Genomic DNA, 92,305 nt, shown 5'->3' with positions numbered 1-92,305 from the left:
GCCCACAAACTGGCAGGGAGGAGCGCCAGCGACGACCGGTGCCCGCGGGAGCAACGCTGCCGGACCACGCCGGAAGCGGGAACAGGAACTGGATCTTGATCTTTGGGGTCCGGATCGGGGTGGTGGCGGGGGAGTGCACGCGTGCGGGCTTGACGCCGGCGGCTCTGTCGTGGGGCTGAGCGGGGGTCTGCCGAAAGTCGTATCGCGTGGGGTGGGGGTCTTGCTGTCGCGGGATGTGGCGGCGGGAGCGGATCGACATGATCCTTTCGGGGCGGTGAGCCCCGCTTCGAGGGCATGAAACGGCGTGTCCTCGTCCCGAGGTGAATGGCGAGTTGAACCCCCTCATGACGATGACAGTGAATGCGCCTGAGCTATCGACGGGGCAGCGCGAACCGGTGCGGTGGCGGATCGCGGGATACGCGGTCGGTGCGGCGTTCGCGGGCGGGGTCGGCGTGTTCGCGGGGCAGGAGGTGCAGGCGGCGTGGGGGCGGTGGGCGGCCGGCGGGTATCTGCTGGCCGCGCTGATCACGCTGCTGTGGCGGGCGCGGGAGGCGGCGACCGTCGTGGCGTTCGGCGGGGCGGTCGTGGCGCCGCTGGTGTGGATGGTCACCGGTGGGCGGGACATGTCGACCGTCGGGACGGGCGCGCTGACCGTGGTCAAGCGGGCCGGTCGGCTGCTGCTGGAGACCGGGAGCCCGTATCTGCCGGTGGATCGGCTGACCGGGCCGGAGTCGCTGAACCCCTACGGGCCGCCGCTGACGATCTTCGGGCTGCCGCACGCGCTCGGGCTGGACGGCTGGGCGGGTAACCCGCGCACCTGGTTCGGGCTGACCGCGGCGCTGCTGGGATATGCCGCGCTGCGCCACCTGCGGGCGGACCGGGCGGGCTGGCGGCTGACCGCGGCGTTCGCCTCGCCGATGCTGGCGCTTCCGCTGATTCTCGGCGGTACGGATCTGCCGGTGCTGGGCCTGATCGCGCTCGGCATCGCGCTGCTGGCGCGCGGCGCACACCTGTGGCTCGCGGGCGTGGTGCTGGGGGTGGCGTGCGCGATGAAGGTGACGGCCGCGCCGGCCCTGCTGGTGCTGCTGCCGATGCTGCTGGCGCGCGGTGGTTGGCGGCCCGCGCTCACGGTCGCCGGGTCGGGGCTGCTGGCGGCGCTGGGATCGGCCGCGGTCACGGCGCCGGCGATGCTGGCCGACCCGCACGACCTGGTGCACAACATGGTCCTGTTCCCGTTGCGTCTCACGCCGCAGCAGACCACGGCGGCCAGTCCGATGCCGGGTCAGGTCGTGGCGACGGGCGAGTCCGGCGGCAAGGTCATGATGATCGCGTTCCTGCTGGTGCTGATGGCCGGGATCTGCGTCTACCTGTGGAGACGTCCGGCACGGGACGTCCCGGCCGCGGTGCTGCAGATGGCCGTGATCTGGACGCTGGTGTTCAGCCTCGCGCCGTCGACGCGGTTCGGCTACTTCGTCTACCCGCTGGTCGTCCTGGGTCTGCGGCCGTCCGTTAGATCCGGTTCCGGCTCAATGGACTAGGGCTCTTCCCTGATCCTCGGGCGTCCGGCGCCGCACCATAATAGACGGCGGCCGATGCGCGGCCGGAGACGGGGAGCTCATGTTCGGACGGTTGATGGTGGCGGTCGCCTCGGTGACGGCGCTGGTGGTGGCGGGCCCGGTGGGCGCGGCGGCCGCGGGCGGGAAGACCACGGCGGTGGTGCGGCGCACGGAGTACGGGATTCCGCACGTGCTCGCCGAGTCGTACCGCGGGGCCGGCGTCGGCGCGGGTTACGCGTTCGCCGAGGACAATCTGTGCCTGCTGGCGTACCAGGTGTTGGCGCTGGACGGGGAGAAGTCCCGCTGGTTCGGCGCGGGCGGCGGGAACCTGGAGTCCGATCTGTACCATCGCTGGATCCGGCAGACCGGTGTGGTGGAACGGCTGCTGGCCGCGCCGGAGCCGGCCGGGCCGTCACGCGCGGCACGCGAGATGGCCCGCGGCTACGCGGACGGCTACAACCGCTACCTGGCCGAGACCGGCGTCGACGCGCTCCCGGAATCGGTGTGCCGCGGTGCGGAGTGGGTCCGGCCGATCACCGAGCTGGACGTGTGGCGGCGGTCGCTGCAGCTCGCGGAGATGGGCGGCACCGAGGAGCTGACCGGCCTGATCGCGGCCGCCCAGCCTCCGGGCGTGCCGGCCGTGGCCTCCCGGCAGAAGATCGACGCCTTCCCCGAGCGTGAGCGCGGTATCGGCAGCAACGCGGTCGGGCTCGGCGGCGACGGCACCACCGCGGGCACCGGCATGCTGCTCGGCAACCCGCACTTCCCGTGGCAGGGCGACCGGCGTTTCCATCAGGTGCAGCTGACCATTCCCGGACAGCTCGACGTCACCGGCGCCACGCTGCCCGGCATGCCGATGGTCGCGATCGGCCACAACGCGCGCGTCGCCTGGTCGCACACGGTCTCCACGGCCATGACGATCACGCTGCACCGGCTCGCGCTCACCCCCGGCGACCCGACGCGGTACGTGGTGGACGGGCAGACGCGGGCGCTGCGCAGCGACCCGGTCACCGTGACCGTGCGGCAGGACGACGGCACGCTCACCACCGTGTCGCAGCCGGTCTACAGCACGCCGGAGGGGCCGGTCGTGGCCATCCCCGGCCTGCTGCCGTGGGACACCACGCAGGCGTTCCAGCTGCGCAGCGCGAACGCGGGCAACCTGCGCATGATGGACCAGTGGCTGGGCATGGCCAAGGCCCGCGACGTGCGGCAGCTGCGCGACGTGCAGGCCCGGCTGCTCGCCTCACCGTGGGTGAACACCACCGCGGCCGACGCGACCGGCACCGCGTACTACGGCGACCTGCAGACCGTCCCGCACGTCACGGACGAGCTGCGCACCCGCTGCGAGATCACGTCCGTGGACGGCATCCCGGTGCTCGACGGCTCCCGTGCCGCCTGCGGCTGGGGCAGCGACGCGGGCACGCCCGTGCCCGGACTGCTCGGCGCGCAACGGCTGCCGACGCTGTTCCGCCGCGACGTCGTCAGCAACATGAACGACAGCCCGTGGCTGGCCAACCCGGCCGCGCCGCTGACCGGATATCCGTCCATCGTGGGTGATGCCGGGACCGAGCGGTCGCCGCGTACCCGCCTGGGCCTGGAGATGATCTCGTCCGGGATCGCGGACCGCGGCTTCACGCTGGCCGAGCTGCAGGCCATGCTGATGAACAACCGCAACCTCACCGCCGAGCAGGGGCTGGCGTCCGTGCTCGACCTGTGCCGGGCGAACCCGACGCTGACCGCGTCCGACGGCCGGGCCGTCGACGTCACCGCCGCCTGTGCCACGCTCGCCGGGTGGGACACGCGCGGCGACCTCGAGGCCCGCGGCGCGGTCGTCTGGCGCGCGTTCGTCCAGCGCCTGCGCACCAGCCCGTGGACCATCCCGTTCGACCCGGCCGACCCGGTTCACACCCCGCGCGGCTTCGACGCCACCCGTCCCGGCGTGTCCGCCGCGCTCGCGGACGCGGTGCAGGCGCTCGGTGCCCTCGTCGGCACACCCCTCAAGGACGTGCAGCAGTACGAGGGGATCGGCGTCCACGGCTGCGACGGCCGCGAGGGCTGCTTCAACGTCATCACCGCCGGCCTGACCCCGGTCACCGGCGTCCAGCACGGCACCAGCTTCGTGCTGGCCGTCGAGTTCACCCGCTCCGGCCCGCGGGGGCGCACGCTGCTCACCTACGGCCAGTCCGCCAACCCGGCGTCCCCGCACCACACCGACCAGACCCACCTGTACGCGGCCAAGCAGTGGGTCACGGACCGCTTCACCGAGCGCGAGATCACGTCGGACCCGCACCTGACGGTCCGGCGCCTGCGCTGAGAAGTCACAGCCGGAGGAGACCGGCTGCGGTGGGGGAGAAGCCGCAGCCGGTGTAGAAGCCGTCGAGGTGCGGCTCGTAGTCGACGTGGAGCCAGGTGGCGCCGGCGGCGGAAGCGGCGGCGGCGGCCTCGCGGACCAGGCGGCTGCCCAGGCCCTGGCGGCGGTGGCCCGGGTGCACGGTGGTGTCCAGGAGGAACGCGTGGACGCCGCCGTCGGTCGCCACGTTGACGTACCCGATGAGGTCTTTCCCGGCGGACCACGCGGTCACCCAGGTGAGGCTGCGGGCGTGGACCGGCGCCCACGAACGGCTCTCGTGGCCGGGCCAGGCGGCGGCGAACAGCGCGTTCAGCGCCTCGTCCGCCACGCTCTCTCGAATCCTCAACACCCGGCGAGGGTACGGGGAACCGCCGCGCTCGCAGGGCTCGGCCTCACTCCGGTGCGCCGAGGTGCGGTGGCCGGTCGTGCCCGCCGGATTCGAGGCAGCAGAATGAGCGTGTGATCAACAGCGGGCAAGACGCCGACGTGGTGGTGGTCGGGGCCGGGGTCTCCGGGCTGATGACCGCGGTCCGGCTGCACGAGGCCGGCCGTCGCGTGATCGTCCTGGAGGCGCGGGACCGGGTCGGCGGGCGGCTGCTGACCGAGACGCACGACGGCGTGCGGCTGGAGATCGGCGGGCAGTGGGTCTCGCCGGACCAGACCGCGGTGCTCGCGCTGCTGGACGAGCTGGACCTGCCCACGTTCCCGCGCCACCGGGCCGGCGAGTCGGTCTACATCGGACGCGACGGCGTCCGGCGCACGTTCACCGGCGAGGCGTTCCCGGTGTCCGCAACGACCGCGGCCGAGGTCGACCGGCTGACCGCGGAGCTGGACATGCTGGCCGCCGCCATGGACCCGCTGGCACCCTGGGACCACCCGGACGCGGCCGCGCTGGACCGGATCTCGTTCGCGGCCTGGCTGGAGTCGCGCACCGGCGACGCCGAGGCCCGGGACAACGTCGGCCTCTACATCGGGCCGGCGATGCTGACCAAGCCGGCGCACACGTTCTCTGCGCTGACCGCGGTGCTGATGGCGGCGAGCGCGGGCGCGTTCAGCCACCTCGTCGACGCGGACTTCATCCTGGACCGGCGGGTCGAGGGCGGCCTGCAACAGGTGCCGCTGCACCTGGCCGCGCGGCTGCCCGACGGCGTGATCCGGCTCGGCGTGCCCGTCACGGAGATCACCTGGGACGCGAACGGCGCCACGGTAAAAGCCGATAAAGTCTATAAATCCGGAAAAGTCGTGGTGGCGGTGCCGCCGACGCTCGTCGACCGGATCCGGTTCGCGCCCGCGCTGCCGCCGGTGCACCGGCAGATGCGGCAGCACCAGTCGTTCGGCATGGTGATCAAGCTGCACGTCAGCTACGACCGGCCGTTCTGGCGTGATCATGGCCTGTCCGGGACCGCGTTCAGCCCGTACCGCGTGGTGCACGAGGCCTATGACAACTGCAACGAGGACCTCGCCGGCGACACGCGAGGCACCCTGGTCGGCTTCGTCTCCGATGTGCAGGCGGACCGGCTGCTCACGCTCACGCCCGAGGCCCGCCGTGCCGAGGTGCTGGACGCACTGGCCGGCTACTACGGCGCCGAGGCCCGGCATCCGGTCGCCTACTACGAGAGCCCGTGGGCGGCCGACGAGTGGACCGGCGGCGCGTTCGGCACCAGCTTCGGCATCGGCGCCCTGACCCGCTACAACAGCCTGCTCCGCGAGGACGTCGGCCCGATCGCCTTCATCAGCTCCGACATCGCGGGCCTCGGCTTCCTCCACGTCGACGGCGCGGTCCGGATGGGCGAGTCCGCGGCGGCGCGGCTGCTCGGCCGGGCATCGTGAACCGGCGGGACGTCCGGCCGGCCCTTACCGCGGCCTATACCTGACCAGAGGTGTCATCTTTCCGGACGATGATCGGCCGTATGATCCTCAACCCGGCCCGGACCTGGCTCGGCGTCGTCCACGCCGCGCACGTGCAGCAGGCGGTCTCGCTCGGCATCGCCCAGGTCAACCACGGCAAGCGCACCAACCTCGCCCGCCTCCACCGCGGCGACGGCCTGGTCTACTACTCCGCCCGGGACGACATCGGCGGCCGCCCGCTGCGCGCGTTCACCGCCCTCGGCATCATCGCCGACAGCGCGCCCTACCAGGAGGAATCCGGCCCCTGGCGCCGCCGCATCGACTATGCCGCGACCACCCCGGCCACGCTGGCCGAGATCGGTGACCGGCTCCGCGTGACCACCACCGGGAACTGGCGCCACGGCCTCCGCTTCGGCCTGATCCCGCTCCCGCCGGAGGATTTCGCGACCCTGCACGCGGCCATGACGATCAACCCCATCAGCGGGTACGGAACCGGAGCGCACTGACCGCCGTCGAAGCGACCATGAAACGGACAGTGGTGACGGCCGTGCTCATCATGGCGGCAACAGGATGTGCGGCACCGGACCTGGCCGGGAACGCCGCGCCGAGACCGACGGCCTCGTCCGTCCCCGGGTGGGAGTCGTGCAGGGCAGCCGGTATGGAGCTCCCGTGGGGCAGGCCGCTGGTGCCGATCCCGGTCGGCGAGGACCAGGAGGACCTGCCGCGCCTCCCGCCCGACTTCGCCGCGACGACCGCGATCGTCTGCGGAATGATGTCCGTGCCCGGCAGCGCGACCGTGCCCGGCAGCGCGACCGTGCCCGGCAGCGCGACCGTGCCCGGCAGCGCGACCGTGCCTGGCGGCGCGACCGTGCCTGGCGGCGGCGATGTGCCTGGCGCTACGGACGTGCCCGGCGCGGTAGGTGTGCCCGGCGCTACGGGCGGGCCGGGCAGCACGGATGCGTTCGACGGTACGGAGGTCGTGGAGGCGGAACAGCGCACGGACGACCCGGTCGCCGTCGGGGCACTGGTGACCGCGCTGCTGCTGCCGGACCTGCCGCCGACCGAGGGCGACTGCACGGCCTGGGGCTACATCTCGCCGTGGTTCGCACTGCAGGACGCGACCGGCCACTGGGTCCGCCCCGGCATGCCGCTCGACGACTGCCGTCGCCCGCGCATCGAGGTTCGCGACGCCCTTGCCGGCCTCCCGCTGGTGGCGGTCTCTCAGACACCTCTCGGCTGACCGCTCGGGGGACTCGGGCGCTATTTCCCTAAATATCGGGCGCGGAGCGCCCGTCCCTGTCCGGTCAGGCTGGCTCCCGGGTCCGGTCAGGCCGGCTCCCGGGCCGCTGTCAGGCCGGCTCCCGCGCCGCCGTCAGGTCAGTTCCGGTGCTGCGGTCAGGTCGAGTTCGACGACCTGGCCGGGGAAGCGGAGCCGGGACACCCCGAGCAGCGTGCTCGCGCTGGTGAACGCCGGGCCGAGCGCGGACTCCGTGAACAACCGCCACGCCAGCGACAGCAGCGCCCGGTCGTCCGTCGCGACGTAGACCACGGATCGGACCACGTCCGCGGGCCCGGCGCCGCCCGCGGCCAGCGCCGCCAGGCTGTTCGCCACCACCTGTTCCACCTGGGCCGTCACCGCGGACGCGTCCGCGGTGTCCGCCGGTGCGACGACCGCGCCGGACCGGTCGAGCGGGCACTGCCCGGCCAGGTGGACCGTGGGCCCGGCGGCCACGATCGTCACATGGTGGTAGCCGGGCGTCGCGTGCAACGACGGCGGATTGACGCGATCGACCCTCATGCCTGTCGTGCCCCTCAACTGAACACTCGGTCGCTGATCATGCGGGTGGCGCCCAGGTAGGCCGCGTCCTCGCCGAGCTCGGACAGGACGATGGGCATGTCGCCGGTGGCCAGCGGCAGCGAGGAACGGTAGACGACGCCGCGGATCTCGGCCAGCAGCGCGTGGCCCATGCCGGAGAGGCCGCCGCCGATGACGATCATGCCGGGGTTGAAGAAGCTGACCAGGCCGGCGAGCACCTGGCCGACGCGGCGGCCCCCGTCGCGTACCAGTGTGGTGGCGAAGTGGTCTCCGGCGGCCATGGCGTCGGCGACGTCGCGGGCGGTGAGCGCGCCGGTGCTCGAGAGGCGCAGCGCGAGGAAGTCGGAGCGGCCGTCCTCCGCGGCCGCGGTGGCGTCGCGGGCGAGCGCGGCACCGCCGAAGTACGCCTCCAGGCAGCCGGTGTTGCCGCACACGCACTGTGGTGGCGGACGGTCCGGGGACATGACCGCGGTGTGCCCGATGTCGCCGGCGCAGCCGTTCGCACCGCGGTAGACGCCGCCGCGCATGACGATGCCGGCGCCGATCCCGGCGCCGATCTTGACGAACAGGAAGTCGTCGAACGGTTTGGCGATGCCGGCGTGTTTCTCGCCGAGCGCCATCAGGTTCACGTCGTTGTCGACCAGCACGGGGCAACCCAGCTCGTCCGCGAGCTGGTCGCGGACCGGGTGCCGGTCCCAGCCGGGCAGGAACGGCGGCGCGACGGGCACGCCGTCGGCGAACCGGACCGGGCCGGGGATGCCGACGCCGGCGCCGCACAGGAACCCGCCGCCCTCGGCGCGCACCTTGACCGCCAGCTCGACCGCGCGGCCGAGCACGGCGGCGGGGCCGCGGCGCAGGTCGACCTGTTCGGTGACGCGGGCGACCGGGCGCAGCTCACCGTCGGTGAGCGTCACCTCGAGCGACGTGGCGCCGAGCGCGATGCTGAGAAAGCGCATGCCGGCCGCGATGCGCACGATGGACGAGCGCCGGCCGCCCCGGGACGCGGCGGGTTCGCCGCCCTCCAGGAGGCCGCGGTCGGCGAGGCGGGTGACCTCGACGGCGGCCTTGGAGCGGGAGAGGCCGACCGCGTCGCCGAGCTCGGCGCGGGACCGCTCGCCGTCGTCGCGGAGCAACCGGAGGATGCGCGCTTGGTGCGTGTTCTCCGGACCGTCCACCTGTCACCACACTTTCGCTCGGGCGAGGACAAAGATACCGCGAAGTCAACTGAAAGTTGTGCTGTTTAGGGTCTTTCTTTTCCTGTGACGGCGCGCTAACTTTCCGGGCAGGACGTAACACGGACGACACATGGGCGCACCGGATGACACCGGTGCCCGTACCACCACAGTCGGCGTTCGGCGGCGCTCGACCCACTCTCAAATGCGAACCCGACCTCGGCTCGGGCGATGAACCCTGCCGTTTTCGAGAGGTGACACAGCATGGACGAGTCCCGTCAGAGCCTCACCCGACGCAAGATCCTCGGCGCTTCCGCAGCCGCCGCGGCCGCCATCGGCGCGGTCGGCATCCCGGTCCTGGCCACCGGCACGCCCGCGCTGGCGCACGGCAAGGACGGCAAGCTGCGGGCCGAGCCGCTGATCCCGGGCCGGAACCGCGGCATCATCCTCTACAGCGTCCGCGACCGGATCACGGCCGCGCCGGACGAGAGCGGTGTGCCGTACGGCTTCGAGCGTGTGCTGGCCCGGCTGGCCGAGCTCGGCTACAAGGAGATCGAGTTCGCCGGCTACACGCAGAACACGGCGATCCTCGGGCGGCAGATCACGCCGAAGGAGATCCGCAAGATCCTCGACGACAACGGACTGGTCGCGAACGGCACGCACACCACGATCAACGCGGCTACGTTCACCGAGCAGCTGGACATCGCGCAGACGCTCGGCATGAAGAACATCGGCACCGGCGCGGACCCGACGAACAGCTCCTACACCAAGGACTGGGACGCGGCCGCCGACCTGTGGAACGAGCTGGGCCGCCAGGCCACCCGCCGCGGGCTGCGCCTCTACACCCACAACCACGACTCCGCGTACGGGTTCCTGCTCGACGCCGGCCCGAAGGACGCGAACGGCAACCCGACCCGGTCCTCCGGCACGCGCAAGCTGGAGTACTTCTTCGGCAAGACCGACCCGCGGCACGTCTTCTTCGAGATGGACATCTTCTGGTCCTACGTGGCCCGCCACAAGCACCACACGTTCACCGACGCGCGCGGCAACGCCAAGAAGAACCTCTTCGACCCGATCCTCACGGTGGCGGAGCGCACCAAGCGGTTCCCGCTGTTCCACGCGAAGGACGGCGACAAGAGCACGACCGACGCCAACGGTTACACGATGGTGCCGCTCGGCCTCGGCAACATCAACTTCCAGCAGTTCTTCCAGACGATCGGCGAGCCTGACTTCCACCACGCCAACTGGGAGCATGACGGTGCGCCCGGCGGTGCGGCCAACCCCGGCCAGTCGCTGGCGTTCGCGGACATCAGTTACCAGAACCTGTCCGCGCTGACGATCTACAAGCGCTGAATTGTAACGAAGAGGGTGGAGTGACAGTGCGACCCGACGAGGCCCTGCATCTGCGGTTGCTGCGACTGCTGCGCGACCACGGCGCGATCTCCCGCGCCGAGCTCGCGGACCGGCTGCAGATCCCGCGCCCGAGGCTGCTCACGGAGCTGGACCGGCTGACCGCCGCCGGTTTCGTCAGCGAGGCCGGCATGGCCGCGTCCCGGGGCGGTCGTCGCTCCACCCTCGTCGAGCTCAACCCGCGCCTGCGCTTCGCGGCCGTGGACCTGGGCGCCAGCTCGGTCGACATCGAGGTGGTCAACGGCCGCCTCGAGCCGGTCGCGGCGTACGGGGAATCGGCCGACATCCGCTCCGGCCCGAAGGCGGTGCTGCACCGGGTCAACGAGCTGCTGGCCAAGGCGAAGGCGGACGGCGCCTACGAGCGGCTGGACGCGATCGGCATCGGCGTGCCCGGCCCGGTCAGCTACCGCGACGGCGTGCCGGTCTCGCCGCCGATCATGCCGGGCTGGGACCGCTACCCGGTGCGTGAGCTGCTGGCCCGCGAGCACGGCTGCCCGGCCGTGGTCGACAACGACGTGAACATCATGGCGCTGGGCGAGCGGCACGGCGGCGTCGCGCACAGCATCGACGACTTCCTGTTCGTCAAGATCGGTACCGGGATCGGCTGCGGCATCTTCCTCGCAGGCTCGGTCTACCGGGGCACGGACGGGTGCGCCGGCGACATCGGGCACATCATGGCCGAGCCGCACGGCCCGGTCTGCTCCTGCGGCAACTCCGGCTGCCTCGAGGCGCTGTTCAGCGGCGCCGCGCTGGCCCGGGACGCGACCGCGGCCGGCCGCTCCGGCGCCTCGCCCGCGCTCGCGGAACGGCTGTCGGCGCAGGGCAGCCTGTCCGCGAAGGACGTCGCGGTCGCGGCCACCGAGGGCGACATCGTCAGCATCGGGCTGATCCGGGACGGCGGGCGGCGCGTCGGCGGCGTGCTGGCCGGCCTGGTCAGCTTTGCGAACCCGTCCATGATCGTGATCGGTGGCGGACTGGCCCAGCTCGGGCACGTCCTGCTCGCCGAGATCCGCAGCGTGGTGTACCGCCGCTCGCTGCCGCTGGCCACCGGCAACCTTCCGGTGGTCCTGTCCGAGCTGGCCTCGCGCGCCGGAGTCACCGGCGCCGCGGTCCTGGCCAGCGACGTCGCGTTCGACGAGCAGGCGGGCTGATGGACGACAATGTGATCCTCAAACTGACCGACGTGGTGAAGACGTTCCCCGGTGTGCGCGCGCTGGACGGTGTGCAGCTGGAGGTGCGCGCGGGCGAGGTGCACTGCCTGCTCGGCCAGAACGGCGCCGGCAAGTCCACGCTGATCAAGGTGCTGGCCGGCGTGCACCGCCCGGACAGCGGGAACGTGGAGTGGCTCGGCAAGCCGGTCGAGTTCGCGAACCCGCAGGCCGCGATGCGCGCCGGGATCGCCACCATCTACCAGGAACTCGACCTGGTCGACGGGCTCTCCGTGGCGGAGAACGCGTTCCTCGGCCACGAGCCGCGGCGCCTCGGGTTCATCCGGCGCGGCGAGACCGCACGGCGTACCCGCGAGATCCTGGGTCGTCTGGGACACGCGGAGATCCCGGCGCGCCGGCCGGTGCACCGTCTTCCGTCCGCCGGCAAGCAGATCGTGAGCATGGCGCGGGCGCTGAGCCACGACGCCCGGCTGATCATCATGGACGAGCCGAGCGCGGTGCTGGCGCACGACGAGGTCGGCAACCTGTTCCGGATCATCCGCGAGCTGACCGCGGCCGGCATCGCGGTCGTCTACATCTCGCACCGGATGGAGGAGATCCGCGAGATCGGTGACCGGGTGACCGTGCTCAAGGACGGCCGCACCACCGCGGCCGGCCTGCCCGCCCGCGACACGCCGACCCGCGACCTGGTGACGCGGATGACCGGACGCACCATCGAGTACGTCTTCCCGGACCGGGTGCACGCCGACGCCGGCACCGCGCCGCTGCTGGACGTGACCGGGCTGACCCGGCACGGCGAGTTCGCGGACGTGTCGCTCACGGTGCGCCCCGGCGAGATCGTCGGCATCGCCGGCCTGGTCGGCTCCGGCCGTTCCGAGCTGCTGGAGACGATCTACGGCGCCCGTCGCGCGGACGCCGGCACGATCAGGGTCGGCGGTCGCGCGCTGCGGCCCGGCAGTGTCGGCTCGGCCGTGCGCGCCGGCGTCGGCATGGCGCCGGAGGAGCGCAAGAGCCAGGCGCTGCTGCTCGACGAGCCGATCTACCGCAACGTGACGCTCGCGCGCTTCGCCCGGTTCGCCCGCGGCGGCTTCACCCGCGCCGGCGCCGAGGCCTCCGCGTCGGCGGACGTGGCCGCGCGCCTGGACCTGCGCCCGCCGGACGTGCGCCGCCCGGTCCGCCAGCTCTCCGGCGGCAACCAGCAGAAGGTCGTGGTCGGCCGCTGGCTGGTGGGGACCGCCGCCCGCAACGACTCCCCGGAAGATCAAGATCGCTTCGGGGGTACGCCGACGCGCCTGCTGATCCTGGACGAGCCCACCCGTGGCGTGGACGTGGGCGCGCGTTCCGACCTCTACCAGCTGATCCGCGACCTGGCCGCGGCCGGCCTGGGCGTGCTGCTGGTCTCCAGCGAGGTCCCGGAGGTGCTCGGCCTGTCGGACCGGGTGCTGATCATGCGCGAGGGCAGCGTGATCCGCGAGGCGCCCGGCGGCGAGCTGGACGAGGAAGCGGTACTGGACATGATCATGGCGGGCTCGCTCACCACCGGGGCGCTCGCGGCCGAGACGGACACGACCGGCACCACCGAGGGGGAGGCGGCATGAAGGCCACGACGACGGCGGATCCGGGCGCACACCCGGTCGCGAAGACGGACGGCGGCGCGTCGCTGCGCCGCTGGTGGACGAGCGAGAGCAACGAGTTCGCCGGCCGTAATCTGGGCCTGCTGGGCGTGCTGGTGGTCCTGGTGATCATCGGCGCGGTCACCCGCCCGGACCTCTACGGCGACCCGGAGTGGGTCCGCAACAACGTCTTCACCATCCTGCAGCAGGCGTCCGCGATCGGCGTGGTCACGGTCGGCATGACCTTCGTGATCATCGGCGGCGGCATCGACCTGAGCGTCGGCGCGATCATGGCGCTGGCCGGCGTCTGGGCCACCACGCTGGCGACGCAGAGCTACGGTCCCGGCGGCATGATCTTCACCGCGATCGTGGTCGGCATCGGCGCCGGGCTGGTCAACGGCCTGCTCGTCTCCTACGGCCGGCTGGTGCCGTTCATCGCCACGCTGGCCATGATGGTGGCGGCGCGCGGCCTGGCCGCCTCGATCTCCGGCAAGCAGACGCAGATCTCCCAGTCCGCCGTGATCAACGACATCGCGACGACGAAGATCCTCGGCGTACCCCTGCTGATCGTGATCCTGGCTCTGGTCGTCGCGGCCGGATGGGTGCTGCTGAACCGGACCACGTTCGGCCGGCGCACGATCGCGGTCGGCGGCAACCCGGAGGCGGCCCGGCTGGCCGGCATCAACGTCCGGGTCCAGACGCTGCTGCTCTACGGATTGTCCGGTCTCTGCTGCGGCATCGGTGCGATCATGCTGACCGCGCAGGCGAACTCCGCACAGGCCGCCATGGCGAACCTGTACGAGCTGGACGCGATCGCCGCGGCGATCATCGGCGGCACGCTGCTCTCCGGCGGCCGGGGCACCATCATCGGCGCGCTCTTCGGCGTGCTGGTCTTCTCCACCATCACCAACCTCTTCGCGATCAACGGGCTCTCCACCGAGTCCCAGAACATGATCAAGGGCGGCATCATCGTGGCCGCGGTCCTCATCCAGCAGTTCCGGTTCGGCTCCCTGACCAAGTTGTTCTCCCGCACCGCAAAACCGTGATCCGGGCGGCGTTCACGCCGCTCCGACGCGCAGGCGACCGTCGGCACCGACGGTGGCCGGGCACCGCACACCCCTTTCACGCACCAGGATGCCTCCGAGGAGGACCACATGATCCAGGACAACTCCCGCCGCCGACTGCTGTTCGGCGGAGCCGTGCTCGGCGCGGGCGCGCTGCTCACGGCCTGCACCAGCAACGAGGCCGGGCCGACCACGGCGCAGACCAAGGGCCCGGAGGGCGACAACGCGAACGCGGCCGCGGGCAAGGCGGTCACGATCGGCTTCTCCGCGCCGGCCGCGGACCACGGCTGGATGGCCGCGATCACGAACAACGCCAAGGCGCAGGCCGGGGCGTACCCGGACGTGACGTTCACCAGCGTCGAGGCGGGCGCGGACGCGGCGGCCCAGCGCGCGGCGCTGGACACGCTGATCTCGCAGAAGCCGGACGCGATCGTGATGCTCCCGCACGACGGCAAGGAGCTGACCGCGTCCGGGCTCAAGGCCATGCAGGCCGGCATCCCGGTGATCAACCTGGACCGGTCGTTCACCCAGGCGCTCGCGTACCGCGTGATGATCAAGGGTGACAACTACGGCATGGGCGTCTCGGCCGGCAACTTCGTGGTCGCGCAGATGAAGGCGAAGGGCGTCACCAACCCGGTGATCGGCGAGATCGCCGGCATCGACTCGCTGGAGCTGACCCAGGAGCGGTCGCAGGGCTTCAAGGACGCGCTGGCCACGGCCGGCTTCACGGTCGCGAACCGGCGGGCGGCGGAGTTCACCGTCGACTCCGGCCAGCGCGAGGCCACCAACCTGCTCCAGGCGCTGCCGAAGATGGACGCGCTGTGGAACCACGACGACGACCAGGGCATCGGCGTGCTGGCCGCGATCAAGCAGGCCAACCGCACCGAGTTCATCATGATCGGCGGCGCCGGGTCCAAGGCCGCGATCGAGTCCATCCAGAAGGACGACACGGTCCTGAAGGCGACGGTCACCTACAGCCCGTCGATGGCCTCGTCCGCGATCTCGCTCGCCCGGCTGGTCGCGCAGGGACGCGGCCTGTCCGATCTGGTAGAGCTGTCCGTGCCGAAGGACATCACGCTCAGCTCCGAAACGATCACCAAGGAGAACGCGGCGAACTACCTTCAGCTTGGGTTCTGACCGCTTTTTACACAGACAGGGAGCTTTCCGTGGGTGAGCTGCGCATCGGCATGGTCGGCTACGCGTTCATGGGCGAGGCCCATTCGCAGGCGTGGCGGACCGTCAACCGGGTCTACGACCTGCCCGTACACGCCCGCATGTCGCTTATCGCGGGCCGGGACAAGGCGAACGTGGCCGCGGCCGCGGACCGGCTCGGCTGGGACGCGCACACCACCGACTGGCGCGAGCTGGTCACCCGGGACGACATCGACCTGGTCGACATCTGCACCCCGGGTGACTCGCACGCGGAGATCGCGCTGGCCGCGCTCGCCGCGGGCAAGCACGTGCTCTGCGAGAAGCCGCTCGCCAACACGGTCGAGGAGGCTCGGGCGATGACCGCCGCGGCGGACGCCGCCCGAGCCCACGGCGTGCGTGCCATGTGCGGCTTCACCTACCGCCGGGTTCCGGCCGTGTCGTTCATGCGGCAGCTGATCGCGGACGGCCGGCTCGGCGAACTGCGCCACGTCCGTGCCGTCTACCTGCAGGACTGGATCACCGATCCGGAGTTCCCGCTGGTCTGGCGGCTGCAGAAGGACAAGGCCGGGTCGGGCGCGCTGGGCGACATCGGCGCGCACATCATCGACATGACGCAGTTCGTGACCGGGCAGCAGATCACCGGCGTCTCCGGTCTGACCGAGACGTTCGTCAAGGAACGCCCGCTGCCGAGCGGTGACGGCGCGCTCGGTGCGGCCACCTCCGGCGCGACCGGCAAGGGTGAGGTCACCGTGGACGACGCCGCGCTGTTCGTGGCGCGGCTGTCCGGCGGGGCGGTCGCGACGTTCGAGGCGACGCGCATGGCGACCGGCCGTAAGAACGGGCTGCGGATCGAGATCAACGGCTCGAAGGGCTCGCTGGCGTTCGATCTGGAACGTCTCAACGAGCTCGAGTACTACGACGCGACGCTGCCGGGCACGGAGCTGGGATTCCGGCGGATCCTGGTCACCGAGCCGGAACACCCGTACCTCTCGGCGTGGTGGCCCACCGGTCACCTCATCGGGTACGAGCACGGCTTCACCCACCAGGCCCGTGACCTGCTTGAGGCGATCGGCGAGGGCACCGACCCGCTGCCGTCGTTCGCGGACGCGCTCGGCGTGCAGCTCGTGCTGGACGCGGTCGAGCAGTCCGCGGCCAGTGCGGCCTGGGTCCCGGTGGAACAGCTCTGACAGGCTCCTCGGGCCGTGCGCGAGGGACCGGCACGCGGTTGCGCCCCGCGTGACGGAAGCGGGTGCGGCCCGAGGCTTACCAGCACCACCAGCACAACCTTGGCGGATGTGGCACCGCGCCAGGGGTGAGGCACAACCCCCGTGCCCGTGGCGGGGCGTCGATCGGCACCGGTCGGCGTCTCTCTGACCCCGGAGGATTCACATGACAATATCCGTGCGTCGATGGCAGGCCGCAGTGGCCGGTCTGGCCGTCGCGATCCCACTGATGATGGCCGTGGCGCCGCCCGCGTCCGCCGCACCGAACCCCGACCCCGATACGTTGATCACCACCGAGAACGGGCCCGAGGCGCTGCGCTCGGATGCCCGCAAGCCCGGGTCGTACCGTGTGCTGGTCTTCACGAAGACGACCGGTGAGCGGCGGGCCTCGATCCCGGCCGCGGTCGCCGCGCTCAAGCTGATGGGCCTGGCGAACGGCTTCACCGTCACCGACACCGCGGACGCCCGCGCGTTCACCACCGCGAACCTGGCGCGTTTCCGGGCCGTGGTCTTCCTGAACACGACCGGCGACGTGCTGGACGACGCGCAGCAGACCGCGTTCCAGAGCTACTTCACCAACGGTGGCGGCTACCTCGGTGTGCACGCGGCGGCGGAGACCGAGCCGGACTGGGCGTTCTACCAGGACCTGGTCGGGAGCGCCGTCAAGAGCAAGCTGCCGGTCGAGGACGCCACGATCGACGTGGCGGACCGCGCGCACCCGTCCACCGAGCGGATCGCGCGGAAGCTGACGCTGTCCGAGGAGTGGTACAACTTCTCCACCAACGTGCGCGGCACCTCGCACGTGCTGGCCACGCTGGACGAGTCCACGGTGACCGGCGGGACCATGGGGTACGACCACCCGGTCTCCTGGTGCCGTGACCTGCAGGGCGGCCGCACGTTCTACACCGGACTCGGCCACTCCACGCGGTCCTACCTGGACGCGTCGTTCCGCAAGCACCTGCTCGGCGGACTGCAGTGGGCGGCCGGTGTGGCCGAGGGCGACTGCGGCGCGACCGTGACCGCGAACTACGAGAAGGTCGTCCTGAACGACGAGCCCGGCGAGCCGATGTCGCTCGCGGTGCTGCCGGACGGACGGGTGCTGCACAACACGCGCGGCGGCGAGGTCCGGCTCTACGACCCGGCCAGCGGCGCCAGCCCGGTGATCAACACGATCGAGGTCTACCAGCACGACGAGGACGGCCTGCAGTCGGTCGCGCTGGACCCTGCGTTTGCGACGAATAAATGGGTTTATATCTACTATGCGCCGAAGCTGAACACGCCGACCACCGATGCGCCGGTGACCAGCACGGACCCGACCGCTTGGGACGCATATAAAGGATATAACCAGCTTTCTCGTGTCAAGTTCGTCGACACGCCGACCCCGCACCTGGACATGGCCACGGAACAGCAGATCCTGCGCGTGGACGTGGACCGCGGCGTCTGCTGCCACGTGGCCGGCGAGGTCAAGTTCGACGGCAACGGCCTGCTCTACCTGGTCACCGGCGACGACACCAACGCGGGCGGCTCGGACGGCTACACGCCGATCAACGAGTCCCCGACGCAGGGGCCGGGCTACGACGCGCAGCGCTCCGCCGGTAACACCAACGACCTGCGCGGCAAGGTGCTGCGGGTGCGGGTGAACGCGGACGGCACCTACAGCATCCCGGCCGGGAACCTCTTCAGGCAGGGACAGGCCAAGACCCGTCCGGAGATCTTCCTGATGGGGCTGCGCAACCCGTTCCGGTTCGACGTGGACAAGCGCGGCACCGTGTACGTCGGCGACTACTCGCCGGACTCGCAGGTGCCGTCCGCGACCCGCGGGCCGGAGGGGACCGGGCGCTGGTTCGCCACGGACAAGGCCGGCAACTACGGCTGGCCGTACTGCTACTCGCCGTCGCTGCCGTACATCGACTACGACTTCGTGACCAAGCAGTCCAAGGGCGCGTTCAACTGTGCCGCGCCGGTCAACGACTCGCCGCGCAACACCGGCCTGTCCACGCTGCCCGCGGTCGCCCAGCCGGACTTCTGGTACACGTTCCAGGGCCGTACCCCGTGTCCCGGCTCGTACCTGTCCAACCCGCCGACGACCTGTGGCTTCACGTGGCCGGTGATCGGCACCGGCGGCGTCGGCCCGATGGGCGGGCCGATCTACAAGTACAACGCGCGCAGCAGCTCCGAGACGAAATTCCCGGAGTACTACGACAACTCCGTCGTCTTCGGCGAGTTCACCCGCGACAAGATCTTCATGATGCGGACGGACGGGAACGGCACCCTCACCGGCGTCGAGCAGTTCCTGCCCGGGTTCGTCTTCGACAACCCGATGGACATGGAGTACGGCCCGGACGGCAGCCTCTACGTGCTCGAATACGGCGACGGCTTCTTCCGGCCGAACCCGGACGCGGCGCTCTCCGTCATCCGCTACGTCAAGGGCACCCGCTCGCCGGTGGCCGCGCTCGAGGCCACGCCGGACAACGGCCCGGCGCCGCTGACCGTGCAGTTCTCCTCCGAGGGCACCTACGACCCGGACCCGGGCGAGTCCATCTCGTACGCCTGGGACTTCACCTCGGACGGCACGGTCGACTCCGCCGACCCGAACCCGGCGTTCACGTACACCACCAACGGCGTCTACACCGCGAAGCTCACGGTGACCGACTCCAGCGGCAAGACCGCGGTGCTCACCCACCAGATCGTGGTCGGCAACACGCGGCCCACGGTCACGGTCACCTCGCCGATCTCCGGGACGTTCTTCAACTGGGGCGACACGGTCCCGTGGACCGTCACCGTCACCGACCCGGAGGACGGCCCGATCGACTGCTCCCGCGTCACGGTCTCGTTCGTGCTCGGCCACGACACCCACGGCCACGGCATGAGCGACGCCACCGGTTGCTCCGGCTCGTTCGTCTCCCCGGCGGACGGCGCGGACCACGCCGGCGGCTACCTGTACGGCGCGATCAGCGCCAAGTACACCGACCTGGGCGCGAACGGCCAGCCCGCGCTGGAGGACATCGACCAGGCCGTGCTGCAGCTCTGGCGGCAGCAGGCCGAGTTCGCGCAGGAGCAGCGCGGCGTCACGTCGGCGTCCACCAACGACACCGGCGGCGGCAACCACCTGACCGGCTTCGACGTCGGGGAGTACATCGCGTACGACCCGATCAACCTCGGCGGGGCCGGATCCGTCACGCTCCGGTACGCCGGTGGCAGCGCGGCCGGCACCCCACGGGCCACGGTCACGCTGCGGCTCGACGCACCGGACGGGCCGATCGTCGGCAGCGCCACGCTGACCTCGACCGCGTCCGCCACCACGTGGGCGTCGCAGACCGTCCCGGTCTCCGCCGCCCCCGGCACGCACCGCCTCTACCTGGTCGCCGGCGCCGTCGAAGGCGGCCCGACCACCGGCCTGTTCAACCTCAACTGGGTCGAGTTCGCACCACGGTAGTTAGCAAGTCGCTCAATGTAACAAGCGGGTCGTAGATTGCACCCGCCACAAACCCCCGTCCGTCGCGTCGCCCGGGTCCCCGGGGCGCGCACGAAGCCCGCCGACTGACGGCGCCACCCCGGGTGGTGCCACCCCGGTCGGCGCGGCGGACGGGGCCAACGATCGGAGGTCGTTCGTCATGTCCTTCGTTTCCGGCCGCACCGGCGTCTGGCTCATGGGTGCCAGAGGCTCCGTCGCCACCACCGCGATCACCGGCGCGCTCGCCATCCGCGCCGGCCTCGCCGCACCCGACGGGTGCGTGACCGAGCTGTTCGACCTCCCCTGGCTCCCGCCGATCGGCTCGCTCGTCTTCGGCGGCCACGACATCTCCGATCTTCCGCTGCCCAAGAAGGCCGAGGCGCTCGGCGCGGCCGGGGTGCTGCCCGCGCGCCTCGCGGCCGCGCTCGCCTCCGACCTGGCGGACGTGGACGCGAGCATCCTGCCGCTGCCGTCCTCCGTGGACGACATCGCGCGGGACATCGCGGCGTTCCGCGACCGATTTTCCCTGGATCGTGTCGTCGTGATCAATGTGGCGAGCACGGAACCCGTACCCTCGCAGGATCTTTCGCTTGTCGCTGTTGACGATCTGCCGTCCAGCTCGCGGGCCGCGCACGCGGCGTTCACCGCCGGGTGCGCGTTCGTCGACTTCACGCCGTCCACCGGTGCCCGGCTGCCCGCACTCGACGCGCTCGCCCGCGAGCACGGCGTCCCCTACGGCGGCAACGACGGCAAGACCGGCGAGACGCTGGTCAAGTCCGTGCTCGCGCCCATGTTCGCCATGCGGCACCTGCGCGTGCGCAGCTGGTCCGGCCTCAACCTGCTCGGCGGCGGCGACGGCGCCGCGCTCGCCGACCCCGCGGCCAACGCGGCCAAGACCGCCAGCAAGCAGCGCGTGCTCGCGGACACGCTCGGCTACGAGCCGCAGGGCACCACGCGCATCGACTACGTCGAGACGCTCGGCGACTTCAAGGCCGCCTGGGACCTGATCAGCTTCACCGGCTTCCTCGGCACGTCCATGCGCATGGAGTTCACCTGGCACGGCTGTGACTCCGCGCTCGCCGCCCCCCTCATCCTGGACCTGGCCCGCCTGCTCGCCGCCGCCCACGCCGCCGGCCGCGCCGGCCCGCTCCCGGAACTCGCCTTCTTCTTCAAGGACCCGATCGGCACCGCCCCGTCGGCGCTCGCCGACCAGTGGACCCTCCTCCTCTCGTTCCTCGAAGACCTTTCACACACCCTCAGCGGTACGACTCCGGCCTCACCCGCTCCGCCGCTGACGCGCTCTGGATCAGGGGCCGATCCCGGCGCTCACGCGTCCGCCGCGGCCCGCAGCGCGGCCTCGCCGGTCGCCTCCGCCGAGGGGCGCGGCGATGCCCGGTCGTCCGCCGCCTCCGTGGCCGGCGCGACGCCGGCAGACGCTCCCGGCGGCGACAGCGCCGAGACGCGTGATCGTGACGGGGGAGCGGCCTGATGGGCCGCCTCGCCGACCTGATCCAGCTCGTCCGCGCGCCCGCCGCGCTCTCCGTCCCCGGCGATCTCGTCGCGGGCGCGAGCGCGGCCGGCACGCTCGGCCCCGCGACCGCCGGACTGGCCGCCGCGTCCGTCTGCCTCTACTGGGCGGGCATGGCCGCGAACGACTGGTCCGACCGCGACCTCGACGCCGTGGAACGCCCGGAACGCCCGATCCCGTCCGGCCGCATCAGCCCCGGAGCCGCGCTCGGGATCGCCGCCGGGCTCACCGCCGCCGGCGTCTCGGTGGCGGCCGCGGTAGGCGGACGGCGGGCCCTGACGGTCGCGGTGCCGCTGGCGGCCACGATCTGGACCTATGACCTGCGCGCGAAGAACACGGCGGCCGGGCCCGCGATGATGGCCGCGTGCCGCGCGCTGGACGTGCTGCTCGGCGCGACCTCACCCGGGCCGCGGACGCTGGGCCGGGCGCTGTGGCGCGCGCTGCCGACGGCGGCCGCGATCGGGGCGCACACGTATACGGTCACCGAACTGTCCCGTAAAGAGGTGTCCGGCGCCCGGCCCGCGCTGCCGGCCACGACGCTGGCGGCGACCGGCGCGCTGACGGCCGCGATCGCCACGGCACCGCCCTCGCGTGCCGCGGCCGCGCCTTCCCGTGCCGCGGTCCCGGGCTTCCGGAACGCGATCGCCATGGGCTCGGCACGTCGTTTCGCGCCCGGCACCGGTTCTGCCTCGGGTGCTGACGCCGCGACCGGTTCCGCTCCCTGTGCCGGGACGGAAACGGCCTCGGCACGTCGTCGGCCGATCGCGGTCGGCCCGGTTTCGCGTGCCGCCACCGGGGTGGGCGCGATTCCTCGCGCCGCGGTCGTCGGCGCGCTCGCCGGGCAGTACCTGACCAGCTACGGCGCCGCCCAGGCCCGCGCGATCGCGTCGCCCACGCCCGGGACCGTCCGTGCGGCCGTCGGCGCGGGCATCACCGCGTTCCCCGCGCTGCAGGGCGCGCTCGCCGCCCGTGCCGGATCACCGCTGGCCGGGCTCGCGGTGGCCGCCGTGGCCCCGCTGGCCCGCCTGCTCGCCAGGAGGGTGTCGCCGACATGAACCCCCGGAACGACGGTCCCGGATCATCGCTGCCCGGCAGGCCGATCGTGGACTCGCATCGCGGCCTGCCGCCCGTGGGACCGGTGGCGGATCCCGTTGCCGGCGACCGTGCCGCGGCATCGGAGCCGGTGGCTCCACGGTTCGGCTACGGCACCAACGGGTTCGCGAATCATCGGCTGGCGGATGCGCTGCGGGTGATCGCGGACCTGGGCTACGAGGGCGTGGCGCTGACGCTCGACCATGATCATCTGGATCCGTTCGCGCCCGGCCTGGCCGCGCGGACGACCGAGGTCGCGGACCTGCTGCGGGACCTCGGCCTCGCCGTGGTGATCGAGACCGGGGCCCGCTACCTGCTCGACCCGCGACGCAAGCACGCGCCCACGCTGCTGCACGACGACCGCGCGCTGCGCCTGGACTTCCTGCGCCGGGCCGTCGCGGTCGGCGCGGACCTCGGCGCGGAGGCGGTCTCGTTCTGGGCCGGCGTCCGCCCGCACGACGTCGACCCCGCGCTCGCCTGGCACCGCCTGGTCGACGGCTGCGCGGACGCGGGCGCGGCCGCCGACGCGGCCGGCATCCCGCTCGGCTTCGAACCCGAGCCCGGCATGCTGGTCGAGGACCTCGCCGGCTGGCACCGGCTGCGCACGGAGCTGGGCGCGCCGCCCTGGTTCGGCCTGACGCTCGACATCGGGCACTGCCGCTGCCTGGAACCGCTCGGCGTCGCGGACAGCGTCGCCGCGGCCGCGCCCTACCTGGTCAACGTGCAGATCGACGACATGCGCCGCGGCGTGCACGAGCACCTGGAGTTCGGCACCGGCGAGATCGACTTCCCGCCGGTGCTGCGCGCGCTCGCGGACGGCGGCTACCGCGGCCTGGTCGCGGTCGAGCTCCCTCGCCACTCGCACGCCGCCCCCACGGTCGCCGCGTCCTCCCTGAGCTTCCTCCGGAACGCCTGGTCGTCGGCGCGCGAAGCGTCGCTATCCGATGCACCTAGCTTCCTAGGAAGTGCTAGACGGGGTGCGGCCGCGCACGACGAGACCGGCAGCGGCACGCACGAGCCCACCGCCGCCTCGATCGCGCCGACCACCGGCACATCGGGGCTGATGACGGCCCCGCAGGCACCGGATCCGCGCACCGCAGAGCTGCACGCCACCGCTGCCAGGGGAGTGTCATGACCGGGATCAACGACAACGAAGCCGTCGACGACCTGTGGGACGCGCTCGACGGCACTCCCGGGCGGCCCTGGCTGGACGACGCGGTCGCCTCGGTGCGGAAGGAGCCCGCGTCGATCGCGCGCCACTTTCCGGCCGCCGGGCGGCATACCGGGCGGGAAACGCTTCCTGCTGAACCCGGGTGGACCGCCGATCAAGCCGCCCGCGCGGTTCTGCTCGACGCGCTTCTCGCCACGCCCGGCGGCCCGGATCAGGTCGCTGAGCTGTACCGATACGGCGACTCGCGGGAGAAGCTGGCGATGCTGACCGCGTTCTCGATCCTGCCGGAGGCACCGGACGAGCAGGTCGTCCCGATTCTGCGGGACGCGCTGCGCACGAACGACACCCGGCTGGTCGCGGCCGCGCTCGGCCCGGTCGCGGACCGGCTCGACGACGACGCCTGGCGGCAGGGCGTGCTCAAGTGCGTGTTCATGGGCGTACCGCTGGCCGGCATCCACGGCCTGCACGACCGCGGCGACGACGGGCTCGCGCTGATGCTGGCCGGCCTCGCCGAGGAGCGTGCTGCCGCCGGGCGCGACTTCCCGGAGGACGCGGCGGCGCTGCTCACCGACCTGCGCCGGGACGACCGGGCAGGCACCGGCCAGGAGCGCGACGCCGCGCCGCGGCCGGGAGATGCCGGATGAGCGCGACCACCCCGGCCCCCGGCACTGAACCAGCAGCTCAGGAAGGAGCGACGATGCGGATCTTCGACCCACACATTCACATGACCTCGCGGACCACGGACGACTATGCGGCGATGGCGGCGGCGGGAGTCAAGGCCGTGGTGGAGCCCGCGTTCTGGCTGGGGCAGCCGCGGACCGGGCCGGGGTCGTTCGCGGACTACTTCGACTCGCTGGTGGGGTGGGAGCCGTACCGGGCCGCGCAGTTCGGGATCGCGCACCACGCCACGATCGCGCTGAACCCCAAGGAGGCCAACGATCCGCGGTGCCGGGCGGTGCTGGACCTGGTGCCGCGCTACCTGGCGAAGGACGGCGTGGTCGCGGTCGGCGAGATCGGCTACGACTCGATGACGCCGGAGGAGGACGAGGCGTTCACCCGGCAGCTGGCGATGGCGGTCGAGTTCGGCCTGCCGGCGCTGGTGCACACGCCGCACCGGGACAAGGCGCGCGGGACGGCGCGCAGCCTGGACGTGGTGCGTGAGTCCGGGATCGCGCCGGAGCGGGTGGTGATCGACCACCTGAACGAGGTGACGGTCAAGCAGGTGAAGGACGCGGGCTGCTGGGCCGGCTTCTCGATCTACCCGGACACGAAGATGTCGCCGCCACGCATGGTGGAGATCCTCAAGGATTACGGCCCGGAGCGCGTGCTGGTCAACTCCGCCGCGGACTGGGGAAAATCAGACCCGCTGCTGACGGTACGCACGGCGGAGGCGATGCGCGAGGCCGGCTTCACGGACGACGACGTGGATCTCGTGCTGTGGCGCAACCCCGTGGCGTTCTACGGACAGTCCGGTCGCCTCAACCTTGAAGACCGGCAGAGCGCCGAGGGTACGTTCGAGGGCAGCTCGATCCTGCGGGGAGGCAGCTGATGCGCCTGCGGCATCGGGACGACACCACCGTCCACCTGGGATATTGCACGAACGTGCACCCGGCCGAGGACCTCCCCGGCATCGTGGCCCAGTTCGACACCTACGCGGTGCCGGTCCGGGAGCGCCTGGGCGTACCCGTGCTGGGTCTCGGTCTGTGGCTCGCCGCCCCCGTGGCGGCCGCGCTGGCGGCGGACCGGGTGGCCGTGCTGCGGCTGCGGTCCGAGCTGGCCGCGCGCGGCCTCGAGGTGGTGACGCTCAACGGCTTCCCCTACCAGGCGTTCCAGGCGCCGGTGGTCAAGCACGCGGTCTACTACCCGGACTGGTCGGAGATGCAGCGCCTGCACTACACGCTCAACCTTGCGGAGGTGCTGGCCCAGCTGCTCCCGGACGACGCGCGCCGAGGCTCGGTGTCGACGCTGCCGCTGGCCTGGCGCACGCCGTGGGATCAGCCGACGCAGCAACGCTGCCAGGCCAATCTGACCGCGCTTGCGGAGGGCCTGGCCGGGCTGGAGCGCCGCTCCGGTCGTACCGTGAGAGTCGCCTTCGAACCTGAACCGGGCTGCGTGATCGAGTCGACCGCGCAGGCGGCGGCGCTGCTCAGTGGCGTGGACACGGAACGGCTGGGCGTGTGCGTGGATCTGGCACACCTGGCGTGCGCGTGGGAGGAGCCGGCCGAGGCGGTGGCGCGGCTGGACGCGGCCGGGGTGCCGATCGTGAAGGTGCAGGTGTCGGCCGCGCTGGAGAGCGCGGACCCGCGGGCCGACGCGGAGGTCTTGCAGGGGTACGTCGAGCCGCGCTTCCTGCACCAGACGCGGGCCCGCGCCGGGCTGTCCACCGACGACCTCGACGAGGCACTGTCCACACCGGACGACGGGCCGTGGCGGGTGCACTACCACGTGCCGTTGCACGCGGAGCCGATCCCGCCGCTGAAGGCGACGACCGACGTGTTGCGGGCCGGGCTGGACGCGATCGTCGGCGGCGAGCAGGCGCGCTGCGATCACCTGGACGTGGAGACGTACACGTGGGGGGTGCTGCCGGAGGAGCGGCGGCCGTCCACGCCGGATCAGCTGGCGGAGGGGATCGCGGCGGAGCTGGCCTACGCGCGGGACCTGCTGGCCACGCTCGGACTGACGGATGCCGTGGAGGCGCGCTCATGACGATCCCGCTGCTGGTGCTCGACGTGGTCGGGCTGACCCCGCGCCTGCTGGCGCACATGCCGAGGCTGTCCGCGCTCGGGTTCACCGCCGAGCTGGGCACGGTGCTGCCGGCCGTTACGTGTTCGGCGCAGTCGACGTTCCTGACCGGCGCGCTGCCGTCGGAGCACGGGATCGTCGGCAACGGCTGGTACTTCCGCGAGCTGGGCGAGGTGTTCCTGTGGCGGCAGCACAACCGGCTGGTCGGCGGCGAGAAGCTGTGGGACGCGGCGCGGTCGTTGCACCCTGGTTACACGGTGGCGAACGTGTGCTGGTGGTACGCGATGGGCGCGGACGTGGACTGGACGGTCACGCCGCGGCCGATCTACTACGCGGACGGTCGCAAGGAGCCGGACTGCTACACGTATCCGCCGGCGCTGCACGACGAGCTGACCGGAAATCTCGGGACTTTTCCGCTTTTCACCTACTGGGGGCCGGGGGCGGGGATCGCGTCGTCCGCGTGGATCGTCAAGGCCGCCGAACAGATCATGGCGTCCAAGAATCCCGATCTGACGCTGGTGTACGTCCCGCACCTCGATTACGACCTGCAGCGCTTCGGCCCGTCCTCACCCGAGGCCGCCACGGCCGCGCGTGCGGTCGACGACCTGCTGGCGCCGTTGCTGGACGCGGCCGCCGCCCGGGGCACGACCGTGGTGGCGCTGTCCGAGTACGGGATCACGGACGCGTCCCGCCCGGTCGACGTGAACCGGCTGCTGCGCCGCGAGGGCCTGCTGGAGGTCTACACGCAGGACGGCATGGAGTACCTGGACACCTGGACCTCACGCGCGTTCGCGGTCGCCGATCACCAGGTGGCGCACGTCTACGTCCGGGACGCCGTGGACCTGCCGCGGGTCGCGGCGCTGCTCAAACACCTCCCCGGCGTCGACCTCGTGCTGGACGACGCGGGGAAGAAGGAGCACGGCCTCGACCACGCGCGCGCCGGCGACCTGGTCCTGGTCGCGGAGCCGGACGCCTGGTTCACCTACTACTACTGGCTCGACGACGCGCGCGCCCCCGACTTCGCCCGCCTGGTCGAGATCCACCGCAAGCCCGGGTACGACCCGGCCGAGTTGTTCTTCGACCCGGCCGGCCCCGGCGCCGCCCGGGTGCGGGCCGGCACCGCGCTGCTGCGCAAGAAGACCGGCATGCGGTACCTGATGAACGTGGTCGGCCTGGACGCCGGCGCCCGCGCGGTCCGCGGCTCGCACGGCCGGCTGCCCGCGGACCCGCAGGACGGCCCGGTGCTGCTCTGCTCCGACGCCACGCTGGCCCGGGACCGGTTCGAGGCGGTGGAGGTGAAGGACCTGCTGCTGCGCGCCGCCGGCCTGACCGCCGGCGTCGAGTCGCACGCCGGCTAGCGGGGCCGGGATGCTGATCGACGTCGTGGCGGACACGGGCGGGCTGCGGGAACGATGCGAGACCGTGCTCGCGGACTGGCTGGACCGGCAGCGGCCCGCCTGGCCGGACCTGGCCGTCTTCGAGACGCTGCGCCATTTCGTGCTGCACGGCGGCAAACGGCTCCGTCCGATGTTCTGCTACTGGGGCTGGCGGGGCGCGGGCGGCGACGACGGACCGGAGATCGTGTCCGCCGCGTCCGCGCTGGAGCTGTTCCACGCGTTCGCGCTGGTCCACGACGACATCATGGACGGCTCCGACCTGCGCCGCGGCGAGCCGTCCGTGCACCGCCGCCTCGCAGACGAGCACCACCGGCGCGGCTGGCGGGGGTCGTCGGGTGCCTACGGCGCGGGCGCGGCGCTGCTGGTCGGCGACCTGCTGGCGGCGTGGGCGGACCAGCTGTTCGCCGAGTCCGGCCTGCCCCCGGAGCGGCTGCGCCGGGGCGCCGCGATCTTCGCGCGGATGCGGACCGAGGTGATCGCCGGCCAGTACCTCGACCTGCGGGCCGGGGCCGGTGCCGGGTCGGTCGCGGACGCGCTCACCGTGATCCGGATGAAGGCCGCCCGCTACACGGTCACCCGCCCGCTGCAGATCGGCGCCGCGCTGGCCGGGGGCACGGACGAGCTGCTGGCCGCGTTCCGCGCGTTCGGCGACCCGCTCGGCGACGCGTTCCAGCTGCGCGACGACATCCTCGGCGTGTTCGGTGACCCGGCCGTGACCGGCAAGCCCGCGCTCGACGACCTGCGCGAGGGCAAGCAGACCGTGATGCTGGCGCTGGCCCGCGACCACGCCTCACCGTCCCAGGCCGCGGCGCTGACCCACCTGGCCGGCGACCCGGACCTCGACGAGGCGGGCGCGGCCGTGCTCCGGCAGATCATCGTGGACACCGGCGCGCTGTCCCGCACCGAACGCATGATCCGGATCCGGACGGACGCGGCCCGGGACGCGCTCGCCGCCGCGCCGATCACCGGGGAGGCCGCGGCCGCGCTGACCGAGCTGGCGGGCCGGGCCGTGGACCGTCACGCCTGAGCGGGCTGCCGCGCCAGCTCGAGGTCGTAGAAGCTGGTGTGCAGGACGAGCGAGTCGCCGGAGCAGAAGTACTCGGCCGGTTCGCTGCTCGCGGTCAGCGCCGTGTCCGTCCGGACCACACCGTCCTCGAGCAGGAGGTTGGTGCCGTTCGCGGTCTGGCCGGTGGCCACGATCCGGCCGTCCGGCGTCCGGAAGTGACCCGTGATCCCGCCCTTGACGATGTGCTCCCAGCGGAGGCCGCCGACCTGGGCGGTCCGCGGCATGCCGTTGTAGGTGATCTCGTAGGTGCCGTCCGGGCGGTACACGGTGGTGCCGGTGCCGAACCCGATGAACCTGGTCGGGACGCCGTCGATGTGGTTCTCGATCGTGTACTTCGCGTGCTTCCACGTGCCGAGCACGCACTGGTCCAGGTCGGAGGAGGGCGTCGGGGTGGGGGAGGTGCTGGGTGCGGCCACGTCTGATGACGGGCCGGCTCCCAGCGGCGTGTCACGGTCGTCGTCGGCGCGCACGGCCAGCGCGATGGCGATCGTGCTCGCCACCAGCACGACGGCGACGGCCGCTGCGGCGGCGGGCCACCACTGACGTCGTACCCTCGCCGGGTTGCCGGTCTTGATCTGTGCCATCTGCGTCGGGATCGGCGCGCCTTGCGCGATGACGGGTGCGGCGGCCCGCTTCTTCGGGGAGGTGTGGAGCGCGCCCTCCGCGACGACCAGTTCGGGCTGGTCCAGCAGCGTGGGCCGCACGCCGAGCGCCTGGTGCAGCAGCGATGCGGCCAGCGGCATCCGGCTGGCGCCGCCGACGAGGAACACGCCGGTCGGTGTGTCGCCGCCCGCGTGCTCCAGGACCCGGCGGGTGGCGTCGATGGTCCGCTCCAGGATCGGCCGGGCCACCTCGTCCAGCTCCTCGCGGCCGAGTGGCGCCTCCGTGTCGAAGATCGGCACGTGCAGCACGGTGGAGGTGGTGCGGGACAGGATCTCCTTGCCGGTACGCACGCCGTCCCACAGCGCGCGCCGGGCGCGCTGGTCCGTGCGGGTGGCCGGCGCGGACAGACGCTGCCAGAGCGCGGGATCCCGGGCCTCGAACGCGCGCCCGAGCAGGTCCACGATGGCGGCGTCGACGTCGAGGCCGCCGGTGTCGTCCAGGCCCTCGGTGGCGACGACCTCCAGGCCGTCGGCGCCGGCGCGGACCACGGACACGTCGAACGTGCCCGCACCGAAGTCGTAGACGATCACCTGGCCGCCCGGTGGGATCCGGGTGCCGGCGCGTGCGACCACGTAGCTCGCGGCCGCGAGCGGCTCGGACACCAGCGTCACGTCCGGGAACACGGACCGGGCCGCGGCCTCCAGCCGTTGCCGCCGCGGGCCCGCCCACGCGATGTGCCGCTTCGGGCTCGGTTCGAACCCGGCAGGGTCGGTCTGCGCGGCGTGCCACGCGTCCCGCCCGACGACCAGCCGGCCGGCCGGATCGGCCCAGACTGCGGACGGCAGCAGCGGCGACCCGTCGAACAACAGCGGCGTCGGACGCCCGTCCACCGTCAGCATCGCCACCGTATGGGACGTTCCGAAGTCGATCCCGAGCCGCACACCCCTCATCACCCCGGACACGGTACGGTTCCGCCGCCACCGGGTCTATCGCCTTCGCCGGCGTGCCGATTCGTACAGGATGATGCTCGGGGCCGTGGCGTCTGCGCCCCGAGATCGTCGCGCCGAACGGTTTCGCGACCGCACTATGGCTCCCCGTCGAACCGGCGACCTGATCCGTGACCGGGATCCGGGACGGGCCTGGGTCCCCGTCCCGGATCTCCTTCTCACCGTTGCAGCGCGGGCTCCGCGTCGTCAGTGAGCGGCCGTGGCCGGGTCGGTGGCTCCGCCGTCGGCCGGGACAGCCTGCTCGGCCACCAGATCCGCCGGCCGATCAGCAGGGTGAGGGCGGGCACCAGGACCGACCGCACGAGCAGGGCGTCGAGCAGCACGCCGAACGCGACCAGGAACCCGACCTCGACCAGCATCACCAGCGGAAGTGAGACGAGGACCGCGAACGTGGCGGCCAGGACCAGGCCTGCCGAGGTGATGACGCCACCGGTGGCGGAGAGGGCTTTGAGCATGCCGTCCCTGGTGCCGAGCCGGCCGGTCTCCTCCCGGGCCCGGCTGGCCAGGAAGATGTTGTAGTCGACGCCGAGCGCCACCAGGAACAGGAATGCCAGCAGCGGCACCGAATAGTCGATGCCCTGGAACCCGAGGATCGTCTCGAAGACGAACACGCTGCCGCCGAAGGCCGCGGCGAACGAGACGACCACGGTCGCCATCAGGACCAGCGGGGCCACGATCGCGCGCAACAGCAGCCCGAGGACGATCAGGACGACGGCGAGCACCAGCGGGATCACCAGCCTCTCGTCGCGGCGGGTGGTGACCTCGGTGTCGAGGTTCTCCGCGCTCGGTCCGCCGACGATCGCCTCCGCCCCGTCGACCGCGTGCACGGCGGTGCGTACCCGCGCGATGGTGTCGTACTCGGCGGGGGTGTCCGGCGCGTCGGCCGGGTACACGGAGATGTCGGTCCAGCCGTGGACGGTCTGGCCCGGTTCGGCCTGCGCCACGCCGGGAGTGCGCGTGACGACGTCGAGAATCTGCTTCTGGTACGCCGGCCGCGTGTAGACGGTCATCGGCTGGCCGCCGAGTTCCGGGAAGTTCTGGCGGAGCACGGTGAAGCCGGTGACCGACTCGGGCGGGGACAGGAACTGGTCCTGCTCCCGCAGGGCGCCGGTGTTGCCCGTCAGCCCGATGGCGAGCACGCCGAGGACGGCGAACGAGCCGAGCGTCGCCACCCACCGGCGGCGGCCGATCATGGTGCCGAGCCGCTCCCACAGCCCCGCCTTCGCCTGCACGGCCGTGCTGAACCGCGGGATGGCCGGCCAGAAGATCCGGCGGCCGAGCACCACGAGCACGGCCGGGAACAGGGTCAGCATGGCCACCAGCGCGCACAGGATGCCGGCCGCGCCGATCGGGCCGAGCCCGCTGATGCTGTTCAGGTCCGCGGCGAGCAGGCAGAGCAGGCCGGCGACCACGGTGGCCGCGGACGCGACGATGGCCGGCGCGGCGCCGCGCAGCGCGTGGATCATCGCGACCCGGACGTTCTCGTGATGGTGCAGTGTTTCCCGATATCGGGCGATGAGCAGCAGCGCGTAGTCGGTGCCGACGCCGAACACCAGGATCGTCAGCAGCGCCGAGTTCTGGTTGTCGACCACGATGCCGAAGCCCTTGACGAGCAGGTAGACGGTCGCCATGGAGGTCAGTGCGGCCACGCCCACCACGACCAGCGGGACGATCCACAGCACCGGGCTGCGGTAGGTGAGGATGAGCAGGATCGTGACGACGATGACGGTGGTGAGGAAGACCTGCAGGTCGATGCCGTCGAAGACGGCGTCCAGGTCGCCGTCGATCGCGGCCGGGCCGGTCACCTCGAGTTCCAGGCCGGCGGGCCGGTCCTTTGCGGCGTCACGCAGCGGGCCGACGAGCTCTTCCGGTGGGCCGTAGGCCGTGCTCAGGTCGAGGGCGAACATCATCGCCTTGCCGTTGGTGGACGGCCTGATCGAGGGTCCGTCGTCATCCTCCTCACCGGACGTCGCCGTCGTCGGCGGGTACCGCTCGGCCAGGGTGGCGTAGTGGCGGTCGACCGTGGCGCGGTCGGCGTGGGTCAGGCCGCCGGCGCGGTGGTACACGAAGACGAACGTGTTGTCCTCCGCGCCGGGAAGACTCTCCTCCAGTACCGCGACCTTGGTGGACTCGGCACTGGCCGGCAGCGCGTCCACGGCTTTGTCGGTGGTGACCGAGCTCAACTTTCCGCTCAACGGCACCATGACCGCTGCCAGGGCCACCCACAGGCCGATCACCAGCCACGGCACCCAGCGGCCGGGCGGCGTTTCTCTGTTCGGCATCACGGTGACTTTCATCGGTCCTCCTGAGGATTGCTTGTCCGAGGCCGATTTCGTACCGGGCGAATCTGAGACGATCCTTAATCCGGGTCCTGAGCACCGCATTAATGATCGTCTCAGATTCACTCGGTACGAAGTCGGCGTCAGATGAGCGAGCTGATCCGTCGACAGGAGACCGACATGAAACCCATGGGACGCCGCAGCTTCCTGGCCGCAGCCACGGCACTCGGCATCGGTGCCGGCGTGTCCTCACACGCCATCGCCTCGGCAGTGAGCGACAACGAGAAGACCCCGGACCAGGCTCCGGACCAGACGGCGGAAATCTACCAGCGGGACCGGGACCTGCCCTTCATCGGCACGGAGGAGACCTTTTCGACTCCCGCACTGCTAAAGCTGAACTCGATCAACGAGGATCACATAGCGTTTCTCGAGGAGATCGGTCTTCCGGATCTGGGTGAACGCCGCATCGGCGACATGGACGCGGGCGGACTGGACGTGCAAATCCTCTCCGCGCACACACCGTCCGTGCAGAACGTCCCCGGGCAGCGGGGGATCGACCTTGCCCATGACCTCAACCGGCAACTCGTGGACGGGCCGATCGCCGCATATCCGGGCCGCTTCAAGGCCTTCGCCACCCTGCCCCTGCGGAGCCCGGAGGCGGCGGCGGACGAGCTGGAACGCGCGGTCAGGCAAGACGGCTTCCTGGGCGCGCTGACCAACGGACACATCGCGGGGAAGTATCTCGATCATCCCGATTTCGAGCCGGTCCTGGCACGCGCCGTCGCACTCGATGTGCCGATCTACCTGCATCCCGGCTATCCGGCCGACGAGGTCTTCCGGACTTACTACAGCACCACGCGGCCTGAATACACGAAGGAGTTCCAGGACTACATCTTCAGCGGGTCTGGATATGGCTGGCACCAGGAGGTGCTGACCCAATGCATTCGGATGATCACGTACGGGGTCTTCGACAGGTTCCCCACGCTGAAGATCATCATCGGTCACATGGGCGAAGGTCTTCCCTTCTACTACGAGCGGATCGTCAACGACATGGGCGAGCCGACCGCGAACTCGCTCGAGAAACCCTTCGGGCAATACTTCCAGGACAACTTCTGGGTCACCACCAGCGCATTTCCGCAGACCGAACTGCTCGATCTCCTGCTGAAGCACATCAGCGTGGATCGAGTGATGTTCGCAACCGACTACCCGTTCGCGGACATCAAGGCGCAGACCGACTGGTTCCGCGGAGTCGACCTGCCACGCGAGGACAAGGAGAAGATCGCGTTCCGCAATGCAGAGAACCTGTTCAGAATGAAGATTCCCGTGAGGTGACACGCCGGCGCCGGTAGCGCGGGGCCCGGTCTCTAATACTGGCCTCAGGTTGATCGGGAAGGATGAGCGTCAAAGGCACCGGCGGGCGGGAGGGGCAGGAGTGCGGATCATGATCGCGGATGACGAGGCGGCGATCCGTGAGTCGCTGGAGCGGGTCCTCCAGGTCGAGGGTTACGAGACCAGCACCGTCGCCAACGGGCTCGCCGTGCTCGACGGCGTCGGCGGGGCCGGCGGCGACGCGCTGGACCTGCTGATCCTCGACGTGATGATGCCCCGCCTCGGCGGGTTGGAGACCTGCCGCCGTTTGCGGGCGGCAGGACGGGATCTGCCGGTGCTGATGCTGACCGCCCGGGATCAGGTCTCCGACCGGGTCGCCGGGCTGGACGCGGGCGCCGACGACTATCTGCCCAAGCCGTTCGCCACCGAGGAGTTGCTGGCCCGGGTGCGGGCCCTGCTGCGCCGGCGCACGCCGGCCGGCGACGGGGAGTCACAGATCCTGTCGTTCGCCGACGTGCGGATCGATCCCGACCGGTTCGAGGCGTGGCGTGGCCGTCGGCCACTGCACCTGACCCGGACCGAGTTCTCCCTCCTGCAGGTCCTCGTGCGCAACGCGACCCGGGTCCTGACCCGCGACGCGCTGTTCGAGGCGATCTGGGGCTTCGACATGAGCACCACCGCCAACAACCTTCAGGTGTACGTGAGCTACCTGCGCCGCAAGATGGAGGCCGAGGGCGAGCCGCGATTGATCTACACGCTTCGCGGACTGGGATACACGTTGCGGGAGACGCCTCCGTGAGCAGATCCGAGGTCCGGGAGCCGCGCCGGCTGACCCGGTGGTGGCGCGGGCGGTCGCTGCGGACCAGGATGACGGTGATCGCGGCGACCGCCATCGCGGTCAGCGTGTTCGTGTCCTTCCAGGTGGCCAGCGAGCTGATGGACCACAAGCTGCTGGACACCGCCGAGGATCAGCTGCACGCCGACGCCCGCGTCCTGGCGGCCGGCGCGGAGCGCGCCGGCCTGGCGCAGGTCCAGCTGCCGCCGTACCCGGGATCCGGCCGGCTGGTGCGGGTCATCCTGCCCGGCGGCGCGACCCGGACGCCGGCCGGCCAGCCCGAGCTGCCCCCGGTCAGCGAGGACGCCGGGCGCGTCGCGAAGGGCGCGTCGACCGACCTGCTGGAGTCGACCGACTGGAACGACGGCTACCGCGTCTACACGCTGCGGGCCGGCGACGGCGCGGTCCAGGTGGCCGACCTCGCCGACGACAGCCCGATCAACGAGTTCGGGTTCGGCATGCTGTTGATCGGGCTGTTCTGCGTGGCCGGCGGCGCCCTGATCGGGCGGGGCGTCGCGCGGGCCGCGCTGGCACCGATCGACCGGCTGGCCGCCGCCGCGGTGCGTATCGCGGACACCCGGGATCTCGACGCCGGCATCCCGGACGAGGGCGGTGGGGAGATCCGGCGGCTGATCCAGTCGATCAACGACATGCTCGCCGCGCTGCGGGAATCCCGGCAGGCTCAGCGACTGCTCGCCGAGGACGCCTCCCACGAGCTCAAGACCCCGCTCACCAGCCTGCGCCTCAACATCGAGCTGCTGATCCGGCTCGATCGGCGCGGCACCCTGGACAGTGCGCTGCCGGCGGAGAGCCGGACCCGGCTGCTCAACGATCTCGGCGCCCAGGTGGCCGAGTTGAGCACGCTCGCCGCCGAACTGACCGAGGTGGCACGCGGTGACGTCAGCGACGAGAGCACCGAGCTGATCGACTTCGCCGACGTGGTGGTGGCCGCCGCGACCCGGGCGCGTTCGCGCATGCCCGACATCGAGGTCGCGCTCGACGTGGGCTCCGTGTGGGTGAGCGGGCGGCCCGCCGCGCTGCAGCGGGCGGTGCTCAACCTCATCGACAACGCCGGCAAGTGGTCCCCCGCGGACCAGCCGGTCCAGGTCCGGCTCCGTGCCGACGACGCGTCGGCCGTGCTCGAGGTCGACGACGCCGGACCAGGCATCGACGCCGCCGACGCGCCGCGGGTGTTCGACCGGTTCTACCGTGCCGACAGCGCCCGGTCACTGCCGGGATCCGGCCTCGGGCTGTCGATCGTGCGGCGGGTCGTCGACGCCCACGGCGGCCGGGCCACCGTCGCACGCTCCACCCGCGGTGGCGCGCTGCTCCGGGTCGACCTTCCGGCCGCTTCCCCGCCGGTCACGTGAGGGTCTGGAAGGAGCGGCGGGAGAAACCCATCATGAAGCCGTCGATGGTGGTGCGGACGGTGCGGTCGGCCGCGTCGGCGGCGCCGAGCGTGATGAACAGCGGCGTGAAGTGGTCCGGGGTGGGGTGGGCGAACGGCATGCCGGGCGCGCGGTCGTGCCAGGCGGCGAGTTCGTCGACGTCGCCGCGGGCCAGGGCCTCGGAGACCCAGGCGTCGAACTCGGAGGACCAGGCCGGTGGGCGGTTGTGCAGCACCATGTCGCGGGTGACCGAGCGCATGCCGTGGGTCATGAAGCCGGAGCCGATGATCAGCGTGCCCTCGGCGCGCAGTTCGCGGAGGCGGGCGCCGAGTGCGAGCAGGCGGGCGCCCGCATCCAGGGTCCGTCGTCGAAGAGCGGCGGGGCGCTGTGGCTGAGGTAGAGCGCGGGCAGCGGGCCGTCCGCGGGGGTCCAGTCGCGCTGTGCACGGGCACGCGTGATGGCCTGCGGCAGGAACGCGTCGTACGCGGCGGCGGGTAGTCCGGACATGGTGGTGCTCGTCTCTCAGAGGTTGAAGGGGCCGTCGGGGTCGACGGTGCGCATGATCCGGCCGCAGATGTCGTGCAGCTGCTTGGGCTGGGTCTTGGTCAGGGGGTCGAAGACGAGGCGGCGGACCTCCTCGACGTGGCCGGGCGCGGACGCGACGACCTTGTCCATGCCGTCGCCGGTGAGGATCGCGAGCGTGTAGCGGCCGTCGCCGGGGTCGGGGGCGCGGCGGACCCAGCCGCGTTTCTCCAGCCGGCCGATCGCCTGGGACAGGCGCGGGAGCGAGCCCTCGGACATCCGGGCCAGCAGGCTCATCCGCAGCTGCCGGTCGGGGGCGTCGGAGAGCGCGGCCATGATGACGTACTCGAAATGGCTGATCCCGGCGTCGCGCTGCATCTGGGCGTCGAGCGCGGCGGGCAGGCGGACCAGCGTGGCGACCAGCGCCTTCCAGGCCTTCTGCTCGTCGGCGCTCAGCCAGCGGGGTTCGTCCGTCACGTCGCCGAGTATAGCGATGACTTGCACGCTTAACTCATCGCGACTACGGTTCGCTTAACTGTTTAAGTCATTGGAGACGTTGAGGAATCATGAACATCGTTCTGTGGGTCATCGCCGGGCTGCTCGCGGTCGCGTTCGGCTTCTCCGGCATCATGAAGCTCACCCAGCCGCGGGCGAAGCTGGTCGCCTCCGGCCAGGCCTGGGCCGAGCACGCCCCGGCCGGTGCGGAGAAGGCGATCGGCGCGGCGGAGCTGGCGGCCGCGATCGGCCTGATCGTGCCGCCGCTGGTGGGCATCGCGACGATCCTGACACCGCTGGCCGCGACCGGCCTGGTGCTGCTGATGATCGGCGCGATGATCGTGCACGTGGTGCGCAAGGAGTTCCCGATGCTCGCGCCGAACGTGGTGCTGGCGATCCTGGCCGCGATCGTGGCGTGGGGGCGGTTCGGGCCGCACGCGTTCTGACCCCTTGATCGGGTGCCGTGACCGATTACGCCGGTTGCGGCACCTCGATCGGTGAATGGGCATGCGCCGATGCCGATTCTGTTCTAGCGTCCCCTGTGGTCACCGACACCCATGGGGGCATGATGCTGAGACGAACGACTGTGGTTCTCACCTCGATCCTCGCGATGCTGCTCAGCACCGCGCAGGGCGCGCAGGCACACGGCGGCGGCGGGTTCTCGCCCGGCGCGCCCGGCATCGGCGACGCCTACTACCCGCTGGACGGCAACGGCGGTTACGACGTCCGGCACTACGACCTGGACATCGGCTACACGCCCGCGACCGACGTGCTGACCGGCGTCGCCACGATCAGCGCGCGCGCCACGCAGAACCTGTCCGCGTTCAACCTCGACTTCGAGGGCCTGACCATCCGGTCGCTGACCGTGGACGGCAAGGCGGCGGCCTACACGCGCAACGGCGGCGAGCTGACCGTCACGCCCCGGCACGGCCTGCGCAAGGGCCGCGGGTTCACGGTGGTGGTGCGCTACGACGGCGTCCCGCAGACGATCGACGACCCGAACCTGGGTCTGACCGGCATCTTCCACACCGACGACGGCATGATCATGGCCGGCCAGCCGGACGTGGCCGCCACGTGGTACCCGGTGAACGATCACCCGAAGGACAAGGCATCGTACACGATCAGGACGACCGTGCCCGAGGGCCTCGAGGTGGTCTCCAACGGCGCGCTGACCGGCACGAAGACCCGCCGCGGCCTCACCACCTGGACGTGGGACGCGCCCGAGCCGATGGCGTCCTACCTGGTCACGGTCAACGTCGGCCAGTTCGACATCACGTCCTACAGGTCCGGCGGCATCCGCTACTGGGACGCGGTCGACCCGGACCTGCCCGGTTCCAGCTACGGGCCGTTCATCAAGAGCGCGTTCGACCGGCACCCGGAGATCAACGGCTTCCTGGCGGACGTCTTCGGGCCGTACCCGTTCCGCACGTCCGGCGGCATCGTCGACGACATGGAGGGGCTCGGCTTCGCGCTGGAGACGCAGACCCGGCCGATCTACTCGAAGTACTTCTTCACCAGCGCGGACAACGGCGCCGGCGTGGTCGTGCACGAGCTGGCCCACCAGTGGTACGGCGACAGTCTCGCGGTCGGCCGCTGGCAGGACATCTGGCTCAACGAGGGCTTCGCCACCTACGCGGAGTGGCTGTGGACCGAGCACGAGGGCCAGGGCACGCCGCAGCAGATCTTCGACGCCAGCTATGCGGACTTCCCGGCCGACCACCCGTTCTGGCAGCTCAAGATCGGCGACCCGGGGCCGGTCAACCTGTTCGACTACCCGGTCTACCTGCGCGGCGCCATGACGCTGCAGGTGCTGCGCAACCGGGTCGGCGACGACGCGTTCTTCCGGATCGTCCGCGGCTGGGCCCAGACCCGCAAGGGCGACAACGTGACCACGCCGGAGTTCATCGCGTTCGCGGAGCGGGTGTCGCGTCAGCAGCTCGACGACCTGTTCGACACGTGGCTGTTCACGCCGGGCCGGCCGGAGGTGGCTTCTCCGGCTCGCGCTTCGGCGGATTCCGCAGCCCCGGCTGCGCCGGAGCTGCGCCGCTGATTCACCGCGGGCCGGGTTCCGCCGATCGGAGCCCGGCCCGTGCGTGGTTTTTCAGAGCATCAGAGGGTACGGCCCGTCAGCGCGACGAGCAGGCCGTGTGCCGCGCTCAGGGGCGTCCGCCCGTGGAGCGAGACAGGCGGTTCTCGTCGCGCACGAGGTGCCCGCCCGTCGAGCACGATGGACGGGTCGCGTCGCGCCCAGGGTGTTCGCCCGTGGAGCGCGACGCGCGGGCTGTGCCGCCCCGGGAGGTTCTCAGCGGGAGGAGAACGCCGCGTCGAACGCCGCGTCCGGCGCGTCGAACGCCAGGTTCCGCACGAAGTGCAGCGCCTCGGGCGCGCCGACCAGGCGGTCCATGCCGGCGTCCTCCCACTCGATGGACAGCGGCCCGTTGTAGCCGATCGCGTTCAGCGCGCGGAAGCAGTCCTCCCACGGCACGTCGCCGTGCCCGGTCGAGACGAAGTCCCAGCCGCGCCGCAGGTCCGCCCACGGCAGGTGCGAGGCGAGCCGGCCGCGGCGGCCGTCGCCGGTGCGGACCTTCGCGTCCTTGCAGTCGACGTGGTAGATCCGGTCGGCGAAGTCGAGGATGAAGTTCACCGGGTCGAGCTCCTGCCACACGAAGTGCGACGGGTCCCAGTTCAGGCCGAACGCGGGCCGGTGGTCGACCGCTTCCAGCGCCCGCTTCGTGGTCCAGTAGTCGTAGGCGATCTCCGACGGGTGCACCTCGTGCGCGAACCGCACGCCGACCTCGTCGAACACGTCCAGGATCGGGTTCCACCGGTCCGCGAAGTCCTGGTAGCCGCGCTCGATCATCGAGGCCGGGACCGGCGGGAACATGGCCAGCGTGTGCCAGATGGACGAGCCGGTGAACCCGACGACCGTGTTCACGCCGAGCTTCGCGGCCGCGCGGGCGGTGTCGGCGATCTCGGCGGCGGCCCGCTGCCGTACCCCCTCCGGTTCGCCGTCGCCCCAGATCCGGGCCGGCACGATGTCCTGGTGCCGCTCGTCGATCGGGTGGTCGCAGACGGCCTGGCCGACCAGGTGGTTGGAGATCGCGAAGACCTGCAGGTTGTGCTTGGCGAGCTGTTCGCGCTTGCGGTCCACGTACGACTCGTCGGACAGCGCCTTGTCCACCTCGAAGTGGTCGCCCCAGCAGGCGATCTCCAGCCCGTCGTAGCCCCACTCGGAGGCGAGCCGGCACACCTCCTCGAACGGCAGGTCCGCCCACTGACCGGTGAACAGCGTGATCGGTCGCGCCATGTGATCTTCTCCCTCGATGCGCGCGGTGCCTGTGGTGGGGCCATGCGGCGGCACAGACGCGCGTGCGGCGTCTTCACCAGCCGGTCGGCGCGAGGGAGGGCCGAACCAGGACCCGGCAGGGCACGCCCGGTGAGGGCCGACGGGATCGTGCACCCCGGGCGGGTTGCGCCTCCCGCCCGAGCCGTCGGCCCGCGGGACAGCCCGCGGATCCGCTCCTCACCTTAGGCCATGATCAGCCCGCCGTGAACTCCTTCGCGATCGACTCGACGCCGCGCAGGATCAGGTCCAGGCCGAGGAGGAAGTCGGCGTCGTCGATCCAGTCCGGGTGCGCGCCGAACGCGCCGCCGGCCACCGCGGCCGACAGCGCCGGGTAGATCGCCGGGTCGAGCACCTGGCCGAGCATCGCGCCGTAGTCGGCCGGTCCTTCCAGCCCCTCCTGCGGGGCCAGCGCGGCGGCGAGCGAGGCCTGCTGGGCGGCGTACCCGGTCAGCGTCGTCGCGATCGCGATCCCGGCCTGCGCGGGCAGCCCGGTGCCGGCCAGCGCCGCCAGCGCGCGGTCGAGCCAGAGCAGCGTGCGCGGCCCGGTCGGCGGCGTGCGCCGGGTGAGCTCCAGCTGCCACGGGCGCGCGATCAGGAAGTCCCGGTTCGCCCGCGTCCAGACCGTCAGGTAGTCGCGCCAGCCGCCCTCGAACACGGGCGGGTCCGGCACTGCCGCGTCCGCCATCAGGATCAGCAGCTCGTCCTTGTTCCCGACGTACCGGTACAGCGACATCGGCGCGACCCCGAGCGCGCTCGCCACGCTGCTCATCCGCACGCCGGCCAGCCCGTCCGCGTCCGCGATCGCGATCGCCGCGGCCACGATGCCGGGCACGTCCAGGCTCGGCCGCGGCCCGTGCCGCGAGCTGGTGTCCCGCCCCCACATCCGGGCGACCGTCGCATCCATCCGGTCAGTCTAGAGATTCTTACTGCGTATGCCGTACGGTGTAGCTTGTACGCAGAAGGAGAGGGTCATGGAACGCTCGATCAACGTCGATGCGGTGCGCGGGTTCGCGCTGCTCGGGATCTTCGTGGTGAACGTGACGTTCATGGCCTCGGCCTACCCCGGCAACCTCACGGTCGACCCGCGCTTCGGCTCCGCGCTCGACGAGGCCGTGCGCCTGCTGTCGTCGGTGCTGGTCGACATGAAGTTCTACGTGCTGTTCTCGTTCCTGTTCGGCTACAGCTTCACGCTGCAGATGCGCGCCGGCGACGGCTTCACCGCCCGGATGCTGCGCCGCATCGCCGGGCTGTTCGTCATCGGCGCGCTGCACACGGTCTTCCTGTACGGCGGGGACGTGCTCACGACGTACGCCATCGCGTGTTTGATCTTGCTCTTGATGCGCCGCGTCCGGGACGTGACCGCGATCAGGGTGGCTGCCGGCATCTACGCGTTCGTGCTGCTCAGCATGGTGATCAGCGGGCTGCTCGTCGACGCGTCCGCCTGGCTGCCCGACCCGGCCGTCGCGACCGCCGAGACCGCGCGGATGGCCACCGGCGGCTGGGGCGCCCACATCGCGCACAACATCGGCGGCCTGTGGCTCCTCCTGCTCAACGCCGCGTCCGTGCAGGGGCCGACCGCGCTCGCCATGTTCCTGCTCGGCATGGTCGCCGGGCGCCGCGGGCTGCTGTCCCGCGTCCGCGGCGACGAGCCGGTGCTGCGCCGCATCCAGTGGATCGGATTCCCGGCCGGGCTGGCCGGCGGCCTGATCTACGCGCTCGGCGGCGGCAACGGTTCCGGCCTGGCCGCGGCCGCCAGCGTCGCCACCGCGCCGCTGCTGACCGCGGCCTACGTCGCCACCCTCCTGCGGATCATCCGCCGGTGGGGCGCGGTCCGGCAGGTGCTGGCCCCCGCCGGCCGGATGGCGCTGACCAACTACCTCGGCCAGTCCGTCGTGGGGCTGCTCGTCTTCACCGGCGTCGGCCTCGGCCTGGCGGGCACGTTCTCGCCGGGAGCGCTGATGCTGCTGGTCGCGGTGGTCTTCGCGGGTCAGAGCGCGGCGAGCGCGCTGTGGCTGCACCACTTCCGCTACGGGCCGGCGGAGTGGATCCTGCGCTGGCTGACCAACGCCCGGCGCCCGGCCCTGGCGGGCGCCGCCTGACCACCTGTCGATGTCCTGGCCGGCCGGCCGGCTGGTCGTCGGGCGGGACGCGTGGCACGCCGCGCAGACCGACCCTGCCGGGTTCGAACCGAGCCCGAAGCGGCACATCGACGAGGAGTCCATGCTGCTCGGCGCCGCCGAGCCGGCCACCGCGGACGTGATCGCGGCCGTGCTCGGGCGCGTCGCGGAGGAAGCCCGGCAGGTCGGCGGCGGACCCGTCGGCGGCGTGACGCTGACCCATCCGGCCGCCTGGGCCGCACCCCGGCGGCAACGCCTCGAAGAGGCCGCGCGGACCGTCTTCCCGGACGTGACCCTGGTGTCCGAACCGGTCGCCGCCGCGAGCTACGTGGTCGAACGCGCCGGCACCCGCATCCCGCCCGGCGGTCACGTCGTGGTCTACGACTTCGGCGCCGGCACCTTCGACGTCTCCGTGGTCCGCGCCGGCGGCACGGGCCTGGAGGTCGTCGCCACCGAGGGACTGGACGACACCGGCGGCCTCGACGTCGACGCCGCCATCGTGGACCTGCTCGGCCGCGCCTTCGAGGCGCAGGACCCGGCGATCTGGCAGCGGCTCGCCGCACCCACGACCCGCCCGGACCAGCGCGCCCGCCGCATCCTGTGGGACGGCGTCCGTACCGGCAAGGAGATCCTGTCCCGGACCACCTCTACCGTGCTGCACGTGCCGGTCTTCGACGCTGAGGCGCCGTTCGGCCGCGAAGAGCTGGAGGCGGTGGCGCGCCCGATCCTGGACCGGACGATCGAGGCCACCCGCCGGGTCCTGGCGCACGCCGGCGGCGACACACCCACCGGCGTGTTCCTGGTCGGCGGCGCCAGTCGCATGCCGCTGGCCGCATCACTGCTGCACCAAGCGCTCGGCGTCCGCCCCACACTGCTCGACCAGCCGGAGCTGGTCGTCGCGGAGGGCGCGCTCTACACGATGCCGCCGACCGACCCCGTGGCCGCACCAGCCGACATCCCACGCATCGCCACACCCGCGAGGACGCGGCGACGGGTGCCCGTCATCGCGGGCACCACCGCCGCGCTGCTCCTGGCCACCACGCTCGCCGTCTGGGCCGGCAACCGCGACACACCTCAGGGCAGCGGCCCGGCCCCCTCCTCACCACCGGCCTCGCCCAGCGCCGCCGCACCCAGCGTCTCGCCCACCCCGTCGATCGGCCCCGGCCTGGACCCGTGCCTGGTCGGCCTGTGGAAGCAGGAGCAGTACGGCATCGACGCCAACATCTACGACAGCCGCACGCGCCTGACCGGCTACGACACCGGCACGATCACCTACCGGCCGGACGGCACCTACGAGATCGTCTACTCCGGCGCGCCGATGGGAGCGTCGATCACGGACGGCCGCTGGGAGAACGTCTTCAAGGGCACGATCAGTGGTCGCTACCAGACCAAGGACGGCAAGATCGTCGTCTCCGGGCTGACCGCCAAGGGCACCTCGGTGCTGTCCCGCAACGGCCAGGTCAACAACTCCACGACCATGACCGGCAACACCGAGCCCGTCGAGTACACCTGCACCGGCACGACGCTCGCGCTGCACGCCAGCTTCTACGACGTCGAACTGTCCCGCACCACGACGTGACCGGCCACAATCACGATCCGAAGGCAGATGTCCCGCTTCCGGCGCGGTCACCGTCCGCGAGCTCCCGCGGCCTCGGATCCGTGGCCGGTCACCACAAACCCCCACGCACGGCCGCAGGCGGCCTTCCCGCCGGATCATGGGTGAGAGATGCAGTTCTTCCGTACCCCCGCCGGCCCTTGATCTTGATCCTGTCCTTCACGCCGGGCCGGACATCAGATCGGCGAAGTTCGCGGCCGCGAACTCGGACGTGAGCAGCCGTGCGAGGCGGGCGCGGGCCTCCGGTGCCGGAACGGCCCGGCCGTCACTGCGCCGGAGTCGTGGAACGCTTCGGTGAGCCAGTGCGAGAACTCGCCGCGGGCCGGCGCCTTGGACGTGTCCGGGTCGTGCGCACCCGGTCACCCAATATTGATTAGTGGCTCAGTTGTCCGGCGTGGCGCGGGCGTCGTAGTCGAGCCGGGCCCGCTCCACCTCCGGCAGGTGTGTGTTCTTCCACGCGCGCATCGGCGCGGCCGCGCCCAGGATGCTCTCGCCCAGCGGCGTCAGGCGGTACGTGACGTTCGGCGGCATCACGGCGTAGACCGTCCGGTTCACGAACCCGTCGCGCTCCAGCGTGCGCAGCGTGGCCGTGAGCACGCGCTGGCTGATGCCGGGCAGGGCGCGCTTGAGCTCGGTGAACCGGCGCGGCCCGTCGGCGAGCCGGCCGATGACCGGCAGCGACCACTTGTCCGCGATCAGCGGCGCGGTGCAGGGACCGCCTGCGGTCATGGTTACCTCCAGAGAACCGGGGCACCCGAAAGTGCCTGATTGTGGCGTTTTGGCCGACGGGACAGGATCGAGGGGCAATCGTAATCGCGGAAAGAGGCGGTACCGGCAATGGCGACATATGTGCTTGTCCACGGCGCGTGGCACAGCGGCGAGGTGTGGGACCGGGTGACGCCGCTGCTGACCGCGGCGGGGCACCGGGTGTTCGCGCCGTCGCTGACCGGGCACGGCCCGACGCGGGACCGGATGACACCGGAGGTGGGGCTGGAGACCTACGTCGGTGACATTGTCACGCTGCTGCGCGCGGAGGATCTGCACGACGTGATCCTGGTCGGGCACAGCTACGCCGGCATGGTGATCTCCGGCGCGGCCGGCGCGGTCCCGGAGCGGATCGGGCGGCTCGTCTACCTGGACGCGATGGTGCCGGTCGACGGCGAGACCGCGGTCGACGTGATGCCGGAGATCGCCGGCATGATCGAGGCGTCCGGGTCGTGGCGGGTGCCGCCGTTCCCGCTGGAGTTCCTCGGCGTGACCGCGCCGGAGGACGTGGCCTGGGTGAGCGGGATGCTGACGGACGAGCCGGCGCTCTGCTACCGGCAGCCGGTGCGGATGGCCGGGCCGGCCGTGGCGGCGGTGCCGCGGACCCACATCCACTGCGTGGGCGAGTCGCGGGACGTGACCAGGCGCCCGGTCGACGGCGAGGTGTGGACGCTGGCGTCCGGCCACGACTGCATGGTCACGGTGCCCGGCGCGCTGGCGGACCTGTTGCTGAAGCTGGGCTGACGAGCCGGCCCGGTGAGAGGCACTGCCGGGCGGGCGGGCGCGCGACCGGTGGGCCGCGGAGGCGAGTGGGGCCGCGTCCGGAAGATCCCCGGGTTTTCGCCCGCGACCGGCCCGGCGGCCGGGCGCGGGACGGGACCGGCCGCCGGGCCGGCGCCACCGAGCCGTCCGGCCGGCGGGCCGCGAAGCGTTCTCAGGGGGTGCGCGCGCCGGCGCGTACCCCCTGAGCTGCTTTTATCTTTCGATTCTCTGGTTCTTGCCGATCACGACGATGCCGTTGTCGGACACCGTGAAGCGCTGCCGATCGCGCTCGAGGTCGACGCCGATCTCGGCCCCCTCCGGAATCCGGACGTTCTTGTCGATGATGGCGTTGCGGATCACCGCGTGCCGGCCGACGTCCACGCCGTCGAGCAGGACGGAACCGCTCACGTTCGCCCAGGAGTGGACGCGGACGCCGGGGGAGAGGATCGAGTTCTCCACCATCGAGCCGGAGACCACCACACCGGGGGAGATCATCGAGCCGACCGCGCGGCCCACGCGCTCCTCCCAGCCGTGCACGAACTTCGCCGGAGGGTACGGCGCATGGTCGGTCAGGATCGGCCACTGCATGTTGTAGAGGTTGAAGATGGGGTGGATCGCGATCAGATCCATGTTCGCCTCGTAGTACGAGTCGAGCGTCCCCACGTCCCGCCAGTAGGCCCGGTCCCGTTCCGTGCTGCCCGGGATCACGTTGTCCCGGAAGTCGTATACGTTCGCGGTACCGCGGGACACGAAGCTCGGGATGATGTTGCCACCCATGTCGTGCTTGCTGGACAGGTCCAGGCCGTCGCTGGTCACGGACTCGATCAGCGCCTTCGTGGTGAACACGTAGTTGCCCATCGAGGCGTAGATCTCGTCCGGCGCGTCCGGCAGGCCGATCGCGTCCGACGGCTTCTCCCGGAACGCGGAGATCCGGCGGCCGCTCTCGTCGACCTCGATCACGCCGAACTGGTCCGCCATCGACAGCGGCTGGCGGATGCCGGCCACCGTGACGTCCGCGCCGGAGTCGATGTGGTCCTGCAGCATCTGCAGCGGGTCCATCCGGTAGATGTGGTCCGCGCCGAAGACGATGACGTAGTCCGGATCCTCGTCGTTGATCAGGTTGAGGCTCTGGTAGATCGCGTCCGCGGAGCCGGCGAACCAGCGGGGGCCGAGCCGCTGCTGGGCCGGGACGGGCGTGACGTAGTTGCCCAGCAGATTCGACATCCGCCAGGTCTGGGTGATGTGCCGGTCCAGCGAGTGCGACTTGTACTGGGTCAGCACGACGATCTTGAGGAAGCCGGCGTTCGCCAGGTTCGACAGGACGAAGTCGATGAGTCGGTAGATGCCCCCGAAGGGCACGCCGGGTTTGGCACGGTCGGCGGTGAGCGGCATGAGCCGCTTGCCCTCACCTCCGGCCAGGACGATGGCAAGAACTTTGGGCGTCATGAAAGGACGTTAACCAGGCGCGCGACGCTCCGCCAGCCGGGAAGCGAATCTTTGTTTAGGGTGCGATGGTGGGCACTGACAGGTTTAGAGTCGACCTTCTCTCGCGGGAGTACCCGCCATCCGTCTACGGCGGCGCCGGCGTGCACGTGGAGTACCTGGCGGCGGCGCTTCGCGCGCTGACGTCGGTCAATGTGCACTGTTTCGGCGCTCCTCGTCTCGACGCTACGGCGTATGCCGATATTAGCGAACTAAAGGACGCAAATCCGGCATTGCAGGTGCTCGGGGTGGATCTGGCCATGGCCGCCGGCGTGGCCGGCACGGACGTGGTGCACAGCCACACGTGGTACGCCAACCTCGCCGGTCACCTGGCCAAACTGCTGCACGGCGTCCCGCACGTGGTGACGACGCACAGCCTCGAACCGCTGCGCCCGTGGAAGGCGGAGCAGCTCGGCGGCGGCTACGCGCTGTCGTCGTGGGCGGAGAAGACGTCGCTGGAGGCCGCCGACGCGGTCATCGCGGTCTCCGAGGGCATGAAACGCGACGTCCTGGCGGCCTATCCCGGCGTATCGCCCGACAGGGTGCGGGTGGTGCACAACGGCATCGACACGGTGCAGTACGCGCCGGATCCCGCCACGGAGGTGCTCGAACGCCTCGGCATCGCCACCGGCGTCCCGACGCTGACGTTCGTCGGCCGGATCACCCGGCAGAAGGGCCTGCCCTACCTGCTGCGCGCCGCCCGGCAGGTCGACCCGTCCGCACAACTGGTGTTCCTGGCCGGCGCGCCCGACACGCCCGAGATCGCCGCCGAGGTCGCCGGCCTGGTCGACGAGCTGCGCGCCACCCGGGACAACGTGGTCTGGATCCCGGAGATGGTCACCAAGCCGGAGGTCATCCAGATCCTCACGCACAGCACGGTGTTCGTCTGCCCGTCCGTCTACGAGCCGATGGGCATCGTCAACCTTGAGGCGATGGCGTGCGAGACCGCGGTCGTCGCCACCGCCACCGGCGGCATTCCCGAGGTCGTCTCCGACGGCGTGACCGGCCTGCTGGTCCCGATCGACCAGGTCTCCGACGGCAGCGGCACCCCCGTCGACCCGACGCGCTTCGTGACCGACCTGGCAAACGCGATCAACTCGCTGATCACGGACCCGGACCGGGCCCGCCAGATGGGCCTGGCCGGCCGGCAACGGGCCGTCGACCACTTCTCCTGGCCGGCGATCGCGGAGGCCACGATGGAGGTATACCGCTCGGTTCTCTGACTCGTGCCGACGCCGGCCCGCGCCGTGTCGAGTTCGTCCTGAACCGTCCCGTCGCGCGGCACGTCGACGCTGGAGGTCGGACCCGGGCCGCGGGCGGTCTGGACGTTCTGACGGTGGTGGTGAGGGGCGGTCACCCGCCCCTCACCCGCCTACCGCAGGTGCCGGGTGAAGAACCGCACCGCGTCCGCCCACTCGGCCTCCGGCACCTCACCGTGCCCGCCGGGATTCGCGTGCAGCGCCTTCTCCTGGCTGCCGATGCTGTCGAACAGCTCCAGCGCCGCATCCCGCGACACCAGCTCGTCGTCCCACTGCATCAAAAACCGCGTGGGTACGGAGATGAGCGCCGCATCCGCCGACTCGTGCCCGAGAAGGCCGAGGACGGCCGCGCGAACCCTCGGTTCCCGCGCGACGAACGGAATGCCGAGCCCGGAGCCCATCGACAGGCCGAAGTAGCCGATCGGGCCCGGGTCGAGGGCGTCCAGGACCGCGCGCCACTCGGGGATGCTCTGGTCGGAGAGCAGCTTGTGCAGCGCCGCGACGCCACCGGGCTCGCGGATCCGGGCGATGGCTTGCTCGTGCGCCTCGGTCCGCGGGCGGCCGTTGTGGGCCGGGGCGTCCATGGCAAGCACCGCGAACCCGCCGTCGAGGACGAAGCGTCGGGCCGCGGCGAGCATGGAAGGGGCCTTCTTGTGCTGGCCGCCGCCGTGGGCGTTGACGATGAGGGGGCGGTCGGCGAGCTTCTTGCCGTCGTCCGGGGTCCAGAGCACGGCGGGGACGTCGTCGAGGAGGAATTCCTGCTCGGTGATGCCGTCGGTGGAGGTGAAACGCATGTGGGTGCCGGCCTTTCGGGGGTGCCTCGGGCGGGCGCTCCCTAGCCTCTGTCCACGAGGGAGTCCCGCGCTGTCGGTGCAGCGTTGATGGGTCTCACCTCCTTGGGGGTTTCACGGTCGGCGAGAACTTATCACGCAGTGGGGGGTGGTGTCGGTGGCGTTTTGCCTCCGGCGGGAGCGCCCCGGAGCCGGAGCGCTCCCGCCGGAGGTCCGCCGGAGGCAAGAACCGCCGCCCACACCACCCAATGCCACCCGAGGGGCCATCGGCACCAGAATGCCGCCGGTTCACCATCAGGGCTGCTGTCTGCCGAAATTTCGGGCGCGGAGCGCCCGGCACCCGCTTCCGGCAAGACCCTGATGCTCAACAGCAGCGCCCCGGGCTCGAGACGGTCCTGTGCTCGGTCAGAGCATCATCGAGACCGGCGCGCCCTCGTCCAGCAGCAGGCGTCCGTGGTCCTCTGCGGTGATGAACGGGTTCAGCCCGGCGTAGCGGCTGCCGACCTCGGCGTCGCGCCAGAAGCGCTGCAGCGGGTTGTCGTCCGTGAAGCCGCTCGCACCGTGCAGGTCCAGCAGCCGGGCGAGCGCGGCCCGGCTGTCCTGCGCGGCCTGCACAAGGTCCATGCGCATGCGGGAGCGGTCCGCGATCGGCAGATCCGTGTCCGTCTCGTCCAGCGCGTCGGCGACCGCGAGGGTGCGGATCAGTGCGCCGTCGATCAGCCGGGAGGCCTCCGCGAACCAGTGCCGGGCCAGCGGCGATTCCGCGGTCCGCCGGTAGGTGGTGCCGGCGGGCGCCCGGTCTCCGCGCAGCGCGGCCTCGACCACGTCCCGGGCGCCGTGCGCGGCGCCCAGCACGGGGGCCAGGTGGGCCAGCACGGCCGCGACGGAGAAGCGGGCCGGCACCGGGGGCGGGGGCAGCAGCGTCCGGTGTGCGGGGACCTCGACGCCGTCCGCCACCAGCGTGTGGCTGCTGGTCCCGGCCATGCCGAGGGCTCGCCAGGTGCGCTCGATCGTCAGGTCGGAGAGCGGTACCAGCGCGACGGCACCCTTCGCCGGCACGCCGTCGACCAGCACCGGCGCGACCAGCATCGCCCAGGTTGCCAGCTCCGAGCCGGAGGCCATCCGCCAGCGGCCGTCCAGTCGGAGCCCGCCGTGATCGGTCTCGGTGGCGGCGCCGGTGACGACCGCGCTGGCCGAGGCGACCGCGTCCGGGTCGGCGAAGATCTCGGCGCGGGCCTGGCCGGGCAGCATCGCGTCCATCATCTGCTTCGCGGACGCGGACAGGCAGGTGACCCAGGCGGTGGAGGGGCAGGCGCGGCCGAGTGCCACGCCGACCCGGACCAGCGTGTGCTGGCTCGCGTCATGACCGCCGAACGCGGTGGGCACGGTCAGGCGCAGCAGGCCCGCATCCCGTACCGCGGCGATGCTCTCGGGGGTTGGTTTGAGCTCCTTCTCGGTGCGGGCGGCGTGTGCGGCCAGCACCGGTGCCACGTTCTCGGCTTCTTTGATCAGTTCGGTGGAGATAAGTGACATGTCAACTTCCGTCGTGATGGGGGGACATGGCCAGGGCGGTGCGGGCCAGCGCCAGCCGTTGCGCGTCGCGCGAGCCCGGTTCCGGCGTGAACACGACGGCCCGCAGGTCACCGTCGTGGATCGCGAGGATGTCGCAGTCCACGGTGAAGTCACCGACGACCGGGTGGTGGATCGTCACCCGGTCGTCGTAGTAGCGGCCGGGGCGGGCGGTCTCCCACAGCGCGCGAAAGTCCGCGCTGCGGGCCGCGAGGTCGGCCACCATCGACGCCAGCTCCCGATCGGCCGGGTAACGGAGGGACGCGGCGCGCAGATCCGCCACGACCTGCTCACGGAAGCGCCGCATGCGTTCGGGGGTGCGCGTCGAGTTGCCCGGCGGCACGCCCGGGGCCGGCGCGACGAAGAACCGCCACACCATGTTCCGGTCACGGCCGAGCGCCACCTCGGTGGCGCTGCAACCCATCGCGGTCCACGACAGGTTCCAGTCGATCACGGTCCAGGCCGCGTCGCACACGCAGACCGGCAGGTCGCCGAGCCGGTCCAGCAGGCGTCGCGCGCCGGGTCCCAGCTGCCGCGGTACGAACCCGGCACCTCCGGCGGCGTGACCTGCCAGGACGCACAGGTACTCGTACTCGTCGCGGCTGAGCCGCAGTGCCCGGGACAGCGCGTCGAGCACGCTTGCCGACGGCCGCCCCCGCCCCTGCTCCAGCCGCTTCACGTAGTCCGCGGACACCCCGGCCAACTGCGCGACCTCCTCGCGCAGCAGCCCCGGCGACCGGCGGCGCCCATGCGGCACGAGTCCCACGGCCGACGGGGTCAGCCGCTCCCGCCAGGCCCGCAGTACCGCCCCGAAATCATTCCGCTCCGCCACACCGGTCATCCTTCCCGCCCGGCGGCGAAAGAGCCTGGCCCACTCACTCCCACGTACCGGCCGCTCAGTAGAGCCCGCTCGCCCGCCTCAACTCCTCCGCCATCCGCCCGCGCAGATCGGCCGGTCCCAGCACCTCGACGTCCGCCCCCAACCCCAGCAACGCCGTGAACGCCCACCCCGCGCTCTCGAAAGGCACCGTCAACTCCACCCACTCGCCGGCCGCGGACACCGGCACGAGCGCCTGCCCATGGGTCGGCAGCACCTCCCGCAACCGATGAAGGGCACGTGCGGCGATCCGCACCGTCACCGACACCGCCGTCTTCTCCGCCTCCAGCGATGCCCGCGCCTCCGCCCAGACCTCCGCCAGCTCGAACCCGGCCGGCCTGCGCACCGCCTCGGACAGCAACTCCACCGACCGCACCCGCGACACCCGGTACGTCCGCCGCGCCCCCTCACGCAGCGCCACCAGATACCAGACCCCCGCGGCCAGCACGAGCCCGAGCGGATCGACGTCCCGCACCGACGTCTCCCCGGACCGCACCGTGTAGACGATGCGCGCACGCCGGTCGGACCAGACGGCGGAGGCCAGGTCAGGCAGGCACGGAGTCGGCTCGGCCGTCCCGAAGAACCGGACCGGATCGAGGTGGAAGCGCGCCGCCGTCGCCGACGCCCGAGCGCGGGCCTCACCCGTCATCCCGGCCAGCACCTTGGTCCGTGCCCCCTCCAGCAGCGAGCCCAGACCCAGCTGCGCCGCCGGCCCGGCCAGACCGAGGAACGCGAGCGCCCCGGCCTCGTCCAGCCCCAGCCCGGTCAGCCGCGTCCGGTACCCGCCGTCCAGCCGGTACCCGCCGGCCGGCCCACGCGTCGACCGGATCGGCACGCCGGACGACACCAGCGCCTCCGCGTCCCGCTGCACGGTCCGCTCGCTCACCTCCAGCAGGCGGGCCAGTTCAGCGCCCGTCGCCTGGCCGCGGACTTGCAGGTGCAGGAGCAGGGACATCATCCGGGAGGCGCGCACGAAACAGATCATCCCGCGCGATCCCGACATGCGCTGTCGGGAATTCACGGCAGGATGGACGGCATGACCGAGATCGTGTTGTTTCATCACGTGCAAGGGCTGACCGACGGGGTACGCGCGCTGGCCGCCCGTTTCGAGGCCGCCGGCCACACCGTCCACCTGCCGGACCTGCTCGACGGAAAGATCTTCGCGACCGTGCCGGAGGGGCTGGCGTACGCGCAGGAGATCGGCTTCTCGCGCATCGCGGAGCGGGGGAGGGCGGCGGCGGACGCGCTGCCGGAGGACGTGGTCTACGCCGGCATCTCGATGGGTGCGCTCCCGGCGCAGATGCTGGCGCAGACCCGGCCGGGCGCGCGCGGCGCGGTCCTGCTGGAGGGCTGCCTGCCGGTGAGCGAGTTCGGCGCCTGGCCGAAGAGCGTGCCGGTGCAGGTGCACGGCATGGACGAGGACCCGTTCTTCGCCGGGGAGGGGGATGTGGACGCGGCCCGTGAGCTGGTGAAGGAGGCGGCGGACGGCGAGCTGTTCCTCTACCCGGGCACCGTGCACCTGTTCACGGACAGCAGCCTGCCCTCCTACGACGCGGACGCTACCGCGCTGGTCGTGGAGCGGGCCACGGCAATGATCTCGAAACACTAGATCTTCTCGGCGCGCGGAACCGGGTCGGCTGGTTTAGGTTTGCAGGGTGACCGGACGATTTCCCATCGAAGAGGTCGGCCCCACCGTGGACGCGGGCCGCTACCCGGCGAAGGCGGTCGTCGGTGAGCTGTTGCCGGTGACGGTGACCGCGTACCGGGAGGGCCACCACGCGCTCGGCGTCAACGTCGTCTGGCAGGGGCCGGACGGCGACGACCGCGCGTTCACCCGGATGAGACCGCTCGGCCTCGGGCTGGACCGGTGGGAGGCGCTCATCCGGCCGGACGCGCCCGGCGCCTGGACGTTCCGGATCGAGGCGTTCGACGACCCCTACCTGACGTGGCACGGCGCGGTCACCAAGAAGCTGGAGGCCGGCCAGGGCATCGCCGACCTCGCGAACGATCTGGCCGAGGGCGCGGCGCTGCTGGCGGAGGCGGCCCGGCGGCTGCCGCTGAACGCGGAGAGCCGGGCCGGCATCCAGCTCACGGACAAGGGCTACCGGTACGGGCAGGGCTCGGTGATCGAGAGCGCGGCCGAGATCCCGGAAGACGCGGTGCCGACCCCGCGGGCCGAGCGCGCGCGGATCTTCGCGGCAGCGGAGGCGCTGCGCGACGAAGAATTGTCCCTCGAACAAAGAACCACCCCGGCGCTCCAGCTCGAAGACCTCCTCTGGGAGAAGCCGGTACGCCGGCTGGTGACGAGCTCCGAGTCGTACCCCCTCTGGGTTGATCGCCGTAAGGCGGTTTTCAGCTCCTGGTACGAGTTCTTCCCGCGGTCCGAGGGCGCGGTGCTCCCGCATCAGTCGGGCACGTTCCAGACCGCGATCAAGCGGCTGCCCGCGGTCGCCGAGATGGGCTTCGACGTGCTGTACCTGCCGCCGATCCACCCCATCGGCCGCATTCACCGCAAGGGGCGCAACAACTCGCTGATCGCGCGCGCGGAGGACGTCGGGTCGCCGTGGGCGATCGGTGCGGAGGAGGGCGGCCACGACGCCATCCATCCGGATCTGGGCACGGTGGAGGACTTCCGCGAGTTCGTCCGGCAGGCGAACGAGCTGGGTGTGGAGGTCGCGCTGGATCTCGCGCTGCAGTGCGCGCCGGACCATCCGTGGGTCACCGAGCACCCGGAGTGGTTCACCACGCGCGCGGACGGCACGATCGCGTACGCGGAGAACCCGCCCAAGAAGTACCAGGACATCTACCCGCTCAACTTCGACAACGATCCGGAGGGGATCCGCGCGGAGATGCTGCGGATCGTCCGGCACTGGATGGGCGAGGGGATCCGCGCGTTCCGGGTGGACAACCCGCACACGAAGCCGCTGGACTTCTGGTACTGGCTGATCGGCGAGATCAAGAAGACGGACCCGGACGTGATCTTCCTGGCCGAGGCGTTCACCCGGCCGGCCGTCATGCACGGGCTCGCCAAGATCGGGTTCACGCAGTCGTACAGCTACTTCACGTGGCGCAACAGCGCGGAGGAGATGCGGGAGTACTGCGAGGAGCTGGTCGCGGCCGCGCACTACATGACGCCGAACTTCTGGCCGAACACGCCGGACATCCTGCACGAGGCGCTGCAGCACGGCGGGCCGCCGATCTTCAAGATCCGCGCGGTGCTGGCGAGCATGCTGTCGCCCAGCTGGGGGATGTATACCGGCTACGAGCTGTTCGAGCACGAGCCGCGGCCGGGGGTGGAGGAATATCTCGACAACGAGAAGTTCGAGCTGCGGCCGCGTGACTGGGAGCTGGCCGAGGTCGAGGGCCGCTCGCTGAAGCGATATCTGACCACGCTGAACAGCATCCGGAAGCGGAATCCGGCGTTGCACTGGTTGCGGAACCTGCGTTTCCACCACTGCGACAACCCGGCCATCCTGGTCTGGTCCAAGAAGGATCCGGAGTCGGCGAACACGATCCTGGTCGCCTGCTCGTTCGACCCGAATGCGGTGCAGTGGGCCACGGTGGATCTGGAGATGCCATCGTTGGGGCTCGGCTGGGACGACCGGGTAAGACTGCATGATCAGCTGAGCGGGGCGAACCATGTGTGGGGCGCCTCGGGGAACGCGGTACGGCTGGACCCGGCGATCAACCCGGCCCACATCTTCACCGTCGAGCGGATCGGAGGGTGACCATGATGGACAGCGTGATCACCGGGAATGCCCACGACCCGCATGCTCTGCTCGGGGCGCATCCGAGCGCCGGGGAGACGGTCGTTCGCGCGCTGCGGCGGCATGCGAGTGACATTTCGGTCATCACGCCCGATGGCACGAAATATCCGATGAAACGCGTCCATCCCGAAGGCGTCTTTGAGACGATAATTCCGGACAAAGTGACGGATTACCGCCTCGACGTCGACGGCGACGAACAGGACGACCCCTACCGCCACGGTCCCACCCTCGGCGAACTCGACCTCCACCTCATCGCCGAAGGACGGCACGAGCGGCTCTGGACCGTCCTCGGCGCCCAGTCGACGGAAGACGGCACCGCGTTCGCGGTCTGGGCCCCGAACGCCCAAGGCGTCCGGATCGTCGGCGACTTCACCGGCTGGGACGCGCACGACGGCTGGCCGATGCGCTCGATGGGCGCCTCCGGTGTCTGGGAGATCTTCGTCCCCGGCGTCCCCGAGGGCGCCCGCTACAAGTTCCGCATCCTCGGCGCGGACGGCCACTGGCGCGAGAAGGCCGACCCGCTCGCCCGTCACACCGAGATCCCGCCGCGTACCGGCTCGGTGGTCTATCGCTCCTCCTACGACTGGGCCGACGGGGAGTGGATCAGCGCCCGGAGCAAGAGGCAGCCCCACCGCGAGCCCATGTCCGTCTACGAGGTCCACCTCGGCTCCTGGCGCCCCGGCCTCGGCTACCGCGAGCTCGCGGACGAACTGGTCGGCTACCTGGTCGAGATGAAGTTCACCCACGTCGAGTTCATGCCGCTCGCCGAGCACCCGTTCGGCGGCTCCTGGGGCTACCAGGTCACCGGCTACTACGCGCCCACCAGCCGTTTCGGAAACCCGGACGAGCTGCGCATGCTCATCGACGAACTGCACCAGGCCGGCATCGGCGTCATCCTCGACTGGGTGCCCGCGCACTTCCCGCGCGACGAGTGGGCGCTCGCCCGGTTCGACGGCACCCCGCTCTACGAGCACGGCGACTGGCGGCGCGGCGAGCACCCCGACTGGGGCACGTACGTCTTCGACTACGGCCGCCCCGAGGTCCGCAACTTCCTGGTCGCGAACGCGCTCTTCTGGTTCGAGGAGTTCCACATCGACGGCCTGCGCGTGGACGCGGTCGCCAGCATGCTCTACCTCGACTACTCCCGCAAAGAGGGGGAGTGGCTGCCCAACCAGTACGGCGGCAACCAGAACCTGGACGCGATCAGCTTCCTCCAGGAGGTCAACGCCACGGTCGGAAAACAGTACCCCGGCACGCTCATGATCGCGGAGGAGTCGACCGCGTTCCCCGGCGTCACCGCGCCCACCGACCACGGCGGCCTCGGCTTCGGCTTCAAATGGAACATGGGCTGGATGCACGACACGCTCACCTACGTCGGCAAGGACCCGGTCCACCGCCAGTACCATCACCACCAGCTCACGTTCTCCCTGGTCTACGCCTGGTCGGAAAACTACGTGCTCCCGATCAGCCACGACGAGGTCGTCCACGGCAAGGGCTCACTGACCGGCAAGATGCCCGGCGACGCCTGGCAGAAGACCGCGAACGCCCGCGCCCTCATGGCCTACATGTGGGCCCACCCCGGCAAGAACCTGCTGTTCATGGGCGCCGAACTGGGCGACGACCGCGAGTGGTCCGAGGAGCGCGGCCTCGACTGGTACCTGCTGCACGACCCGCAGCGCGCCGGCCTCAAACGCCTGCTCACCGACCTCAACGCCGCCTACCGTGCGAACGCCGCGCTCTGGTCCCAGGACACGTCCCCCGCCGGCTTCCGCTGGATCCTCAACGACGACGTCACCCACAACACCATCGCCTTCCTGCGCCTGGCCCCCGACGGCAGCGCCCTCGCCTGCATCGCCAACTTCTCCGGCGGCCCCCTCGACGACTACCGCATCGGCCTGCCGTCCGCCGGCCGCTGGACCGAGGTCGTCAACACCGACGCCCACGTCTATGGCGGCTCCGGCGTCGGCAACCTGGGCGGCATCTACACCGACGACATCCCCTGGCACGGCTTCCCCGTCTCCGCGGTCCTCCGCGTGCCGCCGCTGGGCGTGCTCTGGCTCAAACCCGCATAAGAACCACAACCATCAGGGGGTACGCGCGTTCCGCGCGCATCCCCTGATGCGCTGCGCGGCCCGGGCGCCGGACGGCTCAGTGCGCGATCGGCCGCTCCACACCATGGTCATACTTGGCTTTGGACTCGCCGGTCAGCCGTCTTCGAACCCGGACTGTTCGAACTTGAGGGTGCGGGCGTTTTCGGAGACGGTGCGGACCTTGGCGGGATCGAAGCCACGGGTGACGGCGGCGTCGATGTCGACTCGGACGGTCAGGGTGACGCCTGGCGCGGCGGCGAGGTGGGCGAGGATCTCGTCGGCGATTTTCTTGAAGTCGGTGCCGTAGCGGTCCGGGCTGAGTTCTTTGCTGCCGAAGAAGCGGATCTTTGCCTTGTCGGCCGGTGTCGTGTGCGCCTTGTCGGTCGGTACGGTGGTCGGTTTCTGTGGATTGTCGTCTGGTTCCGGCGTGACGGTGGTCGTCTCGCTGTCGCGTTGGGCGGTGGCGACGATCGGTTTGATGATGAGCGTGGTGTCGGTGATGACGGCGTCGGTGTGGTCGTTGGGCAGGCGTAGCCCGCGATAGCGGTGTTCGGTGTCGTCGAAGCTGTCGGCGAGGGCGAAGCCGTCGGAGTCCCAGACGAGCACTGCTGCCGTCAGTCCGGTGTTGAGGACGGCGCGGTCACGGAGGCGGGGCATGTACGGGTAAGCGGTGTAAGCGCGCCACAGCTCGCCGACGCTGACGTGGTCGGGTTCCCAGAGCTTGGGGACGACGCGGTCAAGAACGTGGCGGATGACGGCGGGTGCCTGCTGGGTGGTAAGGGCGCCGTCGCTGCCGAGCTTCTTTGAGACGCGTTCGGCCAGGAAATTCGTCTGACCTTCGCTGATCTTGGTGGCGGTGATGCGGAACGAGGCACCCGGATCGGGTTGTTCGGGGACGAGTGCCCATTGGTAGGTGCCGAGGAGTCTGCTGTCGGCGGTCTGGTCGGCGCGTTTCTGGTTCTCACCGGCTTGCTTGCGCTGGTTCTCGGTGAGGTCTAGTTCGGCGCTCCTGTCCAGGACATCGGTCCAGCCGAGGTAGTCGCGGATCGCGGTGTCGAGTTCGGCCATCCGGTCGGCGTCGGCAGCGAGGTAGACGAGCATATTGCGGTGAATCCGGTTCGCGGTGCCTCTGTGCGCGGTGGTCGTGTGAGCCAGGGCAAGGGCGGTGCAGGCGTCGTCGCGACGGCGGTAGACGGCCTTCGGGTGCAGGATGACGAGTTGGGCCTCGTCGTCGTCGCGGACGTCGGCGCTGTCCTCCGGGCAGACACGCACACGGGCGAAGTCGCCGCGAGTTCTCTGCTGGTCGGTGAGGCGTTTGACGATCTCGGCCCAGACATCCTCGGGGTGTAGCCGTTCGGCGTGGTCTTTGGCGCGGCGGGAGATGTTGGCTTGCAGGTCGTACCAGAACCGTCCGGCGCCGGAGTAGAAGTAGGTGGTTCGGTCGCCGAGGTGGGCGAGCGCGGAGTGGAAGTTGCCCGGCACGTCGCCGGGGGTGGCGACGCCGAGGAACAGCCGCTGGGTCTCCAAACCCTTGTGGGCGGTGCCAATGGTCGGTGCGGCGCCGAAGAACACCGCGCGCGCGAGCCGCCGGGTCAGGGACCGTTGCCCGAACAGCGGCTTGGCGCCATCGATCTTTACCGGTTCGGAGTTGGGGCCGTCAACGTCGGCGTCGATGATGGCCTTCCACGAGTCCTGGAGGTATTGGGTCAGTTCGGTGTTGACCGACGCGGTGGCCAAGGGGACAGAGCCAGGCATGATTAGTGGTGCGGCGTCCTCACCGACCCAGAGGGCGTGGATGACGGTGTTCATCAGCCGCAGCACGCCGCGCGTGCGTTGGAAGCGTTCGAGGCTCGACCAGTCCTCGTAGAGCCGATCGAACAGCTCGGGATGGATCGGATAGGTGTGCCGGATCCGGGTCTCGTAGTCGTTGTCCCGGGCCTCGCGGGGGAAGTCGTCGGTGTGCTTACGGTAGAACTCGACGAACGCCCGCGCCGTCGCCCCAATCGCGGCCAGGGCCTGCGCGTCGGGATTGACGAACAGCCGTTGCCGCACGATGTGGTAAGCCTCGTCCGACGACGCCGGCCGCCACTGGTCGGCGACACGCCGGACCACGTTCTGCAGCCGCTTCAACGCCTCCAGGCCATGCGCACCACCGACCTCTTCGGCGGTACCCACCACCGGCGTTTCACCCGGCGTATGCGAGGCGGGAATGGAGATCGCGAGCAGGACACCGCTGGTGCCCTTCGCAGCCTCGGTCAGTGACTGAGCGAACGTGAACTGCGTGTCGAATGTGCCTCCACGCTGCTTGTCGTCGTAGAGCTGTCGGGCGTAGGCGACCCATTCGTCGATCAGGATCACCGCTGGGGCATGCTCGGCCAACAGCGTGTGCAGCGCGCTGCCGGGCGCTGTGCCATTGGTGTCGGCGTCAGCGACCAGCTGGTACGCCTGCGGGCCGCCGAGCTGCCAGGCCAGTTCACCCCACACGGTGTTGACCCGGGTCCCGTCAGGTTTGGTCTCACCGGACGGCGCGAAATGATTACCGACGATCGCCACCCGCCGCACGCTGGGCGGGATCGTGTCGTAGCCGCTGTCGCCGAGAAGCTCCTGCACCTCCTGCGGGAACCGGCTGCGCGGCAGGCCGCCGGCGAGATGCCATAGCGACAGCATCGAGTGGGTCTTGCCGCCGCCGAAGTTCGTTTGCAGGTTGATCACCGGTGAGGCGTTGTCGTCACCCGTCAGGCGGCGTACCGCCCGGCCGATCAGATCGCGTAGGCCGTCGGTGAGGTAGGTGCGGGTGAAGAACTCGACCGGGTCGGCGTAGTCGCGGCCGGTGTCCGTGCCCGAGGCGACCTTGTACAGGTCGGCGGCGAACTCGGCCGCCTGGAAGTTGCCGCTGGCCACGTCGTCGTGCGGGCGCAGAACCTCCCGCCACGGTTGCAGGCCCTGCGACTGCGGGTTCGTCACCACCGCTTTGAGGGTGCGCCGGTCATCACGGTCGGCTGTCATCCGGCGCAGGTTCAGCCGGATCGCGGTCACCTTCTCGGCCGCGTCGGCGGCGCCCACCGCGGTGAGAAGACGCTCGGCGGTGTCGAGGTTGCGGTAGGCGTCGTCATCGGTAAACGACCTGCCGTGCGCCCAGTCGTTGCGGGTCTGGCGCAGTTCGCTGGCGTAGCTCTTCTGCACCTGGCTCAGCAGCCCGTCGAACGGGTACCAGCCGGGACGGACCTGGTGCGGAATGTTCTCGGTCAGCATCCGCAACTGCACCTGCGGGTCCAGCGGGTCGTACTGCTTGCCCTCGATGCCGTTCTTGGTGTCCTTCGCCGCGACCAGCATTGCCCACGATGTCCCCGGGGCCAGCTCCGGACCGAGGATTTGGCCGATGAATGCGTCCAACGTCGGCGCTAGGACATCGAACATTTGACCGATCCGGTCGCGGTTGGAGGTTGCCATCAGTCGTCCTCCTCGTCGAAGTCGAGGGCGGTCTGTTCGTTGGAGGGGACGCGTCCTTGCGCTGCGTCGGTGATGTCCGACCATGATGTGGCGAGCGTGTTGAACGCCAAGGCGTCCTGCGACCACTTGCTATCGTCCGCGATCCGGTACAGCAGGAACGCCAACTCCTTCACCAGCGCAGCGTCTACGCCACCACCTGGCCGCGATGTCACGGCATTGAGAATCTCGCCGGCAGCGCCCACTCCGCCCGAGTCGATCGTCCGGATCATGTGATGGGCCGCCTCCCACACGCTGACCTGCACGGCCTGCATCGGGTCATATGTGGCCGGCAGGTCGGAGGGCTTGACGAGCGTCACCTTGCCCGCACGGCTGGTCAGGATGCCGACCCGGTCGAGAGCTGCCACCGCTGTGTTCCGCGCGTGCGCCATGTTGTCGGCGTCGCCGAACTTACCCGCTTCGTAGCCGTGCTGGCGGTACCACTCGATGGCGAACCTGGTCGCGCTGTCGAAGTCTCCCTCCTGCTCGCTGAGTACCTCGTCCAGCACCTCGTTGATCCGAGCCAGCGCCGCTCCGACACGCATCGGACTACCGTCCGGCTCCAGCACCGAGGAGTAGCGGGAGAACACCGCCATGCCCGGGCCGATCGCGGCTTGCCGCAGGTCGACCGGCGCGATCATCCCGTGCTGCAGGTCCCGCAGCTTCGCTGGCAGTTCTTGTTGGAGGGCTGCGATGAAACCGCGCCGGTCGATTGTCGGGGCGTTGTCCGGCCGGGGCCGTAACGTCAACACGATCGAGGATGCGAGCGAGTTGGTGTCCTTTGCCAGCATGCGGTTGCTCAGTTCGCTGCGAACCGGCCAGGTCGCCGTGATCGACCATTGAGAACGGATCATGCTGTTTAGCAGCGTCTCCCAACCAGTTGACGTCTCACCCTCCTTGCCGCTCTCCGACTGCTTGTACGCGTAGTACACCGTGATCGGTAGATCCGCCCATGCCGACTCGCGTACGCGAGCGAACACAGCCCGAAATCCGTCCTCGAAGAACCGCTTCGCCGGCCCCTTACCGCCGTGGCGATACGGATTTGCCACCAGTTCTTCAACCTTCGGAACCAATAAGGTCCCAAATAGCTTTGTGTGAATATCTTTTAGGCTTCGGCGCAACCAGACGTAGAAGAAGTCGGACAGGTCCGAGTAGCCGATGTTGTCATAGTAGGGCGGATCGGTGCTGATCGGAATTCCAGAGAAAGTGTATGTCGCTGCGTCGTGCTGCTCTGCAGCTCCTTTAATCGTGGCGGGCGTGCACTGTAATGCCTTTACGACCCAATCGAGCTGCCCCGAGAATCCGCCTGACGACGAGGAGAATGGCATCGCCTCGGCATAATCCCATACCATCGGAATCGCCTGGCGCGCAAAGGTGTTTCTGATGATTTCGCGACTGCTGTGCCAGCTGCACAGCGATGACCAGTAGTCGGTGCAGCGCGATACCGACAGGCTTAGATATGTTGCAATCGTGTCGGCGTAGGCTTCGGCGTCGGTGCCGCCGGCTTCGAGGCGGTCGCCGTGCAGCATGCCTACGGAGAGTGTATCTTTCAGGGCTCGCTCCCGAGCCTCGCCAACAAGATCGCTGAACGTCGTCAACGCCAACAACTGTCGACTGGTAAAGAGGTCGCAGAATCGGGTCAGGCCGTATGCGGGCGTCCAAAGGTTTCGCGGGTCATGCCCCAGTTCCTGGTCTGGCACATCGATAGGTCGGTCGACCTGCGCGGATTTGACGTGCTCGTCGGTTGGCGAGAGGTAGACCCGTTGTCGAAGTCCGTCGCTGACCACAGCGATGAGGTCTGCGCCCATCCGGGACTGCGCGCTCTCGGTCTTGACGTAGTCGACGCCGATCGTTGAGTCGCATGAGATGCAAGTAGCGCCCTTTCGTCCTGACATGCTTCCATCGCGTGACAGTATTTGGCTGCCATGGGCCACTGCGTACTGGACGCGTCTGCCGCTTGGATGGGTCGGGTCTTTAATGACCGCAGGGACGACGTAGGCTTCTTTGCCTTTCTTCTTGCTGAGCCACCAGGAGCTGACGAGGGGCATGTCGATGCCGCAGCCGGGGTTGGGGCAGGTGACGGTGCGTGCCCATTTCCAGGCGATGACGTTGGCTTTGGTGCCGTCGGGGAGGGCGGCTTTGGGGTAGTGGTGGCCGATGCGGCGTTCGGCTTCGTCGCGCATCCACTGTCCGTAGGCGCGAACGTCGGCCGCGAGTCCTTCGGCGCCGCGCCGCGAGGTAAGCCGTGTTTCGGCGTTGTCGGGATAGACAGGCGCCTTATCGCGGAATTTGGGCGGGATTTCGATGAGGGCTTTGTTGATGAGGACGGCGACGGGGTTGAGGTCGGAGGCGTGGGCTTCGAGTCCGAGGCGTTGGGCTTCGAGGGGGATGCTGCCGCCGCCGGCGAAGGGGTCGAGGATGGGTGGTGGGTTGCCGTCGCAGGAGGCGACGATTTCGGCCTGGGCTTCGGCGAGGAGCTTTTCGTCGCGGGTGTTTTCCCAGATGACGAGGCGTTTGATGATGTCGTGGAGTCGGTCTCGTTCGGCTTCCTGGGCTTCCTGGGTGGGGAAGCGGTCGGGGTGTGCTGAGGGGTCGTCGACGAGTTGGGCGAAGAGGACGGCGCGGCAGGTGGCGAGCGGCTTCCTGGACCACCAGAGGTGGAGGGTGGAGGGGTGGCCGTGGCGGATGGACTTTTCCCGGGCCGATTCTCGGTTGATGGCCTCCAGGGGGAGGGCCACTTCGATGAGTTTGGGTCGGTGTGGTGTGACCATCGGTCGCCTCCAGCGCCGCCCGCGGGCTGAACCCCTGTGGGCGGCTGTCTCGCGATCTTCGCCGTCTATGCCAGTTTCGCGAGTTTCGGCCCGTAATGTGAGCGTTCTTCAGAAAGGCAACTGTCCGGCGGCCCAGTTCTTGGGCCAGTCGCCGCGGACGCCGGTGGCGGCGAAGTCGTTGATCTCGACGCCGCGGAAGGGGTCGTCGAGGTAGCGGATCTGGTCGTGTTCGGGTCCGCGGGGGTCGACGGTGACGAGGGCGAGGCGGTAGTCGGGGGCGGTGTTGCGGCCGAGGATGACTTCGTTGTGGGTGATGAAGAAGTCCTCGGCGTCGGTGATACGGGCTTTGACCTCGATCCGGATGCGACGGCCGTCCGAAGTCTCCGAGAGGATGTCGAAGCCGGGGTTGTTGGACGGCTGTTCGGTGGGGGTGCGGCCGAGCGCGCGTTCGGCGGCCATCACGGCGTCGACTCCGCGTCGTTCGACGGTGCGAGTTTCGGCGGCGTGGATGGGGGCGTCGGGTGCGATCGTGGTTTCGACGTCGGCGAGGGGCAGCACGATCGCGGCGGTGACGACGCGGGGTGGCCGGGTGGACATGGCGGCCTGCCGGTCGAGTTCGGCGAGCCGGCGTTCGAGCCGGGTTTCGAGGTCGTTGGCCTTGTGGGTGAGGCTGTCGGCGGACTCGCGGGGCTTGCCACCGCGCTGAGCGTGTTCGGTGGCGTGGAGGGCGTCGGCGGCGAGCCGGTTGATTTCCTGGGTGAGCCGCTGATGGACTTGCTGGCGGGCACGTTCGAGGTCTGCCGTCCGACGCGGCTGGATGTCGGCGAGGTAGGCGGGAAGTTGGTGGGCGATGATCCAGCTGACGGCGTGACGTTCGGCGTCGTGCAGCCACGGAAGAGCGCGGGCTGCGGCGCTCGCCGGGCCGGGTGGTGCGGCGGCGCAGTCCAGATAGGGGGCGGGGCCGGCGGGGGTGACGGTGCCGTCGGCATCGACGTGGGCGTAGCCGAAGCGCCGGGCGACTGAGGCGCCGGTGCCGTCGATGATCTCCTCCAGGACGCCGACGAGTAGGTGTGGGCGGTCGACGGCGGTCGAGACGAGGACGGTGCCGCGTTCGAGGAGGTGTCCGTGCTGGGCGATGGTGTGGGCGAGGACCGCGTCGTGCAGGGGATGGCCGGGTGCGAGCAGATCGGCGCGTGGCCGTCCGGGCGCGTCGATGTCGTCGAGGGCGAAGGTGACGCGTTCGTACCGGGTCGCGATCGGGCCGTGCGTGGTCCGGGTGCGGATTGGTGCGGGCACGTTGGTGATCTCGTATCGGCCGCGTTCGCGGCGGGCGAGTCGCCCGCCAGCGCGTTCGAAGGCGTAGCGGAACGCCCATTCGATGTAGTGCGGCTGGAGGCGGCGGGCGCGGGCGTCGTCCATCTGCCGGCGCATCTCGGCCAGGTCCGCCGGGCCGAGGACTTCGTGGGCGAGGGCGTGGTCGGCGAGGAGTTCCTTGACGCCGTTGGCGTACTGGGTGTCGATGACCTCGTGCATGCGGGCGCGGACCTCGGGCTGTTCGCCGTAGCGGATGGCGTCGAGCAGCAGGCTTCGCAGCGGGGTTTCGCCGAAGGCGAGGCCGAGCACGTCGAAGACCTTGCCGCCGTACGCGGCACGTTGCTCGTCGACCTTGGCCAGCAGCCGGGTGAACACCTCGCCCTCGCGGGTGTTGCTGGCCACGAGGTTCCACAGCCGGCAGACCTCGGACTGCCCGATGCGGTGGATACGGCCGAAGCGTTGCTCGATGCGGTTCGGGTTCCATGGCAGGTCGTAGTTCACCATCAGGTGGGCGACCTGCAGGTTCAACCCTTCGCCCGCGGCGTCGGTGGCGAGCAGGACGTGGCAGTCCGGGTTCTTGGTGAACTCCTCCGTGATCTGCCGCCGGTCCGCACGGCGGACACCACCATGGATCGCCCTGACCGCCTCGGTGCGGCCGAGCAGCGTCTGGATCTTCGTGGTGAGGTAGCCCAGGGTGTCACGGTGTTCGGTAAACACGATCAGCTTGCGCCGCACACCGGAAGGGCCGGTGAGCACGGTGTGGTCGTCGAGAATCTGCCGCAGCTCGCTCCATTTGCGGTCCTCGCCACGATCCCGGACCCGTTTCGCGACGGCGGTCAGGTCGTCGAGTTCGGCCAGTTCCGCGTCCAGTTCGTCTACGGTGCGGGCGGCGGTGGCGGCGTCGACCAGTTCCTCCTCGACCTGCTCGATCTCGTCGGCGAGGTGTTCGTCCGGGTCGTCGAGGAAGTCGCCGTCACGCAGCAGCGGTGCGTCGCTGACAGCTGTTCCGTTGATCAGTTCCTGGCGGCGGCGTCGCAGCCGCTCGGCGCGGCGGCGAAGCGACTGATAGATCGCCTCCGGGCTGGATGCCAGCCGCCGCTGCAAGACCGTCAACGCGAACCCGACCGTGTTGCGGCGCTTGTCGTCAAGCTGGTCGGCCCGGTTCATCCCTTGCCGCACGTATTGGGTTACCAGCTCGTACAGCTCGGCCTCGGCGTGGGTCAGTTCGTAGGGCACGGTCTGCGCGATCCGCTCCGGGAAAAGCGGCTTGCCGTCGAAGGTGTGCAGATCCTCCTTCACCATCCGCCGCATGAGGCCGGTCGTACCGTCGTCGCCGTGGACCTCGCGCCGGAACCGGCCGGCGAACCGGTCGGCGTCGAGCAGTTGCATGAACAGTTGAAAGTCTTCGTCCTTACCGGCGTGTGGGGTGGCCGTCATGAGCAGCAGGTGGCGGGCGAGACGGCCGAGGAGTTCGCCGAGCAGGTACCGCTTCGTCTTCTCGACCTTGCCGCCGAAGTGATGCGCGCCCATCCGGTGCGCCTCGTCGACCACCACCAGATCCCACTGCGTCTGCGCCAGCTCGGCGAGGAGGTCGTCGTTGCGGGCCAATTGGTCCATCCGCGCGATCAGCAGCGGCTGTACCTCGAACGCGGACACCCCTGGTAGCCCGCCCGCGCCGGTACCGGCGAGCAGGGTGAACCGCAGCCCGAACTTGAAGAACAGCTCGTCCTGCCACTGCTCGACCAGGCCGCCCGGCGCGACGATCAGGCACCGGTGTACGTCGTCGCGCAGCAGCAGTTCCTTGATGTAGAGGCCGGCCATGATGGTCTTACCCGCGCCCGGGTCATCGGCCAGCAGGAACCGTAACGGGGTTCGCGGGAGCAGTTCCCCGTACACAGCGCGGATCTGATGCGGTAACGGCTGTACATCGCTCGTCGCTACCGCCAGCATCGGATCGAACGTGCCCGCGAGCCGGATCCGATGCGTTTCGGCCACCAGCCGAAACTCCGCAGGGTTGGCATCGAACGGACGCCCCCGGTCGAGCGCCACCGCCAGCGACGCCTCGTCCGAGCGATACAAGACCCGGTCGAACAGACCACCAGCCGAGGTCCGGTAGGTGAGTTCGACCGCGTCAGTGCCGTGCCAGGCCAGCCCGACCACCACTACGACTTCACCGGCCACGACACCGGCCAGGCGAGCCTGCGGCGCGATCTCCTCAAGCCGCATCCCACACTCCAACCCGGCGGTGCCTCGGTGACGACGACGGCCAGGTTCATTGGATCTCCCCGCCGGACCGCCCGCGCGGAGTTGGCAATCCTGGACTCAGCGGCCACCTCACGCGGTAATATCGCTGATCCGGACGGGGCAGTCGTAAGCTCATCGGCGGACGAGAATGGGACTATGGATCCCGAACCGTTCGGCCCGAATGTCATAGAAGTCAGCGGCACAGCGATGTTGCTGACGACCACCGGTGGCGGTGTCGCGATCCACCTCACCGCCTCCGCCGAAACAGCTGCTGCCGGCCAGGAAGCGGTAGCCGACTTCTACTTCGACGAGGAAGCCGACGGCACGCACGGACTGGCGGGCTACGACCGGCACGCGCTGACCGAACCGCGATGGTCAGAGAAGACCCTGTGCGGTCGAGAGTGGGCCGTCATGGTCGGCGGCGACGGCGGTGCCATCGGCAGGTTTGGCGAGGTAGCCTTCGCACCGACCTGCCGCCGCTGCCTTACAATCCTCGACCGGCACTTCCCCACACCGGTAGCAGACGACCGCCTGGTACTCGTGGCTCAGCTTGCCGCCGACGTGGTCATCGACCAGCGAGGGTTCGCCGAGATCCACCACGTCCCGGGCGATCAGCAAGACACGCTTCGCAAGACCATCCGAGCCGCGATCCGGCGACGTATCAATCAGCCGGTCCGGACCTACTCGATCAACAGTGTGATCTATGTCGAATGCAAGGCCATGTACGACCAGCACGCCCGCCGGAACGATCATGAAGCTGCCGAAGCCATCGACGCGGTCCTCAAGGGCGAACCGTCGCCGCATCGCGAACGCGACTGGATCATCTCCTGGGAGACCTGGGGAGTGGCCTGACCTTAGGCTCACGAAGAACGGTCGGCTCCGGGCGCAACACCCCCGGAGCCGACCTTCTCAAGAGCCGAACGATGCCTGAACGATTTGGCGACGATCAGCAAGGCTGCGTTGCAGTTTTGCGACGTTCGCGGGCAGGAATCGAACCTGCGCGTTCGTCCTGAAAGCGGCGCGCACTTATAGCGCCGGCGGCAGTCCGAAGCGCGGGAAGAGGCGGTCCACGTCCAGGAAGTTCGTGACTGCGGTGATCTGCGTGCCGTTCGTCTCCAGGGCGATCAGCGACCACGGCGTGTGGCCGGCCGGACTCGCGCGGTACTGGGCGTACCCCGGAAGGCCGTTGATCTTGATCGGCAGCAGGCGGGAGCCGCGGCAGCCCGACCCGGTGCCGGACATCCAGGCGCGGATGTCGGCCGGGCCGCGCAGCCAGAGTGGGAGCGGCGGCATGGAGAATGTGGCGTCCTCGTGCAGCAGCGCGGTGAGCGCATCCAGGTCGTACGCCTCGAACGCGCGCACATATCGGTCCAGCAGCGCGGACTGTTCCGCGCCCATCGGCGCAGCGGGCGTGTCCGTCGGCGCGGACGCCAGCGTCGCCCGGGCCCGCTGGAGTGTGCTGTTGACCCCCGCCACCGTCATGTCCAGTAGATCCGCGACCTCGGCCGCCGACCACGACAGCACCTCGCGCAGGATCAGCACCGCCCGCTGCTTCGCGGGCAGGAGTTGCAACGCCGCCACGAACGCCAGCCGCACCGTGTCCCGCTCCGCGACCACCGCGGCCGGGTCGTCCGGAATCGGCCCGATCCACATCTCGTCGCCGAGCGGCGCACCGGGTGAGGTGGCGTCGCCGGAGCCGGCCGGCCCGAGGTCCATCGGGCGGACCCGGCGCTGCGCGCCGGTCAGCATGCTCAAGCACACGTTCGTGGCGATCCGGTAGAGCCAGGAGCGCAGCGCGGAGCGGCCCTCGAAGCCCGCATACCCGCGCCAGGCCCGGACCATGGTGTCCTGGACCGCGTCGTCGGCCTCGAACGCGGAGCCCAGCATCCGGTAGCAGTAGCCGGTGAGTTCAGGCCGGTACGACTCCAGCTCGATCGCCACGTCGGTCATGGTCAGAAAATTTATCCCGCAGACCGATGAGTTACCGCCTCCGGCCCGGTCTGCACCGGTGTAAGAACATCCGCAAGGAGGAAACATCATGGCGTACGCCGAGGTCAACGGCATCAACACCTACTACGAGGAGATCGGCGAGGGCAGCCCGCTGGTCCTGCTGCACGGCGGCCTGGGCAGCGGTGAGATGTTCGGGCCGATCCTGCCGCTGCTCACCGCGCGCCACCGGGTGATCCTGCCCGACCTGCAGGGACATGGGCGCACGGCGGACGTGGACCGGCCGATCGACGTCCGCACCATGGCGGACGACACCGCGGCGCTGATCCGGTACCTGGGGCTGGAGCGGCCGGACGTGGCCGGGTTCTCGCTCGGCGGTGGCGTGGCGCTGCAGGTCGCGATCCGGCACCCGGGGGTGGTCGGCCGGCTGGTGGCCGCCTCGGCCGGCATCCGGCGCGACGCGAACGACCCGGAGCTGCTCAAGCAGCAGGGGCAGGTCAACGCGGCCGCGGCGGAGTTCATGAAGGACACGCCGATGTACGAGCTGTATCAGCGCGTCGCGCCCCGGCCGGAGGACTTCCCGCGGCTGCTGGACAAGATCGGCGAGTCGATGGCGGTCGACTATGACTACACGAACGAGGTACGCGGCCTGCAGTCCCCGACGCTGATCGTGGCCGCGGACGCGGACATGTGCCCGCCGAGCCACTTCGTCGAGGTGTTCGGGCTGCTGGACGGCGGTCTGCGGGACGGTGGCTGGGACGGCTCCGGCCGGGCGAAGGGCGGTCACGCGCTGGCGATCCTGCCCGGCCTGACCCATTACAACCTGTGCGACTCCCCGCTGTTCGCACAGGTCATGCTGGACTTCCTGGCCGCCTGACGTCTCACGAGGTCGGCACGACCGCGATGGACGCCTCGCCCCGGTCGACCGCGGCCAGCAGCTCGTCGCGGTCGGCCGGCCCGGCCGCGTCGATGACCAGCACCGGCGGCCGCTCGTCCGGGTCGAAACCGTCGAGGAACGTGGACTCCAGCTCGCGGTGGATCAGCGTGATGCGCGCGCTGCCCTCGAACCGGGAGCGGGCCTCGTGCAGGTCCGCGTCCTCGTCGACCAGGTCGTTCAGCACGGACGGGAGCGCGGTCAGCCGCACGGACAGGCGTGGCCCGTCCTGCTCGTAGACGGCCTCGAGGTCGTCCGGGAGCAGGTAGAACGCCCCGTCGTCGCCCTTCTGGCCGTGGTCCAGCAGCGCGGCGACCAGCCGTTCGCCGGGATCGCCGGTGGTGTCGACACCGATCAGGACGCTGAGGTGGGTCGGCTCCAGGGGCGGGACGGTGGTCACCCAGATACGGCTGTTCATAACGTGACAGTCAATCAGGCCGGGTGTCCGGCACGCCGTCTGGGAGAAGCGTGCCGGACACCCGGGTCCCGGTGTGAAATTGCCCCTTTCACACCGTGGGGGCGCGGTCGGCGATCGTGGGCGCCAGCTCGTCCACGATGAGCAGGTCCTTGCGGAACCGGTTCGTGCGGTACGCCGAACGGGCGACCATGTGCGCGGCGACCGGCGCGGTGGCCAGCTGGAAGACCGCGACCAGCACGAGCGTGGTCACGTCGACCGGGTCGCGCAGCCGCAGCGCGCAGCCGGTCAGGATCAGCAGCAGGCCGAGCACCTGCGGTTTCGCGGTCGCGTGCATGCGGGACAGCAGGTCCGGGAAGCGGCACAGCGCCACGCCGGCGGCCACGCACAGCAGGCCGCCACCGATCATCAGGACGACAGCGATGACGTCGATCACGAGCGGTCCCCGTCCGAGTCCTTCTCCGCGATGGACGAGCCCAGCCGTGCCACGCTCACCGCGCCGACGAAGCCGAGAATGGAGAGCACGACCAGGACCGGGAGCGCGGTGGCGTCCCGGCTGAACGCGGCCTCGGCGGCGATCGCGGCGACGACCACGGCGAGCAGCACGTCCGTCGCGACCACCCGATCGAGCACGTGCGGGCCGCGCAGGATGCGGTAGAGCGTGAGCCCGGCCGCGACGCACAGCAGCACGGTCAGTGTCACTCCGGCGGCGGTCATGCGTGGTCCTCCTCGTCGGCCCGGACGGCGGTGCCGGTCTGGGCGGCGCGCCGCACCTGGATGTTGCGCTCCGCGGCGCGTACCGGCTGGTCGTGGTGTTTTGTCGATGTCGAGCCCGCGGGCGCGGCTGTTTCCACAAGCCCAGATCCTTCCGGGGTACGAGCCGGCGCTGCGCCATCCCGCGTGCGCTCGACGGAATCGCCGTCATGCGGGAGCCTGGCCGACACCCCCGTCGCGTGCAGGATCCGGTCCTCCAGACGGACCACCGCCGCGCGCGCCTCGTCCACGTCCGCCATGCTCGACACGCCGATGACGTGCACGTAGAGGATGGCCAGGTCCCGGTCCGCCTCCACGACCAGGCTGCCGGGAATCAGTGACAGCGCGGCCGCGGTCAGCGTGATGTGCAGGTCCGAGGTCGCCCGCAGCGGCACCGCGACGATCGCGCTGGCCGGTGGCGGACCCGGCCGGATCGCCAGCCACGCCACCTGCGCGCTGGCCAGCACCAGGTCGCGCAGGAAGCAGGCGGTGAACAGCACCACCCCGAGCGGGCTGACCCGCCCGCCGAACGGCACCAGCGGCAGCGGGAACACCATCAGCGCCAGGATCGCGACCACCACGCCGCCGACGATCGTGAACGGCCCGGCGTTGCCCCAGAGCAGCAGCCAGACGGCCACCATGCCGAGGACGGCCACGGCGCGTTCCGGCAGCGTCGCGCGTCTCACTGTCCCACCTCCGGCAGGTCGGCGACGGTCTGCACGTAGGCGTCGCGTCCGATCAGGTCCTTCGCGGAGGACTCCGCGATGCCGAACAGCGGTCCGGCCAGCACGGTCAGCGCCACCCCGAGCGCCACCAGCGCTATCGTGGGCGCGACCATCATCGCGGGCAGCAGCGTCGGACCGTCCTCGGAGTCGGAGTCGGAGTCGGAGTCGGAGGACGGCGCGGAGCTCTCGAAGACGCGCTCGTCCCCGGCGGAGACCGGCACCATCGCGCCCTGCACCGAGACCGACACCGCCGGGACGCACTCCAGGGCCGAGCCCTCGGCCGGCGGCACCCCGGGCATCGCCGGGTTCGGCGTCCGCCAGAACGCGAGGTTCCACACGCGCGCGATCGCGTACAGCGTGAGCAGGCTCGTCACCGCGCCGCCCGCGACCAGCGCCCACGCGAGCCATCCGCCGACGCCGGCCGCGGCCTGGAACAGCCCGACCTTGCCGAGGAAGCCGGAGAACGGCGGGATGCCGGCCAGGTTCAGCGCCGGGACCAGGAACAGCACGCCGAGCAGCGGTGACAGGCGGGCGAGGCCGCCGAGCCGGTCCAGCGCGGTCGCGCCGCCGCGCAGCTCGATCAGGCCGGCGACCAGGAACAGCGTGGTCTGCACGACGATGTGGTGCGCGGTGTAGAAGATCGACGCGGACAGCCCGGCCGTGGTGGACAGCCCGATGCCGAGCAGCAGGTACCCGATGTGGCTGATCAGCGTGAACGACAGCAGACGTTTGATGTCGGACTGCGCGACCGCGCCCAGGATGCCGACCACCATGGTGAGCAGCGCGACCACGAGCAGCAGGTCGGCCACCCGCCCGCCCGGGAACAGCAGCGTCTCGGTGCGGATGATCGCGTACACGCCGACCTTGGTGAGCAGTCCGGCGAACACGGCGGTGACCGGCGCGGGCGCGGTCGGGTAGCTGTCCGGCAGCCAGGACGACAGCGGGAACACCGCGGCCTTGATGCCGAACGCGAGCAGCAGCATGCCCTGGAGCACGAGCCGCAGGTTGTCCGGCAGCGCGTCCAGCCGGTCGACGAGCTGCGCCATGTTGAGCGTGCCGGTGGCGGCGTAGACCAGGCCGAGCGCGGTCAGGAAGATCAGCGAGGACAGCAGCGAGACCACGACGTACGTGGTGCCGGCCCGGATCCGGTTCTCCGTACTGCCCAGCGTCAGCAGGACATAACTGGCCACCAGCAGGATCTCGAACCCGACGTACAGGTTGAACAGGTCGCCGGAGAGGAACGCGTTGGTGACACCGGCCGTGAGGATCAGGTACGTCGGATGGTAGACGGACAGCGGCGTGTCCTCCGCGCCGTCGACCAGGCCCTGCCCGATGGAGTAGACGAGCACGCACAGCGTCACCGCGGACGAGACGACCAGCATCAGCGCGGCCAGCTGGTCCGCGACGAGCACGATGCCGAGCGGCCCCCAGCCGCCGACCGCGACCGCGAGCGCGCCGTCCTGCGTGGAGAGCATGAGCAGCGCCAGCGAGACCAGCAGTGTGGCGGAGAGCGCGGTGAGGCTGACCGTGCGCTGGGCGCGCGGCCGCCGGGTGAGCAGCAGCGTGATCGCGGCGCCGAGCAGCGGAATGACGACCGGCAGCGGTACGAGGAAGGTCATGCGGCGTCCTGGTCCTGGTCGTCCGTCAGCGGCATGGCGTCGCGCTCCGCGAGCACCACGATCCGGCGGTCCTCGACGTCGTCCTGGACCTCGTCGTGGCCGGAGATGTCCCGGCTGCGGTAGGCGAGCGCGAGCAGGAACGCGGTCACCGCCAGCGTGATCACGATGGCGGTCAGGATCATGGCCTGCGGCAGCGGGTCGCTCATGTCCTCGGTCGGGACCGTGCCGACGATGGGTGTGCCGCCGGCCCGGCCGCCGCCGAGGATGAGCACGTTCGCGCCGTGGCCGAGCAGGATGACGCCGATCAGGATGCGGGTCAGGCTGCGTTCGAGCAGCAGCACCACACCGGCCGCGAAGAGCACGCCGACGAGCACGATGTACACGAGGTTCGGGGTCACGCGGTCACCTTCTCCCGATCTTGTTCTTGGGTCTCCGAGGTCTCTTCCGTGACGGACGGCTGCGGCTCCGCCCCCAGGCTGCGCAGGATGTCGAGGATCAGCCCGACCACGATCAGGTACACGCCGACGTCGAAGATCGTGGACGTGGCTACGTGCAGGTCGCCCAGCAGCGGCACGTGGATGTCCACGATCGCGGTCTGCAGCACCTGCCCGCCGAGCAGCATCGCGCCGACGCCGGTCCCGACCGCGATCAGCAGCCCGGTCCCGAGCACCACGCCCGCGTCCACCGGCGCGGCCCGGTTCAGCTCCCGGCGCCCGCCCGCCAGGTAGCGCACGGTGAGCGCCAGCGCCGCGACCAGCCCGCCGGCGAACCCGCCGCCCGGCGCGTTGTGGCCGGACAGCAGCAGGTAGATCGAGAACAGCACGATCGTGTGGAAGATCAGCCGCGTGACCACCTGCATGATCACCGAATCCTCCTTGCCGGTCCACGCCGCGAGCGCGCGTTTCGGCGCGGGCGTCTCGGCGCGGCGGCGCAGTGCGGACGTGCGCTGGAAGATCAGGCTGGCGACGCCGGTCGCGGCCACCACGAGCACGGAGATCTCGCCCATCGTGTCCCAGGCGCGGATGTCGACCAGGATCACGTTCACGATGTTGGACCCGCCGCCGTAGCTGACCGACAGGTCCGCGAACCGCTCCGAGACCGGCGTGGCCGTGCGCCCGCCGCTGGTCACGAACGCCATCCCGGCCGCGGCCAGCCCGACCGACACGCCCAGCACGATCCGCCACCGCCGGGACGCGCGCAGCGGCCGCTCGGAGAACTTCGCCGGCAGCCGGCGCAGCACCAGCACGGCCATCACGATGCCGGCCGTCTCCACCAGCGCCTGGGTGAGCGCCAGGTCAGGCGCGCCGTGCAGGATGAACAGCATCGACACGGCGTAGCCCGCGGCCCCGGCCAGCACGAACGCGGCCAGCCTCCGCTGCGCCCGCACCGCGCCGATCGCGGCCGCGATGATCGCCACCCCGGCCACGGCCTGCAGCGGCGTGTCCCAGACGCGGAACTCGGTCGGCCACGGCGCGCCGACCGCCAGCACCGTCCCGGCGATCACCACCAGCACGATCAGGATCACGCCGAGATAGCCGGGCAGCGAACCGCGCTGGGTCGCGCCGGTCAGCTCGACGGCCAGCCGGTCCACGCCGCGCAGCGCCTGCTCGTACACCCAGGCCCCGGCACTGATCTTCTCGCTCTTGACGCGGTCGCGCGTGAGCCGGAAAACCCCGTAACCGCCCGCCAGCGCGAGCACGGTCAGCCCGAGCGGCAGGCTCAGCCCGTGCCACAGCGCCAGATGAACCCCAACACCGTCAAGCATCAGAGGGTACGGCTCCAGCGCGCTCTCGATCGGCCGTGCGGCAAGACCCCCGGCAAGGCCGGCCGCACTGAGCAGCACCGGCGCGGCCAGCAGTCCCGGACCGGGCGCGTGCGGGTGCTCCACCGGCACGACCCCCGGCTTCGTGCCGAACGCACCCCACAGGAACCGCAGGCTGTAACCCACGGTGAGCGTCGCGCCGAGCACCATCGCGATCAGCGCCGCCGTGTCCGCCGGCTCGCCGGTCGCGAACGCGGCGAACAGCGCCTCCTTGCCCAGGAACCCGAGCAGCGGCGGCGCGCCCGCCATCGACGCGGCCGCCAGCGTGGCCGCGACCGCGAGCATCGGCAGCCGGCGCCCGAGTCCGGACAGTTTGCGCAGGTCACGGGTGCCGGTGGCGTGGTCGACCGCGCCCACGGTGAGGAACAGCGCGGACTTGAACAGCGCGTGCGCCAGCACCAGCGTCAGCCCGGCCAGCGCGGCAGCCCGCGTCCCGGCGCCGAGCACGGCGACCAGCAGGCCGAGTTGACTGACCGTGCCGTACGCCAGCAGCAGTTTGAGGTCGTGCTGCCGCAAGGCGGCGAGCCCGGCGAAGATCAGCGTGGCCAGTCCGGCGCCGACCGTCAGCAGCTGCCAGGCGAGCACGCCGGCGAACGCCGGGGCCAGCAGCGCGACCAGGAAGACGCCGGCCTTGACCATGGCGGCCGCGTGCAGGTAGGCGCTGACCGGCGTGGGCGCGGCCATCGCGGCCGGCAGCCACGCGCCGAACGGCAGGATGGCGGACTTGGCCAGCGCGCCCGCCAGGATCAGCACCACCGCGACCGTGCCCCAGGTGCCGGCCGGCGGCGACTGGGCCAGCTCCGACCAGCGGTGCGTGCCGGTCCCGGCGCCGAGCATGACGATGCCGACCAGCATGGCCAGGCCGCCGAGCGTGGTGACCAGCAGCGCCTGCATGGCCGCACGGCGGGCGACCCGGCGGCCCGGGTCGGACGCGATCAGCAGGTAGGACAGGACGCTGGTGAGCTCCCAGAACACGTAGAGCAGCAGCAGGTCGTCCGCGAGCACCAGCCCGAGCATGGTGCCGGCGAACGCGACCAGCAGTCCGGCGTGCCGGGCCTGCTCGCCGCGGTCGCCGACGTAGTGCGCGCAGTAGGCGAGCACGAGCGCGCCCACGCCGCCGACCAGCAGGACCAGCAGCCAGGAGAGCGTGTCGAGGCGGAACGCGAGCGAGAGGCCGAGCTGCGGGATCCACTCCACGGTCTCGGTCGCGGTCCGCCCGATGTGCGCGGCCGCCCAGACCGCGGCACCGGCGGGCGCGAGCGCGACCAGATAGAGTCCGCGGCCACCGATCGCGCGCACCAGCGCGGGCGCGATCAGGGCGACGGCAGCGTGGATCACCAGCAGAACGAGCACGGGCCCCCCGGGCGTCTGTGCCGGGGTTGCGCCACACCTGTGTGCAGGTGGCGAACGCGCCACCCGGCGCCGAACGATGTCAGCGGCAAGTCTTTCCTCGCGCCTTGACGGTACACGCTCAGCGATATGTCAGTTACGTGACAATCAACTTTGCCGACGCACCCGCTGTTTCGGGCGTGGACGCGGGGTCCCACAATGGGCGCCATGATCCGCTTTGTGCTCAACGTCCTGTGGGTGATCTTCGGCGGCGGGATCGTGCTCTTCCTCGGGTACGGCCTGGCAGCCCTGATCTGTTTCGCGCTGATCGTCACCATCCCGTTCGGTGTGGCGTCGTGGCGGCTGGCCGTCTACTCGCTCTGGCCGTTCGGCCGCACGATCATCCCGAAGCGCGGCGCCGGCCTCGCCTCCGGCCTGGCCAACATCCTCTGGCTCATCCTGGCCGGCTGGTGGCTGGCCCTGTCCCACATCACCGCCGGCATCGCGCTCTGCATCACGATCATCGGCATCCCGTTCGGCATCGCGAACCTCAAGCTGGTTCCCGCCGCGCTCTGGCCGCTCGGCCAGGAGGTCGTCGACACGGACGACCTGTCGGCATGACGCACCCGCATCAGGCCCCCCGCCACCTGGACGCACGCCCCGAGCTGCGCACGGTCGACCTTGACGAGGCCCTGGCCGACGCCTGCCGCACCCCGCAGGACATCCTCGACCTCGCCGCCACGCTCCGCATCGACATGGACGACGTCCGAGGCGGCGACCTCCTCCAGCGCCTCCTGGCCCGCGCCCGCCGGGCCGGCAAGGTCCGCGCGCTGCTCAAGGCCGCCCACGACCGCTGGCCCGACCGCGACGACATCGCCTGGCTGCACGCCTCGATGCCGGGCGGTTTCGCCTCCCGCTCCCGATAGAAGCCCCGGTGCCTCAGGCGTTCCGCACGGCGATGACGCGCAGCACGCCTGAGGCACGGGGTCCGGCGATCAGGACAACCAGCAGATCACGGCGTCACCGCAGGCGGCGGCGCGGGTGAAGAAGTCACGGATGCCGGGCAGCCGGTCCGCCAGCGTCGGCAGGGCGGCCGGCGTATACAGGTGATACAGCCCGGCGCGGCGCAGCTCGGCGGCGGTGACGCCGTGGATCAGCTCCTCCGGAGTCAGGTCGCGCAGCGCGGCCGCGGCCGTGCGGACCTGAGCGGGCGTGAGGTAGCAGGGCGGGTCCGAGTCCCACTCCTTGTCCTCCGCGGAGGGCGCGGCGAACGGCTCCTCGCCGTAGACCACGTCGACCGGGAAGTCCCGCCGCCGCAGCAGGAAGTCGATGCCGGCCCAGTCGCCCTCGGCGCCGCCGCGGGGGCCCTCACCGTCGACGATGAACTTGCGGACCGCGGCCAGATCACCGCGCAGCGGCTTCAGATCCGCGGGCGCGGCCCGCATCCACTCTCCAAAGAGTCCCATGGCGGGAGACCTTAGAACACAGGTACGACAAATTCCCGCGGCCCCTCACACGTGCGACAGCATGAACGCCAGGAGAAAACCCGCGCAGGTCACGATGCCGCTCAGCGGTCCGGTGTCCTTGAACGCCACCGGCATCATCGTGTCCGCCAGCATGGTCAGGATCGCGCCGGCCGCGAACGCCTGCACCACCGCGATCGTGCTCGCGCCGGCCTGGCCGAGCACCGCGTAGCCGAGCGCGGCCGACACCGCGGAGATCACCGCGACGCCCAGCCACAAACCCATGATCCATCGTGCGGAGCGGCCGGACGCGCGCAGGCCGACCGCGGCGGACAACGACTCCGGCACGTTCGACAGGAAGACGCCCGCGACCACGGCCACGCTCACCGAGCCGCCGCCGAGCAGCGAGACGCCGATCGCGGCCGACTCCGGGATGCCGTCCAGCATCGCGCCGAGCACCAGCGCGAGCGCGGCACCACCCGCGGCCGCGGTGGGATGCTTACGCTTGTCGCCGCCGCGCCGGTCCAGGATCGCGTCCCCGGCGAAGAACGTGAGCGCGCCCGCCACTATCCCGGCGCCGGCCGGGAGCGCACCGGCCTCCTGGAACGCCTCCTCCACCAGGTCGAACGCGATCGTCGAGATCAGCACGCCGGCGCCGAACGCCATCACCACGCCGACCACGCGTTCCGGCACCGGGCGCACCAGCCCGAGCCCGGCCCCGAGCAGCAGCGCGAACCCGCCGACGAACCCCCAGAACGCGGCCTCCAGCATGGGTCACTCCTCGGAAAGGTTCACTGCACCGCGAACGCGGCCTGGTCGTCGGCCGGGTTGAGGTCCGGGACCGGGGCGCCGCCGAGCGCGCGCCGGTACGCCACGACCGAGCCGGCCTCGGCGCCGGGGCCGCTGCGGCGGGAGACCAGCAGCAGCCGGACCTCCTCGCCGGCCTCGAGGTTGCCGATCCGGCACTGGACCGGGGACGCGCCGCTCGGCGGGGGCATCGAGGGGAGCGGGGACGGGGACGCGCCGGCGGGGACGGTCCAGGGGACCGACCGGCCGGGCTCGGCCGGGACCGCCCACGGCGGGGCGGTGCGCACGGACAGGCACTCGCCCCAGCCCTGGCCGCGGGCGGCGAGCGTGACGCCGGGGTCGAGCGACAGCCACGTGTCGTCCGCGATGACCGGGCCGCGGTTGCCGACCGTCACCGTGATCGTGCCCTCGTCGTGCTCGTCGAAGGTGAGGTTCCCGGTCCGTACCCACAGATCGGCTCTTGATCGTGACGACGGATTCTCCAGGGGAGTGAACGACGGCAGCCCGCCCGCGAACTCACCGCCGCCGACGTACCAGAAGTCGGCGTCGAGCGACCGGGTCCACTCGGCGAGCTGGTCCGCGTACGGCTGGAGGTCACCGATCGTGATGGTGATCGGGCCGCCCGGCGGGAACCGGGCCGCGGACAACCACTGCACGGTCGCGCCGGTGGTCGTGGTGATCGTGCCGATCGGCACCACGCCCGCGCCGGAGCGGGTGAACGCGACCGCGACCTCCGGCCCGGCCGACTCCTTCAGCACGCAGCGCAGGATGACGATCGCGTCCTCCGCGCTGTCGCCGTCCACATCGCCGTGCGTGATCGTGGTGGCCCACACGTCCCCGATGGACGGCGTTTCCGTGGCCGTGACGTCGCTGGTCGGGCAGGTCCAGCCGTCCGGGACCCGGGTCAGGGAGAAGGCGTGCAGGTCACCGATTGTTATCGGGCCCTCCGGCGTCGAAGGCGACGAGGGCGACGGCGGCGCCTCGACCGCGGCCGGGACCACGGCACCCCCGGACGGAGGCGTGTCCGGCAGCATTCCCGCGTAGACGATCGCCGGCGCGGCTATCAGTGCGGCCGTGAGCAGCACGGCCGCGACCATGCCGGTCTGCCGCCCGGCCGAGCGGCGCCGCTTCCGTCGTCTCGGCGGCGCCTGGGGGTTGAGGTTGCCGAAGACGACCCCCAGCCCGCTGTCCTGATCGTCCCTTCGCCGCGCCATCCCTCGATGCTGCCAGGCCGAGGTTGCGGCCCGGTCGCGTCCCGCCGGGAATGTCACGGGTTTCTCATTCGGCTCACCGGGAGCCCCTTACGTCCGGTATTGTGCCGCGGGCGGCGCCGGCGCCGGGCCGAGCGGCAGCAGCCAGCGCTCGTAGATGCGCTTCCAGGTCCCGTCCGTGCGCGCCCGCTCCAGCACCCCGTTGACGAACCGCACCAGGTCGTCGTCGCCGAGCGGGATGCCGATGCCGGACGGCTCCTCCGTGATGCCGGGCCCGACGATCTCGGTGCCGCGGTCCTGCGCCGCCAGCGCCGCGAGCAGCACGTCGATCGTGGACACGGCGTCGACCTGGCCCTGCTGGAGCAGCACCAGGCAGTCCAGCGTGCTGTCCGTGGAGACCGGGACCGGGCCGCTCGGCTGCTCGACGATCTTGCGGATGCTGGTGCTGCCCGCGGTCGCGCAGACCTTCCGGCCGCCCAGGTCGTCGAACGACCCGATGCCCGAACCCTTGTTGACCAGCAGGCGCTGGCGTGAGGTCAGGTACTCGGTGGAGAAGTTGACCTGCTGCCACCGCTCACACGTCATGGTCATGGTGCGGATGACGATGTCGACGTCGCCGCGCTCCAGCACCGGGATCCGGTCCGCCGTGGTGATCGCGCGGAACTGCACCGCCTCCGCATCGCCGAAGATCGCGCGCGCGATCTCCTTCCCGAGGTCGATCTCGAACCCGGACAGCTCGCCGGTGTCCGGGTCGCGGAAGCCGAACAGATAGGCGTTCTGGTCGATGCCGACGCGCAACCGGCCACGTTGCACGATCTCCGCCATCGTGGACCCGTCCGGCATGCGGCCCGGCGCGGGCAGCGCGCCCTCCGGCCGCAGGCTCTGCCGGGGTACACAGGCCGGCGGCGACGGCGCGGGGGAGAGGCTCGCGGCCGGGTCCTTCACGTTCACCGGGACCGGGACGCGGGCGCTCACGGCGGCCTCCGGCTCCTCCGCCGGGACCGGGCCGCAGCCGGCGAGCATCATCATGACGGCGGCAGTGGCAAGGAGGCGCATTCTCATCGATATTCCCCGATCCGTCGCGCCATTCCGGCTCCCACGCCGGCCAGCGTCAGCACCGTCAGCAGGATCACCGACACGTCCGCCCAGCGCAGCGTGCCCCGCGCGGCCCGCGCCCGCTCGTCGAACCGGCCCTGCGCGGCCCCGAGCGCCTGATCGATCTCGGTCTCCCAGCGCGCGAACACCGCGATCTGCCCGGTCGGCTCCGGGCCGGTGGCGAGCCGCACCGCGTCCTCGTACCGGCCCTCCGCGTCCAGGTCGCGCACGGTCTGGTGCTGCAGCATCCAGTTCGCCGCGGCCTGCTGCGCCTCCGTGATGTCCTGCCGGTCCTCGGACTCCCGCCCGGCCCGGTCCAGCAGGCCGGAGGACACGCCGAACGCCTCGGTCAGGTGCTGCTCGAACGCGCCGCCGTCCCCGCGCGCGACCAGCATCAACGCCTCGTCCGCGCGTACCTGCAACGCGGTCACCCGCGCCTCCGCCAGCAGCTGCGCGTCCGCGGAACCCTCCTGCCGGCCCGCGTCCACGAACGACGCGGAGCGGCTCACCGCGCCGGTCACGGCCAGACAGGAGATCAGCGCGGCCGCGGTCGCCACCAGCAGCGGCGGACTCAGCAGCCGGTGCGTGCGCCGGGTCAGCCACACCTGCGTGCCGGCCAGCGCCGCGATCAGCGCCAGTCCCAGCAGTAACAACACCCACGGGAAGACGCTCGCCTCCCGCTGGCCGTCCTGCAGGCGGGAGCGGGAGACCTCGTACACCCGTTGCGCCGCGGGCAGCAGCACGTCCCGCAGATGCGCGGACGCCTCGCGCAGATAGGCGCCGCCGAGCGGCACGCCCTGCCGGTTGTAGGCCCGCGCGGTCTCCACCAGGCCCGTGTAGACCGGCAGCTCCCGCGCGATCTCGTCCAGCAGCGGCGCGGCCTCGCCGTCCGCGTCCCGCTGCGCCTCGGACAGCGCGGACGAGGCCCGCGCGATGTCGTCAAGATAGCGTTGCCGCAGGTCAGCGGGCTCGGTGCCGCCCGCGAGGAACGCGATCGCCGCGGTCGCGTCCGCATCGGACAACGCGCGGTAGACGGTCTGCGCCCGCGTGTTCAACGGCCCGCTGACGGTCGCCACCTCGGTCACCACGGCGGCGCGCCGCCGCACCGTCGCGACGCCGGTGACGCCGAAGATCAGCGCCAGCGCGACCAGCCCTGCCGCGGCCACCCCCAGCCGCCCAGGACTCGCCTTCCACACCCGCGCCCATCGTGCCCGGATCGACATGCCGCCAACATATAAACCAACGTCAAGACCGGAACTTCCCGCTTCCGCGGTGGTCCGGCCCGCATGCTCCCGCGGGCTCTCGTTCGCGTGTCCCCGGCCGCAGAACAAAAACCCGCACCTCGTTGACCGGACCGGCCGGCGGGACCCCGAACGGTCCGGTCAACGAGATGCGGGTGGGCGTGGGCGGCTCGCGCGGCCCGGACTCGCGTGCGGTGGCCGGGATCCGGCTTCCGCGACCGGGATTCGTACCCGGGATGTGTGCTTCGGATCTGGCTCCTTGCGCCGGGATTCGGGCTCCGCCCTCCTGACCCGAGGGCGGAGCCCGCCGATCCGGCCGGGCGGTGTGACTCCCGTGCCGGTCGTCCGGCCCCCGCCGCCTGCCGTTCCTCAGGCGGCGGGGAAATCCTTCCCGCCACCGGTCGTTCCCCGGTGGCGGGCGATCTGTCCGGCCGGTGCGCGGCCTGTCAGGTGTCGTTCCCCGGCGACGGGGATTCATTCCGGTCCGTGCGGTCCGGCGGGTGCGGTTCCCTCCGTCGTGGATCGGCGGCGGGAACCCGGCCGGCGCGTCCTCGTGCGTCAGCGTCCCCCATGTCGTTGTTGCGACATGGGGGACACCCCGATCACCGGTAGCGGGTCAGCGCTGACCCGGCGTGCGGCGCCGGGAGCGCGGCTCGGTCGCGGAGACCACGGCCGCGAGCAGCCCGGCCGAGGCCGCGCCGACCAGCAGCCACGGGGCCCCGAGGTCCGGCACGGCCGTGGCCACGCCGAGCGCGGCCGCGCCGCCGATGCCGAGCACCACCGCGGTGACCCGGCGCGCCGAGTCGAACGCGCGGGCCAGCGCCCTGCGTCCGTCCCGGCCGGCCGACCAGACGAACTGGATCAGCATCAGCACCATGATGATCAGCGCGATGCCGCCGGACAGACGCGCGGTCTCCGCCAGGTCGAACGTGACGCTGGCGTAGGCCGCGGCCGCGCCGAGCACGCCGGTCAGGCCGATCCGGGCCATCGGCCAGCGGACCGTCCCGAGCCCGGACGACACGATCGTCACCGAGCCGGTGTGCGCGTTCCACGACGTACCGGTGCCGCCCGTCATCGCCGACCAGTCCGGCGCGGTGGGCCGCATCGTCCCGGTCATCGAGGACGGACCGCCGCGCGCCCACGGCTTCGTGCCGAGATGCTCGTCGGACAGCTTCGGCACCGGGCGCGGCGGCCGGTACGACGGCGGCGTCTGCACGTCCGCCTCGGTCACCTCGATGACGTCGGACCCGTCCGGGCCCGGCATCACCGGGATGTCGCCGCGCAGCGACTCCACGAACGAGACGATCGGCTCGTTCTCGGCCTGCGCCGCGCCGCTCGGTCCCGCGGGCAGCTCGAGAGCGGCGGTCCGCCCCCAGCCCCAGCGACGGCCGGCCGGCTTCTCCTTTTCCTTCTCCTTCTGCCGTTGCGCCTCGAGCTCCTCCGGAGAGGCACCGGTCGGGTTGCCCGACCAGCCCAGCGCGAGCGCCTTCCGGGGCTGCCCCGGAGCGGCCACCCGGGTCGGCGTGTCCGTGCCGTCCGCGTCCGCGCCGCCCCGGCCGCGACGGTGCCGCGAGCCCTGCGTGATCGCGGCCGTGGCCTGGAACGCGGGCTCGTCCGGCATCGCCGCGACCGCGGCACGTGCCAGCTTGTCCGCCTCGGACCGGTCCTTGCCGTTTTCCACCAGACGCGTCGCGACCAGGTGCTGCAGGTGCGGGTTACCCGGCTCGGCCTCCAGCGCGGCCCGCGCGGCGGCGAGCGCCTCCTCGTTGCGCCCGGCCGCGGCCAGCGCGTCGCTGGTCACGGCCAGCACGGCCGCACCACCCGGGTTCAGCTTGGCGGCGGTCTCGGTCGCGCGCAGCGCACCCGGGACGTCCTCCAGCGCGATCCGGATCCTGGCCATGAGCAGCCACACGTCCGCATCGGACGCGAGCCGTGCCATGGCCGGCCCGGCCTCCGCGAGCGCGGCCGTCGGGTTGCCCGTCGCGAGCAGGATCTCGGCCCGGCGCAGCGCCGACCGGTCCTCCTTGCGGCGCGCCTCCAGCGCCTCCTCCTCCGCGGACTTCTCGTCCTCCTTGGCCGCGACCTCGTCCTTCGCGTCCTTCACCGGCGGGACGTCCGGCGTGGTGAACGCGGTGGCCTGGGTGAGCGTCGGCAGCTTCGCCTTCGGCTTCCCGGTCCGCTCGGCCCTCCGCACCGCGACCTCTGCGCCCGGAGCCGCCGCCTCAGCCACCGGCTGCGGACCCGCGACAACCTGCTGCGGAGCCGCACCGGACGCCTGCTGAGCCGGCGCGACCGGCCGCTGAACCGGGGTGACCTGCTGCGGAGCCGCGCCGACCGGCTGCTGAGCCGGAGCGACCTGCTGCGGAGCCGGCGCGACCAGCTTCGGCAGGTTGACCTCGGCCGCCGGACCGGAGACCGCCGCGGACGCGTCGACCTGGACCGGCCTGGCGGGCGGGCCTGGCGGGCGGGTCGATGGGTGTGTCGATCGCGGAGACGGCGTTGACCGGCCTGGCGGGCGGGTCGATGGGTGTGTCGATCGCGGAGACGGCGTTGACCGGCCTGGCGGGCGGGTCGATCGGCGTGTCGATGGCCGCGACGGCGGGCCGTGCGACCGGCCTGGCCGGCGGGTCGATCGGGGTGTCGATGGGCGCGACCGAGGGCCGGCCGGCAAGCCGCGCGGGCGGGTCGATCGGGGTGTCGATCGGCGCGACCGCGGGAGCGTTGACCAGCCTGGCCGGCGGGTCGATGGGCGTGTCGATAGGCGCGACGGCGGGAGTGCCGCCACGGTGGGCGCGAGAATCGGTCGCGCCACCCGCCCACGAGGGCGGGTCGATCGGCGCGTCGATGGGCGCGACGGCAGGGGTGCCGCCGCGGTGGGCGCGAGAATCGACCGGCGTGCCGCCGCGGTGGGCGTGCGGGTCGGCCGCGCCATCCGCCCAGGAGGGCGGGTCGATCGGCGCGTCGATGGCGGAACCGCCGTGGACGGCGCGCGGGTCGCCGGCCGTGGACGCGCCGTCGGCCCAGGTGGGCGGGTCGATGGGTGCGTCGATCGCGGAGCTGCCGTGGTGGGCGCCCGATCCGGCTGCCGCGCTACCGGCCCAGGTGGGCGGGTCGATGGGTGCGTCGATCGCGGAGCTGCCGTGGTGGGCGCCCGATCCGGCCGCCGCGCTATTCGCCCAGGTGGGCGGGTCGATCGGCGCGTCGATGGCAGCGCCGGATGGTGTACCACCGTTCCAGCCCTGCGCGCCGCCGGTCGCACCCGAGGGCGCGCCGCCGTTCCAGGCACGCGGATCGTCGGCCGGACCCGAGGATCCGCCGTCGTTCCAGGCCTGCGCGCCGGCGCCCGTGGGGCCGCCGTCGTTCCAAGCCTGTGCGTCGCCGGCAGCGCCCGTGGAGGCGCCGCCGTTCCAGCCCTGGGCACCGCCGGTCGCACCCGAGGGCGCACCGCCGTTCCAGCCGTCGCCGGCAGCGCCCGTGGAGGCGCCGCCGTTCCAGCCCTGGGCACCGCCGTTGTCGCCGGTAGTGCCCGCGCCGCCGGTCCAGGCCTGGGTGCCGCCGGAGGGTGCGCCGTCGTTCCAGCCCTGCGTGCCGGCGCCCGTGGGGGCGCCGTCGTTCCAGGTCTGCGCGTCGCCGGTAGCGCCGGCGCCACCGTTCCACGCCTCGCCGGCCGCGCCCGTGGAGGCCGGCCGCGCGGACGTGTCGACGGCCGAGGCCGCGTTGTCCGCCCACGCGGGCGGGTCGATGGGAGCGTCGATGGCCGACCCCGTGACGGTACCGCCGGACCGGCCCGGCGTGCTGCCGGACGGGCCCGCGGGCGTGCCGAACACGTCGGACGCCTTGACGAACGCGTCCGCGGGCTTCGCCTGCGGCTCCGGCGCCGTGGCGGGCGTCTCGGCCTGCGTGGCGCCCACGGCCGCGTCCAGCGCGGACGGCTTCCCGGCCGCGGACGTGAAGCCGCTCCGGACCTGCCGGAACCCGCTCGGACGCGATGCCGGCGTGTCGACGTTGTCCGCCGGGACCGGGTCGGGCGTGACCGCGGGCCGTGTGCTGGGCATACCGTGCCGCGGCGCCGGGCTGCTGTTCGCGGCCTGGTCCCCACGCCACGGCCCGGCGGGCCGGAACGCGGGCGCACCACCGGCGGCCTGCGCTCCACCGGCGGCACGACGCGTCGGCGGCTTGTAGGACGACCGAGGCTCCGCCTCGTGCGCACCCTCGACGAACCGCCCCGGCGACGCGGAGGACGACGCACCGGACGCAGCCGACGTGCCGGACGGCGACGCACCACCGGACGCGTGTGACCCGGCGGACGGCGCCGAGGCGCCGGACGACGCCGAAGCGCCGGACGCGGAAGACCTGCCGGACGGCGCGGAGGTGCCGGTCGGCGAGGTCGCGGACGACGGCGAGTCGGCCACCGGCCCGGACGACGGCGACGAGGCGGACGACGGCCGCGGTGGCCGGTAGCCCGGCGTCGCCGAGTCCGGCGGACGGAATCCGGCCGTGGGCAGGTCGCGCGGCTCCTGGCCGGCCGAGGGGCCGGAATCCGGGAGGGAGGACCGCGCGCCGACCCCCGCGACCGGCGCGTGGGCAGCGTCGACCGCGTGGGCGGAGTCGCCCGCCGGCGTCGTGCCGGCCGGGTGCCGGGGCGTGAGCCCTTCCAGGCCACCGGAGATCGTCGAGTTCGTGGCGCTGACCGCCTCCGGGTTCGGCTTGGTGGCGAATGCCTGCCAGCTGCCGGTGGGCAGCTGCGCACCGGCCTGGCGCCGGGGCAGCGAGCCCCTGCCGGCCGGGCTCGGCAGCTCGTCCGTGGGCGCGAGCGGGCCGACGGCGGGGTGGGGGATGGGGGGACCGGGCGGCGGCGGGACCAGACCGGCCGCGTTGACCAGGTCTGCTTCCGCTGGCGACGCCCCCGCCGGCCCTGGTGGCGGGTCGGGGGCTTGCCGCGCGGGGCTGAAGGATTCCGTGGACATCGTCACGCCTTCCGCGGGGGGAACGGGGGTTGGGTCACCGAGCGACGCACGCCCGGTCGAGGGGTTCGCAGCAACGGTCGGCAGGGAGAGGGTGGGTCCTGAGCAATCCGGGCAACCTCACATCGGTACGGTCGCTGCCATGACCGATTCGGTGGTACGCACGGACAGCGGCGCGGTCCGCGGCCTGTCCGGAGTGTGGAAGGGCATCCCGTTCGCCGCTCCGCCGCGCGGTGACCTGCGTTTTGCCGCGCCGGCCCGCCCGGAGCCGTGGGACGGTGTACGGGACGCGCTGGAGTTCGGCCCGGCCGTGCCGCAGCCGTCGCCCGCGCCGGGCGTACCCACGTGGTTCGATCCTGATCGTGGTGATGACTGGCTGACGCTGAACGTGTGGTCACCGGATCACGGCCGCGACCCGAGGCTGCCGGTGATGGTGTGGCTGCACGGTGGCGGGTGGAAGATCGGCTGGCCGGGGATGCCGCAGTATGACGGGGCGATGCTGGCCGGGCACGGTGTCGTGGTGGTCACGGTGGCCTATCGGCTGGGGCACGAGGGTTTCGGAGACGTGCCGGGCGCGCCGCCGAACCGGGGACTGCGTGATCAGCTGGCCGCGCTGGAATGGGTGCACCGAAATATCGCGAAATTTGGTGGTGACCCGGACAAGGTGACCGTCTTCGGGCAGTCAGCCGGCGCGGCGTCCGCGGCGCTCCTCGGGGCGTACCCGGGGACGAAGGGGTTGATCCGCCGCGTGATCGCCCAGAGCATCCCGGACGGTTACGCCACCGGGCCCACGCCCGAGCCGATGCCGCGGATCGACGGCGACCTGGTCCCGGCACCCCCGTGGGAGCTGAGCCTGCACGCCGATCTGATGGCCGGCTTCAACCACCAGGAGTGGCGCACGATGGGCCCGCCGCCGCCCGGTGATCACCCCGAGCTGGCACACTTTAAGACGTTATATCCGAAAAATCCGGAAATCGAGCTCATGTCGGAGCTGCTGTTCCGGCGGCCGACCACCCGGATCATCGAGCAGAACGGCGGCCACCTCTACGACTTCGCCTGGCGCGACGGCGGCCACGGCGTCGAGCTCCCGTTCGTCTTCGGCAATCATGGCAACCGCTTCGCGGACCGCTACCTCGGCAACCCGCCGCCGCCCGAGTTCGCCCCGCTGTCACGCGCCATGCGCACGGCCTGGACCGATTTTGCCCGCACCGGTGACCCCGGCTGGCCGCGGTACGACAAAAGATCGGCCGGCCCGGTCCGCAGATGGGACACCGAGCCGGCCGACGTGCGACACCCCTACCTCAGTGCGTGAACAGCTTCGCCGCCGTGATGACGGTCTGGATCACGCCGTAACCCAGCAGCGCCGCGACCAGCACCCACGAGACGATCAGCCGGATGCCCTGACCGGCCGGCTTGCTCGTACCCTCAGACATCCTTGCTCCCCTCCGCGCCCGCACCGGCCAGCACCGGGTCGGCCGGCTTCACAGGCTCGTGGTACTTCTCCGGAACGGCCCGGACCAGCAGGTTCGCGATGAAGCCGATCGCCAGCACGCCCACCATGGTGAACAGCGCCGGACGGTAGGCGTCCGCGGTCAGCGTGCCCGGCTTGCCCTGCGCGTCCAGGAAGCCGTTGATGATCAGCGGCCCGGCCACGCCCGCCGCGGACCACGCGGTCAGCAGCCGGCCGTGGATCGCACCCACCTGGTACGTGCCGAAGATGTCCCGCAGGTACGCCGGAATGGTCGCGAACCCGCCGCCGTAGAACGACAGGATCACGCCCGCCAGCAGCACGAACAGCGCGGTGGCGGCGTTACCGACCGCGGCCAGCGTGGCGTAGAGCACCATGCCGAGCCCAAGGTACAGCATGTAGATCGGCTTGCGCCCGATGATGTCGGACGTGGTCGACCACAGGAACCGGCCACCCATGTTGAACAGCGACAGCAGCCCGACGAACCCGGCCGCGGCGGCGACCGTCACCGTGGATGTGCCGTTCTCCCGGAAGAAGTCCTGGATCATCGGCGACGCCTGCTCCAGGATGCCGATGCCGGCCGTCACGTTGCAGAACAGCACGACCCACAGGAACCAGAACGTCGGCGTCTTGATCGCGTTCGCCGCGGACACGCTCGCGGTGGTGACCAGCGGCTTCGCGGCCACGCTCGCCGGGTCCCAGCCCTCGGGCTTCCAGCCCTCCTGCGGGACGCGCACGTTGAACACGCCGAACATCATGATCAGGAAGTAGCCGACGCCGAGCGTCACGAACAGTGACACCAGCGCGCTGCCGGACGCCACCGAACTGGAGACGGCCGGGTCGTAGTTCGGGTCGTAGAACGACAGCAGCTGCCGCGACAGCGGGCTCGCCACCATCGCGCCACCGCCGAAGCCCATGATCGCCATGCCGGTGGCCAGGCCCGGCCGGTCCGGGAACCACTTGATCAGCGTCGACACCGGCGAGATGTAGCCGATGCCCAGGCCGATGCCGCCGATGACCCCGTAGCCCAGGTAGACCAGCCACAGCTGCTTGGTGGCGATGCCGAGCGCGCCGACCAGGAAGCCGGCCGCCCAGAAGCACGCGGACACGAACATGGCCTTCCGCGGCCCGCTGCGCTCCACCCACGTGCCGCCCACCGCGGCGGACAGTCCCAGCATCACGATCGCGATGCTGAAGATGACGCCGATCGCGGTCTGCGACGCGCCGAAGTGGCTGATCAGCGATGTCTTGTAAACACTCGTGGCGTACGCCTGCCCGATGCACAGATGCACCGCAAGCGCCGCCGGCGGAATGAGCCACCGGGAATACCCCGGCGGCGCGATGGTGTGCTGGCGGTCAAGAGCGGACAGCAGCGCCATGTTGGTAAAACCTCCCCACATCGGGCGGTATCTCCCCGGGAAAATAGCCCTCCGTGAGCGCATCCGATGTCGTGCGATCGGCCAGCGGTCCCCCTCCTGAGCCGAACGGTCCAAAGATCAACATCCGATAACGAAACCCGCTGCCTGGCCTGCTCTTTTGCGCCCTTCCACGCCCCGATCAGTCCGCGCATCAGTGCCAGTACATCCGCATCGTTCTGGCACCGTGTCCCTCCGGCGATCCCTTTGTGACACCACAAACCAGATCAAGATCCAGTTCATGTTCCCGCTTCCGGCGTGGTGGCGGTCCGCACGCTCCCGCGGGCACCGGTCGTCGCTGGCGCTCCTCCCTGCCGGTCCCGCCGTGGTCCAGAAACCCCCCGCCCGTCCCACAGCCCGCCCGGCATCGCGACCACGACCCGCCTCGGCCCCGGCCGTTCCACCCTGTCGCGAACGTCTTCCGGCGTCGTGGCCTCGGTCGACGCGCCACCGGAGGCACCGACCACGCGCGCGTTCGCCGGCGCCGCTCCGCGAGGCAAGGGTTCCAGCCGCTCCCGAGAGCACCGGCTTGTCGCGAAGGCCTTTCTGGCGGCGGAACTCTGGCCCGATCCAGAGCCCTCCGCGCCGGCCCGGAAGACTTCCCCCATGTCGTCGGCTCGGTGTGCGAGTCGCCCGCCGGGCTCGCCTGGATGCACTACCCGGAGGGCCTCGGGGCCTCGCCCGCGTCGTCGGCTCGGTGTGCGAGTCGCCCGCCGGGCTCGCCTGGGTGCGCTACCCGGAGGGCCTCGGGGCTTCCCCCGCGTCGTCGGCTCGGTGTGCGAGTCGCCCCTGAGTGGTTCCTGGACCCGGCGCAATGGCCTTCCGGTGTCCGTGGTGCCGTGGAGTGCGATTCGATCCAGAGCGCTCCGCGCCGGCCCGGAAGGGCTTCGCGCGTCATGGCTCGGTGTTCGTCGAGTCGCTCCTGAGCGTTGCCGGGCCCGTGGCAACCGTGGCGGGACGAGCTGGGCCGACCGGCCCCGTACCTCCTCCTCGACGATGGATTTCCGTGTCGTGGCCATGGAGCGCGATTCGACCCCGAGCGTCCCGCCTCGGCCCCGATGGGCTTCTGGCTTCCTGGGCTCGCGAGGGGGCTTCTGGCGTCGTGGGTCAGGGCCGGAGTTCATGCCGGGCGCTGCGCGCCCGAAATTTCGGTAAATAGCATCCCGCGGCAGGCCGCATCCTCGCTCCGCCGCCGAAGGCCGACAAGGGCGACCGGCCAAGCTGCCTACTGCTCCTGCGGCACGGGCACGTCGCACCCGAAATTTGGCATTCAGAGCGACCGGCAATTGGGTGCGGCCCGCTGGTTCCGTGATCCGGGCGTCGGCGTCCCTCATGCTGTGAGAACAGCATGAGGGACACCTGGATCACGAGTCGGCGGAGCGCAGGGTGCCGCCTGAGTACCGGTCGCTCTACTGACCTTTCGGCGTCAAGGTTCGGACCCGCCGCGATCAGACGGGCACTTCGTGCCCGAAATTTCATGAAATAGCGGCCTGGAGGCCCGCCGCATCCCCACCCTGACGCCGGAAGCTCAGTAAACGTGCCACCGCAGACACCTATTGCC

At 71.2% G+C, this 92,305-nt stretch carries 73 protein-coding genes; 37 read left to right on the top strand and 36 right to left on the bottom strand.

The genetic code is table 11. The features are described from left to right. Positions 1 to 395: 395 nt before the first annotated feature. Both OP04_RS46175 and OP04_RS46170 read left to right on the top strand, forming a co-directional pair. Entirely contained in the window at positions 396 to 1,538 is a 1,143-nt protein-coding gene (locus OP04_RS46175) for a glycosyltransferase family 87 protein (protein WP_051800100.1), read from the top strand. Between the two features lie 79 nt (positions 1,539 to 1,617). Further along, entirely contained in the window at positions 1,618 to 3,870 is a 2,253-nt protein-coding gene (locus tag OP04_RS46170) for a penicillin acylase family protein (protein ID WP_033346398.1), read from the top strand. A gap of 4 nt (positions 3,871 to 3,874) precedes the next feature. On the opposite strand, the gene OP04_RS46165 is transcribed toward OP04_RS46170, so the two are convergent. Further along, on the bottom strand, positions 3,875 to 4,255 hold the full coding sequence (locus OP04_RS46165; protein WP_051800099.1) for a GNAT family N-acetyltransferase: 381 nt from the start codon (positions 4,253 to 4,255) through the stop codon (positions 3,875 to 3,877). A 110-nt stretch (positions 4,256 to 4,365) separates the two neighbouring features. Here OP04_RS46165 and OP04_RS46160 point away from each other — a divergent pair, with 110 nt between their 5' ends. The 3 genes from OP04_RS46160 (at position 4,366) to OP04_RS46150 (ending at position 6,994) form a co-directional block, all read left to right on the top strand. Next, complete coding sequence (locus tag OP04_RS46160) at positions 4,366 to 5,736, top strand: flavin monoamine oxidase family protein (protein WP_232324003.1); 1,371 nt, start codon at positions 4,366 to 4,368, stop codon at positions 5,734 to 5,736. Between the two features lie 68 nt (positions 5,737 to 5,804). Continuing rightward, complete coding sequence (locus OP04_RS46155) at positions 5,805 to 6,260, top strand: EVE domain-containing protein (RefSeq protein ID WP_085067320.1); 456 nt, start codon at positions 5,805 to 5,807, stop codon at positions 6,258 to 6,260. Between the two features lie 152 nt (positions 6,261 to 6,412). Beyond that, positions 6,413 to 6,994, top strand: a complete 582-nt coding sequence (locus OP04_RS46150) for a hypothetical protein (protein WP_033346397.1) — start codon at positions 6,413 to 6,415, stop codon at positions 6,992 to 6,994. 132 nt (positions 6,995 to 7,126) lie between these two features. Here OP04_RS46150 and OP04_RS46145 read toward each other — a convergent pair whose 3' ends face one another. After that, positions 7,127 to 7,552 (bottom strand): RidA family protein, encoded by a 426-nt coding sequence (locus tag OP04_RS46145; protein WP_033346396.1) that lies wholly within the window; start codon positions 7,550 to 7,552, stop codon positions 7,127 to 7,129. A 14-nt stretch (positions 7,553 to 7,566) separates the two neighbouring features. Then, on the bottom strand, positions 7,567 to 8,745 hold the full coding sequence (locus OP04_RS46140; RefSeq protein WP_033346395.1) for an ROK family transcriptional regulator: 1,179 nt from the start codon (positions 8,743 to 8,745) through the stop codon (positions 7,567 to 7,569). Between the two features lie 261 nt (positions 8,746 to 9,006). Here OP04_RS46140 and OP04_RS46135 point away from each other — a divergent pair, with 261 nt between their 5' ends. From OP04_RS46135 to OP04_RS46065, 15 genes are all read left to right on the top strand, one after another. Continuing rightward, entirely contained in the window at positions 9,007 to 10,095 is a 1,089-nt protein-coding gene (locus OP04_RS46135; RefSeq protein WP_033346394.1) for a sugar phosphate isomerase/epimerase family protein, read from the top strand. A gap of 20 nt (positions 10,096 to 10,115) precedes the next feature. Further along, positions 10,116 to 11,303 (top strand): ROK family transcriptional regulator, encoded by a 1,188-nt coding sequence (locus OP04_RS46130; protein WP_408606860.1) that lies wholly within the window; start codon positions 10,116 to 10,118, stop codon positions 11,301 to 11,303. After that, complete coding sequence (locus tag OP04_RS46125; RefSeq protein WP_051800097.1) at positions 11,303 to 12,919, top strand: sugar ABC transporter ATP-binding protein; 1,617 nt, start codon at positions 11,303 to 11,305, stop codon at positions 12,917 to 12,919. Before OP04_RS46130 ends, OP04_RS46125 begins: the two co-directional genes overlap by 1 nt. Further along, positions 12,916 to 13,980: an ABC transporter permease gene (locus tag OP04_RS46120; RefSeq protein WP_085067319.1), complete on the top strand. Its 1,065-nt coding sequence runs from the start codon at positions 12,916 to 12,918 to the stop codon at positions 13,978 to 13,980. The genes OP04_RS46125 and OP04_RS46120 overlap by 4 nt, the downstream gene beginning before the upstream one ends. A gap of 108 nt (positions 13,981 to 14,088) precedes the next feature. Further along, positions 14,089 to 15,135, top strand: coding sequence for a substrate-binding domain-containing protein (locus OP04_RS46115; protein WP_033346392.1), 1,047 nt, complete (start codon positions 14,089 to 14,091; stop codon positions 15,133 to 15,135). Positions 15,136 to 15,185: 50 nt separating this feature from the next. Then, positions 15,186 to 16,337: a Gfo/Idh/MocA family protein gene (locus OP04_RS46110; protein ID WP_033346422.1), complete on the top strand. Its 1,152-nt coding sequence runs from the start codon at positions 15,186 to 15,188 to the stop codon at positions 16,335 to 16,337. A gap of 202 nt (positions 16,338 to 16,539) precedes the next feature. After that, complete coding sequence (locus OP04_RS46105; RefSeq protein WP_085067318.1) at positions 16,540 to 19,809, top strand: ThuA domain-containing protein; 3,270 nt, start codon at positions 16,540 to 16,542, stop codon at positions 19,807 to 19,809. Between the two features lie 178 nt (positions 19,810 to 19,987). Next, a complete protein-coding gene (locus tag OP04_RS46100; protein ID WP_063746889.1) occupies positions 19,988 to 21,316 on the top strand; it encodes an inositol-3-phosphate synthase in 1,329 nt (442 codons plus the stop codon). Then, entirely contained in the window at positions 21,316 to 22,410 is a 1,095-nt protein-coding gene (locus OP04_RS46095; RefSeq protein ID WP_033346391.1) for an SCO3242 family prenyltransferase, read from the top strand. Before OP04_RS46100 ends, OP04_RS46095 begins: the two co-directional genes overlap by 1 nt. Beyond that, positions 22,407 to 23,582: a sugar phosphate isomerase/epimerase family protein gene (locus OP04_RS46090; RefSeq protein ID WP_085067317.1), complete on the top strand. Its 1,176-nt coding sequence runs from the start codon at positions 22,407 to 22,409 to the stop codon at positions 23,580 to 23,582. The genes OP04_RS46095 and OP04_RS46090 overlap by 4 nt, the downstream gene beginning before the upstream one ends. Next, entirely contained in the window at positions 23,579 to 24,262 is a 684-nt protein-coding gene (locus tag OP04_RS46085; RefSeq protein ID WP_033346390.1) for an EboA domain-containing protein, read from the top strand. The genes OP04_RS46090 and OP04_RS46085 overlap by 4 nt, the downstream gene beginning before the upstream one ends. 53 nt (positions 24,263 to 24,315) lie before the next feature. After that, entirely contained in the window at positions 24,316 to 25,167 is an 852-nt protein-coding gene (locus OP04_RS46080; protein ID WP_033346389.1) for a TatD family hydrolase, read from the top strand. Continuing rightward, the gene (eboE, locus tag OP04_RS46075; RefSeq protein ID WP_033346388.1) at positions 25,167 to 26,324 is read left to right on the top strand and encodes a metabolite traffic protein EboE; all 1,158 of its coding nucleotides are present in this window, start codon (positions 25,167 to 25,169) and stop codon (positions 26,322 to 26,324) included. Before OP04_RS46080 ends, eboE begins: the two co-directional genes overlap by 1 nt. Further along, positions 26,321 to 27,718 (top strand): alkaline phosphatase family protein, encoded by a 1,398-nt coding sequence (locus tag OP04_RS46070; RefSeq protein WP_033346387.1) that lies wholly within the window; start codon positions 26,321 to 26,323, stop codon positions 27,716 to 27,718. Before eboE ends, OP04_RS46070 begins: the two co-directional genes overlap by 4 nt. A 10-nt stretch (positions 27,719 to 27,728) precedes the next feature. Beyond that, positions 27,729 to 28,784: a polyprenyl synthetase family protein gene (locus OP04_RS46065; RefSeq protein WP_033346386.1), complete on the top strand. Its 1,056-nt coding sequence runs from the start codon at positions 27,729 to 27,731 to the stop codon at positions 28,782 to 28,784. Here OP04_RS46065 and OP04_RS50925 read toward each other — a convergent pair. Beyond that, positions 28,775 to 30,376 (bottom strand): Hsp70 family protein, encoded by a 1,602-nt coding sequence (locus tag OP04_RS50925; protein WP_085067316.1) that lies wholly within the window; start codon positions 30,374 to 30,376, stop codon positions 28,775 to 28,777. The two genes, OP04_RS46065 and OP04_RS50925, sit on opposite strands and share 10 nt — an antisense overlap. A gap of 215 nt (positions 30,377 to 30,591) precedes the next feature. Next, positions 30,592 to 32,730, bottom strand: coding sequence for an MMPL family transporter (locus tag OP04_RS46055; RefSeq protein ID WP_033346385.1), 2,139 nt, complete (start codon positions 32,728 to 32,730; stop codon positions 30,592 to 30,594). A gap of 129 nt (positions 32,731 to 32,859) precedes the next feature. On the opposite strand from OP04_RS46055, the gene OP04_RS46050 reads away from it, so the two are divergent. The 3 genes from OP04_RS46050 (at position 32,860) to OP04_RS46040 (ending at position 36,246) form a co-directional block, all read left to right on the top strand. Continuing rightward, entirely contained in the window at positions 32,860 to 34,044 is a 1,185-nt protein-coding gene (locus OP04_RS46050) for an amidohydrolase family protein (protein WP_051800094.1), read from the top strand. 109 nt (positions 34,045 to 34,153) lie between these two features. Beyond that, positions 34,154 to 34,840, top strand: a complete 687-nt coding sequence (locus OP04_RS46045; RefSeq protein WP_232324002.1) for a response regulator transcription factor — start codon at positions 34,154 to 34,156, stop codon at positions 34,838 to 34,840. After that, positions 34,837 to 36,246: a HAMP domain-containing sensor histidine kinase gene (locus OP04_RS46040; RefSeq protein ID WP_051800093.1), complete on the top strand. Its 1,410-nt coding sequence runs from the start codon at positions 34,837 to 34,839 to the stop codon at positions 36,244 to 36,246. The genes OP04_RS46045 and OP04_RS46040 overlap by 4 nt, the downstream gene beginning before the upstream one ends. Here OP04_RS46040 and OP04_RS56285 read toward each other — a convergent pair. Genes OP04_RS56285 through OP04_RS46025 form a run of 3 tightly spaced genes read right to left on the bottom strand, consistent with a single transcriptional unit; the run spans position 36,239 to position 37,263 of the window. Further along, positions 36,239 to 36,574 carry a dioxygenase family protein gene (locus OP04_RS56285; protein WP_232324004.1) on the bottom strand — a complete coding sequence of 112 codons (336 nt, stop codon included), beginning with the start codon at positions 36,572 to 36,574 and terminating at the stop codon, positions 36,239 to 36,241. The genes OP04_RS46040 and OP04_RS56285 overlap by 8 nt on opposite strands. Further along, positions 36,553 to 36,771, bottom strand: coding sequence for a hypothetical protein (locus tag OP04_RS56280; protein ID WP_033346383.1), 219 nt, complete (start codon positions 36,769 to 36,771; stop codon positions 36,553 to 36,555). The genes OP04_RS56285 and OP04_RS56280 overlap by 22 nt, the downstream gene beginning before the upstream one ends. A 15-nt stretch (positions 36,772 to 36,786) precedes the next feature. Continuing rightward, the gene (locus OP04_RS46025; protein WP_157241255.1) at positions 36,787 to 37,263 is read right to left on the bottom strand and encodes a MarR family winged helix-turn-helix transcriptional regulator; all 477 of its coding nucleotides are present in this window, start codon (positions 37,261 to 37,263) and stop codon (positions 36,787 to 36,789) included. Positions 37,264 to 37,352: 89 nt separating this feature from the next. On the opposite strand from OP04_RS46025, the gene OP04_RS46020 reads away from it, so the two are divergent. Together OP04_RS46020 and OP04_RS46015 are read left to right on the top strand one after the other, a co-directional pair. After that, positions 37,353 to 37,727: a DoxX family protein gene (locus OP04_RS46020; RefSeq protein WP_033346382.1), complete on the top strand. Its 375-nt coding sequence runs from the start codon at positions 37,353 to 37,355 to the stop codon at positions 37,725 to 37,727. A 119-nt stretch (positions 37,728 to 37,846) separates the two neighbouring features. Further along, a complete protein-coding gene (locus tag OP04_RS46015; RefSeq protein ID WP_232324001.1) occupies positions 37,847 to 39,331 on the top strand; it encodes a M1 family metallopeptidase in 1,485 nt (494 codons plus the stop codon). A 252-nt stretch (positions 39,332 to 39,583) separates the two neighbouring features. On the opposite strand, the gene OP04_RS46010 is transcribed toward OP04_RS46015, so the two are convergent. Continuing rightward, positions 39,584 to 40,588 (bottom strand): sugar phosphate isomerase/epimerase family protein, encoded by a 1,005-nt coding sequence (locus tag OP04_RS46010; protein ID WP_033346381.1) that lies wholly within the window; start codon positions 40,586 to 40,588, stop codon positions 39,584 to 39,586. 232 nt (positions 40,589 to 40,820) lie between these two features. Continuing rightward, complete coding sequence (locus OP04_RS46005; protein ID WP_033346380.1) at positions 40,821 to 41,531, bottom strand: TetR/AcrR family transcriptional regulator; 711 nt, start codon at positions 41,529 to 41,531, stop codon at positions 40,821 to 40,823. 67 nt (positions 41,532 to 41,598) lie between these two features. Here OP04_RS46005 and OP04_RS46000 point away from each other — a divergent pair, with 67 nt between their 5' ends. Together OP04_RS46000 and OP04_RS50920 are read left to right on the top strand one after the other, a co-directional pair. Continuing rightward, the gene (locus OP04_RS46000; RefSeq protein ID WP_033346379.1) at positions 41,599 to 42,726 is read left to right on the top strand and encodes a DUF418 domain-containing protein; all 1,128 of its coding nucleotides are present in this window, start codon (positions 41,599 to 41,601) and stop codon (positions 42,724 to 42,726) included. Between the two features lie 10 nt (positions 42,727 to 42,736). Then, positions 42,737 to 44,323 (top strand): Hsp70 family protein, encoded by a 1,587-nt coding sequence (locus OP04_RS50920; protein WP_051800090.1) that lies wholly within the window; start codon positions 42,737 to 42,739, stop codon positions 44,321 to 44,323. Positions 44,324 to 44,740: 417 nt separating this feature from the next. Here OP04_RS50920 and OP04_RS45990 read toward each other — a convergent pair whose 3' ends face one another. Next, positions 44,741 to 45,088, bottom strand: a complete 348-nt coding sequence (locus tag OP04_RS45990) for a winged helix-turn-helix transcriptional regulator (RefSeq protein WP_033346378.1) — start codon at positions 45,086 to 45,088, stop codon at positions 44,741 to 44,743. 108 nt (positions 45,089 to 45,196) lie between these two features. On the opposite strand from OP04_RS45990, the gene OP04_RS45985 reads away from it, so the two are divergent. Then, positions 45,197 to 45,868 (top strand): alpha/beta fold hydrolase, encoded by a 672-nt coding sequence (locus OP04_RS45985; RefSeq protein WP_033346377.1) that lies wholly within the window; start codon positions 45,197 to 45,199, stop codon positions 45,866 to 45,868. Between the two features lie 231 nt (positions 45,869 to 46,099). Here the strand turns inward: OP04_RS45985 and glgC are convergent, their stop codons facing one another. Continuing rightward, the gene (glgC, locus tag OP04_RS45980; protein ID WP_033346376.1) at positions 46,100 to 47,332 is read right to left on the bottom strand and encodes a glucose-1-phosphate adenylyltransferase; all 1,233 of its coding nucleotides are present in this window, start codon (positions 47,330 to 47,332) and stop codon (positions 46,100 to 46,102) included. Between the two features lie 65 nt (positions 47,333 to 47,397). Between glgC and glgA the strand changes: the two genes are divergently transcribed. Beyond that, positions 47,398 to 48,591, top strand: a complete 1,194-nt coding sequence (gene glgA, locus OP04_RS45975) for a glycogen synthase (protein WP_033346375.1) — start codon at positions 47,398 to 47,400, stop codon at positions 48,589 to 48,591. A 149-nt stretch (positions 48,592 to 48,740) separates the two neighbouring features. Here the strand turns inward: glgA and OP04_RS45970 are convergent, their stop codons facing one another. The 4 genes from OP04_RS45970 to OP04_RS45955 all read right to left on the bottom strand — a co-directional run bounded on the left by OP04_RS45970 (position 48,741) and on the right by OP04_RS45955 (position 52,837). After that, positions 48,741 to 49,421 carry an alpha/beta hydrolase family protein gene (locus OP04_RS45970; RefSeq protein ID WP_033346374.1) on the bottom strand — a complete coding sequence of 227 codons (681 nt, stop codon included), beginning with the start codon at positions 49,419 to 49,421 and terminating at the stop codon, positions 48,741 to 48,743. Between the two features lie 402 nt (positions 49,422 to 49,823). Beyond that, entirely contained in the window at positions 49,824 to 50,951 is a 1,128-nt protein-coding gene (locus tag OP04_RS45965) for an acyl-CoA dehydrogenase family protein (RefSeq protein ID WP_051800089.1), read from the bottom strand. A gap of 1 nt (position 50,952) precedes the next feature. Beyond that, complete coding sequence (locus OP04_RS45960; protein ID WP_232324000.1) at positions 50,953 to 51,819, bottom strand: helix-turn-helix domain-containing protein; 867 nt, start codon at positions 51,817 to 51,819, stop codon at positions 50,953 to 50,955. A 64-nt stretch (positions 51,820 to 51,883) separates the two neighbouring features. Then, complete coding sequence (locus OP04_RS45955) at positions 51,884 to 52,837, bottom strand: helix-turn-helix transcriptional regulator (RefSeq protein WP_157241253.1); 954 nt, start codon at positions 52,835 to 52,837, stop codon at positions 51,884 to 51,886. A 63-nt stretch (positions 52,838 to 52,900) separates the two neighbouring features. Between OP04_RS45955 and OP04_RS45950 the strand changes: the two genes are divergently transcribed. From OP04_RS45950 to glgB, 3 genes are read left to right on the top strand one after another with little or no spacing between them, the layout of a single operon-like run. Further along, positions 52,901 to 53,473 (top strand): dienelactone hydrolase family protein, encoded by a 573-nt coding sequence (locus OP04_RS45950; RefSeq protein WP_033346410.1) that lies wholly within the window; start codon positions 52,901 to 52,903, stop codon positions 53,471 to 53,473. A gap of 46 nt (positions 53,474 to 53,519) precedes the next feature. Beyond that, on the top strand, positions 53,520 to 55,592 hold the full coding sequence (locus OP04_RS48920) for an alpha-1,4-glucan--maltose-1-phosphate maltosyltransferase (protein ID WP_035087356.1): 2,073 nt from the start codon (positions 53,520 to 53,522) through the stop codon (positions 55,590 to 55,592). Between the two features lie 5 nt (positions 55,593 to 55,597). Next, positions 55,598 to 57,703 (top strand): 1,4-alpha-glucan branching protein GlgB, encoded by a 2,106-nt coding sequence (gene glgB / locus OP04_RS45940; RefSeq protein ID WP_033346408.1) that lies wholly within the window; start codon positions 55,598 to 55,600, stop codon positions 57,701 to 57,703. A gap of 132 nt (positions 57,704 to 57,835) precedes the next feature. On the opposite strand, the gene OP04_RS45935 is transcribed toward glgB, so the two are convergent. The 3 genes from OP04_RS45935 to OP04_RS45915 form a co-directional block, all read right to left on the bottom strand. Continuing rightward, positions 57,836 to 61,171, bottom strand: coding sequence for a Swt1 family HEPN domain-containing protein (locus OP04_RS45935; protein WP_085067314.1), 3,336 nt, complete (start codon positions 61,169 to 61,171; stop codon positions 57,836 to 57,838). Further along, positions 61,171 to 63,945: a DUF1156 domain-containing protein gene (locus tag OP04_RS52705; RefSeq protein ID WP_198154281.1), complete on the bottom strand. Its 2,775-nt coding sequence runs from the start codon at positions 63,943 to 63,945 to the stop codon at positions 61,171 to 61,173. Before OP04_RS52705 ends, OP04_RS45935 begins: the two co-directional genes overlap by 1 nt. A 141-nt stretch (positions 63,946 to 64,086) precedes the next feature. Then, positions 64,087 to 67,518 (bottom strand): helicase-related protein, encoded by a 3,432-nt coding sequence (locus OP04_RS45915; protein ID WP_033346367.1) that lies wholly within the window; start codon positions 67,516 to 67,518, stop codon positions 64,087 to 64,089. A gap of 174 nt (positions 67,519 to 67,692) precedes the next feature. Between OP04_RS45915 and OP04_RS45910 the strand changes: the two genes are divergently transcribed. After that, the gene (locus OP04_RS45910; protein WP_033346366.1) at positions 67,693 to 68,388 is read left to right on the top strand and encodes a hypothetical protein; all 696 of its coding nucleotides are present in this window, start codon (positions 67,693 to 67,695) and stop codon (positions 68,386 to 68,388) included. A 174-nt stretch (positions 68,389 to 68,562) separates the two neighbouring features. Here the strand turns inward: OP04_RS45910 and OP04_RS45905 are convergent, their stop codons facing one another. Continuing rightward, positions 68,563 to 69,486: a sigma-70 family RNA polymerase sigma factor gene (locus tag OP04_RS45905; RefSeq protein WP_051800087.1), complete on the bottom strand. Its 924-nt coding sequence runs from the start codon at positions 69,484 to 69,486 to the stop codon at positions 68,563 to 68,565. An 88-nt stretch (positions 69,487 to 69,574) separates the two neighbouring features. Here OP04_RS45905 and OP04_RS45900 point away from each other — a divergent pair, with 88 nt between their 5' ends. Continuing rightward, on the top strand, positions 69,575 to 70,360 hold the full coding sequence (locus OP04_RS45900; protein WP_033346365.1) for an alpha/beta fold hydrolase: 786 nt from the start codon (positions 69,575 to 69,577) through the stop codon (positions 70,358 to 70,360). 4 nt (positions 70,361 to 70,364) lie between these two features. Here the strand turns inward: OP04_RS45900 and OP04_RS45895 are convergent, their stop codons facing one another. The 7 genes from OP04_RS45895 to OP04_RS45865 form a co-directional block, all read right to left on the bottom strand. Beyond that, complete coding sequence (locus OP04_RS45895; RefSeq protein WP_051800086.1) at positions 70,365 to 70,835, bottom strand: hypothetical protein; 471 nt, start codon at positions 70,833 to 70,835, stop codon at positions 70,365 to 70,367. Between the two features lie 88 nt (positions 70,836 to 70,923). Beyond that, positions 70,924 to 71,241, bottom strand: coding sequence for a monovalent cation/H(+) antiporter subunit G (gene mnhG / locus OP04_RS45890; RefSeq protein WP_051800102.1), 318 nt, complete (start codon positions 71,239 to 71,241; stop codon positions 70,924 to 70,926). Between the two features lie 23 nt (positions 71,242 to 71,264). Next, the gene (locus tag OP04_RS45885) at positions 71,265 to 71,549 is read right to left on the bottom strand and encodes a monovalent cation/H+ antiporter complex subunit F (protein ID WP_033346363.1); all 285 of its coding nucleotides are present in this window, start codon (positions 71,547 to 71,549) and stop codon (positions 71,265 to 71,267) included. After that, positions 71,546 to 72,271, bottom strand: a complete 726-nt coding sequence (locus tag OP04_RS45880; RefSeq protein WP_051800085.1) for a Na+/H+ antiporter subunit E — start codon at positions 72,269 to 72,271, stop codon at positions 71,546 to 71,548. Before OP04_RS45880 ends, OP04_RS45885 begins: the two co-directional genes overlap by 4 nt. Beyond that, positions 72,268 to 73,929, bottom strand: a complete 1,662-nt coding sequence (locus OP04_RS45875; protein WP_033346362.1) for a Na+/H+ antiporter subunit D — start codon at positions 73,927 to 73,929, stop codon at positions 72,268 to 72,270. Before OP04_RS45875 ends, OP04_RS45880 begins: the two co-directional genes overlap by 4 nt. Beyond that, complete coding sequence (locus OP04_RS45870; RefSeq protein ID WP_033346404.1) at positions 73,926 to 74,327, bottom strand: Na(+)/H(+) antiporter subunit C; 402 nt, start codon at positions 74,325 to 74,327, stop codon at positions 73,926 to 73,928. The genes OP04_RS45875 and OP04_RS45870 overlap by 4 nt, the downstream gene beginning before the upstream one ends. Next, positions 74,324 to 77,104 carry a Na+/H+ antiporter subunit A gene (locus OP04_RS45865; RefSeq protein ID WP_051800084.1) on the bottom strand — a complete coding sequence of 927 codons (2,781 nt, stop codon included), beginning with the start codon at positions 77,102 to 77,104 and terminating at the stop codon, positions 74,324 to 74,326. Before OP04_RS45865 ends, OP04_RS45870 begins: the two co-directional genes overlap by 4 nt. Before the next feature lie 204 nt (positions 77,105 to 77,308). Between OP04_RS45865 and OP04_RS45860 the strand changes: the two genes are divergently transcribed. Continuing rightward, entirely contained in the window at positions 77,309 to 77,701 is a 393-nt protein-coding gene (locus OP04_RS45860) for a YccF domain-containing protein (protein ID WP_033346402.1), read from the top strand. After that, a complete protein-coding gene (locus tag OP04_RS45855; RefSeq protein WP_033346361.1) occupies positions 77,698 to 78,006 on the top strand; it encodes an effector-associated domain EAD1-containing protein in 309 nt (102 codons plus the stop codon). Before OP04_RS45860 ends, OP04_RS45855 begins: the two co-directional genes overlap by 4 nt. Positions 78,007 to 78,075: 69 nt before the next feature. On the opposite strand, the gene OP04_RS45850 is transcribed toward OP04_RS45855, so the two are convergent. From OP04_RS45850 to OP04_RS56660, 7 genes are all read right to left on the bottom strand, one after another. Further along, positions 78,076 to 78,546, bottom strand: a complete 471-nt coding sequence (locus OP04_RS45850) for a DUF1877 family protein (protein WP_085067312.1) — start codon at positions 78,544 to 78,546, stop codon at positions 78,076 to 78,078. A 45-nt stretch (positions 78,547 to 78,591) separates the two neighbouring features. Further along, positions 78,592 to 79,314, bottom strand: coding sequence for a ZIP family metal transporter (locus OP04_RS45845; protein ID WP_033346360.1), 723 nt, complete (start codon positions 79,312 to 79,314; stop codon positions 78,592 to 78,594). Positions 79,315 to 79,334: 20 nt separating this feature from the next. After that, complete coding sequence (locus OP04_RS45840; RefSeq protein WP_033346359.1) at positions 79,335 to 80,564, bottom strand: hypothetical protein; 1,230 nt, start codon at positions 80,562 to 80,564, stop codon at positions 79,335 to 79,337. A gap of 87 nt (positions 80,565 to 80,651) precedes the next feature. Then, on the bottom strand, positions 80,652 to 81,623 hold the full coding sequence (locus tag OP04_RS45835; protein WP_033346358.1) for a glutamate ABC transporter substrate-binding protein: 972 nt from the start codon (positions 81,621 to 81,623) through the stop codon (positions 80,652 to 80,654). Then, positions 81,620 to 82,879, bottom strand: coding sequence for a hypothetical protein (locus OP04_RS45830; protein ID WP_157241251.1), 1,260 nt, complete (start codon positions 82,877 to 82,879; stop codon positions 81,620 to 81,622). Before OP04_RS45830 ends, OP04_RS45835 begins: the two co-directional genes overlap by 4 nt. 634 nt (positions 82,880 to 83,513) lie before the next feature. After that, positions 83,514 to 85,091 carry a tetratricopeptide repeat protein gene (locus tag OP04_RS45825; protein ID WP_157241248.1) on the bottom strand — a complete coding sequence of 526 codons (1,578 nt, stop codon included), beginning with the start codon at positions 85,089 to 85,091 and terminating at the stop codon, positions 83,514 to 83,516. 28 nt (positions 85,092 to 85,119) lie between these two features. Continuing rightward, entirely contained in the window at positions 85,120 to 87,864 is a 2,745-nt protein-coding gene (locus tag OP04_RS56660; RefSeq protein ID WP_198154279.1) for a hypothetical protein, read from the bottom strand. 139 nt (positions 87,865 to 88,003) lie between these two features. On the opposite strand from OP04_RS56660, the gene OP04_RS45810 reads away from it, so the two are divergent. Beyond that, positions 88,004 to 89,173, top strand: a complete 1,170-nt coding sequence (locus tag OP04_RS45810; RefSeq protein ID WP_051800080.1) for a carboxylesterase family protein — start codon at positions 88,004 to 88,006, stop codon at positions 89,171 to 89,173. On the opposite strand, the gene OP04_RS56655 is transcribed toward OP04_RS45810, so the two are convergent. Both OP04_RS56655 and OP04_RS45805 read right to left on the bottom strand, forming a co-directional pair. Beyond that, positions 89,163 to 89,294 (bottom strand): MFS transporter small subunit, encoded by a 132-nt coding sequence (locus tag OP04_RS56655; RefSeq protein ID WP_269746750.1) that lies wholly within the window; start codon positions 89,292 to 89,294, stop codon positions 89,163 to 89,165. The genes OP04_RS45810 and OP04_RS56655 overlap by 11 nt on opposite strands. Next, on the bottom strand, positions 89,287 to 90,708 hold the full coding sequence (locus OP04_RS45805) for an OFA family MFS transporter (protein WP_232323999.1): 1,422 nt from the start codon (positions 90,706 to 90,708) through the stop codon (positions 89,287 to 89,289). The genes OP04_RS56655 and OP04_RS45805 overlap by 8 nt, the downstream gene beginning before the upstream one ends. Positions 90,709 to 92,305: the final 1,597 nt, after the last annotated feature.

Source organism: Catenuloplanes japonicus, from assembly GCF_000717135.1.
Classification (GTDB): Bacteria; Actinomycetota; Actinomycetes; order Mycobacteriales; family Micromonosporaceae; genus Catenuloplanes; species Catenuloplanes japonicus.
This window is presented reverse-complemented; position numbering and strand designations above follow the sequence as displayed.

Coding starts and splice junctions, on each gene's coding strand:
- OP04_RS46170 (WP_033346398.1), top strand. CDS start 1,618: ATGTTCGGACGGTTGATGGTGGCGGTCGCCTCGGTGACGGCGCTGGTG.
- OP04_RS46155 (WP_085067320.1), top strand. CDS start 5,805: ATGATCGGCCGTATGATCCTCAACCCGGCCCGGACCTGGCTCGGCGTC.
- OP04_RS46150 (WP_033346397.1), top strand. CDS start 6,413: ATGGAGCTCCCGTGGGGCAGGCCGCTGGTGCCGATCCCGGTCGGCGAG.
- OP04_RS46145 (WP_033346396.1), bottom strand. CDS start 7,552: ATGAGGGTCGATCGCGTCAATCCGCCGTCGTTGCACGCGACGCCCGGC.
- OP04_RS46135 (WP_033346394.1), top strand. CDS start 9,007: ATGGACGAGTCCCGTCAGAGCCTCACCCGACGCAAGATCCTCGGCGCT.
- OP04_RS46125 (WP_051800097.1), top strand. CDS start 11,303: ATGGACGACAATGTGATCCTCAAACTGACCGACGTGGTGAAGACGTTC.
- OP04_RS46120 (WP_085067319.1), top strand. CDS start 12,916: ATGAAGGCCACGACGACGGCGGATCCGGGCGCACACCCGGTCGCGAAG.
- OP04_RS46115 (WP_033346392.1), top strand. CDS start 14,089: ATGATCCAGGACAACTCCCGCCGCCGACTGCTGTTCGGCGGAGCCGTG.
- OP04_RS46110 (WP_033346422.1), top strand. CDS start 15,186: ATGGTCGGCTACGCGTTCATGGGCGAGGCCCATTCGCAGGCGTGGCGG.
- OP04_RS46105 (WP_085067318.1), top strand. CDS start 16,540: ATGACAATATCCGTGCGTCGATGGCAGGCCGCAGTGGCCGGTCTGGCC.
- OP04_RS46100 (WP_063746889.1), top strand. CDS start 19,988: ATGTCCTTCGTTTCCGGCCGCACCGGCGTCTGGCTCATGGGTGCCAGA.
- OP04_RS46095 (WP_033346391.1), top strand. CDS start 21,316: ATGGGCCGCCTCGCCGACCTGATCCAGCTCGTCCGCGCGCCCGCCGCG.
- OP04_RS46090 (WP_085067317.1), top strand. CDS start 22,407: ATGAACCCCCGGAACGACGGTCCCGGATCATCGCTGCCCGGCAGGCCG.
- OP04_RS46085 (WP_033346390.1), top strand. CDS start 23,579: ATGACCGGGATCAACGACAACGAAGCCGTCGACGACCTGTGGGACGCG.
- OP04_RS46080 (WP_033346389.1), top strand. CDS start 24,316: ATGCGGATCTTCGACCCACACATTCACATGACCTCGCGGACCACGGAC.
- eboE (WP_033346388.1), top strand. CDS start 25,167: ATGCGCCTGCGGCATCGGGACGACACCACCGTCCACCTGGGATATTGC.
- OP04_RS46070 (WP_033346387.1), top strand. CDS start 26,321: ATGACGATCCCGCTGCTGGTGCTCGACGTGGTCGGGCTGACCCCGCGC.
- OP04_RS46065 (WP_033346386.1), top strand. CDS start 27,729: ATGCTGATCGACGTCGTGGCGGACACGGGCGGGCTGCGGGAACGATGC.
- OP04_RS50925 (WP_085067316.1), bottom strand. CDS start 30,376: ATGAGGGGTGTGCGGCTCGGGATCGACTTCGGAACGTCCCATACGGTG.
- OP04_RS46055 (WP_033346385.1), bottom strand. CDS start 32,730: ATGAAAGTCACCGTGATGCCGAACAGAGAAACGCCGCCCGGCCGCTGG.
- OP04_RS46050 (WP_051800094.1), top strand. CDS start 32,860: ATGAGCGAGCTGATCCGTCGACAGGAGACCGACATGAAACCCATGGGA.
- OP04_RS46045 (WP_232324002.1), top strand. CDS start 34,154: ATGATCGCGGATGACGAGGCGGCGATCCGTGAGTCGCTGGAGCGGGTC.
- OP04_RS56280 (WP_033346383.1), bottom strand. CDS start 36,771: ATGTCCGGACTACCCGCCGCCGCGTACGACGCGTTCCTGCCGCAGGCC.
- OP04_RS46020 (WP_033346382.1), top strand. CDS start 37,353: ATGAACATCGTTCTGTGGGTCATCGCCGGGCTGCTCGCGGTCGCGTTC.
- OP04_RS46015 (WP_232324001.1), top strand. CDS start 37,847: ATGATGCTGAGACGAACGACTGTGGTTCTCACCTCGATCCTCGCGATG.
- OP04_RS46010 (WP_033346381.1), bottom strand. CDS start 40,588: ATGGCGCGACCGATCACGCTGTTCACCGGTCAGTGGGCGGACCTGCCG.
- OP04_RS46005 (WP_033346380.1), bottom strand. CDS start 41,531: ATGGATGCGACGGTCGCCCGGATGTGGGGGCGGGACACCAGCTCGCGG.
- OP04_RS46000 (WP_033346379.1), top strand. CDS start 41,599: ATGGAACGCTCGATCAACGTCGATGCGGTGCGCGGGTTCGCGCTGCTC.
- OP04_RS50920 (WP_051800090.1), top strand. CDS start 42,737: ATGTCCTGGCCGGCCGGCCGGCTGGTCGTCGGGCGGGACGCGTGGCAC.
- OP04_RS45990 (WP_033346378.1), bottom strand. CDS start 45,088: ATGACCGCAGGCGGTCCCTGCACCGCGCCGCTGATCGCGGACAAGTGG.
- OP04_RS45985 (WP_033346377.1), top strand. CDS start 45,197: ATGGCGACATATGTGCTTGTCCACGGCGCGTGGCACAGCGGCGAGGTG.
- glgC (WP_033346376.1), bottom strand. CDS start 47,332: ATGACGCCCAAAGTTCTTGCCATCGTCCTGGCCGGAGGTGAGGGCAAG.
- glgA (WP_033346375.1), top strand. CDS start 47,398: ATGGTGGGCACTGACAGGTTTAGAGTCGACCTTCTCTCGCGGGAGTAC.
- OP04_RS45970 (WP_033346374.1), bottom strand. CDS start 49,421: ATGCGTTTCACCTCCACCGACGGCATCACCGAGCAGGAATTCCTCCTC.
- OP04_RS45965 (WP_051800089.1), bottom strand. CDS start 50,951: ATGTCACTTATCTCCACCGAACTGATCAAAGAAGCCGAGAACGTGGCA.
- OP04_RS45950 (WP_033346410.1), top strand. CDS start 52,901: ATGACCGAGATCGTGTTGTTTCATCACGTGCAAGGGCTGACCGACGGG.
- glgB (WP_033346408.1), top strand. CDS start 55,598: ATGGACAGCGTGATCACCGGGAATGCCCACGACCCGCATGCTCTGCTC.
- OP04_RS45935 (WP_085067314.1), bottom strand. CDS start 61,171: ATGGCAACCTCCAACCGCGACCGGATCGGTCAAATGTTCGATGTCCTA.
- OP04_RS45915 (WP_033346367.1), bottom strand. CDS start 67,518: ATGCGGCTTGAGGAGATCGCGCCGCAGGCTCGCCTGGCCGGTGTCGTG.
- OP04_RS45910 (WP_033346366.1), top strand. CDS start 67,693: ATGGATCCCGAACCGTTCGGCCCGAATGTCATAGAAGTCAGCGGCACA.
- OP04_RS45905 (WP_051800087.1), bottom strand. CDS start 69,486: ATGACCGACGTGGCGATCGAGCTGGAGTCGTACCGGCCTGAACTCACC.
- OP04_RS45900 (WP_033346365.1), top strand. CDS start 69,575: ATGGCGTACGCCGAGGTCAACGGCATCAACACCTACTACGAGGAGATC.
- OP04_RS45895 (WP_051800086.1), bottom strand. CDS start 70,835: ATGAACAGCCGTATCTGGGTGACCACCGTCCCGCCCCTGGAGCCGACC.
- mnhG (WP_051800102.1), bottom strand. CDS start 71,241: ATGATCGGTGGCGGCCTGCTGTGCGTGGCCGCCGGCGTGGCGCTGTGC.
- OP04_RS45885 (WP_033346363.1), bottom strand. CDS start 71,549: ATGACCGCCGCCGGAGTGACACTGACCGTGCTGCTGTGCGTCGCGGCC.
- OP04_RS45875 (WP_033346362.1), bottom strand. CDS start 73,929: ATGACCTTCCTCGTACCGCTGCCGGTCGTCATTCCGCTGCTCGGCGCC.
- OP04_RS45860 (WP_033346402.1), top strand. CDS start 77,309: ATGATCCGCTTTGTGCTCAACGTCCTGTGGGTGATCTTCGGCGGCGGG.
- OP04_RS45855 (WP_033346361.1), top strand. CDS start 77,698: ATGACGCACCCGCATCAGGCCCCCCGCCACCTGGACGCACGCCCCGAG.
- OP04_RS45850 (WP_085067312.1), bottom strand. CDS start 78,546: ATGGGACTCTTTGGAGAGTGGATGCGGGCCGCGCCCGCGGATCTGAAG.
- OP04_RS45845 (WP_033346360.1), bottom strand. CDS start 79,314: ATGCTGGAGGCCGCGTTCTGGGGGTTCGTCGGCGGGTTCGCGCTGCTG.
- OP04_RS45840 (WP_033346359.1), bottom strand. CDS start 80,564: ATGGCGCGGCGAAGGGACGATCAGGACAGCGGGCTGGGGGTCGTCTTC.
- OP04_RS45835 (WP_033346358.1), bottom strand. CDS start 81,623: ATGAGAATGCGCCTCCTTGCCACTGCCGCCGTCATGATGATGCTCGCC.
- OP04_RS45830 (WP_157241251.1), bottom strand. CDS start 82,879: ATGTCGATCCGGGCACGATGGGCGCGGGTGTGGAAGGCGAGTCCTGGG.
- OP04_RS56660 (WP_198154279.1), bottom strand. CDS start 87,864: ATGTCCACGGAATCCTTCAGCCCCGCGCGGCAAGCCCCCGACCCGCCA.
- OP04_RS45810 (WP_051800080.1), top strand. CDS start 88,004: ATGACCGATTCGGTGGTACGCACGGACAGCGGCGCGGTCCGCGGCCTG.
- OP04_RS56655 (WP_269746750.1), bottom strand. CDS start 89,294: ATGTCTGAGGGTACGAGCAAGCCGGCCGGTCAGGGCATCCGGCTGATC.
- OP04_RS45805 (WP_232323999.1), bottom strand. CDS start 90,708: ATGGCGCTGCTGTCCGCTCTTGACCGCCAGCACACCATCGCGCCGCCG.